At 72.1% G+C, this 115343-nt stretch carries 101 protein-coding genes and 3 pseudogenes (2 of these 104 cut by a window edge); 52 read left to right on the top strand and 52 right to left on the bottom strand.

The features are described 5' to 3' along the window. The 7 genes from A4E84_RS31540 to A4E84_RS31510 all read right to left on the bottom strand — a co-directional run. Positions 1-1354 carry the 5' portion of a carboxylesterase/lipase family protein gene (locus A4E84_RS31540; protein ID WP_062929802.1) on the bottom strand. 251 nt of this gene lie to the left of the window's left edge, so the window shows 1354 of its 1605 coding nt (coding positions 1-1354); it begins with the start codon at positions 1352-1354; the stop codon falls past the left edge of the window. 102 nt (positions 1355-1456) lie between these two features. Then, positions 1457-2704 carry an alginate lyase family protein gene (locus A4E84_RS31535; protein ID WP_062929801.1) on the bottom strand — a complete coding sequence of 416 codons (1248 nt, stop codon included), beginning with the start codon at positions 2702-2704 and terminating at the stop codon, positions 1457-1459. A 25-nt stretch (positions 2705-2729) separates the two neighbouring features. Then, a complete protein-coding gene (locus A4E84_RS31530; protein WP_062929800.1) occupies positions 2730-6065 on the bottom strand; it encodes an alginate lyase family protein in 3336 nt (1111 codons plus the stop codon). Continuing rightward, positions 6062-7585: a glycosyl hydrolase family 28 protein gene (locus tag A4E84_RS31525; RefSeq protein WP_062929799.1), complete on the bottom strand. Its 1524-nt coding sequence runs from the start codon at positions 7583-7585 to the stop codon at positions 6062-6064. Before A4E84_RS31525 ends, A4E84_RS31530 begins: the two co-directional genes overlap by 4 nt. A gap of 34 nt (positions 7586-7619) precedes the next feature. Beyond that, positions 7620-8483: a carbohydrate ABC transporter permease gene (locus A4E84_RS31520; RefSeq protein ID WP_062929798.1), complete on the bottom strand. Its 864-nt coding sequence runs from the start codon at positions 8481-8483 to the stop codon at positions 7620-7622. After that, positions 8480-9481 (bottom strand): carbohydrate ABC transporter permease, encoded by a 1002-nt coding sequence (locus tag A4E84_RS31515; protein ID WP_062929797.1) that lies wholly within the window; start codon positions 9479-9481, stop codon positions 8480-8482. Before A4E84_RS31515 ends, A4E84_RS31520 begins: the two co-directional genes overlap by 4 nt. Further along, complete coding sequence (locus A4E84_RS31510; protein ID WP_062929796.1) at positions 9478-10827, bottom strand: extracellular solute-binding protein; 1350 nt, start codon at positions 10825-10827, stop codon at positions 9478-9480. Before A4E84_RS31510 ends, A4E84_RS31515 begins: the two co-directional genes overlap by 4 nt. A gap of 451 nt (positions 10828-11278) precedes the next feature. Here A4E84_RS31510 and A4E84_RS31505 point away from each other — a divergent pair, with 451 nt between their 5' ends. From A4E84_RS31505 to A4E84_RS31470, 8 genes are all read left to right on the top strand, one after another. Continuing rightward, positions 11279-12292 (top strand): hydroxyacid dehydrogenase, encoded by a 1014-nt coding sequence (locus A4E84_RS31505; RefSeq protein ID WP_174569476.1) that lies wholly within the window; start codon positions 11279-11281, stop codon positions 12290-12292. Between the two features lie 508 nt (positions 12293-12800). Next, a complete protein-coding gene (locus tag A4E84_RS31500; RefSeq protein WP_062929795.1) occupies positions 12801-13895 on the top strand; it encodes a LacI family DNA-binding transcriptional regulator in 1095 nt (364 codons plus the stop codon). A 527-nt stretch (positions 13896-14422) separates the two neighbouring features. Then, complete coding sequence (locus tag A4E84_RS31495) at positions 14423-15760, top strand: ABC transporter substrate-binding protein (RefSeq protein ID WP_062929794.1); 1338 nt, start codon at positions 14423-14425, stop codon at positions 15758-15760. 8 nt (positions 15761-15768) lie between these two features. Then, the gene (locus A4E84_RS31490) at positions 15769-16653 is read left to right on the top strand and encodes a carbohydrate ABC transporter permease (RefSeq protein ID WP_062929793.1); all 885 of its coding nucleotides are present in this window, start codon (positions 15769-15771) and stop codon (positions 16651-16653) included. After that, positions 16653-17567, top strand: coding sequence for a carbohydrate ABC transporter permease (locus A4E84_RS31485; protein WP_062929792.1), 915 nt, complete (start codon positions 16653-16655; stop codon positions 17565-17567). Before A4E84_RS31490 ends, A4E84_RS31485 begins: the two co-directional genes overlap by 1 nt. Before the next feature lie 94 nt (positions 17568-17661). Next, positions 17662-19254 (top strand): glycoside hydrolase family 43 protein, encoded by a 1593-nt coding sequence (locus A4E84_RS31480; RefSeq protein WP_062929791.1) that lies wholly within the window; start codon positions 17662-17664, stop codon positions 19252-19254. A 186-nt stretch (positions 19255-19440) separates the two neighbouring features. Further along, entirely contained in the window at positions 19441-20484 is a 1044-nt protein-coding gene (locus tag A4E84_RS31475; RefSeq protein ID WP_062929790.1) for a LacI family DNA-binding transcriptional regulator, read from the top strand. 199 nt (positions 20485-20683) lie between these two features. Beyond that, positions 20684-21109, top strand: a complete 426-nt coding sequence (locus A4E84_RS31470; RefSeq protein ID WP_062929789.1) for a helix-turn-helix domain-containing protein — start codon at positions 20684-20686, stop codon at positions 21107-21109. 37 nt (positions 21110-21146) lie between these two features. On the opposite strand, the gene A4E84_RS31465 is transcribed toward A4E84_RS31470, so the two are convergent. Together A4E84_RS31465 and A4E84_RS31460 are read right to left on the bottom strand one after the other, a co-directional pair. After that, complete coding sequence (locus A4E84_RS31465; RefSeq protein WP_062929788.1) at positions 21147-21686, bottom strand: peptidoglycan-binding domain-containing protein; 540 nt, start codon at positions 21684-21686, stop codon at positions 21147-21149. A 240-nt stretch (positions 21687-21926) separates the two neighbouring features. Beyond that, positions 21927-22580: a ThuA domain-containing protein gene (locus A4E84_RS31460; protein WP_062929787.1), complete on the bottom strand. Its 654-nt coding sequence runs from the start codon at positions 22578-22580 to the stop codon at positions 21927-21929. Positions 22581-22734: 154 nt separating this feature from the next. On the opposite strand from A4E84_RS31460, the gene A4E84_RS31455 reads away from it, so the two are divergent. Further along, on the top strand, positions 22735-23139 hold the full coding sequence (locus A4E84_RS31455) for a VOC family protein (protein ID WP_062929786.1): 405 nt from the start codon (positions 22735-22737) through the stop codon (positions 23137-23139). On the opposite strand, the gene A4E84_RS31450 is transcribed toward A4E84_RS31455, so the two are convergent. Both A4E84_RS31450 and A4E84_RS31445 read right to left on the bottom strand, forming a co-directional pair. Continuing rightward, entirely contained in the window at positions 23119-23808 is a 690-nt protein-coding gene (locus A4E84_RS31450) for a helix-turn-helix domain-containing protein (protein ID WP_062929785.1), read from the bottom strand. The two genes, A4E84_RS31455 and A4E84_RS31450, sit on opposite strands and share 21 nt — an antisense overlap. Positions 23809-23864: 56 nt before the next feature. After that, positions 23865-24800, bottom strand: a complete 936-nt coding sequence (locus A4E84_RS31445; protein WP_062929784.1) for an AraC family transcriptional regulator — start codon at positions 24798-24800, stop codon at positions 23865-23867. 81 nt (positions 24801-24881) lie between these two features. On the opposite strand from A4E84_RS31445, the gene A4E84_RS31440 reads away from it, so the two are divergent. Continuing rightward, complete coding sequence (locus A4E84_RS31440; RefSeq protein WP_062929783.1) at positions 24882-25751, top strand: NmrA family NAD(P)-binding protein; 870 nt, start codon at positions 24882-24884, stop codon at positions 25749-25751. A 13-nt stretch (positions 25752-25764) separates the two neighbouring features. Here the strand turns inward: A4E84_RS31440 and A4E84_RS31435 are convergent, their stop codons facing one another. Further along, positions 25765-26931, bottom strand: coding sequence for a YihY/virulence factor BrkB family protein (locus A4E84_RS31435; protein ID WP_062929782.1), 1167 nt, complete (start codon positions 26929-26931; stop codon positions 25765-25767). Between the two features lie 110 nt (positions 26932-27041). Here A4E84_RS31435 and A4E84_RS31430 point away from each other — a divergent pair, with 110 nt between their 5' ends. The 16 genes from A4E84_RS31430 (at position 27042) to A4E84_RS31360 (ending at position 42336) form a co-directional block, all read left to right on the top strand. Next, positions 27042-28676 carry an acyl-CoA dehydrogenase family protein gene (locus A4E84_RS31430; RefSeq protein ID WP_062929781.1) on the top strand — a complete coding sequence of 545 codons (1635 nt, stop codon included), beginning with the start codon at positions 27042-27044 and terminating at the stop codon, positions 28674-28676. Between the two features lie 262 nt (positions 28677-28938). Then, positions 28939-30216: a GAF domain-containing protein gene (locus A4E84_RS31425; protein WP_062929780.1), complete on the top strand. Its 1278-nt coding sequence runs from the start codon at positions 28939-28941 to the stop codon at positions 30214-30216. Positions 30217-30391: 175 nt separating this feature from the next. Then, positions 30392-31702 carry a hypothetical protein gene (locus A4E84_RS31420; protein ID WP_062929779.1) on the top strand — a complete coding sequence of 437 codons (1311 nt, stop codon included), beginning with the start codon at positions 30392-30394 and terminating at the stop codon, positions 31700-31702. Between the two features lie 66 nt (positions 31703-31768). Beyond that, complete coding sequence (locus tag A4E84_RS31415) at positions 31769-32341, top strand: GNAT family N-acetyltransferase (protein WP_062929778.1); 573 nt, start codon at positions 31769-31771, stop codon at positions 32339-32341. A 126-nt stretch (positions 32342-32467) separates the two neighbouring features. Beyond that, entirely contained in the window at positions 32468-32551 is an 84-nt protein-coding gene (locus A4E84_RS45540; RefSeq protein ID WP_311241247.1) for a putative leader peptide, read from the top strand. Positions 32552-32678: 127 nt separating this feature from the next. Continuing rightward, positions 32679-34376: a nitrite/sulfite reductase gene (locus tag A4E84_RS31410; protein WP_062929777.1), complete on the top strand. Its 1698-nt coding sequence runs from the start codon at positions 32679-32681 to the stop codon at positions 34374-34376. Beyond that, positions 34373-34561 carry a hypothetical protein gene (locus A4E84_RS31405; RefSeq protein ID WP_062929776.1) on the top strand — a complete coding sequence of 63 codons (189 nt, stop codon included), beginning with the start codon at positions 34373-34375 and terminating at the stop codon, positions 34559-34561. Before A4E84_RS31410 ends, A4E84_RS31405 begins: the two co-directional genes overlap by 4 nt. Continuing rightward, positions 34558-35268 (top strand): phosphoadenylyl-sulfate reductase, encoded by a 711-nt coding sequence (locus A4E84_RS31400; RefSeq protein ID WP_062929775.1) that lies wholly within the window; start codon positions 34558-34560, stop codon positions 35266-35268. The genes A4E84_RS31405 and A4E84_RS31400 overlap by 4 nt, the downstream gene beginning before the upstream one ends. A gap of 20 nt (positions 35269-35288) precedes the next feature. Further along, the gene (gene cysC / locus A4E84_RS31395) at positions 35289-35825 is read left to right on the top strand and encodes an adenylyl-sulfate kinase (protein ID WP_062929774.1); all 537 of its coding nucleotides are present in this window, start codon (positions 35289-35291) and stop codon (positions 35823-35825) included. Continuing rightward, positions 35822-36757 (top strand): sulfate adenylyltransferase subunit CysD, encoded by a 936-nt coding sequence (gene cysD, locus A4E84_RS31390; RefSeq protein WP_062929773.1) that lies wholly within the window; start codon positions 35822-35824, stop codon positions 36755-36757. Before cysC ends, cysD begins: the two co-directional genes overlap by 4 nt. A gap of 2 nt (positions 36758-36759) precedes the next feature. Beyond that, complete coding sequence (locus tag A4E84_RS31385) at positions 36760-38094, top strand: sulfate adenylyltransferase subunit 1 (protein ID WP_062929772.1); 1335 nt, start codon at positions 36760-36762, stop codon at positions 38092-38094. A 222-nt stretch (positions 38095-38316) separates the two neighbouring features. After that, a complete protein-coding gene (locus tag A4E84_RS31380) occupies positions 38317-39420 on the top strand; it encodes an aliphatic sulfonate ABC transporter substrate-binding protein (RefSeq protein WP_062929771.1) in 1104 nt (367 codons plus the stop codon). A gap of 49 nt (positions 39421-39469) precedes the next feature. Continuing rightward, positions 39470-40258, top strand: coding sequence for an ABC transporter ATP-binding protein (locus tag A4E84_RS31375; RefSeq protein ID WP_062929770.1), 789 nt, complete (start codon positions 39470-39472; stop codon positions 40256-40258). Further along, complete coding sequence (locus A4E84_RS31370) at positions 40245-41141, top strand: ABC transporter permease (protein ID WP_062929769.1); 897 nt, start codon at positions 40245-40247, stop codon at positions 41139-41141. Before A4E84_RS31375 ends, A4E84_RS31370 begins: the two co-directional genes overlap by 14 nt. A 5-nt stretch (positions 41142-41146) precedes the next feature. Then, a complete protein-coding gene (locus A4E84_RS31365) occupies positions 41147-41899 on the top strand; it encodes a sirohydrochlorin chelatase (RefSeq protein WP_062929768.1) in 753 nt (250 codons plus the stop codon). A 77-nt stretch (positions 41900-41976) separates the two neighbouring features. Beyond that, the gene (locus A4E84_RS31360) at positions 41977-42336 is read left to right on the top strand and encodes a hypothetical protein (RefSeq protein WP_062929767.1); all 360 of its coding nucleotides are present in this window, start codon (positions 41977-41979) and stop codon (positions 42334-42336) included. Between the two features lie 3 nt (positions 42337-42339). Here the strand turns inward: A4E84_RS31360 and A4E84_RS31355 are convergent, their stop codons facing one another. The 3 genes from A4E84_RS31355 to A4E84_RS31345 all read right to left on the bottom strand — a co-directional run bounded on the left by A4E84_RS31355 (position 42340) and on the right by A4E84_RS31345 (position 44280). Next, positions 42340-43167: a GvpL/GvpF family gas vesicle protein gene (locus A4E84_RS31355; RefSeq protein WP_062929766.1), complete on the bottom strand. Its 828-nt coding sequence runs from the start codon at positions 43165-43167 to the stop codon at positions 42340-42342. Positions 43168-43364: 197 nt separating this feature from the next. Beyond that, entirely contained in the window at positions 43365-43739 is a 375-nt protein-coding gene (locus tag A4E84_RS31350; RefSeq protein ID WP_062929765.1) for a nuclear transport factor 2 family protein, read from the bottom strand. Further along, entirely contained in the window at positions 43732-44280 is a 549-nt protein-coding gene (locus A4E84_RS31345; protein ID WP_062929764.1) for a DUF1697 domain-containing protein, read from the bottom strand. Before A4E84_RS31345 ends, A4E84_RS31350 begins: the two co-directional genes overlap by 8 nt. Positions 44281-44620: 340 nt before the next feature. Here A4E84_RS31345 and A4E84_RS31340 point away from each other — a divergent pair, with 340 nt between their 5' ends. Next, positions 44621-46873, top strand: coding sequence for an MMPL family transporter (locus A4E84_RS31340; protein WP_062929763.1), 2253 nt, complete (start codon positions 44621-44623; stop codon positions 46871-46873). Between the two features lie 114 nt (positions 46874-46987). On the opposite strand, the gene A4E84_RS31335 is transcribed toward A4E84_RS31340, so the two are convergent. Next, positions 46988-47305, bottom strand: coding sequence for a hypothetical protein (locus tag A4E84_RS31335; RefSeq protein WP_062929762.1), 318 nt, complete (start codon positions 47303-47305; stop codon positions 46988-46990). Positions 47306-47504: 199 nt separating this feature from the next. Between A4E84_RS31335 and A4E84_RS31330 the strand changes: the two genes are divergently transcribed. Then, the gene (locus A4E84_RS31330) at positions 47505-48455 is read left to right on the top strand and encodes a zinc metalloprotease (protein WP_062929761.1); all 951 of its coding nucleotides are present in this window, start codon (positions 47505-47507) and stop codon (positions 48453-48455) included. A 32-nt stretch (positions 48456-48487) separates the two neighbouring features. Here A4E84_RS31330 and mgt read toward each other — a convergent pair. The 5 genes and pseudogenes from mgt to A4E84_RS31305 all read right to left on the bottom strand — a co-directional run bounded on the left by mgt (position 48488) and on the right by A4E84_RS31305 (position 53849). Continuing rightward, positions 48488-49694: pseudogene (mgt, locus tag A4E84_RS31325) on the bottom strand (macrolide-inactivating glycosyltransferase). Between the two features lie 42 nt (positions 49695-49736). Then, entirely contained in the window at positions 49737-50516 is a 780-nt protein-coding gene (erm(O), locus tag A4E84_RS31320) for a 23S rRNA (adenine(2058)-N(6))-methyltransferase Erm(O) (protein ID WP_062929759.1), read from the bottom strand. Between the two features lie 275 nt (positions 50517-50791). Beyond that, on the bottom strand, positions 50792-52066 hold the full coding sequence (locus tag A4E84_RS31315) for an ABC transporter substrate-binding protein (RefSeq protein ID WP_062929758.1): 1275 nt from the start codon (positions 52064-52066) through the stop codon (positions 50792-50794). Beyond that, a complete protein-coding gene (locus A4E84_RS31310; RefSeq protein WP_062929757.1) occupies positions 52066-52899 on the bottom strand; it encodes a carbohydrate ABC transporter permease in 834 nt (277 codons plus the stop codon). Before A4E84_RS31310 ends, A4E84_RS31315 begins: the two co-directional genes overlap by 1 nt. Then, positions 52896-53849 carry a carbohydrate ABC transporter permease gene (locus A4E84_RS31305; protein ID WP_062929756.1) on the bottom strand — a complete coding sequence of 318 codons (954 nt, stop codon included), beginning with the start codon at positions 53847-53849 and terminating at the stop codon, positions 52896-52898. The genes A4E84_RS31310 and A4E84_RS31305 overlap by 4 nt, the downstream gene beginning before the upstream one ends. Positions 53850-54008: 159 nt before the next feature. On the opposite strand from A4E84_RS31305, the gene A4E84_RS31300 reads away from it, so the two are divergent. Then, complete coding sequence (locus A4E84_RS31300; protein WP_062929755.1) at positions 54009-54875, top strand: phosphotransferase enzyme family protein; 867 nt, start codon at positions 54009-54011, stop codon at positions 54873-54875. Positions 54876-54928: 53 nt separating this feature from the next. Here the strand turns inward: A4E84_RS31300 and A4E84_RS31295 are convergent, their stop codons facing one another. From A4E84_RS31295 to A4E84_RS31280, 4 genes are all read right to left on the bottom strand, one after another. Next, complete coding sequence (locus tag A4E84_RS31295) at positions 54929-55651, bottom strand: 3'-5' exonuclease (RefSeq protein WP_062929754.1); 723 nt, start codon at positions 55649-55651, stop codon at positions 54929-54931. Positions 55652-55782: 131 nt separating this feature from the next. After that, complete coding sequence (locus A4E84_RS31290) at positions 55783-57024, bottom strand: SAV2148 family HEPN domain-containing protein (protein ID WP_062929753.1); 1242 nt, start codon at positions 57022-57024, stop codon at positions 55783-55785. Between the two features lie 102 nt (positions 57025-57126). Beyond that, positions 57127-58449, bottom strand: a complete 1323-nt coding sequence (locus tag A4E84_RS31285; protein ID WP_062929752.1) for a copper amine oxidase — start codon at positions 58447-58449, stop codon at positions 57127-57129. Positions 58450-58507: 58 nt separating this feature from the next. Next, positions 58508-59338, bottom strand: a complete 831-nt coding sequence (locus tag A4E84_RS31280) for a hypothetical protein (RefSeq protein ID WP_062929751.1) — start codon at positions 59336-59338, stop codon at positions 58508-58510. 181 nt (positions 59339-59519) lie between these two features. Between A4E84_RS31280 and glgX the strand changes: the two genes are divergently transcribed. Both glgX and treY read left to right on the top strand, forming a co-directional pair. Next, positions 59520-61652, top strand: coding sequence for a glycogen debranching protein GlgX (gene glgX, locus A4E84_RS31275; RefSeq protein ID WP_062929750.1), 2133 nt, complete (start codon positions 59520-59522; stop codon positions 61650-61652). Positions 61653-61756: 104 nt separating this feature from the next. After that, complete coding sequence (treY, locus tag A4E84_RS31270; RefSeq protein ID WP_062929749.1) at positions 61757-64168, top strand: malto-oligosyltrehalose synthase; 2412 nt, start codon at positions 61757-61759, stop codon at positions 64166-64168. Here the strand turns inward: treY and A4E84_RS31265 are convergent. Beyond that, complete coding sequence (locus tag A4E84_RS31265) at positions 64129-65067, bottom strand: LysR family transcriptional regulator (RefSeq protein WP_062929748.1); 939 nt, start codon at positions 65065-65067, stop codon at positions 64129-64131. The two genes, treY and A4E84_RS31265, sit on opposite strands and share 40 nt — an antisense overlap. Positions 65068-65152: 85 nt before the next feature. Here A4E84_RS31265 and lpdA point away from each other — a divergent pair, with 85 nt between their 5' ends. Both lpdA and A4E84_RS31255 read left to right on the top strand, forming a co-directional pair. Further along, entirely contained in the window at positions 65153-66598 is a 1446-nt protein-coding gene (gene lpdA, locus A4E84_RS31260) for a dihydrolipoyl dehydrogenase (RefSeq protein WP_062929747.1), read from the top strand. A gap of 110 nt (positions 66599-66708) precedes the next feature. Then, on the top strand, positions 66709-67959 hold the full coding sequence (locus tag A4E84_RS31255) for a M14 family zinc carboxypeptidase (protein WP_062929746.1): 1251 nt from the start codon (positions 66709-66711) through the stop codon (positions 67957-67959). A 3-nt stretch (positions 67960-67962) separates the two neighbouring features. On the opposite strand, the gene A4E84_RS31250 is transcribed toward A4E84_RS31255, so the two are convergent. After that, complete coding sequence (locus A4E84_RS31250) at positions 67963-69294, bottom strand: M14 family zinc carboxypeptidase (RefSeq protein ID WP_079129185.1); 1332 nt, start codon at positions 69292-69294, stop codon at positions 67963-67965. Between the two features lie 244 nt (positions 69295-69538). Next, positions 69539-70090, bottom strand: a complete 552-nt coding sequence (locus tag A4E84_RS31245) for a DUF1707 and FHA domain-containing protein (RefSeq protein WP_033306765.1) — start codon at positions 70088-70090, stop codon at positions 69539-69541. Positions 70091-70262: 172 nt separating this feature from the next. Between A4E84_RS31245 and treZ the strand changes: the two genes are divergently transcribed. Further along, positions 70263-72008, top strand: coding sequence for a malto-oligosyltrehalose trehalohydrolase (gene treZ, locus A4E84_RS31240; protein WP_062929744.1), 1746 nt, complete (start codon positions 70263-70265; stop codon positions 72006-72008). A gap of 77 nt (positions 72009-72085) precedes the next feature. Here the strand turns inward: treZ and A4E84_RS31235 are convergent, their stop codons facing one another. The 7 genes from A4E84_RS31235 to A4E84_RS31205 all read right to left on the bottom strand — a co-directional run bounded on the left by A4E84_RS31235 (position 72086) and on the right by A4E84_RS31205 (position 81679). After that, positions 72086-73102, bottom strand: a complete 1017-nt coding sequence (locus A4E84_RS31235; protein ID WP_062931674.1) for an aminoglycoside phosphotransferase family protein — start codon at positions 73100-73102, stop codon at positions 72086-72088. Between the two features lie 46 nt (positions 73103-73148). Next, the gene (locus A4E84_RS31230; RefSeq protein WP_062929743.1) at positions 73149-74276 is read right to left on the bottom strand and encodes an aminopeptidase P family protein; all 1128 of its coding nucleotides are present in this window, start codon (positions 74274-74276) and stop codon (positions 73149-73151) included. Between the two features lie 208 nt (positions 74277-74484). Continuing rightward, on the bottom strand, positions 74485-75045 hold the full coding sequence (locus A4E84_RS31225; protein WP_062929742.1) for a PDZ domain-containing protein: 561 nt from the start codon (positions 75043-75045) through the stop codon (positions 74485-74487). Between the two features lie 395 nt (positions 75046-75440). Then, positions 75441-77609, bottom strand: coding sequence for a germacradienol/geosmin synthase Cyc2 (gene cyc2, locus A4E84_RS31220; protein WP_062929741.1), 2169 nt, complete (start codon positions 77607-77609; stop codon positions 75441-75443). A 68-nt stretch (positions 77610-77677) separates the two neighbouring features. After that, positions 77678-78862 carry a damage-control phosphatase ARMT1 family protein gene (locus A4E84_RS31215; RefSeq protein ID WP_062929740.1) on the bottom strand — a complete coding sequence of 395 codons (1185 nt, stop codon included), beginning with the start codon at positions 78860-78862 and terminating at the stop codon, positions 77678-77680. An 80-nt stretch (positions 78863-78942) separates the two neighbouring features. Next, the gene (locus A4E84_RS31210; RefSeq protein ID WP_062929739.1) at positions 78943-79590 is read right to left on the bottom strand and encodes a ScbR family autoregulator-binding transcription factor; all 648 of its coding nucleotides are present in this window, start codon (positions 79588-79590) and stop codon (positions 78943-78945) included. Positions 79591-79879: 289 nt separating this feature from the next. Continuing rightward, positions 79880-81679: a S8 family peptidase gene (locus A4E84_RS31205; RefSeq protein ID WP_062929738.1), complete on the bottom strand. Its 1800-nt coding sequence runs from the start codon at positions 81677-81679 to the stop codon at positions 79880-79882. A 370-nt stretch (positions 81680-82049) separates the two neighbouring features. On the opposite strand from A4E84_RS31205, the gene A4E84_RS31200 reads away from it, so the two are divergent. Continuing rightward, complete coding sequence (locus tag A4E84_RS31200) at positions 82050-82982, top strand: lytic polysaccharide monooxygenase auxiliary activity family 9 protein (RefSeq protein WP_062929737.1); 933 nt, start codon at positions 82050-82052, stop codon at positions 82980-82982. A 17-nt stretch (positions 82983-82999) separates the two neighbouring features. Here the strand turns inward: A4E84_RS31200 and A4E84_RS31195 are convergent, their stop codons facing one another. Then, positions 83000-83641: a hypothetical protein gene (locus A4E84_RS31195; protein WP_062929736.1), complete on the bottom strand. Its 642-nt coding sequence runs from the start codon at positions 83639-83641 to the stop codon at positions 83000-83002. Positions 83642-84278: 637 nt separating this feature from the next. Between A4E84_RS31195 and A4E84_RS31190 the strand changes: the two genes are divergently transcribed. After that, positions 84279-84950, top strand: a complete 672-nt coding sequence (locus A4E84_RS31190; protein WP_062929735.1) for a DUF6230 family protein — start codon at positions 84279-84281, stop codon at positions 84948-84950. Continuing rightward, positions 84950-85396: a DUF6114 domain-containing protein gene (locus A4E84_RS31185; protein WP_062929734.1), complete on the top strand. Its 447-nt coding sequence runs from the start codon at positions 84950-84952 to the stop codon at positions 85394-85396. The genes A4E84_RS31190 and A4E84_RS31185 overlap by 1 nt, the downstream gene beginning before the upstream one ends. A 33-nt stretch (positions 85397-85429) precedes the next feature. On the opposite strand, the gene tatA is transcribed toward A4E84_RS31185, so the two are convergent. Continuing rightward, a complete protein-coding gene (gene tatA / locus A4E84_RS31180; protein ID WP_062929733.1) occupies positions 85430-85645 on the bottom strand; it encodes a Sec-independent protein translocase subunit TatA in 216 nt (71 codons plus the stop codon). A 77-nt stretch (positions 85646-85722) separates the two neighbouring features. Between tatA and A4E84_RS31175 the strand changes: the two genes are divergently transcribed. Beyond that, a complete protein-coding gene (locus tag A4E84_RS31175) occupies positions 85723-87282 on the top strand; it encodes an LCP family protein (RefSeq protein WP_062929732.1) in 1560 nt (519 codons plus the stop codon). Here A4E84_RS31175 and mgtA read toward each other — a convergent pair. Together mgtA and A4E84_RS31165 are read right to left on the bottom strand one after the other, a co-directional pair. Beyond that, positions 87273-89783 (bottom strand): magnesium-translocating P-type ATPase, encoded by a 2511-nt coding sequence (gene mgtA / locus A4E84_RS31170; RefSeq protein WP_062929731.1) that lies wholly within the window; start codon positions 89781-89783, stop codon positions 87273-87275. The two genes, A4E84_RS31175 and mgtA, sit on opposite strands and share 10 nt — an antisense overlap. Next, positions 89773-90120: an ArsR/SmtB family transcription factor gene (locus tag A4E84_RS31165; RefSeq protein WP_062931673.1), complete on the bottom strand. Its 348-nt coding sequence runs from the start codon at positions 90118-90120 to the stop codon at positions 89773-89775. The genes mgtA and A4E84_RS31165 overlap by 11 nt, the downstream gene beginning before the upstream one ends. 160 nt (positions 90121-90280) lie before the next feature. Here A4E84_RS31165 and A4E84_RS31160 point away from each other — a divergent pair. The 6 genes and pseudogenes from A4E84_RS31160 to A4E84_RS31135 form a co-directional block, all read left to right on the top strand. Continuing rightward, positions 90281-91006: pseudogene (locus A4E84_RS31160) on the top strand (SAM-dependent methyltransferase); the annotation flags it as partial. A gap of 204 nt (positions 91007-91210) precedes the next feature. Further along, positions 91211-92215, top strand: coding sequence for a substrate-binding domain-containing protein (locus tag A4E84_RS31155; protein WP_062929729.1), 1005 nt, complete (start codon positions 91211-91213; stop codon positions 92213-92215). Between the two features lie 191 nt (positions 92216-92406). Beyond that, the gene (locus A4E84_RS31150; RefSeq protein ID WP_062929728.1) at positions 92407-94833 is read left to right on the top strand and encodes a sensor histidine kinase; all 2427 of its coding nucleotides are present in this window, start codon (positions 92407-92409) and stop codon (positions 94831-94833) included. A 14-nt stretch (positions 94834-94847) separates the two neighbouring features. Further along, positions 94848-95279 carry a roadblock/LC7 domain-containing protein gene (locus A4E84_RS31145; RefSeq protein WP_020271575.1) on the top strand — a complete coding sequence of 144 codons (432 nt, stop codon included), beginning with the start codon at positions 94848-94850 and terminating at the stop codon, positions 95277-95279. 1 nt (position 95280) lies between these two features. Further along, entirely contained in the window at positions 95281-95640 is a 360-nt protein-coding gene (locus A4E84_RS31140) for a DUF742 domain-containing protein (RefSeq protein ID WP_062929727.1), read from the top strand. Beyond that, positions 95627-96211, top strand: coding sequence for a GTP-binding protein (locus A4E84_RS31135; RefSeq protein ID WP_062929726.1), 585 nt, complete (start codon positions 95627-95629; stop codon positions 96209-96211). Before A4E84_RS31140 ends, A4E84_RS31135 begins: the two co-directional genes overlap by 14 nt. 47 nt (positions 96212-96258) lie before the next feature. Here A4E84_RS31135 and A4E84_RS31130 read toward each other — a convergent pair whose 3' ends face one another. From A4E84_RS31130 to A4E84_RS31105, 6 genes are all read right to left on the bottom strand, one after another. Further along, positions 96259-97215 carry an ABC transporter substrate-binding protein gene (locus A4E84_RS31130; RefSeq protein ID WP_062929725.1) on the bottom strand — a complete coding sequence of 319 codons (957 nt, stop codon included), beginning with the start codon at positions 97213-97215 and terminating at the stop codon, positions 96259-96261. Positions 97216-97291: 76 nt separating this feature from the next. Further along, complete coding sequence (locus A4E84_RS31125; RefSeq protein ID WP_062929724.1) at positions 97292-97957, bottom strand: ABC transporter permease; 666 nt, start codon at positions 97955-97957, stop codon at positions 97292-97294. Next, positions 97954-98658 (bottom strand): ABC transporter permease, encoded by a 705-nt coding sequence (locus tag A4E84_RS31120; protein ID WP_062929723.1) that lies wholly within the window; start codon positions 98656-98658, stop codon positions 97954-97956. The genes A4E84_RS31125 and A4E84_RS31120 overlap by 4 nt, the downstream gene beginning before the upstream one ends. Further along, entirely contained in the window at positions 98655-99779 is a 1125-nt protein-coding gene (locus tag A4E84_RS31115) for an ABC transporter ATP-binding protein (RefSeq protein WP_062931672.1), read from the bottom strand. The genes A4E84_RS31120 and A4E84_RS31115 overlap by 4 nt, the downstream gene beginning before the upstream one ends. Before the next feature lie 80 nt (positions 99780-99859). Beyond that, positions 99860-101317 carry a sensor histidine kinase gene (locus A4E84_RS31110; protein WP_062929722.1) on the bottom strand — a complete coding sequence of 486 codons (1458 nt, stop codon included), beginning with the start codon at positions 101315-101317 and terminating at the stop codon, positions 99860-99862. Next, positions 101314-102012 (bottom strand): response regulator transcription factor, encoded by a 699-nt coding sequence (locus A4E84_RS31105; protein ID WP_062931671.1) that lies wholly within the window; start codon positions 102010-102012, stop codon positions 101314-101316. Before A4E84_RS31105 ends, A4E84_RS31110 begins: the two co-directional genes overlap by 4 nt. A 209-nt stretch (positions 102013-102221) precedes the next feature. On the opposite strand from A4E84_RS31105, the gene A4E84_RS31100 reads away from it, so the two are divergent. From A4E84_RS31100 to A4E84_RS31090, 3 genes are read left to right on the top strand one after another with little or no spacing between them, the layout of a single operon-like run. Beyond that, positions 102222-103508, top strand: a complete 1287-nt coding sequence (locus A4E84_RS31100) for a ferredoxin reductase family protein (RefSeq protein ID WP_062931670.1) — start codon at positions 102222-102224, stop codon at positions 103506-103508. A gap of 13 nt (positions 103509-103521) precedes the next feature. Then, positions 103522-103935 carry an FMN-binding protein gene (locus A4E84_RS31095; protein WP_062929721.1) on the top strand — a complete coding sequence of 138 codons (414 nt, stop codon included), beginning with the start codon at positions 103522-103524 and terminating at the stop codon, positions 103933-103935. A 4-nt stretch (positions 103936-103939) separates the two neighbouring features. Continuing rightward, complete coding sequence (locus A4E84_RS31090) at positions 103940-104731, top strand: FAD:protein FMN transferase (protein WP_062929720.1); 792 nt, start codon at positions 103940-103942, stop codon at positions 104729-104731. Here A4E84_RS31090 and A4E84_RS45535 read toward each other — a convergent pair. The 3 genes and pseudogenes from A4E84_RS45535 to A4E84_RS45525 form a co-directional block, all read right to left on the bottom strand. Next, on the bottom strand, positions 104656-104823 hold the full coding sequence (locus tag A4E84_RS45535) for a hypothetical protein (protein WP_335340841.1): 168 nt from the start codon (positions 104821-104823) through the stop codon (positions 104656-104658). The two genes, A4E84_RS31090 and A4E84_RS45535, sit on opposite strands and share 76 nt — an antisense overlap. Before the next feature lie 79 nt (positions 104824-104902). Further along, positions 104903-105439: pseudogene (locus A4E84_RS45530) on the bottom strand (Dyp-type peroxidase); the annotation flags it as partial. Positions 105440-105612: 173 nt separating this feature from the next. Then, positions 105613-105672: a hypothetical protein gene (locus tag A4E84_RS45525; protein ID WP_335340855.1), complete on the bottom strand. Its 60-nt coding sequence runs from the start codon at positions 105670-105672 to the stop codon at positions 105613-105615. Positions 105673-105860: 188 nt separating this feature from the next. Between A4E84_RS45525 and A4E84_RS31085 the strand changes: the two genes are divergently transcribed. After that, the gene (locus tag A4E84_RS31085) at positions 105861-108722 is read left to right on the top strand and encodes an ABC transporter substrate-binding protein (RefSeq protein WP_062929719.1); all 2862 of its coding nucleotides are present in this window, start codon (positions 105861-105863) and stop codon (positions 108720-108722) included. A gap of 10 nt (positions 108723-108732) precedes the next feature. Here the strand turns inward: A4E84_RS31085 and msrB are convergent, their stop codons facing one another. From msrB to A4E84_RS31065, 4 genes are all read right to left on the bottom strand, one after another. Then, complete coding sequence (msrB, locus tag A4E84_RS31080) at positions 108733-109140, bottom strand: peptide-methionine (R)-S-oxide reductase MsrB (RefSeq protein ID WP_062929718.1); 408 nt, start codon at positions 109138-109140, stop codon at positions 108733-108735. Positions 109141-109154: 14 nt separating this feature from the next. Continuing rightward, positions 109155-110546, bottom strand: coding sequence for a UDP-N-acetylmuramate--L-alanine ligase (murC, locus tag A4E84_RS31075; RefSeq protein ID WP_062929717.1), 1392 nt, complete (start codon positions 110544-110546; stop codon positions 109155-109157). A 143-nt stretch (positions 110547-110689) separates the two neighbouring features. Next, positions 110690-111163, bottom strand: coding sequence for a beta/alpha barrel domain-containing protein (locus tag A4E84_RS31070; protein ID WP_174569474.1), 474 nt, complete (start codon positions 111161-111163; stop codon positions 110690-110692). A 244-nt stretch (positions 111164-111407) separates the two neighbouring features. Further along, positions 111408-112223, bottom strand: a complete 816-nt coding sequence (locus A4E84_RS31065) for a pyrimidine reductase family protein (protein WP_062929715.1) — start codon at positions 112221-112223, stop codon at positions 111408-111410. Between the two features lie 37 nt (positions 112224-112260). Between A4E84_RS31065 and zapE the strand changes: the two genes are divergently transcribed. From zapE to A4E84_RS31045, 4 genes are all read left to right on the top strand, one after another. Then, a complete protein-coding gene (zapE, locus tag A4E84_RS31060; RefSeq protein WP_062929714.1) occupies positions 112261-113361 on the top strand; it encodes a cell division protein ZapE in 1101 nt (366 codons plus the stop codon). A 198-nt stretch (positions 113362-113559) separates the two neighbouring features. Beyond that, complete coding sequence (locus A4E84_RS31055) at positions 113560-113988, top strand: hypothetical protein (protein ID WP_062929713.1); 429 nt, start codon at positions 113560-113562, stop codon at positions 113986-113988. Positions 113989-114068: 80 nt separating this feature from the next. After that, the gene (locus A4E84_RS31050; protein ID WP_033306802.1) at positions 114069-114650 is read left to right on the top strand and encodes a carbonic anhydrase; all 582 of its coding nucleotides are present in this window, start codon (positions 114069-114071) and stop codon (positions 114648-114650) included. A gap of 8 nt (positions 114651-114658) precedes the next feature. Then, a protein-coding gene (locus tag A4E84_RS31045) for a SulP family inorganic anion transporter (RefSeq protein WP_062929712.1) crosses the window boundary here: on the top strand, positions 114659-115343 show its beginning. 797 nt of this gene lie beyond the right edge of the window; only the first 685 of its 1482 coding nucleotides appear in the window; the start codon lies at positions 114659-114661; its stop codon lies beyond the right edge, outside the window.

The raw sequence follows: 115343 nt of genomic DNA, 5'->3' as shown, positions 1-115343 counted from the left end.
CCGGGTCGCCGTCCGCGGCGAACCGCACCCAGGCCGCGTGCATGGCGTCCGCCAGCTCCTGCGGCGCGCCCTCTCCCGCCAGTTTCCGGGACTCCGCGGCGTCCCCGGTGTCGAAGACGAAGCCCAGCTCCAGCGCGTGGCAGGAGCCGAGGCCGGGCAGGTTCGAGGGCCAGGCGAACTCGTAGAGGTACGACGGCTCCGTGCGGGCGTCGGCGAGGTGGTGCAGGGGGAGGCGGAGCAGGTGGTCGGTGACGAGCTGACCGACGATCTCCGCCGTGCCGGCCTCGGGGTGCAGGGTGCGGTAGCCGCGCGGGACCTCGCCGCCGCAGTGGCAGCGGGCCATGGCGCCCGCGACGGCGACGGCCCCGAGGCGGTCGACGCGCTCCAGGAGACCGCCCGGCACCAGCCACAGCCGGTACTCGTCACGGGTCCAGCCCAGCAGCAGCTCGACGCCGGGGGCGGCGCCGCCGTCCGTGAGGGCCTCCAAGGGGTCGCGGGGAACGACGTCGCCGTCGACGACGATGCCGAAGGCGGGGCCGCCGACCACCGGGCTGCTCCGCTTCCCCACCTCGGCCTGGGTGCGCAGCAGCAGCTCGCGGTCGACGGCGGCGAAGGCCTCGGCGGTGGCGGGGATCTTCAGCCGGGCGGCCATCCGGCGCACCATCCGCCGCACCCTGGCCCGCTCGGACGCCTCGGGCGGTCCGCTCTGCAGGACGGCCCGGCGCACCAGCCCCTGGGTCTGCGGGGCGGCGATGAGGGCGCCGATGCTGATGGCCCCGGCGGACTGGCCGAAGAGAGTGATGCGGCCGGGGTCGCCGCCGAAGGCCTCGATGGCCTCGTACACCCAGGTCAGGGCGGCGATCTGGTCCCGCAGGCCAGGGTTCGGGGGCGTGTCCGGGAACAGGCCGTAGCCCTCGACACCCAGCCGGTAGTTGATGGATACACAGACCACGCCGTCGCGGGCGAAGGAGTGGCCGTCGTAGACGGGTACGGCGGAGGAGCCTCTGGTCAGGGCGCCGCCGTGCAGCCAGACCAGGACGGGGAGGCGGGCTCCGGGGCCGGGCTGCGGGGTCCAGACGTTGAGGTTGAGGCAGTCGTCACCCGGCACGACCGGGTCGGACAGGTAGTGGGCGAAGGCGTCGGAATACGGCGGTTTCGGCGGGGTGGGGCCGAAGGCGCCGGCGTCGCGGACACCGTCCCAGGGCGGCAGCGGCACGGGCGGGCGGAAGCGGCGGGGTCCGAAGGGCGGGGCCGCGTACGGGATGCCGCGGAAGACCGCGACACCGCGTTCGTACCGGCCCCGCAGGGCACCGAAGGGCGTCCTCACCACGGGGTCTGCCTGGTCTGCCGTCATGCGTCCACCAGCCTCCTCACCGCGCTCGTGCACCGTGAAGATCAGAGCAACTCATTCTGTTCCGGTATTCCGGCGCACGGGCGGGTGGGAGGGCTGTTCGGGTTACTTGGCGTACATCAGCGTGCCGAAGCCGAGCTGGTCGAAGCCGCCGCTGGTGGTGCCGTAGTCACCTCCTCCGCCCTCGGGGGCGACGGAGAAGCACATCTGGGCGATGTACTTGTCGTCGAGGAGCAGGCGCCGCCCGTAGTGGTAGTGGAGCATCGCCCAGACCGGGCGGACCTGGCCGCGGGACGCGGAGCCGGGCACGGTCTGCGACTGCTGGGCACAGCTCTGGCCGGTGCCCCAGGTGTAGGTGGTGAACGGCACGTCCATGTTCAGGTTGTACTTGGCGACGTACTGGGCGGCCTTCATGAAGCGGCGGCCGTCGTAGGAGTAGAGGTCGTCGCCCTGGTTCCAGGCCATCTCGCAGAGCGCGCCCATCTGGCCCATGCCCATGACCGTGTGGCCCTGGTCGCGGCCGGACTCCTGCCACTGGCCGAGGTCGTAGCCCTCGACGTTGCCGTACAGGAACGGGACGGCGTGCTGGATGGAACCGTTTCCCGCTCCGGACTTGAAGTAGGTGACGGCCTGGTCGTACTTGGCGGCGTTGTCGGTGAGGATGCCGATGGCCATGACCGAGGCCATGTTGCACAGGTCCCAGTTGGCCCAGTAGTTGGTGATGCAGGCGTCGTTGTGGCCGGTGAGGAACTGGTTGTTGAGCGGGTAGAAGACCCTGACCAGCATGTCCTGGGCGGCGGCGAGGTCGAACGCCGGGTGGTCCCGCATGAGTTCGCAGGCGTTGGCGAACTGCCAGCCGTAGAGGCCGGCGGCGAGGAACCGGTCGGCGTTGCCGGTGACCGTGGTCAGGGTGCGCGACCAGGCGTTGAGGATGTTCGCGGCGCACTGTGCGTTGGCCTCGGTGCCGGCGACCTTCCAGCGCAGCGCGTTCTGGTAGGCGGCCGCGATGTCGTTGTAGAGCTGCGGGTAGTTCTCTCCGGTGCCGCCGCGGATGATCGTCGCTGTGGCCCGGTTGGTCCAGGTGGACCGGGAGTGGGAGTTGGCGGTCAGTCTGTTCCAGCCGGACAGCCAGGGGTCGTCGCCCGCGGCGACCCTGACCTTGGCGCGGTTGATGTCGCCGGCGTTGTGGAGCATGCCGGGGTGGGTGAAGGTGGCGGGTGCGGCGCCGGCCGTGGTGGCGGTGGCCGTGGTGCCGACGGCGAGGGCTGCGGTGAGGCCGCCGGCGGTCTTGAGCAGACCGCGGCGGCTCAACCCGCCGCCCTCGTGGTGCGTGTGGGGGGAAGTGCGGCTCATGTGGGGCTCTCCGATCCGTGGAGTACTACATGGGGGTGATGCTCACCTCGTCGAACTCGGTGGTGCTGCGGGTCAGGGGGCTGCGGGAGCAGACCACGAGACCCACGTGGTAGGGGGCGTCACCGAAGCCGGGGAGGTCTCCCTCGGCGAGGGGGGTCCAGGTGGCGCCGTCGTCGGACGAGACGGATGCGGTGAAGTGCGTGCCGGTGCGCTTCAGTCGCAGCAGGCAGGGAGCGGTGACCGCCGCGTTGCCCGTGAAGGTGGACTTTCCGGCGACGGTCGGGCGCAGCATCAGCTGGGCGCTCGTGCCGCCGGTGACGATCGCCCCGGCCGCCTGGTCGAACGGCGACAGGGACTTGGCCATGAGCAGGCCCACCCGGTCGCCGATGGCTCCGGCGCGGGAGACCAGGCGGGCGGTGACCTCGCAGTCGCCGCTGACGGGCCGCCGTACGAACTGGCCCGTCATGCCCTGGTTGTTGACGGTCAGGTCGGTCCCGGCGCCCCGCACCACGAAGGTCCCGTCCTCGTGGGCGGTGCTGCCGGGGGTCTGCACGGCGACCACGCCGAGGGTGCCGTAGGCGCGGTCGTCGAGGATGACGTCGCCCAGGTCACCGTGGGTCCAGGGCGCGGGCGGCGGGGTGCCGACGGTGAGGGTGAGTGTGCCGGTGGCTTCTCCGGCGGCGTTGCCGGCTGTGGTGGTGACCGTGAACCGGCCCGTCTGCGTGGGTGTCCCGGAGATCTGGCCGGTACGCCGGTCGACGCGCAAGCCGCCGGCCAGTCCGTCCGCGGTGAACCGGACCGGTTCGTGCAAAGCCCGCAGGAGATGTTTGAAGGGCGCGCCCTTGTTGGCGAACGCCGAGGTGGCGGAGATGAGTTGCGGCATGGACGGGGTCGGCATCACCGACGTGGCGGACTGCGACAGGGGGCCGCGTCCGGCGCAATTGGTCTTGGCGACGGCGTAGTGGTACGTCGTGCCCGGAGTGCCGGTGGCATCGGCGTACCGGACGCGGGTGCCGAAGCCGACCGCGCCGATGCCGGTGGCGATCGTCTCGTAGGGGCCGTCGGCCGCGGCGGCGCGCAGCACCGTGTAGCGGGCCGAGAGGTCCGGGTCGGTCCAGGCCAGCTCGACCGCGTCGGCGCCCGCGGTGGCCCGCAGGTCGCCGGCGGCGGTGGCCGGGCGGGGCACGGACCAGACCTCGCCGGCGGTTCGGGAGAACACGCTGACGTTGTCGAAAGCGCCCGTGCCGGTCTCGGCGTAGTCCTCGTCCACACCGAGGCAGGAGGTGAGGGTGAGGCCGACGTAGGCGGTGCTTCTCAGCGCGATTTCGCTGGAGCCCACTTCGGTCCAGCGGATGCCGTCCGGAGAGATGGCGCCGGTGCAGTGGGCGCCCCGGCGGGTCACGCGCACCCAGTACGGCATGCGCATCCGGTAGCCGTCGCCCGCGCCCTCGACGTACGGGGCTTCGAGCGGGGTCGCCGACTCGGGCAGCTCGCCGAGGGAGGAGATCGGGAAGGCGGCGGTGGTGGTGATCGTCTGTTGCTGGGAGGGCGGCACGGGCGTGCTGCCGGTGCCCTTGATCGCGGCTCCCGCCTTGGGCCGTACGGACCACACGCCGCTCCAGGTGTGCAGCGGCAGTCCCTGGATGAGCATGGCGGCGTGTGCCGCGTCCGCGTCCAGGCCGGCCCGTACGGTGACGCCGATCTTGGAGTACTGGGAGCTGAGCGGATACACGATCCGCGCGGTGATCACGCCGTCGCCGCGCAGCGGCAGGTGGACCAGACGGTGGGTCCCGGCGGTCCCGGACGCCTCCAGCACGAACCGCTCACCGTCGAAGACGGCCGACCCGGGGGTCTTCACATCCCCGACGTCGCGTGTCTCCCAGGGGCCGGGCAGCCCGGGGACCGCCGCCGCCCAGGCGGAACGAGCGCTGGTGCCCTGGGAGTTGGTGGCCGTAACCGTGTAGTAGGAGGGCCTGCCCGCGCGGGCGTCACGGTCGGTGTACGCCGGCGTGGCGAGGCCGGCCGCGACCTTCTCGTACGGTCCGTCGGCGCTCGTGGCCCGCAGGACGGTGTACGACTCCGCCCACGCCGACGGCACCCACGCCACGGTGACGGACTTGTGGCCGCCCACCGCCGTGACACCGGCCGGAGCCGTGGGCTCGGCCGGGGCGGGGGCCTCGGTGCCGGCGAAGGTGAGGGTGCCCCAGCTGGGCAGGTCGTCGTTGCTGCCCTCGACGAAGCGGGCGCCGCCGCTGCCTCGGAAGACGGCCGCCTTGGTGTGGGGGGTGTCGAGGCCCCGGACACCGGCGTAGTGCGCGTACACCATCTCGTAGATCGGCGGCAGGTTGCCACGGACCTTGTCGGCGACGGTCGTCTTGATGTACTTGCCGGTGCGGTCCAGGTCGGGGACGAAGGGCACGTCACCGCCGAGGTTGTAGCGGGCGGCGTACTCGACGTTCTTCAGCAGCCGGTTGCCGTCGAAGGCATACAGGTCGACGCCCTGGTTCCAGGCGACCTGCGCGGCGTCCGCCAGCAGGCCCACCGCGAGCTGCTCGTGGCCTTGGTCGCGCCCTGATTCCTGCCCCTGTCCGGCGTCGGTCACGATGCGGTGCCTGACGCTGCCGTTGCCGGCTCCCGCGGCGGCGAAGCGCAGCGCGTCCTCGAAGAGGGTGGGCTCCTCGCAGAACACGCCGATGGCCAGGATCGACTGGACGGACGTGAGGTCCCAGTTGCCGTTGGCGTAGAGCATGTAGCCGGAGATCGCGGGATACCAGACGCGCAGGAAGGATTCCTCGCAGCGGGCGATGTCCTCCTTCGCCCAGCCGTCGTAACCGGTGTAGCGGAGGAGCTCTGCCGCGTTGACGAACTTGAAGACCTGGAGTCCTGCGCCGAGTGGCCCGTCGGCACCGGTGACGGCCATGAGGGACGCCGACCAGGCGTTGAGGATGTCCCTGGACTTGTCGGCGTACGCCCTCTCGCCCGTGATGCACCACATCAGCGCGGTCTGGTAGGCGGCGGCCGAGTCGGCGACGGCCTGGTTCTGGAAGTTGGTGGGGCCGCGGCCCCAGGAGGTGATCTGGCCGGTGTTCTGGACGGTGTAGGTGGCCTTCGAGCGCGCGTGCGCCGCGAGCGCGAGGTAGCCGTCGTGGACCGGGGATTCCTTGGCGGCGACGGCGGCCTTCATACGCGCCAGGTCGTCGGCCGAATGCAGCAGGCCGGGATGGGTGAACCGAGTGCGACCGGTCTGGTGGCCGGCCGCCCGGGCGGTGCCGGGCGCGAGCAGTCCGCTCGCGCCCGCCACCAGCAGCAGGGCCGCCGTGCCGCCGAGGAAGTTCCGGCGGCTCGGAGCAGAGGTGATCATGACGCGGCCGCCTCGGCGGTGGTGATGAACTTGAGGTTCGTCACGTGCTCGTTGACGAACATGGGCACGCCGTCCGAGGCCAGATACCACGTCGGCTTGCCCGTGCTGTCGGCGATCACCCTGCCGTTGACGCGGAGGTTCTCGAAAGTGACGTCCTTGATCGCGTGCTCCGCGTCGAGGCCGGCGATGATCGAGAGGTCGGCGTTCTTGCCGTTGTAGCTGAGGTCCTTGAAGTAGACGGACTCGATGCCGCGGCCTGCCGACGTGTTGTACTTCGGGTTGTACTCGACCCGCATGTGGACGAGCTGGCCCCAGCGGAAGTCCTCCACGCGGACGTTGTCGAACCGGACGTCCCGGACGAGGTTGCTGTCGCCGACCATGAAGGCGATGGCGCCCTGGTAGGTCACCTGCGGCTCGCGGTGGTCGAGGATGTCGATGTTCTCGTAGCGCAGGTTCTCCAGCATCTCGGGGGTGTCGGAATTGCCGTGCACGCCGATGTTGATCGGGTGGGCGACATCGGCCCAGAGGGAACAGTTCTTGACGGTGATGTTGCGGGTGTCGCCGTAGAAGTCCCAACGGTGGGTATAGAGGGCGACGCTGTCGTCGGAGGTGCGCAGGAAGCAGCCGTCGATCGTGACGTTTTCCGAGCAGTAGAGCTGGATGCCGTCACCCCAGCCCTGGTGGCTGAAGGCGCGCAGATTCTTGATGGTGAGGTTTCTGGACTCGGCGACTCTGATGTTCTCGTACCGGGGGTTGAGGATCGTGACGCCGTCGATCGTGAGGTTTTCGCACTTGCGGACGAAGACCGCGCCGCCGGTCGTGTCGTAGACCACGCCGCGGCCGATCAGCCGGCAGTTCTCCACGCCCTCGAAGATCACGCTGGACGTGAGGACGGCGCCCGGCGCCAGGTAGACGGTGGTGCCGGTGGGTACCTTCAGGGTTCGGTCGGGGTGAGTGTGCAGACCGGGCCCGAAGTACATGACCTTCTTGTCGCCCTCGGTGGGCACGTCCTGCTCGATCGGGTTCGCGAACAGGTGCAGGCAGTCGAAGATCTTGTCGTCGATCTGGACGACGAGGTTGCGGGGCCGGTCCAGTGTGAAGCGCGCCGTGCTGCCGAGCACCTCGGGCTTGATGCCGTACGAGTCCGGACGGATGCGGACCTTCTCGCCGCCGCCCGGGTTGTACGTGACCTCGACCTCGACGGTGCCGGAGAAGTCGAAGGCGGCCCAAGAGGAGTTCTGGGCCTGGTTCCTGCCGGTGTTCGGGTCGATCAGTGCGAGCTTGGCGAGGTGGACGCCGAGCTTCTGCCAGGTGCCTCCGACCGGCCGGACCTTGACGGTGAAGGAGTTGTTGACAGGCACTTTCGGAAGGGGCGGGTAGATGACCACCCTGTCGCCGGTGGTGCCGTTCTCCTCCGCCGCGGCCGCCTGTGCGGTGCCCGCGATGCTGCCGGCCAAGCCGGCGGCAGCGATGACACCGGCGGCCTGGAGGGTGGTTCGGCGTGAAAGCGGCGTATTCATGTGCAACTCCTTGCGAAAGGTTCGGTAAAAGGTGCTACTTCAGGCCGGTCGTGGACATCCCGGCGACGAAACCGCGCTGCGCGATCAGGAAGATCAGCAGGATCGGGACGACGTACATCACGGAGGCCGCGGCCTGGAGGTTGGCGACCGGGGTGCCGGCCGAGGTGACGTATGTCGACATGACGGCGACGGCGAGCGTCGACTTGTCGGTCGAGAGCAGTAGCTGGGGCGCGATGTAGTCGCCCCAGCTCCAGGTGAAGGCGATCACGAAGCTCGCGGACAGCACCGGCCAGGACTGCGGCAGGAAGATGCGCCAGAAGATCGTGCCGTAGCCGCAGCCGTCGACGATCGCGGCCTCCTCCAGCTCCCGGGGCAGTCCGGCGAAGAACTGGCGGAACAGGAAGACGAGATAGGGAGCGGCGGCCAGGCCCCACAGCACCCACGGCCAGTACGTGTCGACCATGCCGAGCTTCGCGAAGATCAGGTAGGTCGGCAGCAGCGTGATCATCTGCGGCAGCATCATCGAACCGATGAGGATGCCGAAGAGCGTCTTCTTTCCCGGAGCCTCCAGCCGGGCGAAGCCGAAGCCGACCCAGGCGGAGCTGAGGGTGACGAGGGTGGCGTAGATGAGCGCGATGATCAGGGAGTTGCGGGCGTAGCCGAGGAAGTCGATCAGGTGGAAGGCGTCGGCGAAGTTGTGCCACTGGACGTGGCCGGGCAGCCAGTGCACGGGGGACGCGGCCAGTTCCGCGGGGGTCTTCAGGCCGCTGAGGACCAGCCAGCCGAAGGGGCCGACGAACAGGCCGGTGACGGCGACGAGGACCGTGTAGAGGACCAGGCGGTGGACGCGTATCCGCACCCGGGGCGCGGGGTCGGGGGGCAGACTGGTGGCGGTCACTTCTTCGCCTCCGGGTCGACGTTGTAGAACACCACGCCGGACGTGAACCTGAAGATGAGCCCGGTGGCGATGAGGATCAGGACGAAGAGCACCCACAGCAGTGCGGAGGCGTAGCCGTAGCGGCCGAGCGCGAAGTACTGCGAGAACACGTGCATCATGTAGAGGTAGTTGGACTGCGGCAGCGCGGTGACGCCCGCGGTCGTGCCGTCCGGGGTCAGCAGCAGCGGCATGATGGTCTGCACCGACGCGATCACACCGGTGACGGTCTGGAAGAGCAGCACCGGCGACAGCAGCGGCACGGTGATGCTGCGGAAGGTACGCCAGGCGCTCGCCCCGTCGATCCGGGCCGCCTCGTGCAGTTCGCGTGGCACGTCCTGGAGCCCCGCCAGAGAGATGATCATGACGTTGCCGGCGGCCCACAGCACACTCATCAACAGCACGTAGCGGGCGTAGGGGTCGGCGAGCCAGCCGAGGGCGTCGAAGCCGAAGAGGGTGAGGAAGCCGTTCGCGGCGCCCGAGTTCTGGTCGAAGAGCGCCTTGAAGGTGAGTCCCGCGCCCACCGGCGGCACCACTGCCGGCAGATACAGCAGCGTGCGGAACAACCCGCGTGCCTTGATCGGCCGGTTGACCAGGACGGCGAGCCCCAGCCCCGCGATGATCGACAGCGGCACCGACGTGATCGCGAACAGACCGGTACGGCCGAGGGACTTCCAGGTCTGCGGATCGGAGAACAGTTCGCTGTAGTTGCCGAGGCCGACGTACCGCCAGTGCGGCGAGATGCCGTCGTACGTGGTGAAGCTCAGCCACAGCGCGTACGCCATCGGCACGACGGTCAGCAGCAGGAAACCGATGATCCAGGGCGCGGTGAACAGGTAGAAAGCGCGATGCCTGCGGCCCGTCATGGAGATCCGGGGCCGCCCGGCCGGTGCCGTGCGGGCGGGACTCGGGGCGGGGCGGCGGCCCGGCCTCCCGGTGACGGGTATCTGCTCGACCGTCATCCCACCTGCTCCTTACCGCGCTTCAGCTGCTCGTTCATGACGGAGTTCAGGCGGCCCGCGAGGGCGTCGACGGACAGGTGACCGTTCATCGCGGCGGGCGCCTCCTGGTTGAAGAGGGCGTAGAGCGAGTCCGCCGAGGCGTAGGGCGTGAAGGCGATCACCGAGAAGTGCTTGAGCTCGGCGTTCTGCACCTTCAGCACCCGCTTCTGGTAGTCCTCCTGGGCGGGCATCAGCGGGCGCAGGGACTTCAGGGTGGGGATGCCCCAGCCGCCGGAGGCACGGGCCCGGGCCGGTCCCTCGCCGAAGAACCACTCGAAGACCCGCCAGGCCGCGTCCTTGTTCCTCGCCTGCTTCGGCATCCAGAATCCGGTGCCGGCCTGGCAGGGGCTGACCCGCCGGCCGCCCGCGAAGAGCGGGGCCGGCGCGAGGCGCGAGAGAGGCGCCAGCTTCTTGTCCGTGTTGATCAGGCCGCCGAGCCAGTAGCCCGAGTTGGACATGGCCATCCGGCTCGCCTGGTAGGTCGGACCGTCCCAGGCGTTGGGGTCAGGCTGGACGATGCTCGGCCCGACCCTGCTCCTGCCGTACTCGACGTACCAGTTCAGCGCCTTGCGGGCCTCGGGGGTCGTGAAGTCGATGCGGGAGAAGTCGTCGCTGAAGAGGCTGCCGCCGGCGGACGCCGTCAGGCTCGCCAGCAGGTTGGGGGTGAGCACGCCCTGGTAACTGCCGCCGAAGACGATCGTCTGGCCGTTCTTGCGCCGGGTGAGCCGCTCGGCGTTCTCCAGCCACTCCTCGTAGGTGACCGGCTCGGTCTCCGGCGGGTGGTCGACCCCCGCCCTGTCGAAGAGGGCGGTGTTGTACCAGTACATGGAGTCCTGGGAGAAGTCCTTCGCCATGCCGTAGCGGGGGCCCTTGCCCTGGGTGCGGCCGTCGTACCGCCACAGGTCGTTGACCGGATCGAGGTCACCGGCCTTGAGGACGCGGCTCCGGGCGAAGTAGGGGTCCAGGTCCTCCATCACGTCGCGGGCCGCGAAGTAGGGGGCGTCCGTGGCGCCGACGCCACGCACCAGATCGGGCGGCGCGCCGTTGGTCATCATGCCGATGAGCTTGGTGATGTCGTAGCGCACCGTGACGATCTTGACGCCGATGTCCTTCTGGGCCTGCCGGATCAGCTCCGGGGAGATGTCGTCGGGCTTGGCCATCACCGTGATGGTCTCGCCCGCGCCGCCGACACCGCTGGAGACCTGCATCGCACAGCCGCTCAGCGACGCCGCGCCGGTCGCGGCGCCGGCGGCCGAGAGGGCGAGGAATCGGCGGCGGCTCAGGGAAGCACCAGCATGTGGGTGCATGAACGCACCACCTCCTGCACTTGCTGTTCGAGATACCGGCCAAATGACGGATCACCGACCGGAGAAGGTCGCATGGCAACCGTGTGGCAACTGTCTGACAACCGGTTGTTGTGCGTGTGGCAGAGCTTCTTCCGGCCTGGATGACCCGTCAAGAGCCTGAACCGACTTTCGAAAAGACTTTGAGGTGGGGACGGACGGGAACCGGTTGCTACAGGGCTCTTCAGCACGGCAGTGACCCGAGGATGGGACACCCAGGGCTGACTCGTCGCCACCGAAACCGCAGTAATCGATTTCCGGAAACAGCGGCGGCACGGGGTCGCGGCCCGAGGGCGGACCCGCGTCGACGCCTGCACAGGTAGCCCCGGCCGGGCGATTGACCACCGCTTCCCGACAGATCTACGGTAGAAGACGCTTTCTGAAACTGTTTCTATCCCTCTGCTCCAGGAGAGTCATGCCCAGCCCTCAGCTGCCGCGGGCCGTGTTCGCGATGGACCCGGTGCACCTCCCGCTGCTCTTCCCTCCGCCGCTGATGGAGCGGCTGAGGCGCACGGCCGACATCGACCCCGGGCTGGTGGTGCGGGACTTCGCCGATCCGGCCGGCGCCGCCGCCCTGGCCTCCGCCGAGGTGCTGATCACCGGCTGGGGCTGCCCGCATCTGGACGCGGGGGTCCTCACGGCGGCCCCGGAGCTCGGCGCCGTGCTGCACGCGGCGGGCTCCGTCCGCTCCCTGGTCGGCGAAGCCCTGTGGGAACGCGGGGTCAAGGTGTCCAGCGCGGTGACGGGCAACGCCCTGCCGGTCGCGGAGTACACGCTCGCGATGATCCTGCTGCTGGGCAAGGACACCTTCGACCACCGCGAGCGCTTCCGCCGGACCCATGCCTACCCCGGCCCCGCCGAGACGGCGGCGACCGGCAACCTCGGCCGTCGCGTCGGCGTCATCGGCGCCTCACGCGTGGGCCGCCGCCTCCTGGAACTGCTGCGGCCCTTCGACCTCACCGTTCTGCTGCACGACCCGTACGTGAGCCCCGCCGAGGCCGCCGCCCTCGGTGCCGAGTCGCTGTCGCTGGAGGACCTCCTCCGACGCAGCGACATCGTGAGCCTGCACGCCCCGGACATCCCCGCGACCCATCACATGCTCGACCGCGACCGGCTCGCCCTGGTGCGGGACGGCGGCGTTCTCGTCAACACGGCCCGGGGTGCGCTGGTCGACCACGAGGCGCTCACCGACGAGCTGGTATCCGGCCGGCTGAACGCGGTGCTGGACGTCACCGACCCCGAGCCGCTGCCCGCGGGATCGCCGCTGTACCACCTGCCCAACGTGTTCCTCACCCCGCACATCGCCGGCTCCCTCGGCAACGAACTGGAGCGGCTCGGCCGCATCGTCGTCGAGGAACTGGAGCGCCTGGCGTCCGGCGTACCACCGCTCCACGAGGTGCGGCACGCGGATCTGGCGCGGGTGGCATGACATCGCCGCGGGGGGCCGTGACGCAGGTTGTCCACAGGCCCTCCAGCCTGGGGTAACGATGGGATACGGTTTCCGCACCGGTGGCTCAGGCGGCCGGGGTGATCGGCCTGATCGGTTCGATCGGCTCAGTGGGGCGTTGGCTCAGTGGGCGTTGGCTCAGTGGCGGTGGCTCAGTGGGGCGATGGGCAACGCCTCGGAAGGCGCTGGGGCGACGGGGTGGTCCGGTCGCGCACCGACGCGTCTGCGCGGCACGGCCCGGTGTTCCGGCACTCCCGGTCCGCCCGAGGCACCGCGGCCGGGCGCACCGAGGCGGGGCGACTGCCCCGGCCACCGGCCGCAAGAACCCGGCCCACCACAACCGGACACCGCACCACCCCGGCCGCACAACGGGCGGACCCCGCACCACCCGGCCGTCCCTCGGCCGGACCGCACCACCCGGCCCGCAAAGGACCGGTTCGCGACAACCGGACCCAACGGACCGGGTCACTACCGTGAAGGAGCCGCAAGGGTGAGTCAGCGCAAGGCGACGACGAGTGACGCCGGCCGGGCGACCATCCGTGACGTCGCGGAACGCGCGGGCGTCTCCGTGGCCAGCGTCTCCCGGGTGCTGTCCGGCAACTACCCGGTGTCGGAGGAGCTGCGCCGCCGGGTGATGAAGGTCGTCCGGGACCTGGACTACGTCACCAACGCCCACGCCCGTTCGCTGGCCGGCGGCGGCACACCGACGGTGGCGATCCTCATCAACAACATCACCGGTGCCGCCTTCGCCCACGTGGCGAAGGGCGTCGAGGGCGCCGCCACCCTGCGCGGCTGGCTCTCCCTGGTCGGCACGACCGGCGATGACCCCGAGCGGGAGCTCGCGCTGGTGAACCTCATGCGCCAGCAGGGCGTCGCCGCCGTGATCCTGCTCGGCGGCGCCTACGACTACGACGAGTACCAGCTGCGCATGGCCCGCTTCGCCCGCTCCCTGGACGCGGCCGGCTCGCATCTGGTCCTGGTGGGCCGGCCCCCGCTGGAGGGCGACGTCCCCGCGACGACCGTCGACTACGACAACGAGGGCGGCGCCTATGCGATGGCCAGCCACCTGCTCTCGGCCGGCCACCGCCGCGTCCTGGTCCTGCCCGGGCACGCCGAACTGACCACCGCCCAGGGCCGGTTGCGGGGCGCCCAGCGGGCCTTCGAGGCCTACGGGGTGCCGTTCGCCCCGGGGCTGGTACGGCACGGCCACTACGACTACGAGCACGGGTACGAGGCCGTCGAGACGGCGCTGCACGAGACGCCGGACTTCACCGCGGTGCTGGCCGGGACGGACGTGGTCGCCGCGGGTGCCATGCAGGCACTGCGCGCGGCGGGCCTGCGGGTTCCCGAGGACGTGTCGATCGTCGGCTACGACGACATCCCGCTGGCCTCGCAGCTCACACCCCAACTCACCACCGTGCACGTGCCGTACGAGGAGATGGGCCGGGTCGCGCTGCGGGCGGTGGCCGACCGGCGCGAGGGCGGCGCGGGCCGCCGCAAGAGCGCCGACGGCGACCATCTGGTGCTGGGTACCCATGTCGTGGTCCGCAACTCGGTCCAGCCGCCCGCCCCTCGCGGCGGATAGCCCCGCCCCGGGGGCGGCGGCTTCGTCCCCTGGGGCGAGGGGGCAGCCAGGAGCGGCTGGCCCCCCGGGTGGGGGGCTTTCGCCCCAGAGGTGACGACAACCCTCACCAGGAGTGGACGGTTACCCCCGCCCAGGCGCTTTCGTCTGCCTTAGCAGTAAGGGTTACGTAACCGGTTTCTCTCCCTCGTCGGGGCTCACACCGAGCCCCGTATCCACACCCCTCCGAGTCTCGGCACAACACGCCGACACCGCTCTGAGCTGCTCTGACGCGTCACGGCCCGAACCCCTTTCCCCCGCCCGCAGGGTCAACACCCCAGACCTTCCGCCATAACAAATTTCCGCGCACCTCTTGCTATGGACGGACACATCCGCCTACCGTCCCAGCAACCGCTTACTACAGCTTCCGCTTGGCCGAACCCCCCGCAACCGCGAGCCGACGTTTTTCCGGCCGCCGTTCCTGGCCGGCACCACGAGCCGCCGCCGTCCTCTCGCTCTGAGAACGCCCTATTCCGAAGGATCACGGTCAGATGAACTTCACCAGCCCCCGGAGAAGGTTCGCCTCCGCCGCTGTCGCGGGTATCGCGCTGACAGGTCTGCTCTCCGCCTGCGGCGGATCCGGCTCGGGCGACGACGCCGCGTCGAAGTCCGGCCCGGTCACGCTCCCCTTCTGGGGGTGGGCCAACGGCCAGGAGGCGGTCGTCAAGGCGTTCAACGCCTCGCACAAGGACATCCAGCTGAAGTACACGAAGGTCACCGACCAGCTGACCATGCAGAAGCAGCTGACCAACGCGGTCAAGGCCGGGAACGCCCCCTGTCTGGTGCAGAACACCGCCGAGTACGTCACGAGCTGGGTGTCGCAGGGCGCGCTCGCCGACATCACGAGTTACGTCGAGGGCGAGAAGGGCGAGTTCAACACCGGCGCCTGGGCGAGCGCGCAGGTGCAGGGCAAGCTCTACGGCGTGCCCACCAGCTCGGCGCCCCAGTTCACGATCTACCGCACGGACATCTTCGAGAAGTACGGCCTCGAGCCCCCGGCGACCTGGGACGACTTCATCGCCGCGGGCAAGGTCCTGAAGAAGCACAACATCAAGATCACCAACTACGCCGGTGAGGACCCGAGCACCCTGGAAGTACTCGCGATGCAGGCCGGGGCGCACTGGTACGCGATCGACGGCGACGCCTGGAAGGTGAACTTCCAGGACGAGGGCACCCTGAAGGCCGCGAAGGTGATCCAGGAAATCATCGACAACGACCTGAACGCCAAGCTGTCGTTCGCCGACTACGCGGCCGTGCAGCGCAGTTACGACAGCGGTGCCACCGCGACCCGGCAGATCTCCACCTGGCAGATGGCCGGCATGGTGCAGAACTTCACCAAGTCCTTCGGCGACTGGGCGCTGACCCCCTGGCCCGCGTACCGGGGCGAGGCGGCGAAGACGCCGGCCGGCACGAACCTGACCGGCGGCGTGACGCTGGTGACGAAGCAGTGCACGGACCAGAAGCAGGCGGCGCAGGCGGCCCTGTGGATGTCGACGAACCAGGACGCGGTCAAGACGATGGCGAGCCCGGAGACCGGCAACGGCGTGATGCCGGCACTGAAGGACAGCGGTTCCTACGTCGGCGAGTCGATCTCGCAGAAGCTGCTCGGCAAGAACTACGAGCCGGCACAGAAGGTCGTCACGGACAGCCTGGGGACCGTCACCACCGACTGGACCTTCGGGCCCAACTGGACGGCGATGTTCACCGAGCTCCAGGCGGGCTGGGCCAAGGTCGTCAACAAGGAGCAGAAGGTCACCGACCTGCTCGCGCACATGCAGGAGTGGACGGTCAAGGACCTGAAGTCCCGCGGTATCAGCGTCAAGGGCTGAGGCATTCGATGATTCGCTCCATGCGCTGGAAGGGTGCCGCGTTCACGGTGCCCTTCCAGCTCGGCTTCGTCTTTCTGTATCTGCTCCCGATCGGCTACGCCGTCTACGAGTCGCTGTTCACGGAGAAGCAGTCCGGGCTCGGTCTCGGAGGTGCGACGACGGAGTTCGTCGGGCTGGACAACTACACCCAGGGGCTGACGGACTCGGCGTTCATGAGCTCCATCCTGCGGGTGGTGCTCTTCGCCTGTGTCCAGATCCCGATGATGCTGCTGATCAGCCTGTTGCTGGCACTGTTCCTGGACGCGCTGACGTCCAGGGTGGCGAGCAGGTTCCGGATCGTGCTGCTGGTGCCGTACATGATCCCCGGCGTGGTCGCGGCGATCGTGTGGGTCAACCTCTACAGCCCGGACGTCGGCCCCCTCACCGCGATCGGCAAGTCCCTCGGGCTCGACTGGAACTTCTTCGCGCCGTCGATGGTGTGGCCGGCCATCGGCAACCTGCTGACCTGGCACGGCATCGGCTACAACATGGTGATCATCTACTCGGCGCTGCAGGGCGTGCCGCGGGAGCTGTTCGAGGCGGCCCGGCTGGACGGTGCCTCGGAGCTGCGGATCGCGCGGAGCATCAAGATCCCGTTCGTGCGCGGGGCGCTGGTGCTGACGGGTCTGCTGTCGATCATCCAGATGCTGCAGATCTTCAACGAGCCGGCGCTGTTCCGGAACATCACGCCGCAGACGGTCAGCGACAGTTTCACCCCGATCATGATCATCTACAACCAGGCGTTCAACGCGGGCAACTACAACTACGCGGCCGCCCTGTCGGTGCTGCTCGCCCTGATCCTGGGCGTCGCCTCCTTCCTCTTCTACCGGCTCACCTCGAAGGAGGCCGACTGATGACGCTGACCGAGCAGACCACCGAGCGGCCCGAAGTCCGCAGTGTCCGGAGGCTGACCCGGCCGGACCCGGCCTCCCGCGGGCGGGGCGGTCAGCGCTTCCTGCTCGTCGGGCTGGTGCTGGCCAGTTCCTACAGCCTGTTCCCGGTGTGGTGGCTGGTCGTGGCCGCGACCAAGGACCGTACGGCGCTGTACCAGAGCAACGGCCTGTGGTTCTCGGGCTGGCACCTGTGGGAGAACCTGCAGCAGGTGTTCACCTACCAGGACGGGATCTTCCTGCGGTGGACGGCCAACTCGTTCCTGTACGCGGGCGTGGGCTCGCTCGGCGGCACGCTGATCGCTCTCGCAACCGGATACGGTCTGGCCCGCTTCGACTTCCCCGGGCGTAACGCGATCTTCGCGTGTGTCGTGGGCTCGTTCCTGATCCCGATCGCGCTGCTGACACTGCCGCTGTATCTGCTGTTCTCCGCGATCGGCATGGTGGACACGCCGTGGGCGATGCTGATCCCCTGTCTGATCAACCCGTTCAGCGTCTACCTGGCCAAGGTGTACACCGAGGCGACGATCCCCTACGAGCTGCTGGAGGCCGCCCGGATCGACGGCGCCGGGGAGCTGCGGATCTTCTTCAGCATCGTGCTGCGGATGATGACGACGGGCGGCGCGACGGTGTTCCTGCTGGCCTTCGTGAACACCTGGAACGCCTTCTTCCTGCCGCTGACCGTGCTGCGCGGCAAGGAGAACTGGACGCTCAACCTCGGTCTCTACAACTGGACCGGTACCCGTCTGGAGTCCGGCATCGACCTGACCGGGCTGGTGCTGACCGGCGCGCTGCTGTCCATCGTCCCGATGGCGATCATGATGGTCGCGATGCGCCGCTACTGGCGCACGGGCGTGACGCTCGGCGCCCTCAAGTGATGCTCCTTCCCCCGTATCCCCCGACTCCTGGGGGCCGCAGGTGACCCTGACTCCCTGCGGCCCCCAGGGTGACCGACGCTCCGGGAGCCCTGGCGTGACCGTCCTGCGCAACCCCGTCCTCCGCGGCTTCGCCCCCGACCCGTCGCTGGTGCGGGTGGATGACTGGTACTACGTGGCGACCAGTTCCTTCGAGTGGTTTCCGACCATCCCGATTCACCGCTCCCGGGACCTGGCCCACTGGGAGTACGCGGGTCACGTCCGGGGAGCGGTTCCGCGGCACTCGCTGGCCGGTGTGCCCGACTCGGGCGGCGTCTGGGCCCCGTCGCTGAGCTGGGACGGGGAACGGTTCTGGGCGACGTACACCGTCGTGCGCTCGGTCGGCACCCCGTACTTCGACCTCGACACGTACGTCTCGACGGCCGCCCGGGTCGACAGCGTCTGGAGTGCTCCGCGCCGGGTCGCGAGCCATGGTTTCGATCCGGCCCTGTTCCACGAGGACGGCCGGCTGTGGCTGCTGAACCTGCAGAACGACCACCGGCCGGGGGGCGAGCGGTTCGCGGGGATCGTCGTGACGGAGCTGGACCGGGACACGCTGGAGCCCGTCGGCGGGACACGTCTGCTGCTCCGGCACGACCGGTTGATCGAGGGGCCGAAACTGCTGCGGCGCGACGGCTGGTACTACCTGCTGCTGGCGGAGGGCGGCACCGGCTGGGAGCACGGGGTGCGGGTGGCCCGCGGCAAGGAGCTGACGGGGCCCTACGAACTCGACGCACGGCCGCTGCTGACGACCCGGGACGACCCGGAGGTGCCCTTGCAGAAGGCGGGGCACGGCGAACTGGTGGAGACGCCGGACGGGCAGTGGCTGCTCAGCCATCTGACGGCCCGTCCGCTGCGCACCCCGCGGGGCCGCCGCTGCACGCTCGGCCGGGAGACCGCGATCCAGGCGGTGACCTGGGACGCGGAGGGCTGGCCCCGGCTGCGGCAGGGGGGCTGGCACCCCGCGGTCGAGGTCGACGTGGCGACGCGGCCGCACCCGCTGCCGCCGGCCGCACCGCCGGAGGATCTGTCCTGGCCGTGGAGCACCCTGCGCGAACCGCCGGACCCGTCCTGGGCCGACACCACGACCCGGCCGGGCTGGATCCGGCTGCGCGGCCGGCACGGGCCGGAGTCCCGGTGGGCGCCCGGCCTGCTCGCCCAGCGCGTCACCGAGCACCGTGCGGAGGCCGAAGTGACCGTCGAGGCACGGCCCGTCACCTTCACGCAGGCGGCCGGGCTGGTGCTCTGGTACAACCCCGAGGCGTATCTCGCCCTGGACCTGACGTGGGCGGAGCCGGAGGGCGAGCCGCAGCGCGGCCAGCAGTGGGACGGGACTCCCGGCCGTACGGTGCTCAGCCTCGTCGAACGCGACGAGGACGGCATGCGGCAGGCCGCTGTCGTCGACGTGTCGCCGGACGGGCCGGTGACGCTGGGGGTGACAGTGGAGGGGGCCGACGCGCGTTTCTGGTATGTACGCGACGGGGTGCGCGCGGCGGTCGGGCCGGCGCTGGACTTCGGCCGGCTGTCCGACGACCACGGCTCCCGGCTGCGGTTCACGGGAGCGATGGCGGGGATCCACGCCCGGGACCTCGTGGACGCGGCGTTCACGGCGGACTTCACCGGGTTTCGGCTGACCTGCACACCCTGCTGAGCGAGGTGTTCGGGGTTTCGAAAGTTTTGACCGGCGTCATGCGATGAATTCACTTCTCTTCCACCCGTCCTGTGCCGCACCTACAGTAGGAAGCGCTTTCTGCCCGGCGGTCCCCCGTGTCCGCCGTGCGCAGAGCTGGTCGAAACTTTCCACGGCCCTCGGGCGGGCCGGAGAGGTGGGTTCCCGATGGTCCGTACGGCGAGTGCGAGCGTGGCTGCCGGTCCGACGCTGGCGGTCGTGGCGCGCGAGGCGGGGGTATCGGTGCCGACCGCGTCGAAGGTGGTCAACGGCCGCGAGGACGTGGCACCGGAGACCCGCCGCCGCGTCACCGAGGCACTCGACCGGCTCGGGTACGTGCGCAGACCCCGCTTCGACGCGGCGAAGGCACCCCGGCTGGTCGATCTGGTCGTGCACTCGCTGGAGAGTTCCTGGTCGGGCGCGGTGCTGCACGGGGTGGAGGACGCGGCGCACGACGCGGGCCTGGAGGTCGTGGTGTCGGCGGCCCTGATCCGCTCCCGGGTCGGCCGCCCGGAGCGCGGCTGGCTCGACAAGCTGGTCGCCCGCGGTTCCTCCGGGGTCCTGTTCAACCTGGCCGAGCTCAGCGACTCGCAGTACGCGTGGCTGGAGCAGCACCGCATACCGTTCGTGATGATCGACCCGGTGCAGGAACCGCCGGAGGGCGTGGTGTCGGTGGGCGCCGCGACCTGGCAGGGCGGTCTGACCGCCACGGAGCATCTGCTGTCCCTGGGCCACGAGAGGATCGCGGTCATCGCCGGTCCACGGCGCACGATGTGCAGCAGCGCGCGGGTCGCCGGATACCGTTCGGCGCTCGCCTCGGCGGGGGTCCGGCACCGCGCCGAGTACGTCCGGCACGCCGGTTTCGACGAGAGCGTGGCCCACCGCCGCATGCTGGAACTCCTCGACCTGCCCGAGCCGCCGACCGCCGTCTTCGTCTGCTCGGACCGGATGGCGCTGGGTGTCTACGAGGCTCTGGCCGAAAGGGGGTTGGGGGTGCCGGACGACATCAGTGTGGTCGGCTTCGACGACCTGCCCGAGGCCCGCTGGGCCTCCCCCGCCCTGACCACCGTCCGCCAGCCGCTGTCCGAGATGGCCGCGACGGCCCTGCGGTCGCTGCTGCGCATGATGGACGGGCACCGTCCCGAGAGCACGCGCACCGAGCTGTCGACGCGGCTGGTGGAACGGGCGAGTACGGCGGCGCCGCGCGCGTAGCGGCTCCTCCCGGCCGCCTCGTCACCGACCGGCGCACAGGGCCGGCCCGTGGTCGTGCGGGCATCTGCCGCACACCCCTCGTGCGCGTCGCGCGCCCGCCATTGGGGGGAACTGGCCGGGACGGGCCGGCGTCGAACGGTGCGGTGGGGAGGGGCCGGTGTCCGGGGGCGGGGCGGCGGCGAGCTGTGGGGGGACGACCATGACACGCTGGCGGCCGCTTCCGGACGTACTGCCGAGGGAGGCGCGGCACCTGGTCGAGCAGCTGCGGGCCCTGAAGGACCGCACCGGGCTGAGCCTCGCCGAGCTGGCCCGGCGGACCGCTTACAGCAAGTCGTCGTGGCAGCGGTATCTCAGCGGGGCCAAGCAGCCGCCGCGGGGAGCGGTGCAGGCGCTGTGCCGGGTGGCGGGGGCCGACCAGGCGCGGCTGCTGGCGCTGTGGGATCTGGCCGACACGACGTGGCCCCACGGGGTGCCGGTGGCGGCCGGGCCCGCGGGGCCGATGGCGGACGCGCCGCCGGCCGGTGCCGAGTACCGGCGCTGGCGGGCGGCGGCCCTGGTGTCGTTCGGGGTCATCGTCGTGCTGCTGGCCGGGCTGTTGTGGATGCTGCCCTCGGGGAGCGGGTGACCGTCACGGCCGGCCGCTCCCCCGGCGGCGGTGCGGCTCAGCCGACCGTGCGGTAGTGGGCGTACTTCCACGGCCCGACGTTCTTCAGCTTCACCTGGTACTTGCCGCCCACGCGCTTGAAGTTGACGTTCCGCACGAGGCCCTTGTACTGGACGATGTTGCCCGGGAGGCTCTGGAGCCGGGTCTGGGCGAAGTCCCAGCTCTCGCTGTCGACGGTGCCGTCGGTCTCGGGGAGGTTGTGCCGGCTCTGCCACCACTGGGTGGCCGACTCGGTCTCCGGACCGAAGGAGCCGTCGATCCGGCTCTTCCTGAAGGGCTGCCACTCGCCCTCGTCGTCCTCCCACTCGGCGCCGTCCGCCCACAGCACGGTCTCCCACAGGGCGACGGCGTTGCCCCGGGAGTAGGCGTCGACGCCGAGGTTCTCCTCGTCCTCCCAGTCGTTGGTCACGGCACCCTTGCCGTCGATGCCGAAGTAGGCGGGCGCGGCGTTCGCCGCCGGAGCCAGGGCGATGCCCATCCCCCCGGCCCCCAGCATCATGGCCGTCGCCATCGCCACGGCCCGATTGCGCATGCTCATGCGATTGTCCTTTCCGAACCGCCGTCCCCCGGCGGGTTTCCCCTGGGGCGGCCCGTCTCGTCTGGCACGGCACAGCCTCACGGGCCGGCGGCACCCGCGGCGAGCCCTGCCGGCGTCCCCGGACCGCCCTGGGACGGTTCACGCGCGGTGCGGCGGCGTCCCGGCCGGGGGCGGGCCGCCGGGGAACCGCCCGGGCCGGGGGCCGACGGCGGTAGGCGCGGCAGCGGCGTCCTGGCGCGGTCAGGGCGGTGGGAGCCGGGCCGCCCAGGTGATGCCGCCCAGGAGGTGGGCGCGGAAGGCCGGGTCCTCGTAGGCCTCGCGGGCGTGGCCGAGGGCCGTGTAGAAGACCCGGCCCTGGCCGTGGTCGCGGCACCAGACCAGCGGATGGTCGGCGCCCATGCCGCCGCCCTCGTAGGAGGACTCGTCGGCGGTGGCCAGGACGCGGACCCTGCCGCGCGGGTTGGTACGGAAGTCGTACCACTCGTCGGTGAAGTCCCAGACGGCGGGCAGGTGCCGGGTCGCCGGATGGTCGTGGTCCTCGACGACGGCCTTGCCCGGCTGGTGGAGCGGGTGCCGGGCGAACCGCGCGCCCAGCAGTCCGCCGTAGTACGGCCAGTCGTACTCCGTGCAGGCGGCCGCGTGCACGCCCACGAAGCCGCCGCCCGACTCCACGTACGCGGCGAGCCGTTCCCGCCCGGCCGGGGTGAGGATCTCGCCGCTGGTGGAGAGGAACACCACGGCCGCGTAGGCCTCCAGGGGCTGTTCGAGGGCGGCCGGGTCCTCGGTGGCGTGGACCTCGAAGTCACCGAGGGTGCGCAGGGCGGCGATGCCGGCCGGGATGGAGTCGTGCCGGTAGCCGGTGGTGCGGGTGTGGACGAGCAGTCGCGGCGCCATGGGATCCGAACCTAGGAGATCGGGGGCCTGAGGGGAGGGCCGTGTGGCGACCGAAATTTTCGGGCCGGGCGCAGTGGGCGGGCACCCGAGGGGTCCGGTCGGGGCGTCCGTTTTCTTCAAGACCGGGCGATGCCGGCCTGCCTACGGTGGCTCCATGACTGCACGATTCGATGCCATCGGCCTGGTCGTCTCCGACATGGCCGCCTCCGTCGCGTTCTACCGCCGGATCGGGTTCGCCTTCCCGGACGGCGCCGAGAACCAGCCTCATGCCGAGGCGGAACTGCCCGGCGGGCTGCGGCTGTTGCTCGACACCGAGGAAACGGTCCGCTCCTTCCTGCCCGGTTGGCAGCCACCCGCCGGCGGTGGCCGGGCCTCGCTGGCCCTGCGCTGCGACGGACCGGAGGAGGTGGACGCGCTGTACGACGAGTTGGTCGGCTCGGGCTGTGAAGGCGAGCTCAAGCCGTGGGACGCCTTCTGGGGCCAGCGGTACGCCGTGGTGCACGACCCGGACGGCAACGGGGTGGACCTGTTCGCCCCGCTAGCCGCCGCGGCCGAGTAGCTCACCCAGCGGCAGACCCGCCAACTCCCTCACGTCGCGGGCCAGATGGGCCTGGTCGGCGTAACCGGCCCGGGCGGCCGTCTCCGCGAAGGGCACACCGGCCCGGGCCAGTGCGAGGGCGCGGCGCAGCCGCAGGATGCGGGCCAGGGTCTTGGGGCCGTAGCCGAAGGCGGACAGCGAACGGCGGTGCAACCGGCGGGCTCCCACGCCGAGTTCGTCAGCGGTGGCGGCGACCGGACGGCCCGCGTCGAGGGCGGTGACGATCTGCCGGAGCAGCGGGTCGGGGGATTCCGCACCGGCCGCCAGCCGCAGCGCCAGCTCCTCCAGGCCGCTCGCCGGGTCGGGGGCCGCGTTCACCCGGTCGGACATGCGCCGCACCTGCGGGGCCGGCCACAGGTCCGCGAGCTCGACGCGCCGGTCGCGCAGTTCGTGCGCCGGCACGCCCAGGAGCGTGGGGGCCGTGCTCGGGTAGAAGCGGACACCGGCCCAGGGGCCGGTCACACCGTCCGGGAGGTAGGCGCGGGTGTCGGGCCCGGCGACCATCAGCCGCCCGTCGTGCCACAGCAGATCCATGCACCCGTCGGGCAGGACCCGCCCCACCCCGGTCCGCGACGGGGTGTTGGTCCACACGACCGCCCCGGGCAGCCGCGACGCCCGCTCCACGTACACGAGGGCCAGGCTACGCCGTGCCGCGGCGACGGGCGCGAGGATCAGTGCCGGTGCCGCTACGCCGCCCGCCCCCGGTACTCCACCGGGCTCACCCCGTACACGCGCTTGAACGCCGTCGACAGGGCGAAGGCGCTGCCGTAGCCCACCCTGCGGGCCACCGCGTCGAGGGTGTCGGCGGAGTCGCGCAGGCGGTCGGCGGCGAGGGCGAGGCGCCAGCCGGTCAGGTGGGTCATCGGGGGTTCGCCCACCAGGGCGGTGAAGCGGCGGGCCAGCGCCGCTCGGGACACCCCGGCCTTCGCGGCCAGCGAGGCGACGGTCCAGGGGTGGGCCGGGTCGTCCTGGAGCAGGCGCAGCACGCCGCCGACGACCGGGTCGGCGAGGGCCCGGTACCAGGCCGGTGCCTCCGCCTCGGGGCGTGCGAACCAGGCCCGCAGCGCGGCGATGACCAGCAGGTCCAGCAGCCGGTCCAGGACGACCTCCTGCCCCGGCTCGTCCCGGACGATCTCCTCGGTGAGGTACGGAGTGAGCGGGCAGTCCCACACCTCGGACGTGAGGCTGAGCAGCGGCGGCAGGGCGTCCAGCAGCCGTCCGCCGGCCTCGCCCCGCATCGGGTAGGTGCCGATCAGCATCACGGTGTCCCCGTCGAGCCGCTCGCCCCAGGTACGCACGCCCAGGTCCATGGAGCCGTTGAGGGGCCGTCCGTCGGGGTAGCGGCACTCCTGGTGCGGCAGGATCACCGCCTGCGGTGCCGTGCCGGGGGCGTCGGCGCAGGTGTACGGGTCCGGGCCGCGGGCGATGGCGAGGTCCCCGGCCTTCAGGCACGTCTGCTCGCCCCGGTCGGGGACGATCCAGGCCTCGCCGCGGACGACGAGCATCACGGTGAGCGGGGCCCGGTCCTCCACGCGTACCGCCCACGGCGGGTCGAAGCAGGCCCTGATCATGAACGCGCCCCGCGCGCGGGGCCCCTCCAGCAGACCGGCAATGGGGTCCATGCGGCCAGCGTAGACGCGGGCGCATGGGAATGAGCCGTTCAGCGATGGTTCCGTGCGGCGTACGGCAGTTGACTCGACGGCATGACGAACACGGCGGACAACGCGACACGGAACACTGCACGGAACACACAGGTCAGGACGGTGGTGGTGACGGGGGCCACGGGGCGTACCGGGAGCCGGGTGGCGCGGGCCGCGAAGGCGGCCGGGCTCACGGTCCGGGCGGCTTCACGGGCGACGGGCTTCGACTGGTGGGACGCCTCGACCTGGGCGGACACCCTGCGCGGCGCCGACGCGGCGTACCTCGCCCACCCCTCGGACGTCGGCGCCCCCGGTGCCTCGGAGGTGGTCGGCGCGCTCGCACAGGAGGCGGTCGGGCTCGGGGTGCGGCGGCTGGTGCTGCTGTCCGCGCGGGGCGAGGACCAGGCCCTGCCCACCGAGGAGGCACTGCGCGCCTCGGGGGCGGCCTGGACGGTGGTGCGGGCGGCCTGGTTCGCGCAGAACTTCAGTGAGGGGCCGCTGGTGGCGGAGCTGCGGGAGCGCGGCGAGCTGGTGTTCCCGGCCGACGAGGTGCGCGAGCCGTTCCTCGACGTGCGGGACATCGCGGACGTGGTGGTGAGCGTGCTGACCTCCGGCGACCGGTATGCGGAGCGGGTCCTCACCCTCTCCGGGGCCCGGCTGCTGACCTTCGGGGAGGCTGTCGCGGAGATCGCCGGGGTGACGGGGCGCCCGCTGACGTACCGGGCCGTCTCGACGCGGGACTACGGCGAGGCGCTGGCCGGGTTCGGGGTGCCGCCGGAGGAGGTGGCGGGGATGACGGAGATCTTCGGCACGCTCCTCGACGGCCGCAACGCGCATCTCTCGGACGGCGTGCGTGAGGTGCTGGGCCGGGCGCCCCGGGACTTCGGCGACTTCGTGCGCGAGGAGGCCGCGGCCGGGACCTGGCAGGCCTGAGGGCCGACGCCCGTCACCGGTCCTCGGGCGGGGGCCCCTCCCCGTTGACCTGGGAGCTCTTCAAGTGGCTGTTCTTCACGTGGGTGCTCTTCACATGGGTGCGCAGGCGGGCCGACACGTCCTCCGGCGGCAGGAAGCGGGACCAGCGCTCCGGGAACTCGGAGGGCATGTCCGGGTCGGCCTCGCCCGCGGCACTGGCGCGGGCGACGTACTCGGCGACCTGGGCCTGCCGCAGCCGCTCGTTGGCCTCGCGGGCCGCGGCCGTCGCGGCGGCCGGCCAGACCCGGTCGATGGCGGCGTTGACCGCGGCCCCGACCAGGACGGCGAACGCGGACACACCGATCCACAGCAGCACGGCGACGGGCGCGGCGAGGGAGCCGTAGATCGTGGGGCCCTCGACGGTGCTGGTCAGGTAGATCCGCAGCAGGAAGCTGCCGAGCACCCACATGCCGAGGGCGACCAGCGCGCCGGGCACGTCCTCGATCCACGGGGAGCGGACCGGGACGGACACGTGGTACAGCGTCGTCAGGAAGGCGATCGACAGCAGGATCACCGTGGGCCAGTACAGGACCTGTACGACCGTCGTCGACCACGGCACGATCCGCACCACCGCGTCCGGCCCGGCCACCATCAACGGCAGCGCGACCGAGCCGATCAGCAGGGCCACGATGAACAGCAGGAAGGCCATCAGACGGGTCTTGACGATGCCCCGGACACCGTCGAGGCCGTACATGACGGTGATGGTGTCGATGAAGACGTTCACCGCGCGGGAGCCCGACCACAGGGCGAACAGGAAGCCGATGGAGATGACGTCGGGCCGGCCGCCCTTCATCACGTCGTGCAGGATCGGCTGGGCGATCTCGCGGACGCCCTGGTCGGACAGGACCGTGCGGGAAGCCTCCAGGAGGTTGGTCTGGAGGCTCTGGATGGTGTCGGCACCGGTCCAGGCGTCGACGTAGCCGAGCAGTCCGATCATGCTGAGCAGCAGCGGCGGCACCGACAGCAGGGTGAAGAACGCGGCCTCGGCCGCGAGGCCCAGGATGCGGTACTCGACGCAGGAGTTGACGGTGTCCTTGAGCAGCAGCCAGGCGGTCCTGCGCTTGGAGACGTTCCGGTAGAGGGCTCGCGCGCGGTGGAGGCGCCCGGAGGGTGTGTCGGAGGTTTCACTTGCTGGCTGCACCCCCTAACGGTATCCGCCGTGCCCGGCCCCACTCACCCACAGTCCGGGTCTTCGCGGGCCGGGCCGGGTCCGCTGGTGACCGAGGTGCTGCCGCGGGGTACTTTCGCAGCATGGCAGGCAGCACGCACACCGTGACGAACCAGGTCCCGCCGCTGGTCGGGTACGACGTCTTCTCCGCCGACCGGGCCCTGGCCGACGCGGTCGCCCGGCATCTGGATCCGGACCTGCGCGAGGAGGTCCTCGGCGAGCTGACGGCGCTGGGCCGCACCTCCGGCTCGGCGCAGGTGCAGGACTGGGGCAGGCTGGCCAACGAGAACCCGCCGCGGCTGCTGACGCACGACCGGTACGGCAACCGCTCCGACGAGGTCGAGTTCCACCCGTCCTGGCACCGGCTGCTCGGCAAGGGCGTCTCGGCGGGCCTGACGGCGGCGTGGGGCCGGCCGGCCGGGCATCTGCGGCGGGCCGCCGCCTTCGTGGTGTGGACGCAGGTCGAGGCCGGCAACGGCTGCCCGCTGTCGATGACGCACGCCGCGGTGCCCGCCCTGCGCACCGACCCGGAGCTGGCCGCCGAGTGGGAACCGCGGCTGACGTCCATGGTCTACGACCAGGAACTGCGGCCGGCGCACCACAAGGCCGGGGCGCTGTTCGGGATGGGGATGACGGAGAAGCAGGGCGGCAGTGACGTCCGGGCCAACCGCACGTCGGCACGGCCCCTGGCCGAGGACGGGACGTACGAGCTGACCGGCCACAAGTGGTTCTGCTCGGCGCCCATGTCCGACGGTTTCCTGGTGCTGGCGCAGGCTCCGGGCGGGCTGACCTGCTTCCTGGTGCCGCGGGTGCTGCGGGACGGCACGCGCAACGTGTTCCGGATCCAGCGTCTCAAGGACAAGCTGGGCAACCGGTCGAACGCCTCCGCCGAGGTCGAGTTCGACGGGACCTGGGCGCGCCGGGTCGGCGAGGAAGGGCGCGGGGTGCGCACCATCATCGAGATGGTCGCGGCGACCCGGCTCGACTGCGTGCTCGGCTCCGCCGGGCTGATGCGGCAGGCGGTGGCGCAGGCGGTGCACCACTGCACGTACCGCGAGGCGTTCGGCGGGAAGCTCGTGGACAAGCCGCTCATGCGCAATGTCCTCGCCGACCTGGCGCTGGAGTCGGAGGCGGCGACGGCCCTGGCGCTGCGGCTCGCGGCGGCCTGGGACGACGGCGGCGAGCAGGAGCGGGCGCTGCTGCGGATCGCGGTGCCGGCCGCCAAGTACTGGGTGACCAAGCGGTGCCCGCCGGTTGCCGTGGAGGCGGCGGAGTGCCTCGGCGGCAACGGGTACGTGGAGGAGTCCTTGATGCCGCGGCTGGTGCGCGAGTCGCCGCTGAACTCGATCTGGGAGGGCGCGGGCAACGTCCAGGCGCTCGACGTGCTGCGGGCGTTGCAGCGGGAGCCGGGCGCGCTGGACGCGTATCTGCGGGAGGTCGGGCAGGCGCGGGGCGCCGATCACCGCCTGGACGGGGCGATCAAGGACCTGCTGACCGAACTCGCCGACCTGGAGGGCGTGGAGGGGCGGGCGCGACGGCTGGCGGAGCGGCTCGCGCTGGTGCTCCAGGGCTCGCTGCTGGTCCGTTTCGCGCCGCCGCAGGTCGCCGACGCGTTCTGCGCGGGGCGGCTCGGCGGCGACGGGGGGGCCGTGTTCGGGACGCTGCCGCACACGCTGGATCTGGCGTCGGTGGTGGAGCGGGCGCGGCCGGTGTCCTGATCCGGGCGGCCGTCGCAACGCGGATGCGAAAGAGCGGGGGTGGTGCTGCGCCGACACGGCACCACCCCCGCCGCACTGGCCCGTTCGAGCCGCTGAACACCGCTCGGGACGGCGCCGCTCAAGTTTCGGACACGGCCGGGCCGTCCACCAGGGTTGCAGGGGGTTGCAACTTGCTGACTGTGTGCGGAGTGTGCGCGCGCCACCGGGGGCAGGCGGCACTATGAGACGCACAGTCAGAAGCGACTCCGGGGGGCGCACGCGTATGGACGTCACGCACTTGGCCGCCGTCGACAGCACGCGCGCGGCCCGGGTTCTCCAGCAGGTCCGCTCGGCGCGGCTGGCCGGGCAGCCCGCTCCGGTGGCGCCGCGTCCGGTGATCGAGAGGTCCTGGGAGCGGATGATGCGCAGCGGTGTGGATCCGGACCACGACGTGCGGGCGGATCCACTGTCCCGCGAGGAGGTGCAGCGCAGGCGCGAGACGTCGGTTTTGCGCCATGTGCTGCCGGTGCTCCGGGAGGGGCTGCTGGCGGCCGGGGACGTCGCCCACCACATCATGGTGGTGGCCGACGAGGACGGCCGGGTGCTGTGGCGCGAGGGCAGCCCGCCGGTGCTGCGCAAGGCCGACGGGCTGGGTTTTGGACTCGGCGCGGACTGGCGTGAGGACGTCGTCGGCACGAACGGTCTGGGGACCCCGGCGGTGGTACGCCGGCCCGTGCAGGTCTTCGCCTCCGAGCACTTCGTGCGCTCCCAGGCCGGCTGGACCTGCGCGGGCGCTCCTCTGACGGATCCGCGGGACGGCCGGCTGCTCGGCGTGGTGGACGTGAGCGGCCCGCTGGAGACGATGCATCCGGCCACGCTCGCCTGGGTGGGCTCGGTGGCCCGGCTCGCCGAGGCCCGGCTGCGGGAGATGCACTCGGAGTCGCTGGAGCGGCTGCGGGCGGTGGCGGCGCCGGTGCTGGCCCGGCTCGGCGGCCGCGCCCTGGTCGTCGATCCGGACGGCTGGACCGCCGCGGTCAGCGGGATGCCGTACGCGCGGCGGGTGGCACTGCCGAAGTCGCTGTCGCCGGGCCCGAGATGGCTGCCGGCGCTCGGGCTGTGCTCGGTGGAGCCGCTGGCGGAGGGCTGGCTGGTGCGGGCAACCGAGGACGAGCCGGTGCCGCGTGGCCCGGCCCGGATCGTGCTGGACCTCAGGCAGGCGCGGCGCTGGTCGGTGGAGGTGCTCGGCGGGGCGGGCTCCTGGACCCGGGAACTGAGCCCGCGGCACGCGGAGTTGCTGTACCTCCTGGCGGTCCACCGCTCCGGCCGCAGCGCCTCGGGCCTGGCCGGGGACGTGTTCGGCGACCCGGCCCGCACGGTGACGGTGCGTGCCGAGATGTCGCGGGTGCGGCGGTATCTGGGGGCGTTCCTGGAGCACCGGCCGTACCGGTTCGCCGAGGACGCCGAGGTGGAGGTGCTGCTCCCGGACGATCCGCGGGATCTGCTGCCGCACTCGACCGCGCCGGCGGTGAGCGGGCGGCGCGGATCCGCAGCGGCGCCCTGAGGTTCACCGCGAGTGCCGTACAAGGCGCCCCGAGGGGTGCATCTTTCGCATATTTGCAAGGTCTTCGTCCCGTGCGCCGCTCACCTGCCGTAGCATCCCTCTACGGGCCACCCCACCTGCTCCTCCGTCAACGTGCGGATCAACAGGCGCAGTTGGCCTGTCTCGGGAGGACGTTATGAAGCATCGCGGCAGACACCGGCGGCGCAGGCGGGGCAGGGCGCTGCGCGCGACCCTGGCCGGGACGGCTCTCGCGCTCACCGCCGCCGCCACCCTGATCAGCGCCTCGCAGGCCACCGTCGCCGACGCCCCCGGGGCCCTCAAGCCGGTCTCCGCGTCCGAAGGTGCCGGGCGGTTGCCGCTGGCCGAGCACCGGGTGCCCGGGCGGTGGCTGGACCGGCTGGCGTCCAAGATGGGCCGGCCCGTCGGCGTCGGCACGGTACTGGAGAACGCCGACGTCCCGCTGCGGGAGGCGGCCGACTGCCCGGCCCCCGCCAAACACGCTCTGCCGGTGGAACCGGCGGCCACCCGCGCGTACTGCTTCGGCGGCTCCGGCACCCGGGGCTGGCGGGCCGGCGCGGTCACGACCTCGGGCGACGCGGACGACGACGGCCGCTGGGGCGCGAACCGCGTGATCCTGTCCGGCTGGACCCGGGGCGCCGAGGGCGGCTCCCTGGACGGTCCGGCCCCCGGGCAGGGCCTGGCCAAGGTCGCCTTCGTCGACGTGAACGACCCGGGCGCGCCGCGCTACACGTGGGCCCTGCTGGCCGTCCCGGTGGACGGCGGGCGGGATTACCGGGGGCTGGTCTCCCCGCTCTCCGGCATGGTCTGGTACCAGGACAAGCTGCTGGTGACGACCCGTGAGGGCGACCGGAACGCGCTGTACGTGTACGACATGGACCGTATCCAGCGCGCGACCGTCGAGTCCGACGCGGTCGGCCGGGTGCGGGGCGGCTGGGCCGCGCACGGTTACCGGTTCGTGCTGCCGGCCGTCGGCTCGTACACGCTGCCCGGCGGGGACGACGCGGCCCGCCCGGCCACCGTCTCCCTGGACCGCAGCACCTCCCCCGACAGTCTGGTCGCGAGCGAGTGGGTGCCCGCGGACGGTGACCGGCGCACCCGGCTGTGGCGTTACGCGCTGAGCCGGGACCCGGACCGCTCCGGGCTGCTCGCCACCGACTCCTCCGGGAACGCGGACCCGGTCGAGGCGTACGAGACGAAGACGGCGGACGTGCGGGGCGTGCTGGCCCACCGCACCGGCTGGTACCTGGACCGGGCGTCGGGCAGTCCGGGCGGGCACGGCACGCTGTGGCGCCAGGACACGCACGGCGCACGGGCGACGGAGTGCGGCACGGACGAGACACGGCACTGCTGGAGCGGCCGGTCGGGTTCCCTGTCCTACTGGGAGGAGACCGGCGAGGTCTGGTCCCAGTCGGGGCGGATGCTGTTCGCGCTGCCGCTGACGTCGATCGACCGGGCGCTGGACTGACCGGGGCCGCCCGCGGAGCACGGAGCCGATCGACAGACGACCGGGTCGGATGATTTTCTGGCCCGCATGACCACCATCGCCGTGACCACCTGGTCCCTGGAGCAGACCGCCCCGACCGACCTGCTGCCGGCCGTCGCGCCGGACGGGGACGTCCGGGTCGTCCGCTCCGAGGTGCCCTCGCCCGAGTTCAGCCGGTTCCTGTACGCGTCGGTGGGCGGCGACATCCTCTGGACGGACCGGCTCGGCTGGCCGTACGCGCGCTGGGTGGAGCACCTGGAGCGGCCCGGGGTGGAGACGTGGGTGGCCTACGACCGGGGTACGCCCGCGGGATACGTGGAGCTGGAGGCGCAGGACGACGCCGTCGTGGAGATCGTCTACTTCGGGCTGCTCCCCGCCTTCCGGGGCCGGCGCATCGGCGGGCACCTGCTGTCGTACGGCACGGCCCGGGCCTGGGACCTGTCGGACCGCTGGGCGGGACTGGCGCCGACGAAGCGGGTGTGGCTGCACACCTGCAGCAAGGACGGCGAGCACGCGATGGACAACTACCTGCGGCGGGGCTTCAAGCTGTTCGACACCAAGGTCGAGGAGGAGGCGGAGGCCGCCGCTCCGGGACCGTGGCCTGGGGCGTTCCCCGTCTGACCTGGACGGACACCTCGGGGGCGCCGGATGTGACCTACAACACCCTTGTCTTGCTCTGCGAGACAAGGGTGTCCGCATCTTGGACGAAGCTGGACTGTGTCCAGATCGCCGTGACACGCTTCCGTCATGTCTGGAACTGGAATTGCCTTGGTGAGTCGGCGGCACGTCGACCTCGGCCGCATGTCCAGCGCCATCTGTCCGGCGCACTGAGCGTACTCAGCCCGCGCCCGACATCCCCTTTCTCTTCTCCTTTCCCGCGCAATGACGCGCACGTATGCCCATGCGCGCACGCGCAGGTCAGAGCCGCATTCCCGCCTGTCCGAAGGACGTATCAACCATGGCCGCCACCCCGCAGAAGCCTGCCGCCGCGACTCCCCGCCGCAAGGTGAGCCGTCACCGCGGTGAGGGTCAGTGGGCCGTGGGGCACCACACCCCGCTGAACGGCAACGAGCAGTTCAAGAAGGACGACGACGGTCTCAATGTGCGGACACGCATTGAGACGATCTACTCCAAGCGCGGTTTCCACTCGATCGACCCGAACGACCTGCGCGGCCGGATGCGCTGGTGGGGGCTGTACACCCAGCGCAAGCCCGGCATCGACGGCGGCAAGACGGCGATCCTGGAGCCCGAGGAGCTGGACGACGAGTACTTCATGCTGCGCGTCCGGATCGACGGCGGGGCGCTGACCACGCGGCAGCTGCGGGTCATCGGCGAGATCTCGCAGGAGTTCGCGCGCGGCACCGCCGACATCACGGACCGGCAGAACGTCCAGTACCACTGGATCCGGATCGAGGACGTGCCCGAGATCTGGAACCGGCTGGAGGGCGTGGGCCTGTCGACGGTCACCGCCTGCGGCGACACCCCGCGTGTGATGATCGGCTCGCCGGTGGCGGGCATCGCCGAGGACGAGATCATCGACGGCACCCCGGCCCTGGAGGAGATGAAGCGCCGCGTCCTGAACAACCCGGCGTACTCGAACCTCCCCCGCAAGTTCAAGACGGCGATCTCGGGCTCGCCGGTGCTGGACGTGGTGCACGAGATCAACGACGTCGCCTTCGTCGGTGTCGTCCACCCCGAGCACGGCCCCGGCTTCGACGTGTGGGTCGGCGGCGGCCTGTCCACCAACCCCAAGCTGGGCGTGCGACTGGGCACCTGGGTGTCGATCGACGACGTCCCGGACGTCTACGAGGGCGTCATCTCGATCTTCCGCGACTACGGCTACCGCCGGCTGCGCACCCGCGCCCGCCTGAAGTTCCTCGTCGCGGACTGGGGCCCGGAGAAGTTCCGGCAGGTGCTGGAGGACGAGTACCTCCAGCGCAAGCTCACCGACGGCCCGGCTCCCGAACAGCCGTCCCAGCTCTGGCGCGACCACATCGGCGTCCACCGGCAGAAGGACGGCCGGTTCTACGTCGGCTTCGCGCCGCGCGTCGGACGCGTCGACGGCGCGACGATCACGAAGATCGCCGACCTCGCCGAGGCGCACGGCTCGGGCCGGGTGCGCACCACCGTCGAGCAGAAGATGATCGTCCTCGACGTCGAGGAGAACCAGGTCGAGTCGCTCGTCGAGGCCCTGGAGGCGCTCGACCTGACCGCCCGGCCCTCCTCGTTCCGGCGCGGCACCATGGCCTGCACCGGCATCGAGTTCTGCAAGCTCGCCATCGTCGAGACCAAGCAGCGCGGTGCGCAGCTGATCGACGAACTGGAGCGCCGCCTGCCGGACTTCGACGAGCCGCTCACCATCAACCTCAACGGCTGCCCGAACGCCTGCGCCCGTATCCAGGTGGCGGACATCGGTCTCAAGGGCCAGCTCATGCTCGACGACCGGGGCGAGCAGGTCGAGGGCTACCAGGTGCACCTGGGCGGCGCCCTGGGTCTGGAGGCCGGCTTCGGCCGCAAGGTCCGCGGTCTGAAGGTCACCTCCGAGGAACTGCCCGACTACGTCGAGCGGGTCCTGAAGCGGTTCCAGGCCGAGCGCGAGGACGGCGAGCGGTTCGCCGCGTGGGCGGCGCGGGCGAGCGAGGAGGCCCTGTCGTGAGCGAGCGGGCGGCACCGTTCTACTGCCCCTACTGCGGCGACGAGGACCTGCGTCCGAGCGAGGCCGCGGAGGGCAGGCACGGCGCGTGGGAATGCGCGGCATGCAGCCGGGCCTTCTCGCTGAAGTTCCTGGGGCTGCTGTCCCGGGGGTTGCAGCGATCCGATTCCGGAGGGGCACAGATATGACGACCGCTCAGGAAGAGCGCACCACCGAAGACCTGAAGCAGCTCGCCGAGCAGGCGGGCCGCGATCTCGAAGACGCCTCCGCGCTGGAGATCCTCCAGTGGGCGGCGAAGACGTTCGGCAAGCGATTCTGCGTGACCTCCTCCATGGAGGACGCGGTGGTCGCCCACCTCGCCGCCCGCGCCATGCCCGGCGTGGACGTGGTCTTCCTCGACACGGGCTACCACTTCGAGGAGACCATCGGCACCCGCGACGCGGTCGAGGCCGTGATGGACGTCAACCTCATCACGCTCACCCCGGTTCAGACGGTCGCCGAGCAGGACGCCGAGTACGGCCCGAAGCTGCACGACCGCAACCCCGACCTGTGCTGCGCACTGCGCAAGGTCCAGCCGTTGGAGCAGGGCCTGAAGGACTACCAGGCCTGGGCGACCGGTCTGCGCCGCGACGAGTCCCCGACCCGGGCGAACACCCCGGTGGTCGGCTGGGACGAGAAGCGGCAGAAGGTCAAGATCTCGCCGATCGCCCGCTGGACCCAGGACGACGTCGACACGTACGTCGCCGAGCACGGCGTCCTGACGAACCCCCTGCTGATGGACGGCTACGCCTCCGTCGGCTGCGCCCCCTGCACCCGCCGCGTCCTTCAGGGCGAGGACGCGCGAGCCGGCCGCTGGGCGGGCCGCGGCAAGACCGAGTGCGGGCTGCACGGATGACGACGATTCAGGAGAGTGACGTGACGACCGGAGCCACCGTCTGGCTCACGGGTCTGCCGAGCGCCGGCAAGACCACGATCGCCTGCGAACTGGCCGGCCGGCTCCGCGAGGAGGGCCACCGGGTCGAGGTGCTCGACGGCGACGAGATCCGCGAGTTCATCTCGGCGGGCCTCGGCTTCAGCCGCGAGGACCGGCACACCAACGTGCAGCGCATCGGCTTCGTCGCCGAGCTGCTCGCCCGCAACGGCGTGCTGGCCCTCGTCCCGGTCATCGCGCCGTACCAGGACAGCCGGGACGCGGTGCGCAAGCGCCACCAGGCGAACGGCACGGCGTATGTCGAGGTGCACGTGGCCACACCGGTCGAGGTGTGCAGCGAGCGGGACGTGAAGGGGCTGTACGCCAAGCAGGCCGCGGGTGAGCTCTCGGGGCTCACCGGGGTCGACGACCCGTACGAGGCGCCCGAGTCGCCCGATCTGCGGATCGAGTCGCAGAACCAGACCGTGCAGGACTCCGCGGCTTCCGTGTACGCCCTGCTGACCGAAAGGGGACTGGCATGACGACCGTCGCCACCGTTTCCGAGGAGACCGACAGCCCGTACGCGCTGTCGCACCTCGACGCCCTCGAGTCCGAGGCGGTGCACATCTTCCGCGAGGTGGCGGGCGAGTTCGAGCGGCCGGTGATCCTCTTCTCCGGCGGCAAGGACTCCATCGTCATGCTGCACCTGGCGCTGAAGGCCTTCCGGCCGGCGTCGGTGCCGTTCTCGCTGCTGCACGTGGACACCGGGCACAACTTCCCCGAGGTCCTCGACTACCGCGACCGCACGGTCGAGAAGCACGGGCTGCGGCTGCACGTCGCCTCCGTGCAGGACTACATCGACCGCGGTGTCCTCAAGGAGCGCCCGGACGGCACCCGCAACCCGCTGCAGACGCTGCCGCTGACCGAGAAGATCCAGGCGGAGAAGTTCGACGCCGTCTTCGGGGGCGGACGCCGCGACGAGGAGAAGGCCCGGGCCAAGGAGCGGGTGTTCTCCCTGCGCGACGAGTTCTCCCAGTGGGACCCGCGCCGCCAGCGCCCGGAGCTGTGGAACCTCTACAACGGCCGGCACGCGCCCGGTGAGCACGTCCGCGTCTTCCCGCTGTCCAACTGGACCGAGCTGGACGTGTGGCAGTACATCGCCCGCGAGGGCATCGAGCTGCCGCAGATCTATTACGCGCACGAGCGCGAGGTGTTCTCCCGCAGCGGTATGTGGCTGACCGCAGGCGAGTGGGGCGGGCCGAAGGACGGCGAGAGGGTCGAGAAGCGGCTCGTGCGCTACCGGACCGTGGGTGACATGTCCTGCACCGGCGCGGTGGACTCCGACGCCGACACCATCGAGAAGGTGATCGTGGAGATCGCCGCCTCCCGGCTCACCGAGCGTGGCGCCACCCGCGCCGACGACAAGATGTCCGAGGCCGCGATGGAAGACCGCAAGCGCGAGGGGTACTTCTAGAGATGAGCACCATCACCACCGAGGAACTCGCGGAAACGACGCTTCTGCGGTTCGCCACCGCCGGCTCCGTCGACGACGGCAAGTCCACCCTCGTCGGGCGGCTGCTGCACGACTCCAAGTCGGTCCTCACCGACCAGCTTGAGGCCGTGGAGCGGGTCTCCGCGAGCCGCGGCCAGGAGGCCCCGGACCTCGCGCTGCTGACGGACGGCCTGCGGGCCGAGCGGGAGCAGGGCATCACCATCGACGTGGCGTACCGCTACTTCGCCACGCCCCGGCGGCGGTTCATCCTCGCTGACACCCCCGGCCACGTGCAGTACACCCGGAACATGGTCACCGGCGCCTCCACCGCCGAGCTGACGGTCATCCTGGTCGACGCCCGCAACGGCGTCGTCGAGCAGACCCGCCGGCACGCCGCCATCGCCGCCCTGCTGCGCGTCCCGCACGCGGTCCTGGCCGTCAACAAGATGGACCTCGTCGGCTACGAGGAGAAGGTGTTCGCGGCCATCGCCGAGGAGTTCACGGCGTACGCGACCGAGCTGGGCGTCCCCGAGGTCACCGCGATCCCGATCTCGGCGCTCGTCGGCGACAACGTGGTGGAGCCGTCCGCGAACATGGACTGGTACGGCGGCCCGACGGTGCTGGAGCACCTGGAGACGGTCCCGGTCGCGCACGACCTGAGCCACTGCCACGCCCGGCTGCCCGTGCAGTACGTGATCCGGCCCCAGGGCCCGGACCACCCGGACTACCGGGGTTACGCCGGTCAGATCGCGGCCGGTTCCTTCCACGTGGGCGAGTCCGTCACGGTGCTGCCGTCCGGCCGGGCCTCGAAGATCTCCGGCATCGACCTGCTGGGCGAGCCGGTGGACGTGGCCTGGACGACGCAGTCGGTGACCCTCCTGCTGGAGGACGACATCGACATCTCGCGCGGCGACCTGATCGTGCCGAGCAAGGACGCGCCCGCGACCACGCAGGACATCGAGGCGACCGTCTGCCATGTCGCCGACGCCCCGCTGACCGTCGGCCACCGGGTGCTCCTCAAGCACGGCACCCGCACGGTCAAGGCGATCGTCAAGGACATCCCGTCCCGCCTCACGCTCGACGACCTGTCCCTGCACCCGCACCCGGGACAGCTCGTCGCCAACGACATCGGCCGGGTGAAGATCCGTACCGCCGAGCCGCTGCCGGTCGACTCCTACGCCGACTCGCGCCGCACCGGCTCGTTCATCCTGATCGACCCGAACGACGGTCAGACCCTCACCGCCGGCATGGTCGGCGAGTCCTTCGCGGCCCCGGAGCCGGTCAGGGACGACTCCGAGGACGACGGGTGGGACTTCTGACATGACCACCCCCGGCTTCTACTCGATGTTCGCCAAGGAGGGCGGCCGCGTCGGCAGCGGTGCTCTGGGCAGCGGGCAGGGCGGAGTGGCGCGATGTGTGCGCTGACGTACGCGCACCGCATGCGCGCCCTCACCCCCCACCGCCGTAGACGCAGACCTGCCGACCTCCCGGCCACGACCTGAGAGACCGTGACCGCCGGGCCTCCGAGAGGAACACCTCCCGTGCCTGCTTCATCCGCTCTTCGCCGCAGCCTCGCGGTCATCGCCGCACTTCCCCTGCTCACGCTGGCCGCCTGCGGCTACGGCTCCCAGGCCAAGGACGACGGCACCGCCAAGGTCGCCGCCGGAGCGAAGAAGATCGAGGGTCTCGACTCCGTCAAGATCGGCTACTTCGGCAACCTCACCCACGGCACCGCGCTGGTGGGCGTGCAGAAGGGCTTCTTCCAGAAGGCGCTCGGCGCCACCGAGGTCGAGCCGGCCGTCTTCAACGCCGGCCCCTCGGAGATCGAGGCGCTCAACTCCGGTTCCATCGACATCGGCTGGATCGGCCCCTCCCCCGCCATCAACGGCTACACCAAGTCCGCCGGCAAGAACCTGCGCATCATCGGCGGTTCGGCGTCCGGCGGGGTGAAGCTCGTGGTGAACCCGGACAAGATCAAGTCGCTGAAGGACGTCAAGGGCAAGCGGATCGCGACGCCGCAGCTCGGCAACACGCAGGACGTGGCGTTCCTCAACTGGGCCGCGGAGCAGGGCTGGAAGGTCGACGCGCAGAGCGGCAAGGGTGACGTCACGGTCGTCCGCAGCGACAACAAGGTCACCCCGGACGCCTACAAGGCCGGGTCGGTCGACGGCGCCTGGGTTCCGGAGCCGACCGCGTCGAAGCTGGTCGCCGATGGCGGCAAGGTGCTGCTCGACGAGTCGACGCTGTGGCCGGACAAGAAGTTCGTGATCACGAACATCATCGTGCGGCAGGACTTCCTGAAGAAGTACCCGAAGGTCGTCGAGGCCGTACTCAAGGGCTCGGTCGAGACCAACAAGTGGATCAACGCCAACCCGGACGCGGCCAAGGAAGCGGCGAACAAGCTGCTGGAGCAGGAAACCGGCAAGGCGCTGCCCGCCGACGTGCTCGACCCGGCGTGGAAGTCGATCCGGTTCACCGACGACCCGCTGGCCTCCACCCTCAACACCGAGGCGGAGCACGCGGTGAAGGCGGGGCTGCTGGAGAAGCCGGACCTGAAGGGCATCTACGACCTCGCGCCGCTGAACGAGGTCCTCAAGGCCGCGGGTGAGCCCACGGTCGACGACGCCGGTCTCGGCGCGAAGTAAGCCCGCACCCCGAAGCCGCATTGTGAAGAGTTCCCAGGAGGTGACGACCATGGCCACGACCCTCGCCAAGGCCGCCGACGGCACCGGGACGGCCACGCACGCCGCCCGGATCGATCATGTGTCGAAGTCGTTCGCGGGCCCCGCCGGACAGCAGCTCGTCCTGGACGACATCACCCTCGATGTCGCGCCCGGAGAGTTCGTCACCCTCCTGGGGGCCTCGGGCTGCGGCAAGTCCACGCTGCTCAACCTGGTGGCGGGCCTGGACCGCCCCAGCGCCGGCGAGATCGCCACGGACGGCCGTCCGGCGCTGATGTTCCAGGAGCACGCGCTGTTCCCGTGGCTGACCGCGGGCAAGAACATCGAACTCGCCCTGAAGCTCCGGGGCGTGCCGAAGGCCGAGCGCCGGGAGCGGGCCGAGGAGCTGCTCGAACTGGTGCGGCTGAAGGGCGCGTACGGCAAGCGGGTGCACGAGCTGTCGGGCGGTATGCGCCAGCGCGTCGCCCTGGCGCGGGCGCTCGCCCAGGAGAGCAAGCTGCTGCTGATGGACGAGCCGTTCGCGGCGCTGGACGCCATCACGCGGGACGTGCTGCACGACGAGCTGACCCGCATCTGGCGCGAGACGCAGGTGTCCGTCCTGTTCGTCACGCACAACGTGCGCGAGGCGGTGCGGCTCGCGCAGCGTGTGGTGCTGCTGTCCTCCCGTCCGGGCCGCATCGCCCGCGAGTGGCGGGTGGACATCCCGCACCCGCGCCGTATCGAGGACACCGCCGTGGCGGAGCTGTCCGTCGAGATCACCGAAGAACTGCGTGGGGAGATCCGCCGTCATGGCCAGCACTGATTCGACGACCGTCGCCAAGGACGGCAGCGATCTCGCCGGGCTGGAGGCGGGCCTCGACGCGCTGGAGACGCGGCAGACGCTCCGCACGCCGTTCCGGCAGACCTTCGTCCAGAAGATCCTGCCGCCTGTCCTCGCCGTCGCGCTGGTGCTGGCGGTCTGGCAGGCGCTCGTCTCGTTCAAGGTCGTCGACGACCCGACCAAGCTGCCCGCCCCGTCCGCTGTGTGGGACGTCGTTCACACGGCGTGGCTCCAGGGCGAGCTGCTCGGCTACATCTGGACCAGCGTCTCGCGCGGCCTGCTCGGCTTCTGCTTCGCCCTGCTGATCGGCACGCCGCTGGGTTTGATCGTGGCCCGCGTGAAGTTCATCCGCGCGGCGATCGGACCGATCCTGTCGGGCCTGCAGTCCCTGCCGTCGGTGGCCTGGGTGCCGCCGGCGGTGATCTGGCTGGGTCTCAACAACTCGATGATGTACGCGGTGATCCTGCTCGGCGCGGTCCCGTCGATCGCCAACGGCCTGGTCTCCGGCGTCGACCAGGTGCCCCCGCTGTTCCTGCGCGCGGGCCGCACGCTCGGCGCGACGGGTCTGAAGGGCACCTGGCACATCGTCCTGCCCGCCGCCCTGCCCGGCTATGTGGCGGGCCTGAAGCAGGGCTGGGCCTTCTCCTGGCGCTCCCTGATGGCCGCCGAGATCATCGCGTCCTTCCCCGACCTCGGCGTCGGCCTCGGCCAGTTGCTGGAGAACGGCCGCAACGCCAGCGACATGGCCATGGTGTTCGAGGCCATCCTCCTGATCCTCATCGTCGGCATCGCCATCGACCTGCTGATCTTCAGCCCGCTGGAACGGTGGGTGCTGCGCAGCCGCGGCCTGCTGGTGAAGAGCTGAGGCCCGTGAACAGCAAGCCCGTCCTCCTCGTCATCGCCCACGGCAGCCGCGACCCGCGCCATGCCGCGACGGTGCACGCCCTGGTACGCCGGGTGCGCGCGACGCGCCCCGACGTACGGGTGGAGACGGGCTTCCTGGACTTCAACGTCCCCTCGGTGCAGGGGGTCCTGGAGTCCCTGGCGGTGCAGGGAGTGCGCGACGTCGTCGCCCTGCCCCTCCTCCTCACCCGGGCGTTCCACGCGAAGGCGGACATCCCCGCGGTCCTCGCGGACGCACCCCCGCAGCTGCGCATCCACCAGGCGGACGTCCTCGGCCCGTCCCCCCTTCTCATGGCGGCCCTGGAACGACGCCTGTACGAGGCGGGCCTGACCCCCGCCGACAAGTCCTCGACCGGGGTCGTCCTGGCCTCGGCGGGGTCCACCGACCCGGAGGCGATCGCAGTGATCGCAGACATCGCGCGGGAGTGGCGGCACACCGGTTGGTGCGCCGTGCGGCCTGCGTTCGCCTCCGCCGGCTCTCCCGCGGGGTTCCCGCGCACCGAGGACGCGGTCCGCGAACTGCGCGCCCTGGGCTGCTCCCGGGTCGCGGTCGCCCCGTACGTCCTGGCGCCCGGCTTCCTCCCGGACCGCATCGCCCGGGGCGCGGCGCAGGCGGATGTCCTGGCGGACGTCCTGGGCCCGGCGCCGGAGGTGGCGCGGGTGCTGCTGGAACGGTACGAGGCGGCGCGGATGCCGTTGCCGTCGGCCGTGAGCGCCTGACGGCTTCCCCACCCGGCCCACGACCGGCCGGTCCCCGTGCCCGTCTCGGGCCATCCGATCGGCCATGTGCCCGGCGGGTGATCGGCAACGTCGGAGAGCGACGCAGCCCCCTCGTCCCGGCGCCGATCCGCACCAGGCGCCTGGCAGGCCGGTGGGAGAGCGGGCCCCGGCAGCCCGCAGCTCCTGGCGTCACCGTGCTGTCGATCGGTGTGGGCACCTTCTACGACGGCTCCGACCTGGAGGAACCGGGTTTCGTTCCGGCACGGATGAGCGGACAGGAGGAGGCCTTCGACCGGCTTGAACTGGCCCGGGTGTTCCCGGGCGTCGAGGAACTGCCGGAGATCAGCCTCGCGCCTGACCGGCCGCACGGCGTGCGCGACTACCTGAGCCACCGCACGGTGGCTGCAACCGTCACGGCAGGGATGCGGAGGGAGTGACCCTCACGCCGCCGGTTCCTCGTGCGGTTCCGGCTGGAGGGCGAAGGAGTACGGGGCCCAGGGGCCGGTGATCTCCACGCGGAGGCCGGGGACGCCCTGGGCGGCCGCGAGGATGCCCGCGCGGAACGCGACGACGCGGTCGGCGGGGACGAGGTAGGCGTCGTTGGCGACGTTGGTACCGGGGGCCGTGCCCGCCAGGCTGCCGCGTTCGGGGGTGTGAGCGACGCGGTCGACGGCGAGGGCGCCGGCCGTGTCGGTGAGGCGGGCCGCGGCGTGGGCGACCGTACGCCAGGCCTCCTCGTTCCTGCGCTGTCTGCGGCGGCGGATCACCTGGTAGGCGCGGCCCACCCCGAGGCCGGTGACCGGGTCCTGCGGGGGCTCCGGGCCGGCCTCGGGCGGGGTGATGTCCGGGGCCGCGTAGATCTTGACGCCGAGTTCGACATGGCCCGTGAGACGGTCGAGGAGGGAGAGGAAATAGCCGCGGCGGGTGTCGAGGGCCTGCCGGGCGCCGTCCTCGTCGGGGTAGACGGTGGCCAGGCGCAGGGGCAGTACGGCGGCGCCGGACGCGACCAGGGCGGCCACCACGGCGTGGTGGGAGCGGACCGTGGACTCCAGCCAGTCCACGTCGGCGAGGTGGGCTTGGAGGGGAGCGTCGGCGTAGTCGCCCGGCGGGACGTGGCCGACGGCGAAGGCGAGCGGAGGGCTGGTGACCGCCGGGTCGACCAAGTGGATCGGCTCTCCGGCGACACCGCGCAGGTGGGCCGTGGCCGCCGTGGCCTCGGGGGTGCGGCGCAGGACCGCGTAGGTGTAGACGAGGTTCGTGTCGCTCATGACTGCGGGCTCCTGTCGGTGGCCGTGCGATTCCTCTCGCGAGACTCCGTTCTCGTGCCGTCCGCCCGTAGGTACGCAGGGGGCGACGGGCGCGTTCACGGGAACGGCCGACGGGTTGGCCTTGTCCCCAGGGCAGGACGGTCCCGGCATGAGCGACGCTGCGGACCACGATCCGCCCCACCTGGGGAGCCTCCGGGTCAGGTTGCCCGCGCGCTGAACGGGGTGGCCTGGTGGAAGTAGAGCAGCCAGCGGCCCTCCGTGCGCCACCACAGCGAACTGCGGTGGGCGCGGCTGCCTCCGTACTCGGTGTCGTAGGTGAGGTGGACCAGGTCCGGGGCGAGCTGCACGCCTCTCAGGGCGGAGACGGCGACCGGCTCCGCGCCGGGCTCGGCGGTGGCGGCCAGGGAGGCGATGATGGCGGCCCGGCTCCAGTGCCGGCCGGAGGCTCCGAACTCGTGGAAGTCGGGGTGCAGCAGCGCCCCGACCCGCTCGGGCGACCGGCGGACCTTCGGGGTGAGCAGGGCGAGTTCGCCCTCCATCGCGGACTCGACGGCCGGGTTGCGCTCAGGCACCTGTCATCTCCACCAGCTTGGCAACGGTGTTCCAGTTGCGGGTCGTGGCGGTCACGCCCTTGTTGATCCGCGGTTTCGACAGGTGTTCGGCCAGCTTGGAGCGGCCCAGACCGTTCGGGGCGTACAGGTACAGGGCCCGGTCGCCGAGACGGAACTCCTCGGGGAGGTAGGCGTCCTGGTCGATCTCCGCGAAGCGGTCGGGGGTGACGGGCTCGGAGAAGTAGGTGACGTGGAGCTGCTTGGGCTCCAGGTCGGCGGCCGGGAACGGGCAGGCGTCGGCGATCGCCCGCAGATAGGCGTGGTCGCGGACGATCACGTCGACGCCGAAGCCGAAGCGCTTCTCGATGGCCTGGGCGATCTCGCCGGCCAGGGACTCCTCGTTGCCGTGGCCGGAGGAGAACACGGCCTGGCCGCTCTGCAGGTAGGTGCGGACGTCGTCGTGGCCGAGGTCCGCCAGGAGTGTTCGCAGGTCCGCCATGGGGACCTTCCGGCTGCCGCCCACGTTGATGCCGCGCAGCAGGGCCGCGTATGTCGTCGTCATCCGCTCACGATAAAGCGGCCGTCGTGCCCCGTGGGGGTGGGCACGACGGCCGCCGCGGGCAGCTGCCCGGCCCCGTAAATTACTCACCCGTCTTCGCGGGGCACAACCGTCTGCTCAGGATCCACACACCCGAGGAGCCCGGAATGTCTGGCGATAGGTGTAAGGGACCGCAGTCCGTCGGGGTCCTCCCCAGTGGGGAGAGAGGTCGCTCCATGGGGATGAGCCCGGGCCCCGCCACTTCATCGGACAGCACGACGAGATGGCTTTATCCGGCCCATACCTTCGAAGCGAAAGGGGGCGGCAGGGGGCCGCCACCGCATCTCGAGGGGGCAAGCCCGTCATGGGGAACGGAGACATACGGGTGCGGGGCCTCGCCGCCCGGGCCGGCGGCTGGAGCGCCCGGCACCGATGGGCTGCCGTCGGTATCTGGGTACTGTTCGTCGTCCTGGCGATGGGGCTCGGTTCGGCAGCGGGCCGGGTCGACGTCAAGGACAGCGACCAGCTGAAGGGCGAGACGCACACCGCCGCGCGGATCATCGAGGACGCCGGGATCGACGAGCCGGCCAGTGAGAACGTTCTGATCCAGGCCAGGGGCGGGGACCTGAAAGCGACGGACGCCGCGTTCCGGGACGCCGTCGACGCCGTCGTGCGGGCGGTCGAGGGCACCGGCCGGGTCACCGAGGTGGCCTCGCCGTACGACACGAAGACGATCTCGAAGGACGGCCGCAGCGCTCTCGTGCAGTTCGACATGCGCGGCGAGCCGGACACCGCCGGCGAGCGGGTCGAGCCGGTGCTGAAGGCCGTCGAGGGCGTCCAGCAGGACCACCAGGCGCTGCGGATCGAGGAGATCGGCGGCGCCAGCATGATGAAGACGTTCGACGACGCGTTCGGCGACGACTTCAAGAAGGCCGAGTACTCCGCGGTGCCGGTGGCCTTCGGCATCCTGCTGATCGCGTTCGGCGCGCTGGTAGCGGCGCTGCTGCCGGTGGTGCTGGCGATCACCGCGATCATGGCGACGATGGGCCTGATGGGCGTCGTCAGCCATGTGATGCCGATGAGCGAGACCGCGAACTCCGTGATGCTGCTGGTCGGTCTGGCCGTCGGCGTCGACTACTGCCTGTTCTACCTGCGCCGCGAGCGCGAGGAGCGCGAGGCCGGCCGGGACGCGCAGACGGCCCTCAGGATCGCCGCCGCGACCAGTGGCCGGGCGATCGTCGTCTCGGGTGTCACGGTGTGCGTGGCGATGGCGGGCATGCTGTTCACCGGCCTCGCCGAGTTCGAGGCGATGGGACTTGCCTCGCTGATGGTGGTGGCCGTGGCGATGGTGGGGTCCGTGACGGTGCTGCCCGCGCTGCTGTCGCTGCTCGGCGAGCGCGTCGAGAAGGGCCGCCTGCCGTTCCTGCGCAGGCGCAAGCGGAGCGGCGGCGGTCAGGACAGCCGGTTCTGGACGGCCGTGCTGCGGCGCGTCCTCGCCAGGCCGGTGATCGCGGTGGCGGTCGCGACCGGAGCGCTGCTGGCCATCGCGGCTCCCGCGCTCGGCATGAAGACGCAGCAGCTCACGCTGGACCAGGAGTTCGGCGACTCGCTGCCGATCGTCCAGACGTACAACCGGCTCAACGAGGCCTTCCCGGGCGGTTCCGAGCCGGCCGAAGTGGTCGTGAAGGCGGACGACATCAACGCGCCCGAGGTGAAGTCCGCGCTCGCCGACTTCCGTGACCGGGCGATCAGTTCGGGCGCCTCGCGCGGCCCGGTGGAGATCAAGCTGCACGACGCGCAGAACATCGCGTTCGTCTACGTTCCGCTCGTCGGCGGTTCCGATCTGGACAAGGCGGGCGCGAGCCTGGACAAGCTGCGTGACGAGGTGCGACCGGCCACCCTCGGCAAGGTCGACGGGGTCGAGGCGCCCATCACCGGGCAGGTCGCGGGTTCCAAGGACTTCAACGACCAACTGGCGGGCGCTGTCGTCCCCGTGTTCGCGTTCGTCGTGGTCTTCGCCTTCGCGCTGATGCTGCTGTCGTTCCGCTCGCTGACCATCGCCATCACGTCGATCGTGCTGAACCTGCTGTCGGTGGGCGCCGCTTCCGGCATCCTCGTCGCCGTCTTCCAGCACGGCTGGGGCGCGTCCCTGGTGGGCGCGGAGGGCGTCGGCGCGATCATCACCTGGCTGCCGCTGTTCCTCTTCGTCATCCTGTTCGGCCTGTCGATGGACTACCACGTGTTCGTGGTCTCCCGGATCCGCGAGGCGCGGCTGCGGGGGCTGGCGACGAAGGACGCGATCCGGCACGGCGTGGTCACCACGGCCGGGGTGGTCACCAGTGCCGCGGTCATCATGGTCGCCGTGTTCGCGATCTTCGGGACGCTGTCCATGCAGTCCATGAAGCAGATGGGCGTCGGCCTCGCGGCGGCGGTGCTCATCGACGCGACGATCATCCGGGGCGTGCTGCTGCCGGCCGTGATGGCGCTGCTCGGTGAGCGCAACTGGTACCTGCCGAAGTGGCTGCACCGGCTGCCGGACCTCACGCACGACGAGACGCCGCAGGCGGTCACCGCACCGGCGGCGCGGGACGACGAGGGCGAGCCCCTCAAGGTCTGATCTCCGCGGCGGGGTCAAGGGCCCGTTGGTTGCCGAGGCAACCAACGGGCCTTTCGCTGCCGGAGATACCTCCCGTCAGATGCCTCGCGTCAGGCCCGTGTCAGCCGCCCCGCATCAGGTCAGGCGCCGCACCTGGAGGACGTCCGTGCCGCAGCGCACGATCTCCAGCTCCCGGTCCGGGCGGGCGCCCCCGAAGGTGATCTCGATGCGATGGTCCGGTACGAGCCGCCAGCGACCGGGCACGGCGCCGGGGGCGTCACCGCGTCCCAGCGGGTGGTCGACGAAGGTGCCGTCGGGCGCGAACTCCATGCCGCGGCGCCCGCGCGCGGGCGGGAAGGGGAAGTCGTCGGGCCGGTAGACCCGCACGTCCTCGTGGTCCTCCTCGTAGGAGTGGAGCCACGAGCGGAACAGGCCCGACGGGGGCTCTCCCATGACCCGGACACCTCACTCACCCAAAGCCGTCACATTGCCGCTTTTATCCCGAAGTGACTAGAATTACCAGTGTATGGGTTCGGAGGGAACGGGCAACCGAACGCTCCGCCCGACGTCGCCCGGCCCTCGCAGCGCGTGACACACGCGCAGTTCCGCAGCCGCGTGCGCGGCACACCCCAGCCCTCCCGAGGGACAAGCCATGTCCGATGCACAGGCATTCCTTCGCGCCACCTCGCCCGACTACAGCCGCTGGTGCGGCGCCATGGAGGTACACCGCAGACTCCTCACCCTGAACCCGGAGTACGCCGAGAACCGGGCCCTGATCGAGAACACCGCCTTCGCCTACGAGTCGATGGACCAGGTCACCGCCCGCCAGGGCCTCATCGACATCCCCGTCGTGGTGCACGTCGTGCACAACACCCCCGAGCAGAACGTGAGCGAAGCCCAGATCCACAGTCAGATCGACGTGCTCAACCAGGACTTCCGCGCGAGCAACCCGGACGTGAGCAAGGTGCCGGCGGTATGGCAGGACCTGGTCGCCGACGCCCGGCTGCAGTTCCACCTCGCCCGGACGGACCCGCTGGGCCGCCCCACGGACGGCATCACCCGGACCCGGACCACGAACACGGGCTGGGACACCGACGACCTGGTCAAGTTCAGCCTGAGCGGCGGTCAGGACGCCTGGCCGGCGGACATCTACCTGAACCTCTGGGTCTGCCAGCTGCGCCGCGGGCTGCTGGGCTACGCCCAGTTCCCGGGCGGCGCCGCCTCCACGGACGGCGTGGTCGTCACGCACACCGCCCTCGGGACCACCGGCACCGCCACGGCGCCCTTCGACGGCGGCCGCACGGCCGTGCACGAGATCGGGCACTGGCTGAACCTGCGGCACATCTGGGGCGACGACGACGAGGGGTGCAGCGGCAGCGACTTCGTCGCGGACACTCCCAACCAGGCCGGAGCGAACGCCGGTTCGCCGACCTTCCCGCATGTGACGTGCGGTAACGGGCCCGACGGCGACATGTTCATGAACTACATGGACTACACCGACGACGCCGCGATGTTCATGTTCACCAAGGGCCAGTCGGCGCGCATGGACGCCACGCTCGACAACGCCCGCCTGACCCTCACCCGTCAGGCCGTCGCGGTGTGACGACGGCCTGACGCGACAGCGCGAGGGCGGCTTCAGGGCCTGCGTGCGGCCAGTTCGGCCTCGATGAGGTCGGCGGCGCGCCTGGTGCCGCCCCCCTCGGCGGTCCGTGCCTGGAGTTCCTTGAGCCGGCGGGCCACCTCGGGGTCGCCGGTCAGGGCGAGGGCCGCCACGCGCAGGGTCTCGCCGGTCGCCTCCTCCGTGGGCAGATACCGGGCCACGCCGAGACCTTGGAGCATCTCCGCGTTGCCGAACTGGTCCACGGCCTGCGGTACGGCGATCATCGGTGTGGCGGTGGCGAGGCCCTCCTGGCTGCCGCCGGCGCCCGCGTGCGTGACGAACAGGTCGGCCTGCTTCAGGATCGCCAACTGCGGTACCCAGGTGCGCACCTCGACATTGGCCGGGACGTCCGCGAATGCGGCCTGGTCGACGTGCTTGCCGACCGAGAGCACCAGGTGCCAGCCGGGCAGGTCGCCGAACGCCTCGACGCACTCCCGGTAGAAGCCGGGCTGCTTGGTGAAGGCCGACCCGAGGGACACGAGCACGACCTTCTCCGCGTCGGCCGGCCGCCGCCAGTCGCCCTCGGCGGTGCGGTCGCCCTGACAGGCGCCGACGAAGGAGTACACCCGCTCGTCGACGCGGTCCGCGTTCGGCTGGAGCGCCCTGGGGAGCAGGACGATCGAGCGGTCGGGCCGGCCGGCGAAGTCGTCGGGGTGCAGGGTGATCCCGTTCTCCTCCAGCCAGGCGTGGAAGCGGGCGTAGTAGGCGCGCCCCCGCTCGGTCTTCTTCGGCTCCTCCCACAGGGGCCGGGCGACCTCCTCCTCGTACCCCTCCCAGGCGACCATGGCCGGCGAGAGGGAGACCGCGGGGACGCCCCAGCGGTGGGCGAGGACCCGGCCCGGGTAGGAGGCGATGTCGTGCAGGACGAGGTCCGGCTCGTCGCCCTCGTAGGCCGCGATCAGCTGCGGGAGGGCCTGGATCGCGTCGTCGAGGAACGGCTCCACGTTGTCCAGCAGCGTGTCCCCCCACGCCTCCGGGTCGTCGTCGGGTGAGGGCAGCGTCGACTTCCAGGGCTTCACCTCGGCGCCGGTGCCCGCGACCTTGTCAGCGAAGACGGGCGGGATGGCGTAGGTCACCCGGTGGCCGCGCGCCACGAGCTCGCGGATCACCTCCAGACTCGGGTTCACGTGGCCGTGGGCGGCGATGGAGAACATGGCGATGTGCGCGCGACTGGTCATGCATCCGACCGTATGCGAGACGAGACGTCTCGTGCAACCTTTGGTGTCACGAGGTCAGAACCTCGTGCAGGCGCAGCCACCGCGCCGGGGCCACCTCGCCCACCAGTACGCCCGGGTCCAGCCGTGCCGCCCGGAACGCGGCGTCCACCCGCCGCCTCGGATGGGCCCTGCGCAACGAGGCGTGCAGTGAGCCGCCCACCCCGGAGAAGCCCAGCTCGACGAGGGACCGCCAGCTGCGGCAGGCGCCGTCGTCGAGCAGCGGGGTCTCGCGCCGCTCCAGGCGGAGCACACCGGCGTCCACGCGCGGCACCGGCCGGAAGCTGCGCCGGCCGACCCGGCCGAGCAGCCGCCACTCGAAGCGGGGCCAGCTCCGGACCGTCAGCAGCGTCCAGCTGCCGTAGTCGCCGGTGCGTTTGCGGGCGTACTCGAGCTGGGTGAGCAGGGTGGCGTCGGTGAGGGCGGGGGCGCGCAGGCACCAGTCGACGACGTCCGCGGTCCGGGAGAACGGCACGTTCCCGGCGACCGAGAAGGCCGTACGGGGCGGACGCGCCGCAAGGAAGTCCCCCTCGACGACCCGCACCCGCGGGGTGCCGGAGAACCGGGCGCGCAGCACGGACACGAGCCGCGGGTCGATCTCGTAGGCGCGCAGCTCCCGGCAGCGTGCGGCCAGCGGGGCGGTCAACGCGCCCTTGCCCGCGCCGACTTCGAGCAGCAGCGGGACAGTGCCGGGCCGTGGGACGGCGAGCCGGGCGAAGCGTTCCGCGGCGGCACGGTCGGCGAGGAAGTTCTGCGAGAGGGCGCGGGACAGCGCGGTGGGGCGGGCCATGGCCTGCGGGTCCTTGTCTTCCGGAGAGAGGGAGAAGGGCAGACGAGGGCCCTGACCGGAAGACAGGCGGGAACGAGGGAAGGCGGGACGCGGGACGCCGGGCTCAGTGGCTCAGCGGGCGTGGCTCCCCGGGCCGGTCAGGGCTCCGGGGCGGCGGCGCGTCCTGGCGGCGTGCGCGCAGCCCCGGGCGTGACCGGAGATGCAGATCGCGTTGATACCCACGAGCAGCACGCTAGGCGGACCGGGTGCGGACGGACAACGGGTTTTCCGCCGGGTCAGCGCTGATAGCGGGCGAGCACCAGGTTGCCGTCCTCCTCCAGCCGTTCGCGCAGTTCGCCGAGACCGATGGCTCCGCTGTAGTACTCCTGCAGGGCGGGGGTCGCCACCTTGTCCTTCCACTCGGGGTAGCCCCGGACCGTCTGCGCGGGGGCCGGGCGCAGGTGGGCGGCGAGGGCGGTGCCGGTGGCCCAGCCGTGCCGCGTGGTGCGCAGGGCGGGGTCCTCCAGCGCCTGCGTGCCGGTGGGCAGCATCCAGTCGCCGAGGGCGAGGCGGACCATGTTCTGCGGCCGCAGCAGGAAGTCGAGGAACGCCGCGGCCTCCTTCTTGTGCGGGCAGTCCTCGGCGATGGAGAGGGTCTGGGGGCTGACGCCCTGGGTGAGTCCGGCGGCGCCCGCCGGGGCGGGCAGCACCTGCCAGTCGAAGCCCTTCGGGGCCTGCTGGACGATCTGCTGGCGGTAGGAGAAGCCGAGCGGGACCATCGCGTACCGGCCGCCGAAGAAGCCGGGCAGCGTGTCGGAGCCGCCGCTGCCCAAAGTGGTGGGCGAGGCGCTGCGGTCGGTGTTCGCCTGGTCGTGGATGGTGCGCGGCACCGTCTGGTCGGCCGCCCCGAACCGGACCGTCACCTTGCCGTCCGGCCCGCGGTGGAAGAGCTGTCCGCCCGCCGACAGAGAGAGGTTGAGCGTGGCGGAGACGGGTTCCTTCAGCGGCCAGGCGACACCGTACGTCCCCCGGCCGCTGAGGCGTTCGGTGATCCGGCGGAACTCGGCCCAGCTCCACGGCTTGTCCGGCGTCGGGATCCGCACGCCGGACTTCCTGAGCCAGGTGGCGTTGGCGATCAGCACGCGCGGTTCCTGGAGGAACGGCACGCCGTAGATGCCGTCCCCGAAGGTCGTGGTCTCCCAACTGCGCTGCGGGATGGCCGACTTCAGCCTCGCGGGCAGCAGGCCGGTGAGATCGGCGAGGTAGCCGCCGTAGGCGAAGTCCGCGAGGTCGTCGGAGGCGTCGTGGATGATGTCGGGGGCCTCGCCGCCCTCGAACGCGGTGAGGAGCTGGTCATGGACGCTGTCCCAGGTGCCCCGCACGTACTCGACCCGGACGTCCGGGTGGGCGGCGTTCCACTCGTTCACCAGGTGCCGGTTGGCCTCGACGGACTCCTCCTGCCAGGCCAGGGACTGAAAGCGCAGGGTGATCCGGCCGTCGTCGCGGGTGCTGCCCGATGAGCAGCCGGCGAGCAGCAGCAGGAGGACGAGGGCGAGCAGGCGGGTGCGCATCAGCTCTTCACCGCCCCGGTGAGCATGCCGCCCGTGATCCGTCGCTGGATGAGCGCGAAGACGACCAGCGAGGGCAGGGTCGCGAGGAACGCCGCCGCCGCGAGCGGGCCGAGGTCGGCGACGCCCTCGGCGCCGATGAAGTGGGTGAGCACCACGGGAAGAGTTTGTTTCTCCGGTGTCTTGAGGAGCACGAGCGCGAAGAAGAACTCGTTCCACGCGGTGATGAACGCGAACAGCGCGGTCGCCACGATGCCCGGCGCGAGCAGCGGCGCGGTCACCGACACCAGTGTCCGCACCCGGCCCGCCCCGTCGACCGCCGCGGCCTCCTCCAGCTCGGGCGGCACGGCCCGTACGTACCCGGCGAGCATCCACAGCGCGAAGGGCAGCGCCCACACCACGTACACCAGCACCAGCCCCGGCACGGAGTTGATCAGCCCGAGGTTCTTCAGCACCAGGAACAGCGGGATGATCAAGAGCACGAACGGGAACGCCTGGCTGACCACCACCCAGCCGGTCACCGCCTTCGCGAGCCGGGTGCGGCGCCGGGCGACGACGTAGGCCATCGGCGTCGCGATCAGCACGGCGATGACGGCTGCTCCGAGCGCGGCGAGCAGGGAGTTGAGGGCGGCGTGCAGCAGCGGCTGTTCCTCGAAGGCCTGCCGGAAGTTGTTGAGGGTGGGGTCCTTCGGGATCCACGTCGGGTGCAGGCTGCCCAGCTCGCGCGGCGGCTTGAACGCGGTGGAGAGCAGCCAGAGGAACGGGAAGGCGAGGAAGACGAGGTACGCGAGCAGCGCGGTGTACTGGCCGATGCGTGCCGGACGGCTGGTCCTCACGCGTCGTCACCTCCCCTGAGGCGGCCGGCGAGGAACACGGCCAGGACGATCGAGATCACGGTCACCAGCACGCAGCCCATCGCCGCCGCGTAGCCGAACTGGCCGTAGCGGAAAGCCTCTTCGTAGGCGAAGAGCATGGGCAGCCTCGTCCGTCCGCCCGGGCCGCCGTTGGTCAGGACGTAGACCAGGGCGAAGGAGTTGAAGTTCCAGATCAGGTTGAGCGCGGTGATGGCGAGGGCGATGGGTCTGAGGGCCGGCCAGGTGACCGTGCGGAAGCGGCGCCAGGCACCCGCGCCGTCGACCGCAGCCGCCTCGTGGAGTTCACGCGGGGTGTTCTGCAGCCCGGCGAGCAGCGCGACCGTCGTCTGGGGCATGCCCGCCCAGACGCCGACGACGATCACGGCGGGCAGTGCGGTCGCCAGCCCGCTGAGCCAGTCCCGGCCGCCGCCCAGACCGATGTCGCGCAGGGTCTCGTTGAGGATGCCCGCGTCGGGGTTGTAGACGAGCCGCCACATGATGCCGACGACGACCTCGGGCATGGCCCACGGGATGATCGCGAGGGCGCGGGCCGGCCAGCGCAGTCGGAGGTCCTGGTTGAGCAGCAGGGCGAGGCCCAGGGCGAGCAGGAACTGCGGCACGGTCACGCCGACCGCCCACACCAGCCCGATCCGGAACGACTCCCAGAACAGCGTGTCGTGCAGCAGGTCCCGGAAGTTGAGGGCGCCGATCCACCGGGTGGGCTCGGTGCGGCCCGACTGGGCGTCGGTGAAGGCCAGCAGGATGCCGTACAGCAGCGGCCCGACGCTGAGGACGAGGATCGGGATCAGAGCGGGCAGCACCAGGAACCAGGCGCCGTGGTCGAGGGCCTTCCGGGGCCGGTCCCGGCCCGGTCCGCGGCCGGCCCGCTTCACCGGTGGCGAAGGGGGCGACGCCTCGGTCACCGATGTCACGGAATCAGCCCCTTTGCACGCTCGGCCGGCCTGGTCATGCTCGTGAAGGCCGTGTGCCTCGTCAAGGCACCGCGTACGCCGTCCGACCTGTGCCGATGGGACACTGACCGGTGGATGGCCGGAACCCGACGGTCGAGGCGTGGACGACGGAGGCGGACGATGGACGAGGCGCGGGCGCGAGACGTACTGGCGGCGGCAGGGGTGCTGCCGCCCGGTGCGGCCGGGGAGGCGCGGCTGCTCGCCCTGGGCGAGAACGCTGTGTTCGCCGCCGGTGACCTGGTTGTCAAGGTCGGCCGCGATGCCGAGCTCCTGGACCGGGCGCGCCGCGAACTGGACATCGCGGTGTGGCTCGCCGAGGCGGGTGTGCCGGCGGTGCGGGCCGCCGAGCCGGAGGCGCTGCTCGCCGACGGGCATCCGGTGACGGTGTGGCATCGGCTGCCGGACGCCGTACGGCTCGCGGAGCCCCGGGATTTGGCCGAACTGCTACGGGTCGTGCATGCCACGCCTCTTCCTCCCTTCGGCCTTCCGGCCCGTGACCTGCTGGGCGGTGTGGAGCGGTGGCTGCGGCTCGCGGGGGACGCGGTCGATCCCGCGGACGCCGCGTATCTGCGCGAGCGGCGGGACGGGTTCGCCGCTCGGGCCGCCGCGCTCACGCCGCAGCTGCCACCGGGGCCGATCCACGGGGACGCGCTGCCGCGCAATGTGCATGTCGGGCCGGACGGGCCCGTGCTGGTGGACCTGGAGACGGTGTCCGCGGATCTGCGCGAGCACGATCTCGTGGTGATGGTGCTGTCCCACGACCGGTACGGGCTCGGGGACGAGGCCTACGCGTCGTTCGTGCAGACCTACGGCTGGGACGTACGCGAGTGGGAGGGCTGCGGTGTGCTGCGCGGGGCGCGGGAGACGGCCAGTTGTGCCTGGGTCGCCCAGCATGCGCCGGGTAACCCGAAGGCGCTGGCCGAGTTCGAACGGCGGGTGCGGTCGCTGCGGGACGGGGACGAGACGGTGCGGTGGTATCCCTTCTGACCGTTCCGACCGTCCGCGTGAACGCCTGACCGCCTGGTCGTCCGACAGGCGCCTCAGACCGGCTCGTCCGCCAACTCCCGCATCGGCCACGTCCCGTCGACGGAGGCGGTCGGGTCGCCCTTGCCGCGCAGGAAGGCCTGGAAGTCCGCCGCCCACTGCGCGTACCACTCGATCTGGCGGTGGTGCAGTGCCGCCGGGCCGAGGGTGGCGATCTTGGGGTGGCGGTCGGCTATCGCCCCGGCCAGGCGGGCCGCCGCCAGGGCGTCGGCCATGGCGTCGTGGGCGGCGTCGAGGACGACGCCGTACTCGGCGCAGACCGCTTCGAGGTTGCGCTTGCCGCGACGGTAGCGGTCGACCCAGCGGTCGATGGTGTACGGGTCGACGACCGGGGCCGGGTCCACGCCGCCCAGGCGGTCGCGCAGGGACGGCAGGCCGTGCCGCCGCAGCTCCGCGGAGAGCAGGGTGAGGTCGAAGGCCGCGTTGTAGGCGACGACCGGCACGCCCGTCTTCCAGTAGGAGGTGAGGACGTCGGCCAGCGCGTCCGCCACCTGGTCGGCCGGTCTGCCCTCGGCCGCCGCCCGCTCGTTGCTGATGCCGTGCACGGCCACCGCGTCCTCGGGGATCGGCACTCCCGGGTCGGCCAGCCACTCCCGGCGCCCGATCGGCTCTCCGCCCCTGACCTCGATCACGGCTCCCGTGACGATGCGCGCCTCACGCGGATCGGTGCCCGTCGTCTCCAGGTCGAAGCCGACGAGCAACTCCCGGTGCCAGCCCATGGGCGGCCCCCCTTCTTGTGGTGCGTTCCCCCAGTGGTCCCCACCTTCCCACGCACCACTGACAATCAGAGGACCGCGTTCCGGTTACCCGCGGCTGCGGACCCGGGAACCACCGCGCGGCGCGGCACAGTTCAGGACACCGGCCGCGAATCAGCCCACATCACCTCGAACTCCTCGCGATAGGTGGGGAAGAGACCCGCTTCGTCCACCTCGCCCGACTTGACCACCTTGCCGCTGTTGCGCAGCACGAACACGGGTGCCTCCATACCCCGGGTGCGCCGCAGATAGCTCTGCACGACCGCGATGCCGTCCGCGCCGTCGCCGTCCACGAGATACGCCGTGAAGCGGGGCGTCTCGTCGAAGACCTGGATCTCGAAGGCCCCCGGGTCGCGCAGCCGGGCGCGCACCCGGCGCATGTGCAGGATGTTCATCTCGACGGCCCGGCTGAGCTCGCCGCGCTTGATGCCGAGCTCCCGCTCGCGGCGCTTGACCGCGCTGGAGGCCGGGTTGAGGAACAGCAGCCTGACCCGGCAGCCGGACTCGGCCAGCCGCACCAGCCGCCGGCCGGAGAAGTTCTGCACGAGCAGGTTGAGGCCGATGCCGATGGCGTCGAGACGGCGGGCGCCGCCGAAGATGTCCTCGGCGGGGAACTGCCGCATCAGCCGCACCCGGTCCGAGTGCACGGCGACCACGTCGGCGTACCGGTCGCCGACCAGGTCCTCGACCGCGTCGATGGGCAGCCGGCGCGCCGACGGCACGTCCCCGCCGGCGCCGAGCATCTCCAGCAGCCGCGCCGAGGCCCGCTCGGCCTGGCTCAACACGGCCTCGGACAGGGCCCGGTTGCGGGAGACGACGTTGCGGGTGACCTCCAGCTCGTCCAGGGCGAGCTCGACGTCCCGGCGGTCGTCGAAGTAGGGCTCGAAGCAGGGCCAGTGCTGCACCATCAGTTCGCGCAGCTGCGGCAGGGTGAGGAAGGAGAGGACGTTGTCGTCGGCCGGGTCGAGCAGATAGCCCTTGCGGCGGCTGACCTCGCGTACGGCCACCGCGCGCTGCACCCACTCCTGGCCGGCCGGTCCGGCGGCCGCTACCACCCAGTCCTCGCCGTGGACGGGTTCGTAGACGGGCCGCAGCACGGCGGCGACCACCGCGCGCAGCCGCTGTTCGACGAGGTTCAGCCAGATGTAGGCCCGGCCGGCCCGCTGGGCGCGGGTGCGCACCTCGCGCCAGGCGTCGGCGTCCCAGTCCAGTTCCGGGCCGATCGAGCCCGTCGCGTCCATCGGCCGCGCCAGGGACACGGCACCGGTCGGGACGTCTGTGGAGTTCCCCTCGTGACCCTCGTCACCAGGGGGCAGCTCCAGCCCTCCCGAGCCCACCCGCGCACCGCCTTCCGCTCCCCCGAGCACTCCCCTTGTCAACGATCAAGGAAGGGTACTCCGGGAGCGGTCGGCGGTGCAGCCGGATGGGCAGGGTCGTTCTCAACGACGGGGCTGCCAGTGCCCGTTCTGCCATCCGAGCTCGGCCGGAGTGAGCGGGTTCATCGCGGTGACGTCGCGCGGGGCGATGGAGAAGCCCTGCCAGTGGACGGGCATGGGCTGCTGGTCCTCGTCCCGGGCTATGTGGTGGAAGCCGATGTTCATCCAGACCACCGGGTGGGTCAGGGTCTGTCCGTTCACCCACTTGTCGACGGACTTCCCGGCTCCGGGACCGCAGTTGCCGGGATTGTGGCTGGCGAACAGTTCGCACTTGTTGTACTGCGTGACGTACAGGTCGCGCTTGGTGTAGCTGCGGCCCGGGTACTTGGTCGTGACCCCGGGGACGATCTCGTAGGAGCGCGCGTGTCCGTCCTTGTTCTTGCCGGTCGCGCTGACCATGCGCCACCAGCGGTAGGCCTTGCTGTCTCCGGCCAGTTCCTTGGTCACCTTGGTGCGGGTCGTCTTGGTGGTGGGGGCGCGCTGGCCCCGGGTGGGCGCGGTGACGGCGGAGTCGTACTGCTCGACCTTGTTCTTCGTGGAGCCGTCCAGGGCGAAGTCGAGCCGCCAGAAGGCGTTGTGGCTGTGGCTGGTGGACTTGGCGCTCGCGCCCTTGCCGATGGGCCAGCCGCGGCCGTCTCCGGCGTCGTAGTCGTCCCAGGACAGGCTTCCGGTGGCGCCGACGTTCATGGTGATCGCGCCGTCGTCCTGGAAGCGCCACTCGGTCATGTACTCGTACCAGCCGACCTGGTTGACCGTGTAGACGAGGAGGTCCTTGCCCTGGGCCTGGAAGACCTTGTTCGCGGTGTCGCCCTGCATGCGGTAGGCGTGGCCGCGGGAGCGGGTGGTGGTGCACAGGCCCTTGACGTTCGGGTCCTCGTTCCAGGAGTCCGGGACCTTGACGCTCTTGATGGTGCCGCCGGGGCACTCGCCCGGCGCCAGGTTCATCAGGCCCTGGGCGAAGTCGAAGCCGGTGAGGTCGTCGTACTCGACCGAGCCGTCGTCGTAGGGGACGTGGATCTGGCCCAGGCGGGCGCTGTTGAGGACCCTGATCGGTTTGGGCTCGCCCTTGGGCTGGTACGAGATCTTCTCCAGGACGAGGCCGGCCTTGCCGTCGTAGCGCCAGCACATCCGCCAGGTGGTTCCGGAGGACAGCTTCTGCTCGATGCGGTAGGCGGCGCTGCAGTCGGCGGCCGGTGCCGCCGCGGGGGCGGCCTTCGGCTGGGCGGTGGCCGGTCCCGCGCCGGCCGTGGCACCCGCGGCCAGCGCGGCCACGGTCAGGCCCGCGGCCGCCCGGGTACGGGCCTTGGTGTTGCTGTTCACGCGCATGACGAGATGACTCCCTGACGAGGAGGAGCGGGGTGGCGGGGTGAGCGAAGACGGCGGGTCAGCGGTCGAGCCGGGCGACCTTGCGGGCGCTCAGGTCGATCACCAGCTGCCGGGCGTCGACCCACGGGCCGTTCTTGATCTTCGGGAACAGCCGGACGCAGCGGTGCTCTCCGCACTGGTCGAGCACGGCGGGCTGGGCGCCCGGCGCGGCCCGGTAGACGGCTCCGCTGAGCTGGAGCTGGTCCGGGGAGGTGAGGGCCTTGCCGGTGGCGTCCTTGTAGTCGGCCTTCAGCCCCGAGCCGAGCGGGTCTGCGATCAGGAGACCGGCCGCCTCGGCCTTCTCGGCGCGGCTCAGGGGCGGCTGGACGCCGTGCTGGGTGCCGGTCGCCACCACCTCGCCGGTGCCGAGATCGACGGTCCGGGTGACGAGGGTGTCGTCCCGGTAGTCGTAGAAGGTCACGTCGGCCCGGCGGGGCGCGTCGGGGCGGCCCGCCTCGTCGGCCTCGGGTTCGGCGAGGTCGACGCCGAGGGGCTGCGGACCGCGGTCCCCGTCCACGCTCTCGCTGCTTCGGAACAGCTGCCGGCTGAGGGCGATCTTCTCGGCCCGCTCCAGTTCGTCGTCGGTCAGCGGATCGCGGCCCTTGCCCTGCTGCCCTTCCGCGGGCGCCGCCTCGACGACCCCCGGCGCCACGGCCCGGCCGCCCGCCGCCGCCTCGCCGGCCCCTGCTGCCCCTGCTGCCTGCGGGGCGGACTGCCCCGCCCGGGTCCCGCTGTCGTCCGCCCCCGCCGTGCCCGGCAGGGTCACCGCCACCATGACGGCGGTCCCGGCCACCGCGATGGTCGTACCGGCCACCATCTTGCCCAGGTGGCGGTGCACTATGTTGCGCACGTCTTCCCCCTACTCCCCCAACAGCCCCGGGAGTATGTGTTGGCCCCAATAGTTCGGCATACCGCGTATGCACTGGTCACTCGGTAAGAGGGAGATAAGTCATAGGAGGTTCCCTCACTTTCGGGGAGACTCGGGACCAAGGCGTCCCCACCGGCGCCGCACACCTGAAAGAGTCGTATCCATGCAGGTCTGGCCTGGCGAGGCGTATCCACTCGGTGCCACGTACGACGGCGCCGGTACCAATTTCGCGGTCTTCTCGGAGGCCGCGGACCGAGTAGAGCTGTGTCTGCTGCACGACGACGGCTCGGAGACGGCGATCGAGCTCCGGGAGAGCGACGCGTTCGTGCGGCACGCGTACGTGCCGGGCATCATGCCGGGGCAGCGGTACGGGTTCCGGGTGCACGGCCCGTACGCCCCGGAGCGCGGGTTGCGCTGCAACTCCGCGAAACTGCTGCTCGACCCGTACGCGCGTGCGATCAGCGGTTCGATCCGCTGGGGCGAGGAGGTCTACGGCTACCACTTCGACGACCCCGACCGGCGCAACGATCTCGACTCGGCGCCGCACACGATGACGTCGGTCGTGGTCAACCCCTACTTCGACTGGGGTGACGACCGGCGCCCGCGCACCGAGTACCACCACACGGTGATCTACGAGGCCCACGTCAAGGGCCTCACCATGCGCCATCCGGGACTCCCGGAGGAGCTGCGCGGCACCTACGCGGCCCTGGCGCACCCGGCGATCATCGAGCACCTCACCGAGCTCGGGGTGACCGCCCTGGAGCTGATGCCCGTACACCAGTTCGTGAACGATCACCGCCTGGTCGACATGGGCCTGAACAACTACTGGGGCTACAACACGATCGGCTTCTTCGCCCCGCACAACGCCTACGCGTCCTGGGGCGACCGGGGCCAGCAGGTCCTGGAGTTCAAGTCGGCGGTCAAGGCGCTGCACGAGGCCGGGATCGAGGTGATCCTCGACGTGGTCTACAACCACACCGCCGAGGGCAACCACCTGGGCCCGACCCTGTCCTTCAAGGGCCTGGACAACTCGCGCTACTACCGGCTGACGGACGACCCCCGCTACTACATGGACACGACAGGGACGGGGAACTCCCTGCTCATGCGGTCCCCGCACGTGCTCCAGCTGATCATGGACTCGCTGCGGTACTGGGTCACGGACATGCACGTCGACGGGTTCCGCTTCGACCTGGCGGCGACGCTGGCCCGGCAGTTCCACGAGGTGGACCGGCTGTCGTCGTTCTTCGACCTGGTGCAGCAGGACCCGGTGGTCTCGCAGGTGAAGCTGATCGCCGAGCCGTGGGACGTGGGCGAGGGCGGCTACCAGGTGGGCAACTTCCCGCCGCTGTGGACGGAGTGGAACGGCAAGTACCGGGACACCGTGCGCGACCTGTGGCGGGGCGAGCAGCGCACGCTCGCGGAGTTCGCCTCGCGGCTGACCGGCTCGTCCGACCTGTACCAGGACGACGGGCGCCGCCCGCTGGCCTCGATCAACTTCGTGACCTGCCACGACGGCTTCCCCCTGCACGACCTCGTGGCCTACAACGACAAGCACAACGACGCCAACGGTGAGGACAACCGGGACGGCGAGAGCCACAACCGGTCCTGGAACTGCGGGACCGAGGGTGAGACCGACGACCCGGACGTGCTGCGGCTGCGGGCCCGGCAGATGCGGAACTTCATCGCGACGCTGATGCTGTCCCAGGGCGTGCCCATGATCAGCCACGGCGACGAGTTCGCCCGCACCCAGGGCGGCAACAACAACGCCTACTGCCAGGACAACGAGCTCGCCTGGGTCGAGTGGCCCGAGGAGGGAGAGGACGCCGAGGGGACCCTCAGCAGTCAGCTGCTGGCCTTCACGCGCGCGATGGTGTGGCTGCGCCGCGACCACCCGGTCCTGCGCCGCCGGCGCTTCTTCCACGGCCGGCCCGTGGAGGGCACGCACGACGACCTGTCCGACATCGCCTGGTTCACCCCGGACGGCCGGGAGATGACCCAGCGGGACTGGGACTCGGCGCAGGCGTCCGCGCTGACGGTGTTCCTCAACGGCAACGCGATCTCCGAGCCGGGCGCCCGCGGGGAGCGCATCACCGACGACTCGTTCCTGCTGATGTTCAACGCCTCGCCGAAGCCGCTGGAGTTCGTGGTTCCGGTCAATCACGGGCGGCAGTGGGAGGTCGTGGTCGACACGGCGCTCCCGGAGGGTGTGCCCTCGGACACCGGCCCGAAGGTGCAGGCCGGGGACCGGCTGACCCTGACGGACCGGAGCATGACGGTGCTCCAGCGGCCCGTCTGACCGCCCGGCGCACGCGTCGCCCGGAAGCCACTCGTCCGGGCGACGCGCGGCGCACCTGGCGCGGGGGATGACACGAACGGCGGCGGGGCGGGTACGTACGTTCCATGACACCTGAGCGACTTGACCCGGTGGTGCCCACGGCCACGTACCGGCTGCAGCTGCAGCCCGAGTTCCCGTTCGGAGCAGCCGCGGCCGTCGTGCCGTACCTGGCCTCGCTCGGCGTCTCGCACCTGCACCTGTCCCCCGTCCTGGAGGCCGTACCGGGCTCGACGCACGGCTACGACGTCGTCGACCACGCGCGCGTGCGCGAGGAGCTGGGCGGCGAGGAGGGGCTGCGGGCACTGGCCCGCACCGCGCGCGAGCACGGGCTCGGGCTGGTGGTGGACATCGTCCCGAACCACATGGCCATGGCCCCCCGCCACAACCGCGCCCTGTGGGAGGTGCTGCGCGAGGGTCCGAAGTCCCCGTACGCGCGGTGGTTCGACATCGACTGGGAGGCGCAGGACGGACAGGTGCTGCTGCCGGTCCTCGGCGGCCCGCTGGGCGAGGTGCTCGACGAGCTGCGCGTCGACGGTGACGTGCTGCGCTACTACGACCACGCCCTCCCGCTGCGCGAGGGCACCGAGGACCTGCCGCTGCCGCATCTGCTGGACGCGCAGTGGTACCGGCCGGTGTGGTGGCGGCTGGCCCGGACCGAGCTCAACTACCGGCGGTTCTTCAGCATCTCGGAGCTCATCGGGGTGCGGGTGGAGGACCCGGAGGTGTTCGAGGCCACCCACGACAAGATCCTCCAGCTGCTGCACGAGGGCGTGATCGACGGACTGCGCATCGACCACCCCGACGGGCTCGCCGACCCCGACGGCTACCTCCGCCGGCTGCACGAGGCGACCGGGGGCCGCTGGACGGTCGTGGAGAAGATCCTGGCCGACGGTGAGCACCTCCCGGCGTCCTGGCCCGTCGCGGGGACCACCGGCTACGACGCCCTGCGGCAGGTGGACGGGGTCTTCACGGACCCGGCCGGGTTCGGGGACCTGCTGGGGCGCTACCGGCGCTTCGCGGCCCCGCAGACGGACCGGGGCGGGCAGTGGGACGCGACGGTCCGGCGGGCGGCGTACAAGGTCCTCACGCACGAGCTGGCGACCGAGACCGAACGCCTGACGCGGGTGGCGGCCCGGCTGTGCGCGACCTCGCCGGAGCCGGCGCTGCGCGACCGCGCGCCCTGGGCGCTGCGCACGGCGCTCCAGGAGCTCCTGGTCCGCCTGGAGGTCTACCGGCCCTACGAGTCCGCCGACGCCGCGTCCGTGGTCACCGAGGAGGCCGCTGCCGAGGCCCGGCAGGCCTTCGCCGTGCCCGAGGAGGCCGGTGCGGTGGACGTCGTACGGGACCTGGTGCTGGGGCGGTACGGCGACGGGCCCGCGCAGCTGGAGTTCCGGACGCGGTTCGCACAGACCTCGTCGGCGCTGCGGGCCAAGTCGGTGGAGGACACGGCGTTCTACCGGTACGTGCCGCTGCTGTCGGCGACCGAGGTGGGCGGCAATCCGGGCGCTCCCGCGCTGTCGCCGGAGGAGTTCCACGCGTACTGCGCGCGCGTGCAGCGCGACTGGCCCGCCACCGGGACAGTGGCCACCACGCACGACACCAAGCGCAGTGCCGACGTCCGGGCGGCGCTGCAGGTGCTCACCGAGTGCCCGGAGCGCTGGGCGGACGTCCTCGCGGAGGTGACCCGCACCGGGGAGGGCGTGCCGGACGCCCAACTGGCGTGGGCGGCCTGGCAGACGGTGTTCGGCCTGGGGCCGGCGTCAGGAGTGCGGGAGCGGGTGCAGGGGGCGCTGCTGAAGCACGTACGGGAGGCGGGCCTGTACACGAGCTGGACCGAGCAGGAGCCGCCGTACGAGGAGGCGGTGGAGCGGTTCGTGGCGGCCGGGCCGTGCGGGGCGCCGGGCGAGCGGGTCGCCGCGTTCCGGGAGTCCCTGGCGCCGCACATCCGGGCCAACGTGCTGGGCACGGCCCTGGTGCACCTGACGATGCCGGGCGTCCCGGACGTCTACCAGGGCACGGAGGCCGAGTACCGGGCGCTGGTCGACCCGGACAACCGGCGGGCGGTGGACTTCCCGCCCGCGGAGACCGGCGGCACGTCCGGGGAGAAGGCGGCGGTGACCCGGGCGGCGCTTGGGCTGCGGGCCCGGCGGCCCGACGTCTTCGGCGACACGGCGACGTACATGGCACTGCCGGCCGAGGGGCCGGCGGCGGCCCACTGCCTGGCGTTCGTCCGCTCCGGCGCGGTGCTGACGGCCGTGACCCGCCTGTCCCTGCGGCTCACGGAGTCGGGCGGCTGGCAGGACACCCGTCTGCCCCTGCCCCCGGGCCGCTGGGCGGACGCGCTGGATCCGGGGCGGGAGTTCACGGGGCACGCGCGCGTGGCGGAACTGTTCGCCAGGGTGCCGGTGGCGATGCTGGAGAGGGTGGACGACGGGGCTCAGGCGACCGCGGAACCGTCCTCGGGGCAGTCCTCGTAGGCGGGCAGCGGGGCTCGCGGGCGCGGCCAGGCCGTCCGCAGCAGGTCGACGAACCGCTCCGCCGCGCCGGTCGGCGGCAGGCGCGAGAAGACCGCCAGTGTGCGCCTCCAGGCCGGGTCGGGGGTGAGGACGACACACCCCCCGCCGACCGCGTCGCGGACCAGGTGGGCCGGCGCGGCGCAGACACCGACACCTGCCGCGGCCATCCGTACCGCCGTCGAGGTGTGCTCGGTGAACACGGCGGTGCGCGGGGTGAAACCCGCGCGGCCGCACGCCCAGTCGAGGAAGCGCTCGCCGTGCACGACGGGCTCCATGGCGCAGCGCACCCAGGGCCGGTCGGCCAGCTCCGGCAGTGTCACCGTCGCCCGGCCCGCGAAGCGGTCGTCGAAGGGCACCACGAGGACGATGTCCTCCTCGCCGACCGGCACGACGGTCCCCGGCCAGCCATCGGGCGCCGGGCCGACGGCGAGGTCGGCGGTACCGCGCTCGATCTGCTCCTCCAGCGCCTCGGAGGTGGCGTACTCGTGCAGGTGCAGCAGCACGCGCGGGTGGGCGGCGCGCCAGCGGGCGAAGACGTCCGGGAGGACGCCGACCGCGAGGGAGTGGACTGCGGCGACGTGGAGTTCGCCGCCCTCGGCACCGGCCGCGGCGCGGGCCGCGCGGCGGGCCTGGGCGGCGCTGCGCACGGCGAGCTCGGCGTGCGGCCGGAAGGCGCGCCCCATCGGCGTCAGGCGCACACCCCGCGGCAGGCGTTCCAGGAGGGCCCCGCCCACGGACCGTTCCAGGGCCTTGATCTGGTGGGAGAGCGCGGGCTGCGTGACGTGCAGGAGCTCCGCCGCGCGCGTGAAGGACGCCTCCTCGACGACCGTCAGGAAGTACTCCATCTGGCGCAGACTCACGGCCCCTCCCCCATGAACGCCCTGCATCGATTCCACAAGAACATTGCCTTGGACTCATGGCAAGAGTCGGGCGGAGGCTGGGGACATGGACTCACCGGACGTCATCGTCATCGGCGGCGGCACGGGCGGATACAGCACCGCCCTGCGCGCCGCGGCCCTCGGCCTGAAGGTCGTGCTCGTCGAGCGGGACAAGGTCGGCGGGACCTGCCTGCACCGCGGCTGCATCCCCAGCAAGGCGATGCTGCACGCGGCCGAGCTCGTCGACGGTATTGCCGAGGCCCGCGAACGCTGGGGTGTGAAGGCGACCCTGGACGCGGTCGACTGGCCCGCCCTGGTGGCCACCCGCGACGACATCGTGGCCCGCAACCACCGGGGAGTTCAGGCGCATCTCGCGCATGCGGGGGTGCGGGTGATCGCGGGGAGCGCGCGGCTGACGGGGCCGCGCACGGTGCGGGTGGCGGGCCCGGGTGGCACGGGCGGCCGCACGGGCGCGCACGGCGAACCCGGCGTGCATGACCTCTCCGCACGCCGTGGGATCGTCCTGGCCACCGGCTCACGGCCGCGCGCGCTCCCGGGGCTGGAGCCGGACGGGCGGCGTGTGGTGACGAGCGACGACGCCCTCTTCGCCCCCGGGCTCCCGGCGTCCGTGCTGGTGCTCGGGGGCGGCGCGATCGGCGTGGAGTACGCCTCGTTCCACCGCTCCCTGGGCGCCGAGGTCACCCTGGTGGAGGCCGCCGACCGGATCGTGCCGCTGGAGGACGCCGACGTCAGCCGTCATCTGACCCGGGGTCTGAAGAAGCGCGGCATCGACGTCCGAGTCGGCGCGCGGCTGCTGGACGCCGAGGTTCTCCGCGACGGGGTACGGGCACGCGTGCGCACCGCCCGGGGCGAGACCCTCACGCTGGAGGCCGAGCGGCTGCTGGTGGCGGTCGGACGGGCGCCGGTCACCGACGGCCTGGACGTGGCCGCCGCGGGGCTCGCCACGGACGCGCGCGGGTTCGTCGCACCGGCCGACTGGGACCGGCTGGAGACGGCCGTGCCCGGCGTCCACGTGGTGGGTGATCTGCTGCCGCCGCCGTCGCTCGGACTGGCCCACGCGTCGTTCGCGGAAGGGCTGCTGGTGGCCGAGACGCTGGCGGGCCTGCCGTCCGCCCCCGTGGACTACGCGGCCGTGCCACGGGTCACCTACTCCTCGCCGCAGACGGCGGCCGTCGGTCTGAGCGAGGCCGAGGCACGCGCGCGGGGGTACGAGGTGGAGACCAACACCCTGCCGCTGACCGCCGTGGCGAAGGGCATGGTGCACGGGCAGGGCGGGATGGTGAAGGTCGTCACCGAGCCCGGCGGGCGGGTGCTCGGCGTGCACCTGGTGGGGCCGCACGTGTCGGAGATGATCGCCCAGAGCCAGCTGATCGTCGGCTGGGACGCCGAGCCGTCCGACGTGGCCCGGCACATCCACCCGCACCCGACCCTGTCCGAGGCGGTCGGCGAGGCGTTCCTCACCCTGGCGGGGCGGGGGCTGCACCAGCAATAGGCGGCCGCCGGTGCTTCCGGGCGCCCCCCGGAGCCTCCCCCATCGCGCCCTTGACACCGCACCATGGCCGTGGGGTACTGCGATGGCGAACTCGGGCGGATGTGACGGGGGTGAGTGTCCTGCCGGAGCTGCGCTACCCGACGGTGACCGAACAGCTCATCGCTGCCCGGGCGTTGACCGCTCAGCGCCCCGGCGTGTGCACCCTGCGGCAGGTGGGTGCCTCGCGTGCGGGCAGGCCCCTGCACCTGCTGTCCGTGGGCCGCGCCCACCGCGCCGTACTGGTGGTGGCCGGTGCCCACGCCAACGAGCCGACCGGCTCCTGCACCCTGCTGGCGCTCGCCCGGCGGGTCCTGGAGCAGCGGGAGCTGCGCGACGGCATCTCCTGGCACTTCCTGCTCTGCGCGGACCCCGACGGGGCGAGCCTGCACGTGACGCCGGCGCCGCGCAGCCTGTACGACTACCACCTCGGCTTCTTCCGGCCCGCGGGCCCGGAGCAGCCCGAGTGGGCGCCGTCCGTGCTGCCGCCGGACCGGCTGCCGCCCGAGACCCGGGCCCTGACGGGCGTCATCGACGAGCTGCGCCCCTACCTGCAGGTCACCCTGCACGGCACGGACCTGGGCGGCAGCTGGGTGCAGCTGACCAAGGACGTGCCGGGACTCGCCGAGCCGTTCGCGAAGTCCGCGGCGGAGCTGCACATCCCGGTGGAGACGGGCGCGTCGGACGCCGCGGGCTGGCCCGCGTCCGGACCGGGCGTGCACGTCATGCCCGCGCCGGGGATCGGGCCGGCGTACCCGAGCCTGCCGGACGACGCGCGGCACAGCACCTGGTACCACGCCCACCGCTACGGCGGGCTGACCGCGGTGGTCGAGGTGCCGATGTGGGCGAGCGACCTGGTGGACGACCCGGCCCCGCATCCGGCTCCGGCGGCGGCGATCGGACGGCTGGCGGGCCGGCTCCAGCGTGACGCGCTGGAGGTGACACGGGTGCTCGACGGTGCGCTGCCCCGGCTGGCGGAGCTCGACGGGCCGTTGCTGCGGGCCGCCCGGTGGGGGCTGGAGCTGGTGCCGGGCCTGGCGTCCGACCTGGTCCACACCCCGCCCGCCGGCCTCACCCGGGCCTACGTCGGCAGCGTGGACGCGTTCGCGCGCCGCGTGCCGCTGCGGGCGGCGGCCATGCTGCTGCGGGTACTGCGCGGGACGGACGAGGCTGCGGCCAAGCAGCTGGAGGATCTCGTCTCGACCTGGAGCGACGCCTTCGCAGAGCGCTTCCGCGCCCGCTGGGTGCCCTTGGAGCACCAGGTGGAGCACCAGTCCCGCACGGTCGTCGCGGCGGCGCTGCACGCGCGCGACAGGGCGTGGTGAGCCTCAGTCCCGCTGCATCGGCACCGGCTCGCCCGAGCCGGAGCGGGCACGGGCGCGGCGCCCGGCCAGGTCGAACGCCGCGAGCACCACGCGGGCCTGGTACTCGGCCTGGCGGGCCACCGGGATCCAGCGCGCCCCGCAGCCGTCGCGGTAGTCGGCGCACCACTGGTCGATCAGCCGGTCCAGCTCCGGCAGCGCCCCGGCCGGGTCGCGGCCGGCGGCCCGTACCAGCTGGTGCAGCAGCCCCGCCGTGCGCAGCGCCAGCCGGCGCCCGGAGATGCGCAGGGCGACCAGGTGGGCGGTGCTCAGGGGCGGCAGGGGGTGGGCCGGGCTGTCGCCGGTGGCGGGGTCCCAGGCGTCGGCGAGGCCGGGGCACACCAGGAGGTAGTCGTCGACGGGGGCGAGCAGGCGGGCCGCGTCGGGGACGGTGGCGAGGTGCGGCCGGATCCGGGTCAGCAGGTGCCGCAGGAGGTCCGTGTCGTGGCGCAGGGTGCGGCTGACGGCCCGGAGCACGCCGTCCCGGTCCACGGGCGGGGAGCCGTCCGCCACGGCCGTCACGCCCCACATGGGCGCCTCGACCACCGCGGTGACGGTGCCGTGCCGGTACGGGTGGAACCACGTGGACTCGACGGCGGCCTCCGTGATGGCCGCGGCCAGACCGGCCCGGCGCGGTGGCGGGATCCGGTAGACGGCGGGCCCGAGGCCGGGCCAGTACAGGGCGTCGTAGGCGCCGAGTTCGCGGGGGATGCCGAGCCGGGCGGCGATGTGCGCCAGGCGCCGGTCCATGCCCGGCAGGTCGTGGGTGAGCTCGACGAAGCCGCCGCCGATGTCGACGCCGTGCAGCGAGCACTGGAGGAAGGGGCGCAGTTCGTCCTGGAGGCCGAGCAGGGCGCGGGTCTCCGGCAGGGCGGCGCCTGCCGCGCCGTCGGGCAGCCATTCGGGCTGCTCCAGGAAGCCGGGCCGGAAGAAGTTCCGGATGTACCGGCCGATCGTGTACGGGCCGGGCAGCCAGCCCTCGTTGCGGCGCGACCCGTCCGGGTCGAGGCACAGCAGCAGGTTCCAGGTGGCGTCGGCGCCCTCGGTGAGCCGCGGGTCGGCCAGGGTGCGCTCGGCCAGGCGCAGCACGGTGGCGCCGCCCACCGGTTCGTTGGCGTGCGGGCCGGCGACGACCAGGGCCTGACGGCTGCCGTGGCCGACGGAGAGCAGCCACATGGGGGTGCCGGCGCGGGAGGTGCCCACCCGGCGCAGCCGGGCGTCACGGGGGTGGCGGGCGACGAGGGTGGCGGCGCGGGCGCTCAGTTCGTCGACGGTCGGGTAGCGCAGGAGAGGCGGCAGGGCACACCTCCCCTATGGGTGTCGTCGGTTCACCAGGTGTAGATGGCGTACGCACAGTGAGTCACGACTTCGGGGGTACGTCAACACCGTGGACCGCACAGGGATTTCAGCCATCCTCGCGGGACGGACGATCGGTAATGCCCAGGCCAGAGTTGAGGCGTGGCTCCGTTTCCGGCCAGACGGAACACCTGCCGGGCATCAGCCGGACGGCGACCGGACCTTCAGACGGACGGCAGCCGGACTCTCAGCCGGCCGACAGCCGGAACGTCATCCGGCCGAAGCCCACCTGGTCGCCCTCGCGGACGACGGCCGCGCCGACGACGCGCCGTCCGTTCACCGTCGTGCCGTTGGTGGAGCCGAGGTCGCGCAGGACCCACATGCCACCCTGGTGACGGAGTTCGGCGTGCACGCGGGAGACGGTCTCGTGGTTGAGGCGCAGTCCGCTGGCGGGGTCGCGGCCTATGCGCAGCGGATGGCCGAGCGACGGGTGGGGCAGCTGCAGCTTGGGCAGCCGCTCGGCCTGCCAGGCCCGGCGCAGCCGTACGGAGAATCCGGAGACGGCTTCGACGGTGCCGAACACCAGGCGCGCGAGGCGGCTCTCCGTGCGCAGGTCGGCGGTGAGCGCGGCGAGTTCGTCCGGGCGGCGGGCGGCGAGCGCCAGTTCCATGCGGCGGACGAACGTGTCGTGGGACAGACGGCCCACGGCGACGCCGTCGCGGAGCACCTTCAGCACCCGGTCGCGCTCCGCGTCGGAGAGCCGCGCGGGGAACGTGTTGAACTCGAAGGACGACGTCACTGGGTGATTGTCGGGCAGCGCGGCCGGGCTGTCCAGAAAACGGGAAATCGGTCGCCACATGCGCGTAGCCGGTGAGACCCGCCGCAAATGGGTGGATGCGCCAGCGGATTGATCTCGTTTGCCGCACCATGGACGGGCTACATCACGGTGAGCAGACGAAGGGGAACCGTCCGTGCAGTTCGAGGTGTGGGCACCACAGGCCGGCCGAGTGACGCTCCGGTGCGACGACGTCATGCACGCGTTGGAGCGCGATCCGGAACGGGCCGGGTGGTGGCGGGGCGAGGCCGAGGCCCGCGAAGGGTCCCGGTACGGCTTCGCGCTGGACGACGGGCCCGTGCTGCCCGATCCGCGCTCGCGGCGGCAGCCGGACGGCCCGGACGGGCTGAGCGCGGTCGTCGACCACCAGCGCTACGCGTGGCGCGCGGCGTGGCGGGGACGGCCGCTGCCCGGCGCGGTGCTGTACGAGCTGCATGTTGGGACCTACACGCCCGAGGGCACCCTGGACGCGGCCGCCGGGCGGCTCGGCCACCTCGCCGAACTGGGCGTGACGCACGTGCAGCTGATGCCGCTGTGCCCCTTCCCGGGCACCCACGGCTGGGGCTACGAGGGTGTCTCGCTGTGGGCGGTGCACGAGCCGTACGGCGGGCCCGAGGCGCTGAAGCGCTTCGTCGACCGGGCTCACGAACTCGGCCTGGGCGTGGTCCTCGACGTGGTGCACAACCACTTCGGCCCGTCCGGCAACTACCTGCCCGTCTTCGGCCCGTACCTCACGGACACCCACCACACCCCTTGGGGTGCCGCGGTCAATCTGGACGCGCCCGGCTCGGACGAGGTGCGCGCGTACCTGATCGGCAGCGCGCTGGCGTGGCTGCGCGACTACCGGATCGACGGGCTGCGCCTGGACGCGGTGCACGCGCTGGTGGACACCCGCGCGCTGCACTTCCTGGAGGAGCTGTCGACGGCCGTGGACGCCCTGGCCGCGGAGACGGGCCGGCCGCTGTTCCTGGTCGCCGAGTCGGACCTGAACGACCCGCGGCTCATCACCTCCCGGACCGAGGGCGGCCTCGGGCTGCACGCGCAGTGGAACGACGACTTCCACCACGCCCTGCACACCACGCTGACCGGCGAGTCGCAGGGCTACTACGCCGACTTCGCGCGCGCCTCGCTCGGCGGGCTCGCCAAGACCCTGACCGGCGGCTGGTTCCACGACGGGTCGTACTCCAGCTTCCGTGAGCGGCACCACGGACGTCCGCTGGACCGTACACGGGTGGCCGGGCACCGGCTGCTCGGCTACGGCCAGACCCACGATCAGGTCGGCAACCGGGCCCAGGGGGACCGGCTTTCGGCCCTCGTCTCCCCGGGGCTGGCCGCCTGCGCGGCCACGCTGATCCTGACGGCGCCCTTCACGCCGATGCTGTTCATGGGCGAGGAGTGGGCGGCGGGCACGCCCTGGCAGTTCTTCACCGACCACACCGATCCGGAGCTGGCCGACGCCGTACGGCGGGGCAGGCGGCGGGAGTTCGCCGCGCACGGCTGGAAGGAGGAGGACGTGCCCGACCCGCAGGATCCGGCGACCCGGGACCGTTCCTGCCTCGACTGGTCCGAGCCGGAGCGCGAGCCCCACGCGCGCGTGCTGGCCTGGTACCGGCAGCTCCTCGCCCTGCGCCACGGTCAGCCGGACCTGACCGATCCCGACCTCGCCGACACCAAGGTGGCCTACGACGAGGAGCTCCGCTGGATCGCCTTCCGGCGCGGGGACGTCCTGGTCGCGGTGAACCTGGCCCCCGAGCCGGCCGTCCTTCCGCTCGGCGTGCCCCACGCGCGCGTGCTGGCGGCGTGGGAGCCGGTGGAGACGCCCGGGGCGGACGGTGCGGTGCGGCTGCCCGGGGAGTCGGCCGTGGTGCTGGCCCAGGACTGAGGGGTCCTGCGAGCCGAGCGGGGTCAGCCCGGTTTCGGGTCCTGCGCCGCGACCTGTGACAGCCGAGGCACGTCCCGCTAGAGGGCGTCGTCCGTGTCCCCCAGGTCCGTCACCCGTTCCAGCAGGATCGGCTCCCAGGCGCGGCGCAGCCGGGTCCGCAGGAGGGTGGCGTCCTTGCCGGTGAGGTCCTCGGCGAGGCGGACGACGGTGTCGCAGCGGGCGAGCCAGAGGCCGCGCAGGCAGGGGCGGGCGCCGTAGCCCGCGAGGGTGGCGGCGCGTACGGCGGCGGGCGATCCCACGGAGAGCGCGAGGCCCGCGATGTCCTCAGCCGGGTCACCGACGACCGCGCCGGCCCAGCCGAGGACGCCGCGCACCCGGCCGTCGGCGCTGACCACGAGATGGCTGCCCGTGAGGGCGTGGTGGGTGAGGACGGCCGAGCCGGGCTGGGCGGCGAGCTGGGACGCGGCGGGCGGGGTGAGCTGGTTCAGGCGTGCGGCGTCGAACTCGTCGGCCGCGGCGAGGCGTTCGGCGGCGCGTACGGCGGACCGGCGCAGCGCCTCCAGGGAGCGGGGCGCGGCGCGCGGCAGACCGAGCGTCTCGGCCTGCCGGACCGGCACCTCGCGCAGGCCCGTCAGGAGTCCGGCGAGGTCGGCCTCCCCGACGGCGGACACGTCGTGCTCCTCCCCCGAGCCGCCGGGCACCTTGGTGTCCAGCGTGTAGCCGAGTCCGGGGGCCCACTCGCCCTGTGCGACGCTCACGGGCACCGCCGTCGGGAGGTGCGGACGGACGAGGTCGCGCAGACGCAGTTCGCGCCGCTGGCGCAGGGTGGCCTCACGGTCGGGGGCGAGGCGCAGAACGTGGCGGGAGCCGACCCACCAGGTGACGGGTTCGGCGCCCTCGGTGGCGGGCCGGACGTCGGGGCCGGGGCCGCTCCCGCCGGGCCGGGCCTCTTTGCCGCCCCGGCCGGCTGCGGTGCCCTCGGCGGCCTTGCCGTCCTTGGTGTCCTTGCCGTCCTTGGTGTCTCTGGTGTCCTTGAGCAGGGACAGGACCAGCCGGCGGACCGTGTCCGCGGTGGGTGTGGGTGCCTGGGTCATGGTCGCGCCGTTGCCGTTCGGGAGGCGTGCTGGGGACATCGGGGCCTCACTCCACTATGACCAGCTCACGCGTGGTGGTGTTCAGGCGCCGCCCGCCGTCCTCGGTGACGGTCACGATGTCCTCGATGCGGACTCCGAACCGGCCGGGCAGGTAGATACCGGGTTCCACGGAGAAGCACATGCCGGGCACCAGGGGCCGTTCCTCGCCCGCGATCATGTAGGGCGGCTCGTGGGTGGTGACGCCGATGCCGTGTCCGGTGCGGTGGATGAAGTACTCGCCGTAACCGGCGTCGGCGATGACCCGGCGGGCGGCCCGGTCCACGTCCTGGCAGGCGGCCCCGGGCCGCACCGCGCGGAAGCCGGCCTCCTGGGCCTCGCGCACGATGTCGTGGACGCGGCGTTCCTCGTCGGTGGGCTCGCCGACGTGGACCGTGCGGGAGGTGTCGGAGCCGTAGCCGTCCCGCAGGCCGCCGAAGTCGAGGACGATCATGTCGCCCCGGGCGATGACCCGCTGCCCCGCCTCGTGGTGCGGGTTGGCGCCGTTCGGGCCCGAGGCGACGATGGTGAAGTCGACCTGCTCGTGTCCGTGCCTGCGGAGCAGCCGGTCGAGGTCCGCTGCCACCTCGGACTCCCGGCGCCCGGCGAAGGGGACGTTCCGGATCTCCTCGAACGTCGCGTCGGCGGCGGCACTCGCGGCCGCCATGAGGTCCAGCTCGGCCGCGTCCTTGACGGCGCGCAGCATCGGCAGGGCCTCGGTGAGCGAGGCGTAGGAGCTGCCCGGCAGGGCCTGCTGGAGGGCCAGCAGGTGCAGGGCCCAGGCGTTGTCGCTGATGCCGAACCGGCCGGAGGCGTCGAGGAGGGCGGCGGTGGCGGCGTAGGGGTCCTTGCCGTCGGTCCAGTCGCGCAGGGTCAGGGCGGCCGCGCCGGCCGCCCGGTGTGCGTCCGGGGCCTCCAGGGCGGGGACGACGAGGACGGGGTCCTGCCCGGCGGCGAGGACCAGCAGGGTGAGCCGCTCGGTGACCGCGGGGGGCGTATAGCCGGTGAGCCACACCAGGTCAGGGCCCGGGGCCACCAGCAGACCGGCGAGACCGGCCTCGGCGGCCGCCCGCGCGGCGCGCTCCATGCGGGCCCGGTAGTCGTCGGCGGTGAAGGTGGCGGCCGTGCTTCCGGTCATCCGGGCCTCCCAGGACGGACGAAGGGGCTACGGGCAGCATCCTGCCCGGCCGGAGGGGGCGGCGCGAGCGGTCTGCGGGCATTCACCCGGACAACCTGTCCGACGGCGCAGGGCTGCTCAGGCGCCCGCGCTCATGCTTGGTGTCGTCTTTCCATCGGTGATCGGTGCAGGGACGCCCGGAGTCCCGGGTCGTGCCGTGCGGGCGGCTTCACGCGGCGACGGCCGGTACGAGGGTCAGCTGCTCGTAGCCACCGCTGCGGTGGCGGACCGTCAGCCTGACCTCGGAGCCCGGGCGGGTGCGGGCGACGGCCCGGACCAGATCGGCGGCCGTGTCGATCCGGGTCGTGCCGAAGGCGAGGAGGACGTCGCCGCGCACCAGCCCGGCGGCCTGGGCCGGCCCGGGGACGTGCAGCCCCACGACCACGGCCCCCGGCTTCCGGGCGTCCATGACCTGCACGCCGAGGGTCGCGGCGGCGGGCACGGAGGCGGCGGCGGAGCGGGGAGGGCCGGGGGGCGAGGCCGAGTGCCACCCCCGCGGGTCGAAGCGCCCGCCCTTGCCGAGCACCGTGGCACCCATCGCCCCGAGGCCGATCCCGGACAGCACCAGGACCGCGCCGGTGCATCCGGCGAGCAGCACGTTGAGGAGCCGTCTCCCCCGGCGCCGGGCGGCGTGCGGGCGGGGCCGTGACGGGCCGGGGCCCGTCGCCTGCGCGGCCCCCTCGGGCTCCTGCCCCGGCATCGGCTTGGGTCGCAGCGCGGTCTGTTCCATGGCTCGCCTCCGGATGGTGCCGATCGCCTCCGGCGGATCCCGGAACGATCACGGCTGGTGCTCTACCCGGCACATCGGCGGCCGACGAGCCACGAACGAGTGAGACTGACCGGGCCGGGGCGTCCGGAGGCGAACCGGACGGCTGACCAGGACCGGCACGTCCGGAGGCGAACCGGACGGCTGACCAGGACCGGCACGTCCGGAGGCGAACCGGACGGCTGACCAGGACCGGCACGTCCGGAGGCGAACCGGACGGCTAACCGGGACCGGCACGTCCGGAGGCGGACCGGACACGGGCACGGCACGGGCACAGCCCGGACACGGGCACAGCCCGGACACGGCTCGTACCGCACCGGTCGCCGGGTGCGGTACGAGCCGTGGAGCAGGCGGGGCGCTCAGCGCAGGGCGGGGACCGGCCCGGCCGGCGGCCGGTCCGGGAGGAAGCCGTGGGCACGGCGGGACAGCCACGCGTCCTTGTAGCGGTCCACCTCGCGATGCCAGTTGAGGATGCCGGACAGCCAGTTCCGCAGGTCCGCCACGTACCTCCCCATCGCCGCGCGCGCCTCGCCCGTGAGCTGGAAGTCGTCGTACAGGACGGGCAGTTCGTGCTCGACGACGTGCTCGAACTGGCGCATGCGCTGGCTCATCAGGTCGTGCACGATGCCGAGCCCGGTCGGATAGTCGCAGCCGAAGAAGGTCTGCACGACGAGGATCGCGTTGTGGATCTCGCCCTCGAACTCGATCTCCTTCTGGTACGAGAATACGTCGTTGACCAGGCACGCGAAGTCCATCGCGGCGTTCTCCAGGGAGCGGACCGGGCCGCTGCGGTAGACCTCGGGCGGGACGGCCGGTCCGTGTCCCATCCGGCACAGGCTCAGGGTCAGCTCGGAGCCGAAGGTCGCCCGGCGCATCTCCAGGTAGTCGACCGGGTCGGGCACGCGGTTCTGGAGCTGGTTGGACAGCTCCCACACCCAGCTCTCGGTCATGACGTCGACCGCGGCCTTGAACGTGCGCCGCGCGTCGGGCGTCATGTCCGCGGTGGTGCGTGCCCACAGGTCGGCCAGGCCACGCTCCATGGCGTTGGCCGGAGGCGGCGGCTCCGCACCGTCGAGCGGCATGCAGTCGGACAGGCGGGCCGTGGTCAGCCGGGCGGCGGCGAGGTCGCGGCGGTGGCCGTGGACCAGCGGGTAGTAGTCGTCGCCGTAGGTGCCCCAGGCGAGCCACTGCGCGCTGAGGTCGAGGGCCTCGCGCGTGGCGTCCGGGTCGAGGCCGGCCGAGCAGAGCGCGAGGTCGTAGGCGCGGAGCTTGTCCTCGTCCCAGACGCCCTCGGCGAGGATGCCCATGCGCTCCACCCAGTGGCGCAGGCTCTGGCGGGCGTTGTCCAGGTGCGGGCTGAGCTCCAGCGGGAACGGCATGCGGATGTCGGGGATCCGCGCCGGTCCGACCTTCTGGTACGGCACGTGCGTGTACGAGCGCAGCCGCCGCTCGGCCCCGGCCGTCGCGAGCAGGGCGCGGACGTCGGCGGCGGAGGTGCCGATGCCGGAGCATCCGGGCCACGGGCCGTCGCCGCGCAGCGCGTTGTCGTTCATGTAGCGGCTGGAGCGCAGATGCCACTCGTGGCCACCGGACTGCCAGTCCTGCAGCCCCTTCGTGTACGCCGCCACCGCCGCGAGTTCGTCCGGCCCGAGGCCCTTCTCCAGGGCCACGGCGGGCACTTCGGTGAACGCCGTGTGCTCGAACTGGTGGAGGCGGGAGGTGAGGACGTCGTTGACGGTGTCGGCGGCCTCCTGGGTGGTGCAGCCGAAGAAGGTCTCCAGGACGAGCACGCCGTTGCTGTTCTCGCCCTCGTCCTCGACCTCGCGCTGGTAGGAGAACAGGTCGTTGCGCAGGTGCACGGCGTCGGAGAACGTCTCCATCAGCACCCTCAGCGGCCTGGACCCGGCTACGGCGGCGGGTACTTCGGCGGTCGCGTACTCCACGAGCCCCGCCGACCAGGGGGCGCCACCGACCTTGCGGCGCATCTCGATGTACTCGACGGGGTTGGCGATCCGCCCCTCGTTGATGTTGGACAGCTCCCACATCGACTCGTTGAGGAGGTGCTCGGTGGCCACGGCGAAGCGGCGCCGCCAGGCCTCGGACATCTTCGGCACCGTGCGGGCCCACAGGTCGGCGAGGCCCGCCTCGACCGGGTTCCTCGGTTCCGGCACGGGAGCGAACAGGTCCAGCGGCATGAACAGCGGCAGCCGGTCCAGGTGGGCCTTGCCGGCGGTGCGGTCCTGGCTGCGCTTGTACATCTCCAGGAAGTGGTCGTCGAAGAAGAAGACCCACACGTACCAGTCGGTGATGAGGGAGAGGGCGGGGCCGTCGCAGTCGGGGTGGGTGTAGGCGCAGAGCAGGCCGTAGTCGTGCGCGTCGAGGTCGGCCTGCTCCCAGACGCCGGATCCCTCCAGCATGCCCATCTCGCGCGCCCACCGAGTCGAATGGGCCCTGGCCTCGTCGACGTGCGGGTTCAGCCGCGCGGGATGCGGCAGGTAGAAGTGCGGGAGTTCGAACGGCTGCGTCATGGCCGGGCCCTACCCGGTGCCCCGCGACGGCATCCGCCGAGTGGCACATGATCACACCATCGCGTGAATCAGGGGACGTCCCGGACCTGGATCAGCGCGTGTGTGCCGCTGGTGCGCCAGCGCTGCTCCTCCGCCGCGACCAGGGCGGCCTCGGTGTGTGCGTCGAGGCCGGTGATCACGTCGGACTTCAGGGTGCGCAGGGCGGCGACCGGGCCAGGGAAGCAGGTGGCCACCTCGGCGAACGGCGTGGTCGGCTCCCAGAGCCGGTCGCCCACCAGTCGGCGGTAGTTGAGGTCGCCCTTGACGATCGTGAGGGTGGCCGCGGCGAAGTCGGCGCGCAGGTCGCCGGGCATCTCCGCGTACGGCAGCGGGGCGCTGGAGAAGGGGTGGGCGCGCAGGGTGAGACGCCCGTCGCCCAGGGCGGACCACAGGTGTCGCCCGTACGCGGCGGCCGCTCCCTGGGCCCCGGTCAGCCGGCGCAGGGCGTCGACGACGTCGGCGGTGGTGGCGTCGGAGACGTAGTAGGGGTACGGCTTGACGTGCAGGACCGCCTGTGCGATGAGGCCGCTGTGCAGGAGGTGTGCGATGAGGAGGAGATCGGGGACGAGTTCACGGCCCGCGTTGTCGGCGACCAGGTACAGCGTGCCCCCGTCGGCCTTGTCCAGCAGCGACCAGAGCCGGTCGCTGTCGTCGGCGACCAGCCCGGGCGCGGCGTCCGCGGCCCGCGCGCCCTCGGCGGAGAGGCGGAAGCCGAGGTCGGCGCGGTTGCCCCACAGGGAGCCGTGCAGCAGGGCCTGGGCCTGTTCGGCGGCGGGGCGGCCGGCGAGGCCGTCGAGTGCGGCGAGTTCCTCATCGGTCTCGGCGGAGTCGAGTTCGGCGACTTTGAAGGGGCGGAAGGGGTCGACGCCCTGCCACGGGCCGGGGCCGAAGTAGCCGACGGCCTGGAGCAGTCGGCGGTAGAACCAGCTCTCGGACCAGAGCCACGGCACGTCGAACCAGGAGCGGCCGGTGTACTCGCCGAGCCCCCAGGTCTCCCAGTGGTCCCGGTCGTGCGCGTCGGCGGGGAGGGGCTCGATCTCGCCCCCGGTGCAGTTGGCGAGCAGTTCGTCGAGGGCGCGGTGCTGCCCGGGTTCGTACGGGAAGGCCTCGCGGACCTGCTGGATGATCGCGGGGTGCCGCTCGGCCAGCACGCTGTGGGGGAAGGAGCCCGGCTGGTTGCCGAGGAGCAGGGGTGCGGAGGGGGTGTCGGGCATGGGCCTCACGGTAACGCGCGGGTACGCCGTGGTGATGCGCGTGCCCGCCGCACGGGCCCGACTGCCGGGCGCACCCCCGGTCACACCGGTGCGATCTCCCGCTCCAGACGGGCCGCCAGGCTCAGATAGCGGGCCCGGCGGGTCACCGGGACCAGGCCGCGGATGAGTATGTTCCACATCTCGGCCGTGCGGCGGGGCTGGCGCGCGACCGGCTCGCGGGAGCGGCCCACGACGCGGGTGCCGACGAAGAAGCAGACCAACGAGTGGGCCACGACGTCGATGTCGATGTCCGGATGGACGTCGGACTCCTTGACCGCGCCGACGAGCCGGGTCGTGACGATGTCCAGCCACTCGGTGAAGGGGTGGCTCAGGGGCGGCTTGGGCCGGATCCCTCCCGTGGCGAGCCGCAGCCCGGCCCGCAGCACCGGGTCCTCGACGGACATGCGGGTGATGCCGAACGTGAGGCGCATCAGCGCCTCCAGGGAGGTGTGGCCGCGGTTGTCCGTCTCCGTCGCCAGCCGGCGGGCCGTGTGGGACTGGAGTTCGAGGATCGCGTGGGCGAGGTCCTCCTTCGCCGCGAAGTGGAAGTACAGGGCGCCCTTGGTGACGTGGGCGTGCTCCACGATGTCGCTGAGACTGGTCGATTCGTAGCCGCGACGGTCGAACAGGTCAGCGGCGGCCGTGATGATCGTCGAGCGGGTCTGCTCGGCTCGCAACTGCCTCGCCATCGGCTGAACTCTCCCGGGACGGAAATGAACGGGTCATGCCGTTTGTTTTTACCCCCCGTACACGATAACTCACCCTGAGACGGCCCCCATCACACCAGTTTGCCGGAGTGCGGGTGCACATCCGGCAAAACAAGCGCAACTGGTGAAAGAAAACAGCGCGTTCGGTATCTAACTGTGGGGAATCCGGGGCCGGACGTAAAGGCGGGCCGGCCGGTGCCCCATCCGCACCGGCCGGCCCGCCTGCTCGCGGCCTGCCTCGTTCAGAGTTCCCGAAGGAGATTCGCAGGAATCAGAAGGTCAGCTTCCAGCCGTTGAGGGTGCCCGTGTCCTGGGCGGCGGTGTCCTGGACGCGCAGCTTCCAGGTGCCGTTGGCCACCTCACTGGAGGCGTTCACCGTGTAGGTGGTGTTCACGTTGTCCGCGGAGTCCGACGCGGCGGCCTTCAGGCGGTACGCCGAACCGTCCGGCGCGACCAGGTCGATGACGAGGTCACCTCGGTAGGTGTGGGTGATGTCGACGCCGACCTGGAGGGCCGAGGGGGCGTTGCCGCTGCGGCCGGTGACGCTGATCGGCGACTCGATCGCCGCGCCGGCGTCCGGGATGGCGACGGCAGTGGTGCTGGAGAACGTGGTGCCGGTGGACGTACCGCCCTTGACGGCCTGGACCGTCTTCGCTGCGTCCGCGAGGCCCGCGCCACAGCCGCCGGAGCAGGTGCCCGGCAGGGCACGGGCGTTGGCCTTGATGGCCGACTCGATCTGCGCCGGGGTGAGGGCGGAGTTGGCCGACTTCATCAGGGCGGCGAGGCCCGCGACGTGCGGGGTGGCCATGCTGGTGCCCTGGTAGTAGTCGTAGTTCTCGCTCGACGGCGTCTTGGTGCCCGCGTTCAGCGTGGACAGGATGCCGTTGGCCTTGGAGGTCCTGGTCTCGCCGCCGGGGGCGGCGATGTCGACGAGCGAGCCGTAGTTGGAGTAGGAGGCACGGCTGCCCGCGCGGTTGGTCGCGGCGACCGTGATCACGTTGTTGCAGTTCGCCGGGGAGGCGTTGGAGACGTTCTGGTTCTCGTTGCCGGCCGCGACGACGACCGAGGTGCCGCGGTTCACGGCGCCGTTGATGGCGCTCTGGGTGGCGCTGGAGCAGGCGCCGCCCCCGCCGAGGCTCATGTTGATGACCTTGGCGACGTTGGTGTTGGCGGGCACGCCCGAGACGCTGCCGCCGGACGCCCAGGTGATGGCGTCGATGATGTCGGAGTCGTAGCCGCCGCACTTGCCCAGCACGCGGACCGGGGAGATCTTGGCGCCGTAGGCGACACCGGCGACACCCTTGCCGTTGTTGGTGGCGGCGGCGATGGTGCCGGCCACGTGGGTGCCGTGCCAGGAGGAGGTGGACGCGGGGGTTCCCGGGCCGCACTCGCCCGCGTTGTTCCAGTCGCCCGGGTCGGCCGGGTTGCTGTCACGGCCGTTGCCGTCGACGGAGACTCCGGTGTCGGAGATGAAGTCGTAGCCGCCGACTGTGTTCGCGGCCAGGTCCGAGTGGGCGACGTAGCCGGTGTCGATGACGGCGACGGTCACGCCGCTGCCGGTGGTGGTGTCCCAGGCGGCGGGGACGTTCATGCCCGCGGTGGACTCGAACAGGTCCCACTGCTTGCTGTACTCGGTGTCGTTCGGGGTGACGGCCGTCGGCTTGTTCAGGCGGTCCGGGACGACGTAGGCGACCTGCGGGTCGGCCTGGTACTGGGCGACGACGTCGGCGACGTCGGCACGGGTGGGGTCGCTGCCCAGCTCGACGAGGGCGGCGCCGGTGCCGAGGCGGCGCTGGAAGTCGATCTCCTCGCCGGTCTTCTCGGCCTTGGACGCGGCGTCGGCGGCCGCCGCCTTGTTGGACTTGGCCTCGCTCGCGCCGGACTTGTAGCCGACGATGAGGCGCTCGGCCTGGACACCCGGGGCGGCCTCGGTCTGCGCGGCGGGAACGGCGGCCGGGCGGGGGGCCTGCTCCTGGGCGACGGCGACCGACGCGGGGGCGGCGGTCAGCAGGGCGGTGGAGACGACGGCGACGGATATCAGCTTCCGTCTGAGCTCTGGGGAGATACGCACGGTCGTTGCCTTTCGTGGCCGGACTCCGGGCTGGGCGGAGCGGCGGTGGGGTCGCTTCGTCCTCGAAGCGGAGGGGGGTCGTTCGAAAAGCGAACAGCGACGCGATGGCCGGCCAGGCGTGTGGGGAGCGGACCGTTCGGGGTTACCTGTGGGTCAGCTGTGGTCGAACGATAGGCAAAGGAAAGGTCAGCGGGATACGGGGGAAACCCTCGATCCACCGGCCCGACAACCCTCTATGGCGGGCGTACGGAGGGCAGTTGGGCGCTCAATGGCCCCTTTTGCAGCAGGTCGTGGCGCGATGAACGCGTCGGGCCGTTTTCCCGTACTGCACTACCGAACGTCGCCGCCCGGGCCGAGGAGAAGCAGACGGATGCCTCGTACGACCGCACACCGCACCGCACTCGCCGCCGCTCTGGTGACCCCGCTGCTGCTGCCGCTCGGGACGGCGGGGCCCGCCCGCGCGCACGGGGCGCCGACGGACCCGGTGAGCCGGGTGGTGGCCTGTTCCCCGGAGGGCGGTGACCGGGCGGGCACGGCGGCGTGCCGTGCGGCAGTCGCCGCGAACGGCGCGCCCTTCACGGCGTGGGACAACCTGCGGGTGGCGAACGTGAGCGGCCGGGACCGCGCGGTGATCCCGGACGGGAAGCTGTGCAGCGGAGGCCTGCCCGCCTACCGGGGTCTCGACCTCGCCCGCGCCGACTGGCCGTCGACCCGGATGGTGCCCGGCGCGACGCTGACGATGCGGTACGTGTCGACGATCCCGCACACCGGCACGTTCCGGATGTATCTGACGAAGCCCGGCTACGACCCGGCCGGGCCGCTGTCCTGGTCCGACCTGCCTCAAAAGCCCTTCGCCGAGGTGACGGACCCGGCCCTGAGGGACGGGGCGTACCCCATCGAGGCGACTCTGCCGTCCGACCGGACCGGGCGCCATGTGCTGTACACGGTCTGGCAGAACAGCAGCACGCCGGACACCTACTACTCGTGCTCGGACGTGGTGTTCCCGGAGACGGAGAAGGAGACGGAGAAGGCGCCGCGGAAGGAGGAGGCGAGCACGGAACGGAAGACGGAGGAGCCGGAGGAGAAGGAGCCCGAGCAGAAGAGGGAGCCGGAGAAGGAGGAGCCGGTGGCGAGCCCCGCCGCGGACTCCCCCGGCCCGCAGCCCCAGGGCGACCACACGCCGCTGGCCACCACGTCCGGCCCGTCCTCCGGCCCGTCCGCGCCCATGCTGGCGGGCGGCGCCGCGGCGGGGCTGCTGCTCGCCGGCGGCGCCGCCCTGGCCCTGCGACTACGGCGACGCTGAACTACCGCTGACCGGGCCTAGTTGACGACGACGGCGACGCCGCCCTTGGTCACCGGGGCGTACTTGGCGGTGAAGAAGGCGTTGCCGAAGCACAGCGACGAACCGGACACCTTGGTGAACTGCTGGTTGGTGAAGGAGATGCTGTTGTCGGTGTTGCTCGCCGTGCCGGTCAGGCCGGGGGCCTGGTAGACGCAGGTGATGGTGCCGAGCAGGGTGCGCAGCTTGACGGTGGACTGGACGGCGGAGCCCGCGGCCGGGGTCACGGAGACGGTGCCGCCGGAGGACACGCTGGTGGTGTAGGGCAGGTTGTCGACGGTGATGCCGCTGACGCCGAGCACCCCGACGACGTTGGTGGTGCAGCCGCTGGTGTCGAAGCTGTGCGAGGTCAGGGACTCGGTGGCGGTGCCGGGGGCGGCCGGGTTGTCGGTGACGGCGGCGGAGAACGCCGACTTGGTGCAGGAGATGCCGCTGGTGCCGGTCGCGCTGGAGTAGAAGGTGGCGGCGGTGCCGCTCGCCAGGGAGGCGTCGAGGACGTCGCCGACCGCGACGGCAGCTCCGTCGGCGGTGGTCAGGACGGGGGTGTCGGCCGCGGAGGCGGGGGCGGCGAGGCCCAGGGCGGCGACGGCGGCGGTGAAGGCGATGAGGGTGCGCGTACGCATGGGGATGTACCTCTTTCCGTAGCGGGGGGTGAGGGGTGGGGGGTGCGCCGGGCGTCCGCCGTTGCCTGCCCGTCACGCCTTCTCCGTACGTGACGGGCCGGCAACGGCAGGCCGGTCACCGGCCGGAGGTTCACACGGGAAGGGACCTCCGGCCGGGCCGGGCGGGGGGTGGCTGGTTGCACGGCTCCCAGGGAAGCGGCCGTGCCGTGGCGGGGGGATCGGGCGAGGGAAAGCCCGTGCGGACGCACCGGGCGACGAGATGCCCTGACGGGGGCGAGCGGGTCCGGGACACGCGGACGTGCCGCGTGGCGGATCCGGCGCCACGGATCCGGTGGGACGAGGAGAGTTGTAGACCTGCCCGTCCGTCAACGTCAAGGCCTTGCAGGGGAGTTGTGAGCATCGTGAGCGTTTCGGGAAACCGCCGACTCACCCGTGGCGCACAATCACCACTCTTTGTTCACACTTCCCTTGACCCTTCATGTAACCCCCGGTAACTTCCTCGACGGCTACTGCGGCGTAACGAGAAAGCCCTTGCAACCGCCGGGAGTTGCGGGAGACGTGCGTACGCGGTCGGTGTCCGCGCCAGGGCAACGTGCCACCGAAGTCCGATCCGCACCGACATGCACCTGGAGCAGACATGACCTCCTCCGCCGAGCACACCCCCGAAAGACCGGACGGCACCACCGCCCCGGACGTCAGTGACGCTCCCGCGCGACGCGGGCGGGTCCGGGCACGCCGGGCCGCGGTGATGGCGGTGCCGGCCACCCTGGCCGCCGCGGGCCTCGCGGTTCTCACCGCCGAGGGCGCCCTGGGCGTGCAGTTCGCCATCTCCGGCATGCCCTTCACGGTCACCGCGACCGAACTGGACGGCACCGGCTTCGCACAGTTCGGCGGCCTGGACGAGATGGCCGAGGGCAGCCCCAACGCGGGCGAGACCGGCGGTCAGGTGCTGGTCGTCACGTCCGTGATCAAGAACGCGACACTGACCAAGCTCTGCCAGAGCGTGGACCTGGGCGGCACGAACCTGGTCATCAGGGCGGGTGAGGGCTCGCAGAAGGTGCGCGCCAGCGATCTGACGACCGACTCGACCGACCTGTCCGGCGACGCGGCCTTCACCAACATCGAGATCGGCAACGACGCCAGCACCCTGAACAAGGCGGGCCCGAAGGGACGTGGACCGATCGGCGTGTTCAGCCAGCAGTCCGACACGGTGCACATCGCCAACCTGCGGCAGACCAACTACGCGACGACGGCCGGTGTGTTCAAGCTGCCGGGCCTGAAGCTGGGCTTCAGCGGATCGGGTTGCTGATGTCGCGCGGCCCGCGTGAGGGAGTCCGGCCCGCCTTCAGGCAGTGGCGGGCCGGCCGCCCGTTCTGGGGCGGGCTGCTGCTCGCCCTGGGCGGGGCGGAGATCCTGCTCACCCTGAAGGCGTCGCTGGACGTCATCCTGCACGTCGGCATGCAGGGCCTGGCGGGCTACCTGCTCCCGGTGGTGATGCTGCTGTGCGGCGTACTGATCCTCTTCAACCCCACCCAGCGCCTGTTCTACTCGGTCATCGGCGTCCTGGTCTCCCTGGGCACCTGGATGACGTCCAACCTGGGCGGCTTCTTCGTCGGCCTGCTGCTGGGCGTGACCGGCAGCTGCCTCGCCTTCGGCTGGCTCCCGGACCAGGAACCCCGCGTCAGCCGCAGACAGCGCCGGAAGCGGGCCCGGGCGGCCAAGACCCTGTCCCCGACGCCGGCGCGGCAGGCCTGAGGAGTCTCCCGTGGCCGATCCGGACGACGGGTTCTAGCCGGCGTCCGCGGGCGCGGTGGACCGGGTCTGCTCGCCGGGCGCCGCGCCCGAACCGCCCTCCCCCTTCAGCGCCTTGGCCTCGCTCTTGAGGATCCGCATCGAGCGGCCCAGCGATCGCGCCGTGTCCGGCAGCTTCTTCGAACCGAACAGGACGATCACGACGATCGCCACGATCAGCAGATGCCAGGGCTCCAGTCCGTTGCGCAGCATGTCCTGCCCTCCCTCTCGCCAACAGTTGCTACATTGCGCAACTGTACAACCCCCGGGCGAGAGGCAAGCAGACGCCGATGACGGTCACCAGCAATCGGAGGACGGACCCGCCGCGGCACCGGAGCGGGGGCGCCGCCCACGGCAACCGGGCCGCCCCGCGCGATCGCAGGCGCCGGCGCGGCCGCCGCGGCCGGGGCATACGCACCGCCCTCCTGGTCACCCTGGCCCTGCTCGTGCTCGCCGCGGGCGGCGCCGGCTGGCTGTACCTCAAGCTGGACGGCGACATCAGCACGTTCGACTCCGGCGGCCTGTCCGACAACCGCCCCGACGCCGGCTCGTCGAAGGGCGAGAACGTCCTGGTCATCGGGTCGGACACGCGCACCGGCGGCAACAACGCGCTGGGCGGCGGCGACAAGGACGACGTCGGCCGCTCGGACACCGCCTTCCTGCTGCACGTCTACGCCGACCACCGGCACGCGATCGCCGTGTCCGTCCCCCGCGACACGCTGGTCACCATCCCGCCCTGCAAACTCCCCGACGGCACGTGGACCAGGGCCCAGCCGAACACGATGTTCAACGCGGCCTACTCGGTCGGCCAGACGCCGAAGGGCAACCCGGCCTGCACCCAGAACACCGTCGAGCAGCTCACCGGACTGCGCGTCGACCACACCGTCGTCGTCGACTTCAAGGGCTTCGCGGAGCTGACGGACGTGGTGGGCGGGGTCCGGGTGTGCCTGCCGCAGGACGTCTACGAGAACGACCTCGACCCGCATCTCACCGCCCCGGGCAAGCTGCTCTTCCACAAGGGCGAGCAGACCGTGTCGGGGCGGAAGGCACTGGACTACGTCCGGATCCGGCACGGCATCGGGGACGGCTCCGACATCGGCCGGATCAAGCGCCAGCAGGCGTTCGTGGCGAGCCTGCTGAAGGAGGTCAAGAGCAAGGGCCTCACCCCAACAAGGCTGCTGCCGCTGGCCGACGCCGCGACGAAATCGCTCACCGTCGACCCCGGCCTCGGTTCCGCCGACAAGCTGATCTCCTTCGCGATGACCCTGAAGGACATCGACCTGCACAACACCAAGTTCGTCACCCTGCCCTGGCGTTACGAGGGGTCCCGGGTGGCGGTCGTCCAGCCGGACGCGGACGCCCTGTGGGCCGCGCTCCGGTCCGACCGCACGATCGACGGCGAGAACGCCGGCGGCAAGAAGACCGGAAAAGCCGGTTCCGGTGCCGCCGCCTCCCCCACGCCGCCGGTCTCCGGCGCGGGCATCGACGTCGCCGTCTACAACGGCACCGCCGTTCCCGGCCTGGCCGCCCGCGCCGCCGCCGAACTCACCGGCGACGGCTTCACCGTCACGGGTACGGCGACGGCGGCCGACCAGGGCCACACCACCACGCTGGTCGAGTACGGGCCGGGTCTGGAGGACCGGGCCAGGACCGTCGCCCGGGCCTTCCCCGGGGCCGAGCTGCGGTCCGTGACCGGCAGCGGGATCAGCGTCGTCCTCGGGCAGACGTACGCGGACAGCCCGGCGGCGGGTGCGTCCGCCTCCCCGGCCCCCTCCGCCGTGCCGTCCGAGGTGGCCGACGGGGCCCGGTCCGCGGACGACAACCCCTGCTCGAACCTCACCTACGGCTGACGGCGCCGGTGCCGGGTCCGGGCCGCCGCCAGGGCCAGCGCGTACAGGCCGAGGACGACGGCCGGCAGCAGGTAGTACGCGGCGGGCAGGGCCGTCATGCCGAGGGCCGATCCGAGGGGGCTCGGCGGGAGCAGCACGCCGACGGCGGCGAGACCGGCCGCCGCCAGGCCGACCGGGCCCGGCGCACGGCCCGGTCCGCCACGCCGGCCCGTGCGCAGGAGCAGCATGACCACGGCCTGGGTGAGCAGGTTCTCGGTGAACCAGGCGGAGTGGAACACGGCCTCGTCGTCCACGGCGGCGTCCGGGCCGTGCAGCGCCAGGGCGAGGACGGCGAAGGTGGCGAGGTCGGCCAGAGCGTTGAGCATCCCGAAGCCGACCGCGAAGCGGAGGAAGGAGCGCGGCCTCAGCACCGCCGGGCCGCGCAGGGCGGCCGCGCCGGGACGGTCGTGGGCGAAGGCGAGCTGGGCGGCGTCGAAGCACAGGTTCTGCGCGAGCACCTGGGCCGGGAGCATCGGCAGGAAGGGCAGGAGCAGCCCGGCGGCGAGCATGGCGACGACGTTGCCGAGGTTCGAGGAGAGCGTGACGCGCAGGTACGAGGCGATGTTGCCGCTCGCGTGCCGGCCGGCCGTGATCGCGTGGCCGATCGCCGTGAGGTCCTTGTCGGCGAGCACGACGTCGGCGCTCTCCCGTGCCACGCCGACGGCGGAGCGGGGCGCGATGCCGACGTCGGCCGCGCGCAGCGCGGCCACGTCGTTCACGCCGTCGCCGAGGAAGCCGACGGTGTGCCCTGCGGCCCGCAGGGCGGTGACGAGGCGGGCCTTGTCCTGCGGGGTGCAGCGGGCGACGACGGTCGCCCCGCCGGGGCCGTCGGGGAGTTCTGCGGCGGTCCGTACGTCGCCGGGATCCAGGCCCAGGTCGCGGCAGGCCCGGGCCGCCGTGGCGGGGTGGTCGCCGGTGAGGACCTTCACGGTGACGCCGCGTCCGGCCAGTTCACGCAGGGCCTCGGCGGCGGTGGGGGCGAGGGCGTCCCGGAAGGTCACCAGGCCCTGGAAGGCCAGGCCCCGGGGGTCGGCCGTACGGGCAGGGGCGCTGCGGGCGCCGACGGGGCGGTCGGCCGTGGCGACGGCCAGGACCCTGAGGCCGGCGTCCGCCTGCCGGGCGGCGAGGGCGAGCAGCCGGTCGCGCTCGCCGGCCGCCGTGACGCAGCGCTCCAGGACGGCTTCCGCCGCGCCGGTGACGACGACGGTGTGCCGCCCGAGGTCGCCTCGGACCACCGCAGCCGCCCACCGCCGCTCGGGGTCGAACGGCACGGCGTCCACCCCGTCGTACTCCTCGCCCACCGGCCCGGCCGCCTCCAGCAGGGCCTCGTCGAGGGCGTCGGGGGCGGGCAGTTCGGCGAGCTGGAGGGTCCACCAGGCGCCGACGGCGGCCCAGCGCAGTACCTCGGGGTCGTCCCGGCCGGCCGTGTCGAGGGCCCGTTCGACGACGGGGCGGTCCTGGGTGAGGGTGCCGGTCTTGTCGACGCACAGCACGTCGACCGCGCCCAGGTCGTGCAGGGCCGGCAGCCGTTTGACGATGACGGCGTGCGTGCGGGCCAGGAGGGCGGCGCCGCGGGCCAGGCAGGTCGTGACGATCACCGGCAGCATCTCGGGTGTCAGCCCGACGGCGACCGCGACGGCGAACGGCAGGGTCTCCAGGCCGCGGTCGCGCAGGGTCGCGTTCGCCATCAGCACGAGCGGCGGCGTCAGCAGCATGAACCGGATCAGCACCCAGGAGATGCCGTGCACGGACCGGTCGAAGGCCCCGCTCTCCCGCGGCGCGGGCGGGGTCCGGTGGGCGGCGGCGAACCGTGTCGCGGCCCCGGTCGCGACCACGAGGGCGGTGGCGCCGCCGGCGGCGACCGTGCTGCCCTGGAAGCACAGATGGGGTTCGTCGGGGTCGTCCTCGTCGACCGCCCGCTTCGCCACCGGCGCCGACTCCCCGGTCAGGGCCCCCTGGTGCACCGTGAGCCCGCGGGCCCGGAGCAGCCGTACGTCCGCCGGAACCAGATCACCGGGACCGAGCCGGAGCACGTCGCCGGGGACCAGTTCGCCGACGGGCACCTCCCGGGGTTCCGGCGGCTCGTCGGGTTTGGAGCGCCGCAGCACCGTGGCGGTGCCCGCGACCAGTTCGCGCAGGGCCGTCAGGGAACGGTCGGCCCGGTGCTCCCCGCCGGCCCGCAGCGCGCAGCTGACCATCACCAGGGCGAGGATCACCACGGCGGTGCCCCACGAGGCGACGGCGGCGGACACCAGGCCGAGGCAGAGCAGTACGGCGGTGAAGGGGTCGCGCAGGGCCCGTACGCAGCGGCGGGGCCAGGACGGGGTACGGCGGTCCGGCAGGGTGTTCTCACCGACGGCGGCCAGCCGCGACGCGGCCTGGGTCTCGGTCAGCCCCCGGGGGCCCGACTCCAGCCGCCGCAGCACCTCCAGGGTGGTGCCTCCGGCGGCCTCAGAGGCCATGGAGGCGGCGGCGCGCCGGCGCGGGGCGGTCCGAGAGCCGGTCCACCAGGAGGTGTACGACCTCGACGATGTCGGGGTCGTCGACGTAGTACACCTGCCGGCGGCCCTCGCGGCGGGAGCGCACGAGTCCGGCCAGCTTCAGCTTGGTGAGATGCTGGCTGACCGCGGGCAGCGCGCCGCCGACCCGCTCGGCGAGGCCGGTCACATCGCTCTCGCCGCGGGCCAGCGCCCAGACGATGTGCAGCCGGGCGGGCGAGGCGAGCAGCCCGAAGGACGCGGCCGCCCGGGCGAGCACGTCCGCGGAGGGGTCCTCGAAGCCACCGCCGCTCGCCGCCACCGTCACCGCCCCTTCCGTCGCCTCCGTCGCCCTGCGCGCCGCCCCAGTCTAGGCGGGCCTCCCAAGCCACCGGAGCAAGCGGTTCCTTGCCTGGCGGGGCGAGGAGTGGCCGAATCGCGTGTGGCGGCCAACTGCCGCCTCTTGCTGGTCCGTTGAGCACCGGGAGGCGGGCGACGCCATGTGCCGCGAGCGGCCCGCCCCGCCCGTCCACCTGCGGGCCAACCGCGACTTCACGCACCGGGCGGTGCGCCACCTGGCCCGGGAGATGGGGATACGCCGGTTCCCCGACATCGGCACCGGCATCCCGGCCTCCCCCAACCTGCACGAGATCGCCCAGGAAGCGACGCCCGGGGCGCGGGCCGTCCACGCCGACAACGACCCGCTCGTCCTCGCCCTGTCGCGGGGCCTGCTGTCCGGCACGCCGGTGGGCAGGACGGCGTACGTGGCGGCGGACATGCGGGATCCGGCGGCCGTCTTCGGCGCCCCCGGGTTCCGGGAGACGCTCGATCTGCCGGAGCCGGTCGCACTGACGGTGATCGCGTTCGTGCACTTCACGCTCGACGAGCACGACGCCGTCGGCATCGTCCGCCGGCTCCTCGAACCGCTGCCCTCCGGCAGCTGTCCGGCGATGTCGGTCGGCACCGCCGACTTCACCCCGGACGAGGTCGGCCGGGTCGCCCGGGAGTACGCGGCCCGCGGCATGCCGATGCGGCTGCGCACCCACGCGGAGGCGGCGGAGTTCTTCGAGGATCCCGACCTGGTGGAACCCGGTGTGGGCCAGGCCCACAAGTGGCGCCCGAACCGCACGGACGGTATGGAAAGCGGAGGTGAGAGCATCCGCGACGAGGACATCGCGAGGTACGGGGCGGTTGCGCGCAAGCCATAAGCGGAATCCCTCTGTTCGACCGGTCGGACAGATCATCACGATGCGGCAGCATCAACTCACGGCATGTGGCCGCTCACTTGACGTGCGGTGGTCACACACGGTTGGCTCCGGGCCAGCGAGAGTCATCAGGCCGGTGCACATCCAGCCGCCCCGCACGCACTCTCACCCTGCTCTTGCTCGGCCGCACAGCGAGGTCCGCCCCTCATGAACACTCCTCCCCCGCCGCACACTTCCGTCAGACGCATCCGTGTCGCCGCCCTGGCGTCCGTCCTGTGTCTGCTGGTGTCCGGCTGCTCCGTCTTCGGCGCGGCCGGCGACGGGACGGACGCGGCGGACGGAGCCGGCGACGGGATGAAGGTCACCCTGGTGACCCACGGCGGCAAGGGCGACGCCTTCTGGGACCTGGTCCGCAGGGGCGCCGAGGCGGCGGCCGCCAAGGACGGCATCGACCTGACGTACGTCAGCGACGCCGACCCGGCCGCGCAGGCCGATCTGGTGCGGGACGCCGTGCGCGCCAAGGCCGACGGCATCGCGGTGACCCTCGCCAAGCCGGCGGCGATGCGCGGCCCGGTCGCCCAGGCCAAGGCGGCCGGCATACCCGTCGTCGGGCTCAACTCCGGCATCGACGCCTGGCGGCCGACCGGGCTCCTGGAGTACTTCGGCCAGGACGAGTCCGTCGCGGGCCGGGCCGTGGGCGACAAGCTGGACGCCTTCAAGGCCCGGCACGCCCTGTGCGTGGTGCACGAGCGGGGCAACGTCGCACTGGAGGCCCGCTGCGCGGGTGTGCGCAAGACCTTCGGGGGCGACACCGACAACCTGTACGTGGACGGCAGCGACATGAACGCGGTGACCGCCGCGATCGTGTCCCGGCTGCGGCAGGACTCCAGCATCGACGAGGTCGTCACCCTGGGCGCCCAGTACGGGCTCAGCGCCGTCAAGGCGGTGCGGAAGTCCGGCAGCCGGGCGAAGGTCGCCACCTTCGACCTCAACAAGGACCTCGTCGAGGCGGTCCGGGACGGCGAAGTGCAGTTCGCCGTGGACCAGCAGCCGTATCTGCAGGGCTACCTGGCGGTGGACGCCCTGTGGCTGTACCGGACCAACGGCAATGTCAGCGGTGGCGGGACGGCTCCGGTGCTGACCGGCCCCGCGTTCGTGACCAGGTCGAACGTGTCCGCCGTGGCGCGGTTCGCGGCCGCCGGGACCCGGTGACCGGACACATCCTGTGACGGTGTCGCCAAAGATTCGGTCAGGCCCGGCCCGCACGCCCACTTGTACGGATAACATCCTGCGCATCCCATGTGCCGCGCCCGGGACGGCACCACCCCCGCGCCCGTCCCCCACACCCCCCGACCGCTCCGCCTCCCCGTTCCTCACCCCCCGCTGATCGCCCTAGGACGACGATGTCTCGACGGACAGGTGCCCGGCGCCGCCTCGGTTCCATACGCCTTTCCCTGGTGCTCCTGGCCCTCGTGCCCAGCGTCACCCTCGCCGTGATGTGGGGCGTGACGACGATCCAGATGTTCTCGGAGGGCCTCAGGCTGCGCGCCCAGACGGAGCTCAGCCGCTCGACCGGCGCCATGGGCACCGACGCCACGCTCGCGCTGCAGCGGGAGCGCAGTCTGTCGGCCGCCTGGCTGGCCTCGCCGAAGGGCTCCCGGGCCGCCCTCGACGCGCAGCGCGCGCAGACCGACGAGGCGGTCGCCAAGCTGGTCGGGCAGGCGGACGCGATCGAGAAGGCGCCCTCCCGCATATCCGACCGGCTGTACTCGGTGCTGGGCTCGGTGGGCAGCCTGGAGTACTACCGGGACCAGGTGGACGACCCGACCGACATCACCGCCCAGCAGGCGCTGGACCAGTACTCCTCGATCATCGACGACCAGATCCACGCCTTCCAGGAGCTGTCCCAGGTCGACGACGGCGACCTCACCTCGCAGGCGGGCCCGCTGGTCGGTCTTGAACACGCGGCGGAGCTGGTCTCCCGGGAGGACGCGCAGCTGACCCTGGCCTGGCCCACCGGGCATCTGGACGACAAGACGTGGACACAGTTCACGGAGCTCGTGAACACCCGGCGCTGGCTGGTCAAGGACCAGGTCGTGCCGCAGCTGACGGGCAGCGCCAAGGCGCAGACCGAGCGGATCCTGGCGAGCCGGGACTGGCAGACGCTGCAGTCCGTCGAGGACCAGGTGCTGGCGTCGCGCAACGCGGGCACAGCCTCCGACCGGATCGCCCTGCCGGACGCGCAGAAGCGGTGGTCCGGCGCCATGGAGACGCTGTCCGAGCAGTACGCGGGCCTCATCCAGCAGCAGACGTCGGAGCTGTTGCAGCGCAGCGCCGACAAGGCGGACGCCCTGCTGCTGAAGGCGGCGCTGCTGAGCGCCGGCGGGCTGCTTGCGCTGCTGCTGTGCGTCGGCATGTCGTGGCGGATCACCCGCTCGCTGTCCCGGCGGCTGCGCGGCCTGCGCCGGGCCGCCGTCAGCCTCGCGCAGGAGCGGCTGCCCGACGTGGTGGCGCGGCTGGAGCGGGGCGAGACGGTCGACCCGGAGTCGGCGACGACCGAGCTGGACTACGGCCACGACGAACTCGGCCAGGTGGCCAGGGCGTTCAACACCGCCCAGCGCACGGCCGTGCACACCGCGGTCGAACTCGCCGACACCCGGCGCGGCTTCCAGAAGATCATCCTGGGCATAGCGCGGCAGAGCCAGAACCTGGTCAACCTCCAGCTGAGCAAGCTCGACACGCTGGAGCGCGAGCACACCGACCCCGACGTCCTCAAGGGCCTGTACGAACTGGACTCCACGGCCAGCCAGTTGCGCCGCTACGAGGAGAACCTCGTCATCGTCAGCGGCGAACGGCCCGGCCGCAGCTGGGCCGATCCGGTCGCGCTGATGGACATCCTGCGCAGCGCGGTCGGGGAGGTCGCCGAGTACCAGCGGGTGGAGGTGCTCACCGAGGAGGAGGTGTACGTCGCGCCGCCCGCGGTGGCCGACGTCATCCATCTGCTGGCCGAGCTGATCGACAACGCGACCGCCTACTCCCCCGCCCCGAGCCCCGTCACGGTGCGGGCCCAGATGGTGGCCAAGGGCCTGGCCGTCGAGGTCGAGGACCGTGGCCTCGGCATGTCGGAGGAGGACTACACGTCCTTCAACGAACAGCTGGCGGTGCCGCCGCAGTTCGACGTGGTGGCGCTCGCCGACGACCTGCGCCTCGGGATGTTCGTGATCGCCCAGCTGGCCCACCGGCACGGCATCGCCGTCACCCTGCGCTCGTCGCCGTACGGCGGGACCACGGCGATCGTGCTGGTGCCGCACGAGATCGTGGTGCGGGAGATTCCCGGCGGCGCTGTGCAGGACCAGGACGCCCCAAAGGACGGGAAGGTGGCGGTGGACGGACGGGGTGCGACGGACGCCGAGGGGAGTGCGGTACCCCGGCGGGCCGAGGCGTCCCGGGGGACGGAACGCGCCGCCGGTCCCGCCCCGGAGCCCCGGCCCCTCGTCACGGCCCGCGTCGCCTCCGCCGCCCCCTCCGACGCTCCCTCCGCCGCCCGCGAGGTCGTCCCCCGGCGGGACGGTCTCGCACCGCTCCCCCGCAGAGTGCCGCAGACCAGCCTGGTGGAGGAGCTGCGCGAGGAATCCGCGCCCGCCGGTGACGACGGCTCTCTCGACGACTTCACAGCCGAGGCCGCCGCCTCCTCCCTGGCCGGTTTCCAGCGCGGCACGCTCCGGGCCCGTGACGACGACGCCGAGCCGCCCCACGACGAGGAGGCGGCCGCAGTACCCCGGCAGGCCGCCGCCGGCCCCGTCCCCTCGACTCCGCCCGCCGACCGCTGACGAAGGACACCGCAATGACACGCCCCATCCCCGCCACCCACACCCAGCTCGACCAGCTGCTGACCGGACTCGTGGAGCGGGTCGCCGACGTGAACCAGGCCGTGGTGCTCTCCGAGGACGGCCTGGTGGTCAGCAAGTCCACCGGGTTCCTGCGCGACGACGCCGAGCGGCTCGCGGCGACCGCCTCCGGACTGATGAGCCTCAGCAAGGGCGTCAGCATGGACTTCCGGGGCGGTCCGGTGCGCCAGGCCCTCATCGAGATGGCCAACAGCTATCTGATCCTGACCTCCGCCGGGCCCGGCGCCCACCTGGTCGTGCTGACCGGGCCGGGCGCGGACGTCGGGGTGGTGGCGTACCAGATGAACATGCTGGTGAAGAAGATCGGCGAGCACCTCAGCGCGGCACCGCGGGGCATGGCCGGACCCGTCGTCGATCCCGGCGTGTGAGGTGACCGTAGGGGATGCGGCGGGCCGGCTCGTCCGGCTGTTCGCTCTGACCGGCGGGCGGACCCGTCCCAGCCGCGCCGACTTCACGCTCATATCGACGGTCACGGCGGTCGATCCGCCGCCCGCCACGGCGGCCCGGTGTCAGCCCGAGCACACCCGGATCCTGCGGCTGTGCGCCGAGCCGGTCGCCGTGGCGGAGCTGGCCGCCCGGCTCGACCTGCCGGTGAGCGTGGTCGTGATCCTGCTGTGCGACCTGCTGGAGGCGGGCCGGATCACCGTCCGCCCGCCGCGCCTCGTCTCCCGTACCACTCCGGACCTGGACCTGCTGCAGAAAGTGAGGGACGGCCTTGGCCGGCTCTGACCTTGCCCCTGACGCGTCATCGGCACCCGACACGGTCAAGATCCTCATCGCCGGGGGCTTCGGCGTCGGCAAGACCACCATGGTCGGATCGGTCAGCGAGATCGTCCCGTTGCGCACCGAGGAGCCCCTGACCATGGCCGGTCTGGGCATCGACGACCTCGACGGCATCGAGGAGAAGCGGGCCACCACCGTCGCCCTGGACTTCGGCCGGATCACCATCAGCCGGGAACTGGTGCTGTACCTGTTCGGCACGCCGGGGCAGCAGCGGTTCTGGTTCATGTGGAACGACCTGGCGCTCGGCGCGCTCGGCGCCGTGGTCCTGGTCGACGTGCGCAGACCCGAGTGCAGCTTCGCCGCGATCGACTTCTTCGAGCGCCGGGGCATTCCGTTCGTCGTGGGCGTCAACGGCTTCCACGGCGAACACCCGTACCCGCCCGAGGACATCAGGGAGGCGCTCGCGCTGCCGGAGCACGTTCGGGTGCTGCTGTGCGACGCGCGGGACCGGGAGTCGTGCCGGGACGTGCTGATCGCCCTGATCGACCAGCTGATCGCGTCGGCGGTACAGGCGTAGCGGCCGGCCCGGGCGGTCGCGCGCCCGGGCCGGTGACCGTCAGTCCGTCAGCTCAGGCCCGCCGACTTCAGCCATGCCGTCGCCACGTCCAGCGGGTCCTTCTTCTCCAGCTGCACCTGCGCGTCCAGCTCCAGGAGCGTCTTGGTGTCCAGCTTCGCGGAGACCGCGTCGAGCGCGTCGACGCCCTTCTGGGAGAGGCCGCCCTGGTGGACCAGCGGGGTCACGTTGGCGAACCCGAAGAGGTTCTCCGGGTCCTTCAGGACGACGAACTTCTCCTTCACGATGGTGGGGTCCGTGGTGAAGATGTCCGCGGCCTGGACGGTGTTCCTGGTCAGCGCCGCCCGGGTCAGGGGGCCGCCGGCGTCGAGCGCCTTGAAGGACTTGAACTCCAGGCCGTACACGGACTTCAGGCCTTCCAGGCCCTGGTGCCGGGTCTGGAACTCGGGCGAGCCGCCGATCACCAGGTCCGGTGCGGCCTCCTTGAGGTCCGCGAGGGTGGACGAGGAGGTGAGCTTGTACTTCTTGGCGGTCTCGGCGTTGACGGCGACCGAGTCCTTGTCCTCGGCGGGCGAGGACTCCAGCAGCGTCAGCTTCTTGTCGAGCTTGGCCTTGACGGCCTCGTTCACCGCCTCGGCGGACTTCTGCTCGGCCTTGGGGTCCAGGTAGGCGAGCAGCGAGCCGTTGTACTCCGGCAGCACGGTGACGGAGCCGTTCTTCATGAGGCCGTACGTCGTCTCGCGGCTGCCTATGTTGTGCTTGTAGGTGACCTTGATGCCCTTGGCCTTGAGCGCCTCGCCGTAGATGTCGGCGAGCAGGGTGCTCTCGGTGAAGTTGTTGGAGCCGACGACGACGGTGCCCGCCTTCGCCTTCTCGCCCGCCAGGGGGTCGTCGGAGGTGTCGCCGGACGAACAGCCCGCGAGCAGTGCCGCAGCGGCGGTGAGCGCGGCCACTGCCGCGCCGGTGTGCCTCGTCCTGGACCAGCTGCTCTTCGCGGTAGAAGTCATCCACCGATCCAATCCACCCCCTTTACGATCAGTCAAGGGAGGCCTGGTCACGGTTTCTCACAGACTCGTCAGGACGTCAGCGCCGGCGCACCCCCGGTGACACGGCCAGGCGGCCCACCGCCCAGAACACCGCCAGCGTGACGAGTGCCAGGACGGCCACGAGGGTGGCGCCGCCGACCACCTTCTCGTAGTCGCGCTGGTAGAGCCCGTCGACGATGTACCGGCCGAGGCCGCCCAGGCTGACGTAGGCGGCGATGGTGGCCGTCGAGACGATCTGGATGGCGGCCGAGCGCAGTCCGCTCAGGATCAGCGGCAGCGCGACCGGCAGTTCGACCTGGAAGAGGATCCGCGACTCGTGCATGCCCATGCCGCGGGCGGCGTCCACCGGGGACGGGTCGACGGTGCGGACGGCCTCGTAGGTGGTCACCAGGATCGGCGGTACGGCCAGGATGACGAGGGGGATCATCACGGGCAGCAGCCCGAAGCCCATCATGATGACGATCAGCACCAGCAGGCCGAAACTGGGCAGCGCGCGGGCGGCCGTGGCGATGAACGCGAGGGTGTTGCCGCCCCGCCCGGTGTGCCCGGTGAGCAGGCCGACGGGCAGGCCGATCGCGGCGGCGAGGGCCAGGGCCAGGACCGAGTACTGGATGTGTTCGAGCAGGCGTTGCGGGATGCCGTCGTAACCGTGCCAGTGGGCGCTGTCGCTGAAGAAGGCGTTGACGAAGTTCAGTACGTTCACCGGGTCACGTCCTGGGGGGCGGGCAGCTTCTGCCGCGTGCTCGGCTTCGGGCGCCTGCGGGCGGCGTTCGGCATCCACGGGGTCAGTACGACGCGGAGCAGCACCAGCAGGGCGTCGCACAGGATGGCCAGGACGGCCGTCGTGATCACGGAGTTGACGGCCAGCTCGGGCCGGTCGTACTTCTGCGCGTCGGCGAGCAGGTTGCCGAGGGCTCCCTGGTTGCCGATGAGGGTGCCGACGCTGACCAGGGAGATGCTGGAGACGGTGGCGACCCTGAGCCCGGCGATGATGGCCGGCACGGCGATCGGCAACTGCACTTGGAGGTAGCGGCGTACGGGCCCGAATCCCATGGCGGTGGCCGCGGCCAGGGTCTCCTGCGGCACGGACCGCACGCCGTCGACGATGGCCGGCACGAGCACCACGAGGCTGTACACGGCCAGCGGGATCATCACGGTCAGCTCGGTCTGGCCGGTGTAGTCGATGAGGACCACGAAGAAGGCCAGTGACGGGACGGCGTAGAGGATGGTGGTGGCGCCGAGCACCGGCGGGTACAGCCAGCGGAACCGGACACAGAGCTGGGCGAGCGGCAGCGCGAGCAGCAGGCCGGCCAGCACGGGCAGCAGGGCCTCGCGCAGGTGCAGTCCGATCAGGCCCTGGTAGCTGTGCTGGAGGTCGCTCGGGATGTCGAAGAAGCCGTTCACGACGCGGCCTTGGCCTCGTCCGCGTGGCCGCCGGCGTGGGCGCTGCGGATCGCCTCGCCGATGGTCGCCTGCGAGACCACGCCGGTCACGCGGCCGGTGCCGTCGACGGCGACGGCGTGGCCGGACGGGGAGAGCACCGCGCAGTCGAGGGCGGCCCGCAGGGAGTCGGTGCCGGGGACGAAGGGCCGTCCGTGCGCGACGAGCCGGCCGGTCCTGATGTCACCGGCTGTCAGGTCGCGCCGCTCACCCCAGCCGAGGGGTTTGCCGTCAGCGTCGGTGACCAGCAGCCAGGGCTCGTCGGGGGCGGCGATCTGCTCGGCGGAGGCGTCCACCGGGATCACCGGGCCGGTGGACAGCGGGAGTTCGGCGGAGGGGAAGAACGACAGCCGCCGGATGCCGCGGTCGGCCCCGAGGAAGTCCTCGACGAAGGCGTCGGCCGGGTCGGACAGCAGCTCGGCCGGGGGTGCGTACTGGGCGAGATGACCGCCCTCGCGCATCACGGCGACCATCGTGCCGAGTTTGATCGCCTCGTCGATGTCGTGGGTGACGAAGACGATGGTCTTCCCCAACTCGTCCTGGATGCGCAGCAGTTCGTCCTGGAGGCCCTTGCGCACCACCGGGTCGACCGCGGAGAACGGCTCGTCCATGAGCAGCACGGGCGGGTCGGCGGCGAGCGCCCGGGCCACGCCGACGCGCTGCTGCTGGCCGCCGGACAGCTGGTACGGGTACCGCTTGGCGAGCGCGGCGTCGAGGCCCACGCGCTCCATCAGCTCCGCCGCCCGGGCCCGCGCCTTCTGCTTGCCCCAGCCGAGCACGCGCGGCACGGTGGCGATGTTGTCGAGGATCGTGCGGTGCTGGAAGAGGCCGGCGTTCTGGATGACGTAACCCATGGAGCGGCGCAGGGTGGTGACGGGCCGGCGCTGGATGTCCTCGCCGTCGAGGAGGATGGTTCCCTCGCTCGGTTCGACCATCCGGTTGATCATCCGCAGGGTGGTGGTCTTGCCGCAGCCCGAGGGTCCGACGAGGACGGTGATCGAGCGGTCGGGTATCTCCAGGGAGAGCCGGTCGACAGCCACCGTGCCGTCCGGATAGCGCTTGGTGACTGAATCGATCCGTATCAAGGCGCCGGAGCCCTTCGGGTTGGCGGAAGCGTTGGCCATGGTCGTACGGGCTGTTTCCGGACGAGTCTAGAGGGCGCCTCTCACCGGTCCGCCGGGTGTACGCCCGGCGCGGGCAGGCGCACCGTGAACACCGTTGCTCCCGGTGCGCTGTTCAGCTCGATCCGGCCGCCGTGGGCGCGGACCAGGGACTGGGCGACCGCGAGGCCCAGGCCGCTGCCGCCGCGGTCGCGGCTGCGGGCCTTGTCGACGCGGTAGAAGCGGTCGAAGACGCGCGCCCGGTCGTCGGGCGGGATGCCCGGCCCGGTGTCGGCGACCCGCACCTCGGCGGCGCCGGGCACGAGGGCGACCTCCACCGACACCTTCGTCCCGGCGGGGGTGTGCACCGCCGCGTTGGTCAGGAGATTGTCGACGACCTGCCGGATGCGCAGCGGGTCCATCGGCAGCCGCACCGGACCCGGCCCCGCGAGGACGGTCAGCGGATGGTCCGGGCGGCCCGCGCGGAAGGCGTCCGCGGCCTGGCCCACCAGCTCGGCCAGGTCGGCGTCCTCCATCCGCAGCGGCGCCTCCACCTCCGCCGCGTCCAGCCGGGCCAGCAGCAGCAGGTCGTCCAGGAGGATCCCCATGCGGGCGGCCTCGGCGCGCAGCCGGGCCAGGTGCCGGTCGCGTTCCTCGGGGGCGTTGGCGGCGGCGTACTGGAAGAGGTCGGCGTAGCCGCGCACCGACATCAGCGGGGTGCGCAGCTCGTGCGAGGCGTCGGCGACGAAGCGGCGCAGTCGCTGCTCGGCCTCGGCGCGCACGGCGAGGGAGTCGTCGATGTGCTCCAGCATCGTGTTGAAGGCGGTGCGCAGTTCGTCCACCTCGGGCCCGCCGTCCCGGCCGTCGGCGCGCAGCGGCAGCCGGGCCGCCGACTCGGTCAGGTCGTGCGAGGTGATGCCGTGCGCCGTGGACGCCATGTCGCTGAGCGGCTTCAGGCCCCGGCGCAGCATCCGGCGGCCGAAGACGACCAGCGCGAGGAGCGCGAGGGCGAAGGTGACGACCTGGATCGTGATCAGCTGCCCGACGGTGTCCTCGATGTCCTCCAGGGGTGCGGCGCTGACCAGGACCACCCCGGGTTCGACCTGGCAGGCGCGCAGCCGGTAGGGGCCGGCGCCCTTGAGGTGCTCGGTGCGCAGGAGTTCGGTGTGCGCGGTGGTCTGCGCCCGGGCCAGGGAGGTGAAGTCGTCGACGTCCTTCGGCAGGTCGGCCGGGTCCTCGGGCCTGCGGAGCGCGGGCGTGCCGTCCGACACGTCGTACACGGCGTAGAACCAGCTGTAGTACTTCTTGCCCGAGAGGGTGCCGTAGTCCGCGATGCTCTTGGACTGGGCGATCTGGGCTTGCGCCAGCTGGGTGTCGAGCTGGGCCGACAGATAGTCCCGCATGTACGTCGTCAGGGCCGTGCCGACGACGGCGAACACGACCAGGGACAGGGCGCCGAGGCCGAGGGCCATCCGGGTGCCCAGGCGCATTCCGCGGTAGGCCCGGCGCAGCCGGGCGATCACTCGGCGGCCTGTCGCAGCACGTACCCGAACCCGCGCACGGTGTGGATGAGCGGCGAGCCGCCCTCGTCGGTCTCGTCGAGCTTGCGGCGCAGCCGGCTGACGACCAGCTCGACGACGTTGGAGCGGCCGCCGAAGCCGTACTCCCACACGTGGTCGAGGATCTGCGCCTTGGTCAGCACGGTGGGCGACTTGCGCATGAGGTAGCGCAGCACCTCGTACTCGGTGGGGGTCAGCGACAGCAGTCGCTCGCCGCGCCGGACCTCCCGGGTGTCCTCGTCCATGGTCAGGTCGCCGACCTGGAGCACGGACCGCTGGAAGGCGGGCCCGGCGCTGCGCCGCAGCACGGTCCGCAGCCGGGCCATCAGCTCCTCCACGGCGAACGGCTTGACCAGGTAGTCGTCGCCGCCCCGGGTCAGGCCCGCGACCCGGTCGGCGACGCCGTCGCGGGCGGTGAGGAACACCACCGGCACCATCGTGCCGGAGGCGCGCAGCCGGTCCAGGACGCCGAAGCCGTCCACGCCGGGCAGCATCAGGTCGAGCACCACGATGTCCGGGTGGAACTCGGCGGCCCGCACCAGCGCGTCCTCGCCGGTGTACGCCGTGACCGCGTCCCAGCCCTCGTAGCGGGCGACGGTCGCGACGAGATCGGCGATGGGCGGGTCGTCGTCGACGACGAGAAGTCGTACTTTCTCCACGAGCTCATACTGCTGCACGGGCCGGGCGCCGCCATAGCCGCGTGCCCTCCCGCCGCGGGATCGATAAAAACCTGAAAGTTGAGCGACAGCTTCCCGACAGCTCCCCCGCGCCAAGCTCGGTATCCCAGGAGCCGATCAAGGAGCTGCCGACCGTGACGACCCTCCGACAACCTCCCGTGGCGGTGACCCGCCCCGGTGTGCGCCCCAGAGTGGTGGGCCGCGCCGGTCTGTACGCGGTGCTGCTGGCGAACGCGGTCGTCGTGGCCGTGTTCTTCGCGCAGGCAGGTTTCGCCTCGAACGCGCTGATCGTGCTGGGGCGGCTGACCGGGCTGTACGCAGCGCTGCTGATGGCGTTCCAGCTGCTGCTGGTGGCGCGGCTGCCCTGGTTCGACCGGCGGATCGGCATGGACCGGCTGACGTCCTGGCACCGCTGGACGGGCTTCTCGGTGCTGTGGCTGCTGCTGTCGCACGCGGTGTTCATCGTCTTCGGCTACGCGCGGGCCTCCTCCCTGGACCCGGTGAACCAGCTGGTGGATCTCGCCGGGACGGTCGAGGGCGTGCTGCGGGCGATCGTCGCCCTGGCGATCATCCTCGTGGTCGGGGTGGTCTCGGCCCGCTACGCCCGGCGCCGGCTGGCGTACGAGACCTGGCACTTCATTCACCTGTACACCTACGTGGCGGTGGTCCTGGCGTTCACGCACCAGGTCGCGGCCGGGACGACGTTCGCCTCGTCACCGGTGGCGACGGCGTACTGGTACGCCGTGTGGGGCGTGGCCCTGGCCTCGGTGGTCACCGGCCGGCTGGTGCTGCCGCTGTGGCGCAACCTGCGCCACCGGCTCCGGGTGACGGCCGTCGTCCCGGAGAACGATGACGTCGTCTCGGTCTACATCACGGGCCGCGACCTGGACCGGCTGCCCGCCCGGGCCGGGCAGTTCTTCCTGTGGCGGTTCCTGACGAAGGACCGCTGGTGGCAGGCGAACCCGTTCTCCCTGTCCGCCGCCCCCGACGGCCGCACCCTGCGTCTGACCGCCAAGCGGGCCGGTGACGGCAGCGCCGCCCTGCGGCATCTGAAGGTCGGCACGCGCGTCTTCGCCGAGGGCCCCTACGGCGCCTTCACCACCCTGCACCGCACCCGCCCCGACGCCGTGCTCATCGCCGGCGGCGTCGGTGTCACCCCCATCCGGGCCCTGCTGGAGGAGCTGCACGGCCACGCGGTCGTGATCTACCGCGTGGCCACGGACCAGGACGCCGTGCTCTACGACGAGCTGCGCGAGCTCGCGCTCGCCCGGGGCGCCGAACTGCACCTGGTCACCGGCCCGTCGGTGCCGGACCGGCTGGCGCCGCGGGAGCTGGCCCGGCTGGTACCGGACATCGCCGAGCGGGACGTCTACCTGTGCGGTCCGCCGCCCATGATGAAAGCGGTGCTCGGCAGCCTGCGCGAGCTGGGCGTGCCGAAGCCGCAGACCCACTTCGAACGCTTCAGCCTGGCCGGATGACGAGGAGAGATCCGTGAAGCGAGCCATACCCGTCCTCGTCCTGAGCGTCGCCGGGTTGATCCCGGTCTGGCGCTACGCACCCTCGCACGACACCGGGTCGTCGTCGGCCCCCGCGCAGGCGGCGGCGCCGGCGTCCACTCCCTCGGTCTCGTCGTCGGGCGGCACCACGACCACCGTCGTGTCGGGGTCGCTCGTCGACACCGAGAAGGGCCCGGTGCGGGTCGAGGTCACCTTCGACGGCGACGAGATCGCCTCGGTGCGGATGCTCCGGCAGCCGGACCACCCGCAGACCACGGCCGCCGTGCCGAAGCTGATCGAGGAGACGCTCCGGGCGCAGAGCGCCGACATCGACACGGTGTCCGGCGCCACGGTCACCAGCGACGGCTACCGGGAGTCCCTCCAGGCCGCCATCGACGCGAAGGGCTGACGGGATGCGGCGCGTCGAGCACGTCATGGGGTTCCCGGTGTCGGTGCGGATCGACGACGAGGACTTCCCCGGGGCACCGGTGGACGCCCTGTTCGCCTGGCTGCGCGAGGTCGACGCGCGGTTCAGTCCGTTCCGCCCGGACAGCGAGGTGTCCCGGCTGGACCGGGGCGAGGTGCGCGAGCCGAGCCCGGGGCTCCGCGAGGTCCTGGACCTGTGCGAGGAGTACCGGATGGCGACCGGGGGCGCCTTCGACGCGCGGCTGCCCGGTCGCGGCCTCGACCCCTGCGCCGTGGTGAAGGGCTGGTCGGTGCAGAAGGGAGCGGAGCTGCTGCAAGCGGCCGGGGCGAGGCGGTTCTGCCTCAACGCGGGCGGCGACGTGATCGCCTCCGGCGGGCCCTGGCGCGTCGGCGTCCGCCATCCCGAGCGGGCCGACCGGCTCTGCGCGGTACTGGACCTCACCGACCGGGCCGTCGCGACCTCGGCCCGCTACGAGCGCGGCGACCACATCCTCGACGGCCGGACCGGCCGCCCGGCGACGGGACTGCTCGGCGTGACCGTCGTGGCCCCGACCCTGACGGAGGCGGACACGGTCGCGACGGCGGCGTTCGCACTCGGCGTGGAGGGCGTCGCGTGGGCGGCGGCCCAGGAGCACTGCGAGGTGTTCGCGGTGGACGCCGGGCGACGGGTGCTGCGGAGCACGGGTTTCCCGGTGGCGGAGGGTCAGCCGCCGGGCAGGGCGTCGAGGAAGCCCGCGGGCGGGATGAAGAACAGGCTGCCGGTGACGGCACTCGAGTAGTCCAGCAGCGGGTCGGGCCCCGAGCCCGGGCCGCCCGGGAACATCTTGCGCAGCATCGTCTCGGGTATCGCCGGTGTGCGCGCGTAGGACACGAAGTACGTGCCGAAACTCCCCGTGCCCGGGCCTGCCGAACGGCATCGCCGAGCGCAGTATCTTCTGCTCCGTGCCGTCCGGGCCGAGGACGGAGTCGACGTCCTTGTGCGAACTGGGCGCGTCGAGTTCCAGGTTGGTGAGCTCGGTGCGGCCCATCACCTTCTCCCGCGCCTCGACGGCGAGGGCGCCCCAGGCGTGCAGGTACTTCTGCGCCGGCGCGTAACTGCCGCCCCGGAAGCCGGGATCCTCACCGACCAGCGCCGCGTCGGCCGCCGCCGGCCCGACCGGGTTCTCCGTGCCGTCGACGGGACCGAGCAGGTTGCGCGAGCCGAAGCAGGAGATGGCCTGCGTCTCGTCCCGCGCGGTGGCCGCCCCGCGCAGCCGCCGCACCAGTGCGGCGGCGAGCGCGAAGCACAGGTCGGTGCGGGCGGCCCTGATGTGGAGGAACAGGTCGCCGGGGGTGGACGGCGCGTGGTGCGGGGTCCCGGCCGGCTCGCGGAACGGATGCGGCTCGGCGGGCCGCGGACCGTCGACCAGCCGGCCCCACGCCCGGGACCCGACCCCGGCGACGCAGCCCAGCCCGCCGTCGGGACTGGGGAAGCCGACGGAGCACACCACGCCCGCGAGGGAGCCCAGCCCCTCCCTGCGGCGCTCTCCCCGCCCGGTGCGATCGCGGCGACCAGCGACACCGCGACCGATGCCGGCGGTCACGCCGATGCGCCGGTAGCGGCCGAGGAGCAGGGCCCGTGCCACGGTGTCGGGACGGTAGTCCAGGGCACGGACGGTCCTCAGCACCGGTCGCGCACCTCGGGTCTGACGTGCGGTTCGCCGTTGACGACCCGCGACACGGTCTTCTGCGACACCCCGGCGGCCCGGGCGGGCGGCGTCAACGCCCCGGACGGAACAAGAGTTCATGCATCACCCACTCGCACCCCATCGGCACCGGTTAACCTCGTAAGTCACCGAAGGTGAACGGGGGTTGCCCATGGTGAACGCCGATCGCACGCCGTCCGACTGCCCTGGGGGCCATGACGGCATGCCGGAGAGCGACGCCGGGCGCCACCTCCAGAACCAGCTCGAAATCCTCATCCAGGACTTCCGCCGCAGCACCGAACCACCGATGCCGGTGTTCGTCGTGCACGCGCAGGAGAACAGGGACGACGACGCGGTGGCCGGGCTGGTCCGGCAGCTGTACGCGGGCCAGGAGGCGCACGGCACGCGCTGCGCGGTGGTCCAGGACGCCTACGAGGGCCCCACGGAGGTCCGCCGGGCCGCCGCCCTGGTGCGGGCGCTGAGTGACCCGCGCAGGTGGGGCGGCCCGAAGGCGGTCTACCGGCGCTACGCGTTCCCGCGGCTGCGGCTGGTGCACGCCATCGACGACGCGGTCGCGGCCCTCGGCGACAGCTGGCCGGCACCCGTCCCGGGCAGCCCCGCGGCCGGGCAGGACCAGCGGCAGCGACTGCTCAACGAACTGGCGCAGCAGCGCTGGCGGCCGAAGAACACCGCCCGCTGGCGTTCGGGGCTGCCGCTGTTCGACATGGCGCACATCCTCCCGGCGAGCCTCGTGACCGTGCTCGCCGCGCTCCTCGCCCGCAGCGAGTGGTACGTGGCGGTGGGCGCCGGTCTCGCCTTCCTGCTGCTGCTGAGCGTCCTCAACTACGTCCTGCCGGGGCGGGCGCCGATCTTCCTGTGGCTGCGCCGGGAGAGCCGCTGGTTCATGACGACGACGTTCCTGAGGGCGGCGGACCAGGAGGAGTCCACCGAGGTGTCGCTGCTGCGGCCGGTGCGCTCCTGGAAGGCGATCGCGGCCCGGGCCTACGACGTGGCCGAGGCGCTCACGGCGGGTGGCGACTTCCACGTCCAGCTGTGCGTGCTGGCGCTGCGCGAGGACCTGCGGGACAACCACCGGCGCTGGAGCTGGGACCTGCGCGGCTTCAAACGGCCGCGCCCGCCGATGCTGTTCCTGCCGCACGCGGACGACCGCAACGGCGGCATCGAGCTGATCCGGGCCATCAGCGACGTCCGCAGCCGGCGCAGCGAGCTCGACCCGCTGCTCGTGGTCGCCGCGGTGCGCACGCACGACGTGCCGCGCCTGGAGCGCAGCGTCGTCCAGGCGGCCCCCGCCCCGGACACCGCGCCGCCCATGTTCGGTGTCCGGCTGCGCACCTGGTACCGCGAGTGGGGCCGCAACCTGCGCGCCGAGCAGTCACCCAGCCGGGAACGGTCCGTCCTGCCGTGGGTGATGAAGATCCCGCTGCCGCACGACCAGCTGGGTCCGGTCGAGGAGGGCCGTCACCATCTGCGGGCCTCCACACGTCCGACGCTCGCCCGGCTGGTGTGGGCCCTGCACACCCTGGTCCTGGTGATCGCCCTGCTGTCCGCGGGCACCGTCATGCGGGCCGACGCCCTGAACGACCGCTACTGCTCGGCGTCGGTGCTGACCGCCAACCGCGACTCCCGGCGCGCGCAGGGACCCGACGGCCGCACGGAGTGCATCGGCATAGCGACGGACGAGGTCCGCTTCGCCGACTGGCTGCCCGCGCCCGAGCCCGGCGACGACGACGTCAAGGCGCTCACGGCCGGCGACGAGACGCCCTGGACGGTGGCCGACCTGGAGGACCGCATCGCCCGGCAGAACGCCGGCGTCCTCGCCCGGCACGCCGGGAAGTACGTCACCGTCGTCTACGCCGGGCCGCTCAGCGCCGACACCTCGGCCGGCTCCTCCCTGGTGAAGGGCGCCGAGGAACTGGCCGGCGTGTATCTGGCGCAGGCCGTCATCAACGAGAACTCCAGCGTGAAGCTGCGCGTCCTGATCGCCAACGGCGGCGTGGACCTGGGCCACCAGGAGGAGATGGCCAAGGCGATCGCCGCGTACGCCGGCCACGACCCGACCGTGGTGGGGGTCGTCGGCACCGGCCGCGACCTGAAGTCGAGCAGGGCCACGACCCGCATCCTGATGGAAGCCGGCCTGCCGGTCGTCTCCGGCACGAACTCCGCGACGTATCTGCCCCGCGAGTTCGCCAACTGGTTCAGCCTGGCCGCCACGGACGAGTGGCAGACCAAGCAACTCGGCCTGATAGCCGCCCAGTTACGCAGACCCGAGGGGCGGCAGTACGCCCTCGTCCTGGCCCGCGACACGGCGAGGACCGACGACCTCTACACCGACGAGCAGGCGCGTTACGGTCAGGAGATGCTGCGGCGCCAGGGCTTCACCCCGCTGCCGCAGCGCCGCTACACGCTCAGCGGCGGCAAGCCCGAACTCCGCTCGCACGCCCAGGAGATCTGCCGGGGCGACCGGGTCCCGTCCGTGGTCTACTTCGCGGGCCGGGTGGAGGACATCGACCCCCTGATGACGCAGCTGGGCACCGAGCCGGGCTGCGCCGGGAAGCCCCTGGCCATCCTCACCGGCGACGACCTGTCCAAGGCCGACTTCGCCGGCGGCGGCCACTCCGTCGCGCCGAAGGTCACGCTGTACCACTCGGCCCTCGCGGAGCTGGAGAAGGCCGCCGCCACGACGGCCTTCTACCAGGACGCCGCCGAGCACCTGCCGGGGCTGCGGGGCCACCGCCTGCGCTACGACAGCCCGGCCCTGGCCAGCGGCCAGACCGCCCTCTCGCACGACGCGACCCGCGCCCTGTTCTGGGCGGCCACCCGCGGCGACCGGCCGCAGAGCCGCCCCTCGACCTGGGTGAACCTGCGCAGCGTCAAGATCGAGGGCATGGCGACCGGCACCATCGACTTCACCGGCGCCCCGCTCTACGGCGACCGCACCGGCCACAGCATCGTCCTCAAGGAGGTCAGCCGCGCCGCCGACGGCACGTCCGAGACCCGGGTGCTGTGCAAACGCACCGCGGGCGACACGAAGCGCCTCACCCAGCAGGAGTGCCGGATCCGCTGAAGCCGGGGCCTCAGCCCTGCTCGGGGGCCAGCCGCAGCGCGATGGAGTTGATGCAGTACCGCTGGTCCGTGGGCGTCGGATACCCCTCGCCCGCGAACACGTGCCCGAGGTGCGAGCCGCACCGGGCGCACCGCACCTCGGTCCGCACCATGCCGTGCGAGCGGTCCTCGATCAGCTCCACCGCGTCGGTGTCCTTGGGGTCGAAGAAGGACGGCCAGCCGCAGTGCGACTCGAACTTGGTCTCCGACGTGAACAGGTCCGCGCCGCAGGCCCGGCAGGAGTAGACGCCCCGGGTCTTGGTGTCGGTGTACTCACCGGTGAAGGCGGGCTCGGTGCCCGCCTGCCGCAGGACCGCGTACTCGCCCGGGCTCAGCTCCGCGCGCCACTGCTCGTCCGGCTTCTCGACGTCGTACGCCATGAGCTTCCAGCCCCTCAGTTCGACAGACGGTCCAGGATCTGCGGGCCGAGGTCGGTGACGTCGCCCGCTCCCATGGTGAGAACGAGATCACCCGGCTTCGCCATTCCCACGACGACCGACGGGACGTCCGCCTTGTCGTGCACCGGCGTCACGTCGGCGCCCGCCGCCCGGGCCGCCTCGATGATCAGCTCGCTCGTCACGCCCGGGATCGGGTCCTCACGGGCCGGGTAGATGTCGAGCACGACCGAGGCGTCCGCGAGGGCCAGGGACTGGCCCATCTCCTTGCCGAGCTCCTGCGTCCGCGAGAAGAGGTGGGGCTGGAAGACGACCAGGATCCGGGCGTCGCCGGCCGCGGCGCGCATGGCCTCCAGGTCGGCGGTCATCTCGGTGGGGTGGTGCGCGTAGGAGTCGATGACCTGCACGCCCGCGGCCTCGCCCTTCAGCTGGAGCCGCCGCTTCACGCCCGTGTACGCGGCGATCGCCCGGGCCAGCTCGGCCGCGGGGACGCCGAGGGCCACGCCCGCCGCCAGCGCGGCGACCGCGTTGTGCGCGTAGTGCCGGCCGGGGACGGAGACCGCGAAGGTCAGCTCCTGTCCCTCCAGCACCACGGTGACCTCGCTCTTCAGCCCCTGCGGCACCACCGACAGGATGCGCACGCCGGCGTCCTCGGACTCGCCGTACGTCACCACGCGCACATCGCGGCCGGCGACCCGGCGCGTCAGCTCCCGGGCGCCGTCGTGGTCGGCGGCGATCACCAGCGTGCCGCCCTCGGTGATCCGGTCCACGAACGTCTCGAACGACGCGTAGATCTCGTCCATCGAGGCGTAGTTGGCGTGGTGGTCGAGCTCGACGTTCAGGACGATCGCCACGTCGGGGGCGTATTTGTGGAAGCTGCGGTCCGATTCGTCCGCCTCGGCGACGAAGATCTCGCCCTCGCCGTGCAGCGCGTTGGAGCCGGGCGCGTCCAGGTCCCCGCCGATCGCGTACGAGGGCTTCAGGCCCAGCTCGCTCAGCGACACGGCCAGCATCGACGTCGTGGTCGTCTTGCCGTGCGTACCGGCGACGGCGATCGGCCGCAGCCCGTCCATCAGCGCGGCGAGCGCGTCGGACCGGTGGACGACGGGGATGCCGAGCTCGGCCGCGCGGGCCAGCTCGGGGTTGTCCTGCCGGATCGCCGACGACACGACCACACAGCTGGCGTCGTCGGCGAGGTGCTCGGCGGCGTGCCCGATGTGCACGGTCGCCCCCAGCGCCCGCAGCGCCTCGGCCGTGGCCGACTCCTTGGCGTCACTGCCCGCCACGACGGCCCCGCGCTGCGCGAGGATCTTCGCGATCCCCGACATTCCGGCCCCACCGATCCCGATGAAGTGCGGTCGGTCCATGGCGGGAGGAAGGCCGGCTGCCATGCAGATCTCCAAAAGCGAGCGACGACGGTGAGCGCCCCCAGCCTATTTCAGGAACGGGGAGTGCTGTGGCCGCCCCAGGGGCGCGGGGAACTGCGCGCGCAACCACCACCGGCCCGCACCCGACGAACCAGGACGACCCGCCCCTACGCCTTGCTGTGCGAGAACAGCTTCAGCACCGGCACCCCCACCTTGTGCCGGGCCCGGGAGGCCCAGTCCCGGTGGAAGAACTCCTCCACGTAGTGGGGATCGGTCAGCACGATGACCTCGTCGGCCCCGGCCTCCTCCACCAGCGACTTGAGCGCGTCCAGCGGATGGTCCTCGATCAGCCGCCCCTCGGCGGGACTGCCCGAGGAACGCAGCGCGGCGAGTGACACCTCCAGCGCCCGCTGCCCCACGCTCAGCGCCTCCTCCCCCTCCGGCGTCTCGCCCTCGCGGACGGCCTCGTCGAGCTCGCCGAGCGCCACGTCGTCGATGGCCCGCAGCAGGCGGTCCGCCTGCTCGCCGCGCGGCTGCAGCAGCACATGGAAGGAGACCTGCTCCTCCCCGTGCAAGGTGGTGACGAACTCCACGTCGGCGGACGTCAGCGCCTTCTCGATCATCAATACGCTTGTGAACACCAGGCGCCCCTTCTGCTCCGGGGCCCGTGGCCCCACTCCTCCGCGGGCCGTGCCGGGCCCTGCGGAAACCATCCTGCCCCGCGTTCGCACGGGTACTGCCGGATCCAGTGTGCCCTCCGAAACCCTAACGGAACGGCATATTCAGCCGGTGAACGGACCAACGGCGGCGTTTGCCCGCGCTTCCGGACGTACCGGAAGGCCGGCCGGCCCGGCCGCCGACACCTTGTACCCCGGGCCCACAGTTTCAGTACGCCTGCCGCTTCCGCCCGTACCGCGTGAACAGGAAGCCGTCCTCCTCCAGCATCGACACCAGCCCGAAACGGTGCGGGACCGTGACCGCCGGCCCCCCGGCGATGCGCTGCGCCTCGCCCGCCGTGAGCATCGGGGCGACGGTCAGGCACAGCTCGTCGAGCACGCCGGCCGCGACGATCTGCCCGAGCAGCCGCGGGCCGCCCTCGGTGAGCAGCCGGGTGTGGCCGAGGTCGGCGAGGGCCCGGACGGCGCGGGCGGGATCCACGCCGATGCCGTCTCCGGCGATCACCACCCGGGCGCCCGCCCGCTCGGCGGCGGCGACCCGGTCCGGGGCGGCCGAGGCGCCCGTGAGGATCAGGGTGGGCACCAGGGGCGAGGTGAACAGCGGCAGCGAGAAGTCCAGGTCGAGGCCGGCGGTGACCACGGCGATCGCGGGCGCGGGCCCCTGCCCGGCCGCCTCCCGCATCGCCGCGAAGTCCTCGCGCGCCCGGGCCGGCCGGTACCCCTCCCTGCGTACCGTCTCCGCGCCGACGACCACGACGTCCGCGAGCGCCCGCAGCGTGCCGAAGATCCGCATGTCGGTGGCGCTGGAGATGGGCTGCGAACGGCCGTCGTGCTGGGCGGCCCCGTCCAGCGTGGACACCATGTTGGCGCGCAGCCACGGGGCCGGGCCACCGGGCCCCGGCTCGGGATAGGCGTACGCGGCGGCCAGCTCCTCCAGGCTCCACTCCCGCCCGGCGCCCCCACCGGACGCGCCACCCGGCGCCGGAACTGCTGTTTCATCGGTCACAGGGAACAGACGTCGCATGCCGTGCAGTGTTCCACGCGCCGTAGCATGGTGAACCGTGTCCTCTCCCCTGGCCCCCTCCGGAAGCGGCCCCATAACCGACCCGGCCCCGCTGTCCCTGTGCGCGCGTGAGCCGCATGTCCCCGCGGACCGGCTGGTCGCCGAGATGGTGCCGCCGCCGCGGTTCGACTCGGTCCGCTTCAGCACGTACATCCCCGACCCGAACCAGTCCAGCCAGACCGAGGCGGTCCGGGTCCTGGAGGGTTTCGCGGCGGGCCTCGGCGCGGCGGCCGAAGGCTCCGGAAAGCGGCGGCTGTTCGGTTTCGGCAAGGCGCCCAAGAAGGCTCCCGTCGGCCCGCGCGGCGTCTACCTCGACGGCGGCTACGGCGTGGGCAAGACCCACCTGCTGGCGTCCCTGTGGCACGCCACCCCGGCCGAGCCCGGGCTGAAGGCGTTCGGCACCTTCGTGGAGCTGACCAACCTGGTCGGCGCCCTCGGGTTCCAGCAGACCGTCCGGACGCTGTCCGGTCACCGCCTGCTGTGCATCGACGAGTTCGAGCTCGACGACCCGGGCGACACCGTCCTGGTGTCCACCCTGCTCGGCAAGCTGGTCGACGCGGGCGTGGCGCTCGCCGCCACCTCCAACACGCTGCCCGGCAAGCTCGGCGAGGGCCGGTTCGCGGCGGCCGACTTCCTGCGCGAGATCCAGGGCCTGTCGGCACACTTCCGGGCCCTGCGCATCGACGGCGAGGACTACCGCCACCGCGGTCTGCCCGAGGCCCCGCCGCCGCACTCCGACGAAGAGGTGACCGGCGTGGCGCACGCCACCGAGGGCGCCTCCCTCGACGCGTTCTCGCCCCTCCTGGAGCATCTGGCCCGCGTCCACCCCAGCCGGTATGGCGCTCTGACCGACGGGATCAGGGCCGTGTGCCTCACCGGTGTGCGGCCGGTTCCCGACCAGTCGACGGCCCTCAGGCTGGTCGTCCTCGCGGACCGGCTGTACGACCGCGAGGTGCCCGTGCTGGCCTCCGGCCTGCCCTTCGACCAGTTGTTCAGCGACGAGATGCTGAACGGCGGCTACCGCAAGAAGTACTTCCGGGCCATCTCCCGGCTCACCGCCCTCGCCCGCGACGCGGCCAAGTTGGCGAACCACCGGTAACGACAACCCCAATACCGTGCCAACCGCCCGAGGGAAAGGGCCGGTTCAAGCCATCCCGCCCTCGGTTTTCAGGCTCTCTTCAGCTTGAAACGTTAAGTTAACCCTGCAAACGACCTTGCAGGGTTAACGTGTTTCTTGACCAGTCGTTGACCAACCATTGGTCCGCACTAGACGTGTGAAGAACCTGAAGGGGGGCGCATGTACCGAGGTACGACGGCACGGACCGTGGTTTCGCTCCTCGCCGCCGTCCTGCTCGCCCTTCAGTTCTTCGCACCGACCGCGTCCTTCGCATCCGCGCACACGCACAGTCAAGCCGAGGCCAACGCCCAGCCCGGAACCAAACCTTCCGGCAAGTCCTCGCGTCCCGGACACAAGTCTCCCGGGAAGGCTCTGCGCGACGAGATGGCCGACTGTCGCGCCGGACACCACGGGGACCCGACCGGTCCCCTGCGCACCCGCGACCGGTCCCACACCGCCGACCCGGCGCCCTCGGCGCCCGAGCGGCCGCTGCGACGGCACATCCAGCCGACGGAACAGGAACCGGTCAGACCCGGCGCCGCGCATCACCGCACGTCGAGATCCTCGACGTCGCACACCCCGGCGGCACTGCAGGTCTTCCGCTGCTGAGCGGCGGAGCAGTTCCCCCCACCCCCTGTCATGCCCGTCCGACGCGCCCCCACTGCGCGCCAGGAGGAGTCACCACACTCATGCAACCCCTCATCGACAACGCCCGCACCTTCGGACAGCGCCCTGAGGAGTTCGCCCACCTCGCCGAGGGCCAGTCCCCCGACGTCCTGTTCATCACCTGCTCCGACTCCAGGGTCGTACCGGCCCTGATCACGGGCGCCCGTCCCGGCGAGCTCTTCGAGCTGCGCACCGCGGGCAACGTCGTTCCCCCGCACTCCTTCGAGCACCCCACCTCGGAGGCGGCCACGATCGAGTACGCCGTGGAGGTCCTCGGCGTCAAGGAGATCGTGGTCTGCGGCCACTCGCACTGCGGCGCCGTGGGCGCGGTGGTACGCGGCGACGACCTCGCCGCCGTGCCGGCGGTACGCGACTGGCTCGCCCGCGCGGCCGACGAGCCCGCGTGCTCGGACCCGGCCGACCCGACGGTCACCGAGGCCGTGCAGAACCACGCCCTCACCCAGGTGCTCCGGCTGCGGTCCTACCCGTGCGTCGAGCGCCGGCTGGCGGAGGGCCGCCTCGGCCTGCGCGCCTGGTTCTACGAGGTCCACACGGGGACCGTGCGCGAACACCGCGCGGACACCGACACCTTCGAGAAGCTGTGAGGGGCACCATGACCAAGTTCCCTTACCTCAGGCAGGACTTCACCGCCTCTCTCGTCGTGTTCCTGGTCGCGCTCCCGCTGTGCGTGGGCGTGGCCGTGGCCTCCGGCGTCCCGGCCGAACTCGGCCTGGTCACCGGCATCGTGGGCGGTCTCGTCACCGGATTCCTGCCGGGCAGCAGCCTGCAGGTGTCCGGCCCGGCCGCCGGTCTGACCGTGCTCGTCTTCGAGGCGGTCCAGGAGTACGGACTGCCCGCGCTCGGCATCATCGTGCTGGCCGCCGGTCTGCTCCAGCTGATCATGGGCGCGCTGAAGCTCGGCCGCTGGTTCCGCGCGATCTCTGTCTCGGTCGTCGAGGGCATGCTGGCCGGAATCGGTCTGGTGCTCATAGCCGGCCAGCTGTATGCGACGGCCGGGCTGAAGGCACCCGCCTCCGGCATCGACAAGATCCTGGGCCTGCCCGGTGCCGCCGTCGACGCGGCCGGCAGCACGGCGGCGATCACGTCCCTCGTGCTCGGCGCGGCCACCATCGCGGTGATGGTGCTGTGGAAGAAGCTACCGAAGAAGGCACAGGCCGTGCCCGGCGCGCTCGCCGCCGTGCTCCTGGCGATCGCGGCCAACGCCGTCTTCGACCTGCCGGTCGCCACGGTCGAGGTCCAGGGTCTGCTGGACTCCATCCAGCCGCCCGGCCTGGACA

It is taken from the genome of Streptomyces qaidamensis, from assembly GCF_001611795.1.
GTDB classification, from domain to species: Bacteria; Actinomycetota; Actinomycetes; order Streptomycetales; family Streptomycetaceae; genus Streptomyces; species Streptomyces qaidamensis.
The sequence above is the reverse complement of the archived record's forward strand: the minus strand, read 5'-3'. Positions and strand labels throughout refer to the sequence as shown.

Coding starts and splice junctions, on each gene's coding strand:
- A4E84_RS31535 (WP_062929801.1), bottom strand. CDS start 2,704: ATGAGCCGCACTTCCCCCCACACGCACCACGAGGGCGGCGGGTTGAGC.
- A4E84_RS31530 (WP_062929800.1), bottom strand. CDS start 6,065: ATGATCACCTCTGCTCCGAGCCGCCGGAACTTCCTCGGCGGCACGGCG.
- A4E84_RS31525 (WP_062929799.1), bottom strand. CDS start 7,585: ATGAATACGCCGCTTTCACGCCGAACCACCCTCCAGGCCGCCGGTGTC.
- A4E84_RS31515 (WP_062929797.1), bottom strand. CDS start 9,481: ATGACGGTCGAGCAGATACCCGTCACCGGGAGGCCGGGCCGCCGCCCC.
- A4E84_RS31510 (WP_062929796.1), bottom strand. CDS start 10,827: ATGCACCCACATGCTGGTGCTTCCCTGAGCCGCCGCCGATTCCTCGCC.
- A4E84_RS31505 (WP_174569476.1), top strand. CDS start 11,279: ATGCCCAGCCCTCAGCTGCCGCGGGCCGTGTTCGCGATGGACCCGGTG.
- A4E84_RS31495 (WP_062929794.1), top strand. CDS start 14,423: ATGAACTTCACCAGCCCCCGGAGAAGGTTCGCCTCCGCCGCTGTCGCG.
- A4E84_RS31490 (WP_062929793.1), top strand. CDS start 15,769: ATGATTCGCTCCATGCGCTGGAAGGGTGCCGCGTTCACGGTGCCCTTC.
- A4E84_RS31485 (WP_062929792.1), top strand. CDS start 16,653: ATGACGCTGACCGAGCAGACCACCGAGCGGCCCGAAGTCCGCAGTGTC.
- A4E84_RS31475 (WP_062929790.1), top strand. CDS start 19,441: ATGGTCCGTACGGCGAGTGCGAGCGTGGCTGCCGGTCCGACGCTGGCG.
- A4E84_RS31470 (WP_062929789.1), top strand. CDS start 20,684: ATGACACGCTGGCGGCCGCTTCCGGACGTACTGCCGAGGGAGGCGCGG.
- A4E84_RS31465 (WP_062929788.1), bottom strand. CDS start 21,686: ATGAGCATGCGCAATCGGGCCGTGGCGATGGCGACGGCCATGATGCTG.
- A4E84_RS31460 (WP_062929787.1), bottom strand. CDS start 22,580: ATGGCGCCGCGACTGCTCGTCCACACCCGCACCACCGGCTACCGGCAC.
- A4E84_RS31455 (WP_062929786.1), top strand. CDS start 22,735: ATGACTGCACGATTCGATGCCATCGGCCTGGTCGTCTCCGACATGGCC.
- A4E84_RS31445 (WP_062929784.1), bottom strand. CDS start 24,800: ATGGACCCCATTGCCGGTCTGCTGGAGGGGCCCCGCGCGCGGGGCGCG.
- A4E84_RS31440 (WP_062929783.1), top strand. CDS start 24,882: ATGACGAACACGGCGGACAACGCGACACGGAACACTGCACGGAACACA.
- A4E84_RS31430 (WP_062929781.1), top strand. CDS start 27,042: ATGGCAGGCAGCACGCACACCGTGACGAACCAGGTCCCGCCGCTGGTC.
- A4E84_RS31425 (WP_062929780.1), top strand. CDS start 28,939: ATGGACGTCACGCACTTGGCCGCCGTCGACAGCACGCGCGCGGCCCGG.
- A4E84_RS31420 (WP_062929779.1), top strand. CDS start 30,392: ATGAAGCATCGCGGCAGACACCGGCGGCGCAGGCGGGGCAGGGCGCTG.
- A4E84_RS31415 (WP_062929778.1), top strand. CDS start 31,769: ATGACCACCATCGCCGTGACCACCTGGTCCCTGGAGCAGACCGCCCCG.
- A4E84_RS45540 (WP_311241247.1), top strand. CDS start 32,468: ATGTCTGGAACTGGAATTGCCTTGGTGAGTCGGCGGCACGTCGACCTC.
- A4E84_RS31410 (WP_062929777.1), top strand. CDS start 32,679: ATGGCCGCCACCCCGCAGAAGCCTGCCGCCGCGACTCCCCGCCGCAAG.
- A4E84_RS31400 (WP_062929775.1), top strand. CDS start 34,558: ATGACGACCGCTCAGGAAGAGCGCACCACCGAAGACCTGAAGCAGCTC.
- cysD (WP_062929773.1), top strand. CDS start 35,822: ATGACGACCGTCGCCACCGTTTCCGAGGAGACCGACAGCCCGTACGCG.
- A4E84_RS31385 (WP_062929772.1), top strand. CDS start 36,760: ATGAGCACCATCACCACCGAGGAACTCGCGGAAACGACGCTTCTGCGG.
- A4E84_RS31375 (WP_062929770.1), top strand. CDS start 39,470: ATGGCCACGACCCTCGCCAAGGCCGCCGACGGCACCGGGACGGCCACG.
- A4E84_RS31370 (WP_062929769.1), top strand. CDS start 40,245: ATGGCCAGCACTGATTCGACGACCGTCGCCAAGGACGGCAGCGATCTC.
- A4E84_RS31355 (WP_062929766.1), bottom strand. CDS start 43,167: ATGAGCGACACGAACCTCGTCTACACCTACGCGGTCCTGCGCCGCACC.
- A4E84_RS31345 (WP_062929764.1), bottom strand. CDS start 44,280: ATGACGACGACATACGCGGCCCTGCTGCGCGGCATCAACGTGGGCGGC.
- A4E84_RS31340 (WP_062929763.1), top strand. CDS start 44,621: ATGGGGAACGGAGACATACGGGTGCGGGGCCTCGCCGCCCGGGCCGGC.
- A4E84_RS31335 (WP_062929762.1), bottom strand. CDS start 47,305: ATGGGAGAGCCCCCGTCGGGCCTGTTCCGCTCGTGGCTCCACTCCTAC.
- A4E84_RS31330 (WP_062929761.1), top strand. CDS start 47,505: ATGTCCGATGCACAGGCATTCCTTCGCGCCACCTCGCCCGACTACAGC.
- A4E84_RS31315 (WP_062929758.1), bottom strand. CDS start 52,066: ATGCGCACCCGCCTGCTCGCCCTCGTCCTCCTGCTGCTGCTCGCCGGC.
- A4E84_RS31300 (WP_062929755.1), top strand. CDS start 54,009: ATGGACGAGGCGCGGGCGCGAGACGTACTGGCGGCGGCAGGGGTGCTG.
- A4E84_RS31295 (WP_062929754.1), bottom strand. CDS start 55,651: ATGGGCTGGCACCGGGAGTTGCTCGTCGGCTTCGACCTGGAGACGACG.
- A4E84_RS31285 (WP_062929752.1), bottom strand. CDS start 58,449: ATGCGCGTGAACAGCAACACCAAGGCCCGTACCCGGGCGGCCGCGGGC.
- glgX (WP_062929750.1), top strand. CDS start 59,520: ATGCAGGTCTGGCCTGGCGAGGCGTATCCACTCGGTGCCACGTACGAC.
- treY (WP_062929749.1), top strand. CDS start 61,757: ATGACACCTGAGCGACTTGACCCGGTGGTGCCCACGGCCACGTACCGG.
- lpdA (WP_062929747.1), top strand. CDS start 65,153: ATGGACTCACCGGACGTCATCGTCATCGGCGGCGGCACGGGCGGATAC.
- A4E84_RS31235 (WP_062931674.1), bottom strand. CDS start 73,102: ATGACCCAGGCACCCACACCCACCGCGGACACGGTCCGCCGGCTGGTC.
- A4E84_RS31230 (WP_062929743.1), bottom strand. CDS start 74,276: ATGACCGGAAGCACGGCCGCCACCTTCACCGCCGACGACTACCGGGCC.
- A4E84_RS31225 (WP_062929742.1), bottom strand. CDS start 75,045: ATGGAACAGACCGCGCTGCGACCCAAGCCGATGCCGGGGCAGGAGCCC.
- cyc2 (WP_062929741.1), bottom strand. CDS start 77,609: ATGACGCAGCCGTTCGAACTCCCGCACTTCTACCTGCCGCATCCCGCG.
- A4E84_RS31215 (WP_062929740.1), bottom strand. CDS start 78,862: ATGCCCGACACCCCCTCCGCACCCCTGCTCCTCGGCAACCAGCCGGGC.
- A4E84_RS31210 (WP_062929739.1), bottom strand. CDS start 79,590: ATGGCGAGGCAGTTGCGAGCCGAGCAGACCCGCTCGACGATCATCACG.
- A4E84_RS31200 (WP_062929737.1), top strand. CDS start 82,050: ATGCCTCGTACGACCGCACACCGCACCGCACTCGCCGCCGCTCTGGTG.
- A4E84_RS31195 (WP_062929736.1), bottom strand. CDS start 83,641: ATGCGTACGCGCACCCTCATCGCCTTCACCGCCGCCGTCGCCGCCCTG.
- A4E84_RS31190 (WP_062929735.1), top strand. CDS start 84,279: ATGACCTCCTCCGCCGAGCACACCCCCGAAAGACCGGACGGCACCACC.
- A4E84_RS31185 (WP_062929734.1), top strand. CDS start 84,950: ATGTCGCGCGGCCCGCGTGAGGGAGTCCGGCCCGCCTTCAGGCAGTGG.
- tatA (WP_062929733.1), bottom strand. CDS start 85,645: ATGCTGCGCAACGGACTGGAGCCCTGGCATCTGCTGATCGTGGCGATC.
- A4E84_RS31175 (WP_062929732.1), top strand. CDS start 85,723: ATGACGGTCACCAGCAATCGGAGGACGGACCCGCCGCGGCACCGGAGC.
- mgtA (WP_062929731.1), bottom strand. CDS start 89,783: ATGGCCTCTGAGGCCGCCGGAGGCACCACCCTGGAGGTGCTGCGGCGG.
- A4E84_RS31155 (WP_062929729.1), top strand. CDS start 91,211: ATGAACACTCCTCCCCCGCCGCACACTTCCGTCAGACGCATCCGTGTC.
- A4E84_RS31150 (WP_062929728.1), top strand. CDS start 92,407: ATGTCTCGACGGACAGGTGCCCGGCGCCGCCTCGGTTCCATACGCCTT.
- A4E84_RS31145 (WP_020271575.1), top strand. CDS start 94,848: ATGACACGCCCCATCCCCGCCACCCACACCCAGCTCGACCAGCTGCTG.
- A4E84_RS31130 (WP_062929725.1), bottom strand. CDS start 97,215: ATGACTTCTACCGCGAAGAGCAGCTGGTCCAGGACGAGGCACACCGGC.
- A4E84_RS31090 (WP_062929720.1), top strand. CDS start 103,940: ATGCGGCGCGTCGAGCACGTCATGGGGTTCCCGGTGTCGGTGCGGATC.
- A4E84_RS31085 (WP_062929719.1), top strand. CDS start 105,861: ATGCCGGAGAGCGACGCCGGGCGCCACCTCCAGAACCAGCTCGAAATC.
- msrB (WP_062929718.1), bottom strand. CDS start 109,140: ATGGCGTACGACGTCGAGAAGCCGGACGAGCAGTGGCGCGCGGAGCTG.
- murC (WP_062929717.1), bottom strand. CDS start 110,546: ATGGCAGCCGGCCTTCCTCCCGCCATGGACCGACCGCACTTCATCGGG.
- A4E84_RS31065 (WP_062929715.1), bottom strand. CDS start 112,223: ATGCGACGTCTGTTCCCTGTGACCGATGAAACAGCAGTTCCGGCGCCG.
- A4E84_RS31055 (WP_062929713.1), top strand. CDS start 113,560: ATGTACCGAGGTACGACGGCACGGACCGTGGTTTCGCTCCTCGCCGCC.
- A4E84_RS31050 (WP_033306802.1), top strand. CDS start 114,069: ATGCAACCCCTCATCGACAACGCCCGCACCTTCGGACAGCGCCCTGAG.